Below are 115,343 nucleotides of genomic sequence, written 5' to 3'. Positions count from 1 at the left end.
CGAATCCGGAGGAGCGCGAGGCGTTTGCGATGGCGATCGAGCTGGGCAAACAAGCGGGAGCCGATCTGCTGATCGGAACGGACCCGGATGCCGATCGGATGGGAGCCGTCGTCAGAACGGCAACCGGAGAATATGAAATACTTACCGGTAACCAATCGGGCTCATTGCTTGTACACTATGTATTAAGCCAAATGAAAGAAGCCGGTACGCTTCCGGCGAACGGGGCGGTCGTCAAAACGATCGTCACCAGCGAACTCGGTGCGGCGATTGCCCGCCATTACGGAGCAACGGTGTTTAATACGCTGACCGGTTTCAAATATATCGGCGAGAAAATGGACCAATTCGAAAAAACGCAAGATTATACTTATTTGTTCGGCTATGAGGAAAGCTATGGATATCTGGCCGGCAATTATGCTCGCGACAAAGACGCGGTAGTGGCGTCGGCTCTGATCTGCGAGGCTGCGGCTTATTACAAGCGCCAAGGCAAAACGCTGATCGACGTGCTGGAGGAGCTGTACGCGCAGTTTGGGTATTACCGCGAAGCGCTGGCGTCCCGCACGCTGAAAGGCAAGGACGGTCTGGCTAAAATCGGCGAGTTGATGGAGAATTTCCGCAGCAATCCGCCGCAGCAAATCGGGGGCGTGCAGGTTAACGAAATGCTCGATTACTCGCTTGGCCTGGACGGCTTGCCGAAGGAGAACGTGCTGAAATTTTTGCTGGAGGACGGCTCCTGGTTCTGCTTGCGGCCTTCCGGTACGGAGCCGAAAATCAAATTTTATTTTGGCGTTTGCGGTACGTCGAGTGAAGATGCTTCAGCGCGGCTTGGACGAATCCAGGACGAAGTACTGGCTCGCGTCGACGCTTAATCGACTAGAACTCCTGTTACAATTTCTTAGATTTTAAATGACAATTTGAGAAGATTTAACTGCAATGGTGCATTTATGATGGAAATATTGGTTTCGTGGACAGCTCATCGTATGTGCGCTTTTGCAGTTGTCTTCTTGATAGGGTGACCCAAACTTTCAGCCGTTAAGCAACTGCATTTATGCATTTTGAGGAGGTACCTTTGTGATTCGAAGTTGGCAGCGGTGGAATAACTTTTCCCGCAAATGGTTGTGGATATTGGTGATTGTCGGAATCGTGGCTTCCGTGCCGGTAATTTATGAACGGGTGGAAACGGAGTCGTCCTCCAATAAGGTGGAGTTTGTTTTCAATTATCGCGGTTTGTTGGAGATCGCTTCTTATCAGGCGGATCCGGCGGCGTATATGAACGAACAGCTCGAACGGCTGAAAGCGGCCGGAATTCACACGATGGCGATGTTTGAAAGCACGCTCGACGAGTTGTCGAAAGCGCGCCGGATTATGGTGTTTAGCGCGCTTGAAGCGGCGAAGTTGAACCAGTCCGTCATTTCCCCGGACGGCAATTACACCTATATCGCTTTTACCAGCGAGGAAAACGAGAAGCAGCTTCGGCCGATGATTGAGGAAACGTTCCGGAATCTGGGCGCCTCGGTGGCCGATTGGGAGTATCAAGGCCATGGCGGCTTGATCATTGGTATGGGCATGGAAGAAGCCGTGCTGAAACCGATGCCGCAAGATCCTATCGCGTTTGCTATGCTGCGGGACAAAGGATTTCATATTTTGCCAAGGCTTTCGGACAGCAAGCCTTACGATCAGCAAGCGATGGACCGGCAACTGGCTTTTTACGCCGAAAACGGAGTAACCCGCATTTTATTCGACGGGGATTCCGTCAAGGGGTATAAAGACAATGAAAATATGAACAGCTTGCAGGGCTTTGCCGAGCTGCTGAACAAATATCACATCGGCATCGCCGCGATCGAAGGCTTGAAGGCGCCGCAAAAAGGCTTCAACAAGCTGGCGTATTTGATCGATTACAACGTTGTCCGGCTGCATTCTTTGGCAGATGCGGAAGCCGGTCAGGATACGGCTACTTTGGCTGACCGCTTTGTATTGGCCGCTAAGGACCGCAATATCCGGATGATTTACTTGAACGCTTCCCCGTCCAAAGATGCCGGAAAAGCAGCGATCACCAACCCGCTCGACAATCTGGTTCATTCCCTGCTGGCACCGGGCAATGCGATTCAGCGTATAGAAAACAACGGATTTGAACTAGGGACGGCGGAGCCTTTCCAAATTCATGATTCCAGTTGGCAGAAATATCTAAAAGCCTTGGCCGTTTTGGGCGGTGTCGCTTTTGTCGCTCTGCTGATTTCCTGTTTTCTGCCTTCGCTCACGCTGGCTGCGTTTGCCCTCGGTTTGATCGGCTCGGCCGGGCTGTATGTGCTGAAACCGGTGATGCTGGAGCAGGCGCTCGCTTTGTTCGTGGCGATCAGCGCACCAACCGTGGCGATGGTGCTGGCGATCCGCAAGATTCAGGAGCTGGGGGACAAGCATCCGGGCATGGCAAGCGGAAGAAGATTAATGCATACGTTAGTATTGTACGTCAAAACCGCGATCATCTCGCTTGCTGCGGTTCCGTTCGTAATTGCACTGCTTAACAATATTACGTACAGCCTGGTGTTGAATCAGTTCCGCGGCGTCAGCCTGCTGCATTTGATGCCGATTTTGTTAATCGCCGTTTACGTCTTTCTGTACCGGGGCAATTCCGTATGGGAAGAGCTGAAAAATTGGCTGAAGATGCCCATCACGGTGATTTGGGTCGTGCTTGCCGTGGTACTTGCCGCCGCTGCGTATTATTACCTAACTCGTACAGGGAATGCGGGTACGCTGCTGCCGGGCGAAGCGGTCTTCCGTTCGTTCCTGGAGAACACGTTTGGCGTGCGTCCGCGCAACAAGGAGTTTTTGCTGGCGCATCCGCTGTTTATCGTCGGTATTTTCGCCGCTTTCCGTTACCGCTGGGCGTTTTTTTCGATGATCGTGGCGGTGATGGGGCAGTTGTCGATGGTCGACACGTTCGCCCATATTCATACACCGGCGGCGATTTCCCTGGTTCGCGACGTATTGGGCCTCGGGCTTGGTTTGGTATTCGGATTGATTGCCGTACTGGTTTGGCAAATCATTGAAAGGTGCTGGGATAAATGGTCGCCGCGACTGCTAGAACCATAGTTTTGTCGGGGTATTACGGATTTCGCAACAGTGGGGACGAAGCGGTGCTAAAGTCGATCCTGCTCGCACTGGAAGAAGAGGGGCTGACCTCGGGGATCGACATTAAGCCGGTTGTGCTGTCGAATGATCCGGAATGGACGCGCCGGACGTATGGCGTCGAAGCCGTGCACCGGATGAAACTCAGCGAGGTTAGGAAGGCTATAAAAAGCAGCAACGGGTTGATCAGCGGCGGGGGAAGCCTGCTGCAGGATGCGACGGGGGTCATGACGATTCCTTATTATTTGGGCTTTATCAAACTGGCCCAATGGATGGGCAAACCTACCTTTGTTTATGCCCAGGGGATCGGTCCGGTGAAACGCAAATTTTTCCGCCCGCTGATCGCCGCGGTTTTCCGGCGCTGCGATTACATCTCCGTCCGCGATGCGGAATCGGCCGCCCTGCTGCGCAGCATGGGGTTGCGCGGCGGCAACGTGGAGGTGGTCCCGGATCCGGTAATGGGGTTGACGCTGCCGGAAGGCGGCAGCAGAGCGGACTCACCGGTTGAACGTGATTCGAATGAGAGCATTTCCGTTGCAGCCCCTGGGCAAACGGAAGGTTCAAGCATAGACTCCGCCTCCCCTCTGCCGGTCGTTGGCGTATCGGTCCGCTTCTGGAACCGGCAGCGGACCGAGCTAACGCAGCTGGCCGAGGGGCTGTCGCTCCTTTGTCGACGCAAGTCGGTGCATATCCGCTTTTTGCCGTTTCATTTCCCGGGTGATGACGAAGCTTCGCGTTTCGTGATGGAACGGCTCGGAAGTGTGGCGGAATGCGGCTGCGCCGTAAGCATAGCGCCGGAGACGGAGCACCCGCAGGATATGCTGCGGGAGGTAAGCGAGTGCAGCCTGCTGATCGGCATGCGGCTGCACAGCTTGATCTATGCCGCCTCGCAAAACGTGCCGCTGCTCGGCGTCTCGTATGACCCGAAGATCGACCAATTTCTCGGCCGAATCGGGAGCGTTCCGGTCGGCACGGCGGAGGAGTTGGACCCGCGGATTTTGGCCGCCGAGGGCGAGCGTTTGCTGCAGGAAGGCGATGTCTGGCGTAAAACGCGTGCATCGCAAATCGCCGGCCTCAAACGCGAGGCGCGCGTGCCGGCGCGGCGGATCGTGGAATTTTTACGGAGCAAAGGGTGAGCAAGGTGATGACGAAGTCAATGGACCGGATTCCTACGGTATCGGTGTACGGTGTTCCCGTCTGCAAGTGGGGAATGAAGGATACGGTAGCCTACTTGACCCGGGCGGCCAACGAAGGAAAGCCGCATCAGGTGATTACGGCCAATCCGATTATGATGATGGCGGCCCTGGAGAACCCGGACTATATGGAGATCATGAAAAACGCCGAGCTTATAGTTCCGGATGGCACCGGGCTGGTGTGGGCTGCACAAAAAGGGGGCGACCCGGTAACCGAGCGGGTTCCGGGGTACGAGCTGCTGCACGAGCTGATGAGGCAGGGGGAACGTCACCAATGGAAGGTGTATCTATTAGGCTCTTCGCCCGAAGTGGTCAAGGAAACGGCCCGGCGGCTGGCGCTGCAGTATCCCGGGACGGAGATCGCAGGTTACCGCGACGGTTTTTTTGGGCCGGACGAAGATGAAATAGTTGTGGAACAGATCGTCAAAGCTGCTCCGCACTTGCTGTTTGTCGCGCGGGGAGCGGACAATCAGGAACCCTGGATCGCCAAGTATAAGGAAAAGCTGCGCGTGCCGGTGATAATGGGGGTCGGCGGCAGCTTTGACGTCATTTCGGGCCGCGCCAAAAGAGCTCCAATCGCTTTTCGCAAGCTCCGCTTGGAATGGTTGTACCGTTTGTTGAAGGAACCTACACGTTTCCGCAGAATGCTTGCGCTGCCCAAATTTGCGTTGCGCGTACTGCGGGATAGAGAAAACCTTACGAAAATGGGCTAAAAGTCGCGTTTTATTTGCAAAACATCGGAATTTTGCGCAAATACGGGGTTGGTGTTTCTCTCTAAACGGAGTATAATTCATTCCGGCAGAACAATTGGAGGTCGAATACTTAATGTTGTGGATGATTTATATCATCGGATTCATTGTTTCGCTCGGCTTGGCACTGGGATTAACGCCGCTCGTCAAAAAGTTCGCTTTTGCCGTCGGCGCCGTGGACGTGCCAAACGCCCGAAAAGTTCATACGCGAATTATGCCGAGACTCGGCGGATTGGGTATTTTCGCTTCGTTTATTATTGCGATGCTTCTGCTTTTCCCGTTTATTCCGAAGATTTTTACGCTTCGTGAAGTGAACTTCATCAAGGCCTTTCTGGTCGGCGGTTCGATTACCGTGCTGCTGGGAGCTTTGGACGACCGCTTCGATTTACCGGCCAAGCTGAAATTTCTCGTGCAAATCGCGACGGCCTGCATCGTTGTGTTCGGTTTCGATATCCGGATTGAATTTGCAAATATTCCGTTTCATTCTTATGCTGCCGTGGAAACCTGGATCGCGATTCCGTTCACCATCCTGTGGATCGTGGGCGTGACGAATGCGATCAACCTGATCGACGGATTGGACGGCTTGGCGGCAGGCGTATCCGCGATTGCCATCGGCACGATCGCCGTCATGGCCTTTGTTATGGGCAATGTTATGGTTGCGCTTTTATGCTTGCTGCTGCTCGGCAGTATTCTGGGATTCCTGTATTTTAACTTTCACCCTGCCAAAATCTTTATGGGCGATTCGGGCGCGCTGTTCCTTGGCTTTTGCCTGGCGCTCCTGTCGCTGCTGGGCTTCAAGCAGGTAGCAATTGTATCTTTCCTGACACCACTCATTCTGATTGGCGTGCCGCTTTCGGATACAATGTTCGCGATCGTGCGCCGCTGGATGCAGAAGAAGCCGATCTTTTCCCCGGACAAGGGACACCTGCACCATTGCCTGCGCGAGCTGGGCTTCAGCCACCGCCAGACGGTGCTGATTATCTACGGCATCGCCGCGTTTTTCGGCGTACTGGCGGTCATCCAGTCTTCGGCGGCGATGTATAACGCCAACTGGGTCACCTTCGTCGTCATCTGCGTTATGGTATTTTTCCTGCAAATCGGCGCCGAAATCATTGGCCTGATCGGCAAAACGAAACGCCCGGTGCTCGACTTCTTTGCGCGCCTGCGCATGAAGGTCGGGGAAGAGCGGGGATCGAAGTAGTCTGAAAAAGAAAAGACAAGCCTTGTTTGCAACTAATGTTGTTGCGGCAAGGCTTTTTTTAATTGCAGAAATTATATTCGGTGAGTCCATAGCATCAGGAGATGAAGGCTTTAGTTGTAAAATGCACAATTCTTTATCGGCGACTGGAGTCAAGCGCTTGCTTAAATGCAAAACCCGCAATTATAATCGGCATTTTCGAAGGACTGGCGTAGAAGTTTGGGGGGAGTTGTAGGAAATGCAATTAAAACTGGCTTACCCGCTTCGTTATTGAAATCTAATTGCAGGTTTTGCAGCTGACCGCCCGGGTCCAATCCAAGAAGAATGGGCGTCCCTATGGGATCAACTGCAAAAAGGCATTCTACTTTCCATAAATGACTGTTCTGGGGTAAGTGAAATAAAATATATCTATTTGTGACACTATTGTGGAAGTTTATTCCTTGACGACAACAAACGCGATACTTCGACACACTTAATAGGATAAGATTATTATGTAATATAAACCATATTATAGGAGGAATCACTGTATATGAAAAAGTTAAAACCAATGTTGCTGGTAATGATCGCTGCTTTTCTGATGTTTTCGTTTTCGTCAAACGCCTTCGCCGCAAGCAAGTATGTCGATGCAGTTAAACATGAATATGAAAGCCATGTAATAAGTGAAAAGCTGTATACAGAGGGTGAAACAGTAGAATTATATGCGGACAAGATGGGGACTAAGGGACAAGCTAGGGTCTATGTAATGTTTGAAGATTTAAAGGGTGACAATACAACATTAATGAGTCAAATATTTTTAACGCCAGAAATTAATTACATTAAAATCCGTCATAAAAATCCTCTCCCAGGCTATTACTATATTGAAATTTTTGGAGACTCTAACGTTTTTGTTGATACAAGACTCAAAAAATTAGATTACTAGTACAGTAAGAGCCCGCTAACCTTAATTGGGTTGGCGGATTTTTTTAATTATTCTCGTATTCTTGTAGCATAATCCATACGAAAAGTTGACTTACCTTTAGCACAACGATGACTCAAAGGGCTCTATCGGCATTTTAGCTGCTAGAGCCTTTTTTGTTGGCAAAATTCTTCCTTAATTATAGTTTCGTCCTTCCTCCTAAGAGAAGTGGCGGACGGAATACCTGATCTAATCTCTCTCTTGGGGTTAAATTTTTAGTTCCTGCGGCCGATATAAAGTTTATGTGGCTGGATTTCGTCGCTCATCGGGTGACAGAAGGGCAGATTATGCGAAAACCAAAGGGGGATTTGAGTTGAAGAAAGTAATGTCCTTATTGATGACAGCGTTGCTGATGATTGGTCTGTTCCCGGCCGGTTTGACCAATACCGCACATGCTGCATCGGGGAGTTTTTTCGTGTTTCCGAACGAAAGCTATGATGTGGGCTCTGCCAGAGTCGTAAACAAGGACGAGGTGAATCTTGTCGGCTCCATTAGTAATGTCAATGGCAACATCTCATATAGCGTTTATCAAATCGCTGAGAACAAGTCCGGAAAATGGGAAGTTGTCGACTCCAATGTAGGGCAAACCGGAGGCATTACGGTTGACGGCTATGATATTAAAGTTACGGACTTGCAGCTATACCCCGGGATGAACAAAATTACGTTCAAAGGAACGAATGGTTCTAAATCGGTCGAAGAGTCCATCTATATCGAGTTTCGCAACGGACCAACGCTTTCCAATTTGAAAGCAAGTCTGAGCGGAGAAACCGTTGACTTAAGCGAGGACTCCACGGCTGTAGTAACCGCATCCCCAAGATCAAAGGATTATGGGAAGAGCTCGGCTGAAGTTATCATTAGCGGGGTGGCCAAAAATGCTACGTCCGTCACGGTAACTGTAGACGGGAAGAGCTGGTCCTATAAAGTATCCAGTTATAACGATTACAAATTTACGGCTTCATCAATTAAGGTGAATGAAGGCAAAAACCTGATCACGATCAAAGCGACCAACGGTGACCAGTCGGTTGAAACGACACGAGAGCTTGCGTTTAATAACGGTCGTGCTACGTTTTACGATACTTATCTGACGGCCGGAGGTTCGAAATCTCCGGACCTGGCAACGGCCCCGGATTTTAACGTTGCTCCAGGCAATGCAGGATCCATTGACCTCAACGGGAAAGCCATCGTTCCAATTACGGGCGGTACATTTACGGTAGACTATACATTTTCCGGCGGAGCTACAGGGACAGGGAGCGTCAATGCTACGGTTGATTCGACGGATACCAGCAGCGGGTTTACGGTAATCAGCTATTCCATTGATGCCCCGGCAACCATTGCCTACGATCAAACGGTCAAAGTCGAACTGAAAGTTATGAACTCCAGCGGTACAGGGAATCCGGTCGGGGAATTTACGGCTTATTTTACGTTGCGCGACAGCTTGCAACCCTTTATTTATCAAGTAAACTACCTTGATGGCTATAACAGCAATACAACTGCCGACCAGGCTCTGAACTTGACGGGTACGTTGACAAGCGAAACCAGTTTTACCGATATTTATGCATTGCCTGCCGGTTTTGAAGTGCTGGTAGTTAACGGAGATAATTCCACCGATGTTGGTCTGGACAAGATCACAGATTCCAAGGGGAATGATCTGGATATCAGCGGCGTGAAACCGGAAGTGGTGAACCGTAAGTTGTCGACACAGTCGATTAATGGGGTCCAGACGGATGTGATGCGAATTATCGTTAAATTCGATAAACTTCCTTCCGACGGTACCCAGTACATTACCTTGTCCGTCGGAGGCAGCAAAAAGACGGTTGCGGCCAGCGTGCTGTATGGTCCTTATGTTCAATTCGACAAGCTCTACGAAGGGCAGCAAATCTCGGTCGATACGACGTCGGTTGACAGCATGACGAACAATATTTTGGATGCGGTCGGTGATTTTTCGGGTACTTTGTTCAATATTCCTGATTCCGGTACTATTAAATACAGCGGCTCCACCCGTACGGTCTATTTGTATATCAATAATACATTGGTTGATCTGGAGGAGAACGGGGCACCCAATAAATTTAAATTAGCCAGCGGGGATAAGAAAACGGCGACTAATGCGATCAGCACGGGGAACAACGTCATCAAGCTGGTTTATAAATCCGGCAATAGCTCTTACACCAAAAGCGTGAAAATTAATGTGGCGCAAACCAATGTACCGGATATCCCGGTTAATGACACTTTGGGGGTCATTCCGTTTACCACTGGCAACGCCTATGAGATTCCGGCGGCTGCCGACCCTGCTTTCAAACAAAACGGCTCCACGTTCTCTACGAAGGAGTCGGAAATTAAAATTTACGGCACCTTTGATTTTCTGGATTTAGGTATTAGCAATAGTGCGGTAAATGCTGCGCTGGAGGATTTGGACAATCCTGAGGATTACATTTTGAACATTAAATCCTCCGAGGACAGCGCCAGTTCCGATGGCATTACCTGGACCCTGGACAACGAACTTTATTCCGAAGATACAGGTAAAGTTTACGAGAAGAGCACAGGGAAGAGTGTAAATGACCTTCGCGTTTACTATAATGAAAAAGGTCAATATTTCAGCTTCGTATTAATTAATCAGGAACTGCCTAAGGACGGTTCTCCTGTCGTTTACAATTTCACGGTCACCAGCAATGGAGCTACTTCGACCTATCGTATTGAAGTTTTATACGAACGCACCGTGTTTAACGTCATTCGGCCATTGCCGGAGAAACGCATTTTGAATCAAAATTTTGTGGAGGTTGTCGTTGCCTCGGAAACTGCCGATAGCGTGACGATTGACAAAAAAGAAGCGGAGCAGGTTGCTTACGATGCCGATTTGGATGGTAAAAGTGATTATCCGCGTGCCTTCCGGACCGTTGTCACTGGCTTGAAGGCGAATAAGGATACGAAAATCAACATTGTCGTCAAGGAAGGAAACGACGAGTTGAAGGAGACCGTCACGGTCAAATATGTACCGACCAATATTCCAGGCGGTCAATTCATGGCTGCAATGGCAAGCTCGCATAAAGTGTTTGACGGAGCTTTGTCGCTGAAATTTACAAAAGGCACCAGTTTGATTCGCCGGGATTATGATCTTCCCGAGCAATTGAAGAACCAGGTGTTCTCCGGCCATACGATTCGTTTTGCCATCGGCAACAACGAAGACGGCGTCGTGGACCGCCATGAATTTGAGGTTAATTATGCCGACTATAACTACTTGGTAGATACGGGACGGCAATATTTTATCAGTAATTTCCCGGATCGTTTTGCCAAGGCCAGCCCGGTGTTCTGGATTGATGCCGGTATTGCGGACGATATCACTACAGCGGGATATGACCCGATCACCGAAGGGGCGGATCCGTATCAGTTTGATTTTTCGAAGATTCCAAGCTTCTTTAAACGGGACCCGGAAAATGAGCTGGTTCCGTCAAAACGCGGCGAATTGACGTTGGCTTACGATGCGTCGATGGCTCAGGATGCCGGCCGGCTCGTGACCGTGTTCCATTTTGATCCGGAAAACAAAGAATGGGAGAACATCGGCGGGGTTGTAGACGCCAAAAAGCATACCATTAAAGTTCCGTTTGACCGATTTGGCTATTATGTGGTCGCCAAGTTAAGCTCTACTTACACGGACATTATCGATCACGCCTATGGACGGGAGTTTATTGAGACTGTTTTTGCTAAAGGGGTTATGAATCCGATAGATCCGTCTACGCAATTTGGTGTAGATAAGAAAATCTCGCGTGCCGAATTTGTTCGCATGATTACCAAAGCCCAACAGCTTCCTTTAAATTACAGCGGCCAGCAGCACTTTGGGGACGTGCCCAAAAGCGCAGTGATTGACCTGGACGCCTTATGGGATTACCGCTTCATAGAAACTGCGGCAAGGGCAGGCTATATTAAGGGGGCGCAGCCTGGTGCCTTCAATCCGGACAGTCTTATTACACGTCAGGATGCTGCGGTCATCATTGCAAAGGCGTTGAACCTGAAACTTGACACTGACCGTGCGAAGATCGAAAAAGGACTTCAAAAGTATTTCAAGGATTATTCAACGATTGATTATTACGCCCAGGCTTCCGTCCTGGCCATCGCGAAAAAAGGATTTATTACCGGTTCGCCGATAGATTCGAAAGATCCATCAAAAGGTTATAATTTTAATCCTGAAGCATCCACGCTTCGCGGGGACGCTGCAATTATTATTTCCAAAGTAATGATCGACCAGAAAAAACTGCCTAAGATGTAATCATGTTTCTTTAATGCAAAAAAGTGCGAGTGTAGAGAAATGGCTCTGCGCCCGCACTTTTTTTGACATTAGGCGTTGTCTTATCGCAAGTCCTAACCCTACCTAGACTCTAGACTAGGCTTCTTTTGAACTAAGGTACATGTACGAAAGTACGATTTAAAGGGAGGGGTTAGGCTTTATAATAATGAAAAAGGAGGGGGCGAATTGGAATTTTATTCGTGCTTGGAAAATTTGACTGCTAAATATGCAGGATGCATAATGATTAATGTAAATCTTGAGCTTGATGGCCTATTTCTTAACAGGGAGGAGCAGTACCGGAAAGTAGATTGCAAATGCAACCTAAGGAATATTTAGCCGTAGTAAAATCAGGAGCCCGAAAAATAGATTAAAGAAATAAGTGGGGGTGGAGAAATGTCCCAGTTTTCAATACGCCGTCCCGTAACCGTCTTTATGCTGGTTGTGGTTTTGTTGATCGGGGGCGTTATTTTTGGGTCAAAGCTGCCGGTAGAACAGATGCCGGAGCTAAAGTTTCCTGTTTTGGTCGTTGCCACAAGCATTCCAGGGGCGACACCGTCTGAAGTCGAGGAGTTGGTGACCAAGCCAATTGAAAAAAACCTTGCTTCAGTACAGAACATAGATACGATTAGTTCTCAATCGCAGGAAGGAGCGTCCATGGTCCAGATCATGTTCAACTGGGGGACAGATCTGGACCAGGCTAGTTTGGATATCCGGGATAAGTTGGACGCAGTCAGGGGCGCTTTGCCTGATTCGGCCAATGCTCCCAGACTAATGAAGTTTGATATAAATTCAACTCCTATTATCAATCTTGCGTTCACCGGAGATCGGGATGTCAATTCCTTAAAGCCGATCGCGGAAGACATTGTTCAGCCCAAGCTTGAAAGAATTGCGGGTGTGGCGTCCGTAAGCGTGGCGGGTGGACAAGACAGATTGATTCGCGTGAATTTGGATCCCGCCAAACTCGAAAGCTATGGGATCACCCTGGATCAAGTAAGTCAAGCGCTGGCCGCCAATAACCAATCCGGTTCTGCCGGTGCTGTGAGAAAGGGCGGCTCGGAAATTCAAATACGTGTTGATGGCGAATATCGGGCCGTTTCGGAAATAGGAGAAATTCCGGTTGCAGCGGGATCGGGGACCATTAAACTTAAGGAAATAGCAACAGTAGAGGATTCCTACGCTGATGTAACCTCCATTTCTACATACAATGGACAACCGAGCATCAATATTGGGGTTACCAAAGCATCCGGCGGCAACACCTTGCAGATCGCGAATGCCGTAAAGGAAAGACTGGATTCGATCCGGCAGGAACTGCCGGAAGGAACTAAGCTGGAGCTTGTAACGGATGCCTCCGAGCCGATCCATGACTCGGTTGACCTGTTAGTAGAGCACGCTATTCTTGGCCTTGTTATCGCATCCGCCATTCTCTTGTTGTTCCTGAACAGCGTCCGCTCAACCATCATTGCGGCTGTTGTCATTCCAATTTCGTTTGTGGCCACTTTCTTAATGATGTACTTCACAGGCCAGACGATCAATATTATTTCGCTCGCCGGTTTGCTCCTGGGCCTGGGTTCGTTTGTAGACTTCGCGGTCGTTATTATCGAGAATATTTTCAGGCAGCGGCATGAGGGGAAAAGCATGCTGCAGGGCGCAATTGATGGTTCCAAGCAGGTCGGCAATGCCGTTATGGCATCAGCGCTTGCGCAGATCGTAGTTTTTTTGCCGATTGTATTCACGGAAGGGATCGCCGGCGAATTGTTTAAGCCGCTCGCTTTAACGGTTATTTTCTCTCATATCGCAGCATTGCTTGTTTCCCTGTTGATCGTTCCGATGCTCAGTTCACGCTGGTTGCCGAAGCTTCCGGACGAGTCGGTGTATACCTCGGGTAATTATCGGGGCTTCAATCCGATCGTATGGTTCAATATCGGGTTCGAAAAGTTCAAAAACGGCTACGGCAAGACGCTCAAATGGAGCATCCATCACAGAAAAAGTGTGCTCATTATAACAATTCTTATGTTTATAGGTGCAGGTGCCCTAACTCCATTGATTAAGTCGGAATTTATTCCGGCTCAAGATATGGGACAGTTCAATGTGTCGGTGAAATTACCGGATGGAACCAAGCTGGAGGAAACCAACAAAGTTGTTCAGCAAATTGAGAAAGAAATCATGAGCATCCCTGAATTGGATAAAATGTCGGCAAGTGTAGGTTCGTCTGGAGGGTTCAGCTTTGGTAGTCCGACGAACGCAGCTACATTGGATGTGACGCTTGTTGATGAACGTTCACGTTCAACGGATCAAATCGTTGCCGAGCTCCGCAAAAAAATCACCAATATTCCGGATGCGAAAGTAACCCTTACGGCGGGTGAAAGTTTCGCTGCAGGTGCAGCTGTTCAGATCAACCTCAGAGGCGACGATATGGAGGTGCTGCGGGAGCTTTCCGATCAGCTTGTCAAAGGCGTAAGCGATATTCCGGGAGCGGTTAACGTTAAGAGTTCACTAGACGACGCTCGCGAGGAATTCCAAGTCATCGTTAACCGCCAGTTGGCTGCAGAGTATGGGCTGTCTACATCACAGATATTGTCTGCGGTGCGTACTTCATTCAATGGGTCGGTTGCTACGACCTACCGCACTGGTGACGATGAAATTGATGTTAAGATTTCCATGCCTGAGCAGTTCAAGGAAGATGCTTCTTATCTTGAAACTTTGCGGATTACCACGCCGCGGGGTATTGATGTACCGTTATCTTCAGTTGCGAGCCTGAAGCGAGCCGAGGTTCCTGTCACCATTACCCGTGAAAATCAGACTCGCCAAATTCAGATTACGGCAGGCGTTGAAGGCAAAGATCTACTCAGTGTTAACCAGGATGTGGCCAAACTGCTGAAGCGTATGTCGATGCCTGATGGCTATACCGTGGATACCGGCGGCGGGCAAGAGGAACAAATGATGGAATCATTTACGAGTCTTGCTATTGCGCTTCTGTTGTCCGTAGTCTTGATTTACATGGTTATGGCCGGACAGTTTGAATCTATGTTTACACCATTTGTCATTATGTTCTCGATCCCGCCAACGTTTATAGGCGTTGTTCTGGGATTGGTTTTGACAGGGACTGCCTTGAGTATCATGGCCTTTGTCGGGTATATCATGCTGGCCGGACTTGTTGTTAACAATGCGATTGTCCTGATTGACTTTGTTATTCAGCTCCGTAAAGAGGGGATGGAAAGGGATAAGGCCATACTGCTTGCGGGATCTGAACGGCTGCGGCCAATCCTGATGACGATGTTCGCGACGGTTCTTGCCTTGGTGCCGATGGTTGTATCTAGTGACCCGGCAAATGAATCTATGGCGCCTATGGCCGTTGTCGTTGTATTTGGCCTGGCTTTCGGGTCCATCATTACGTTGATTCTGATCCCTGTCGTATATATTTTGCTCGATAATATCACGGTTAGACGCAATAACCGCAAGCTTAAACGCCAGCAGAAAAGAGAAGCGAAGAAACAGGCGAAACTTGAGCAAGGCAGTTTGCAGCTCTAATAGATAAAGCGGGACATAGTGAGGTGGGAAAACCATGAATAAAAAAAGTGCAGTAATATTGTTGTCGGCCTTGGCTTTATCGGTGGCATTAGCCGGCTGCTCAGGAGGCCAGCCTCCTGCAGCGGCTCCGGCGGAACAGGAAGTGCAGGCCGTGTCTGTCGAAGTAGGGAAGGTAACCAAGGGCAGTATTGAAGCTGAAGCAGGCGTTGTCGGTACTCTGGCCCCCAACAAAACCGTCCAGGTAGCTCCAAAGATCAATGGTACGATCGCAAGCATCAATTTAAAAATCGGGCAGACCGTTGCAAAGGGCCAAGTATTGTTTACATTGGATCAAAAGACTATTCGCGACAGCATCAAGCAATCCGAGGAATCTTATAATGTTGCGCTTGCTAACCTGAAGCAAGCGCAGAGCAGTACGGAGCAATCGATTCAGCAGGCGGAATCCGGCGTTGATCAGGCTAAAGCCGCCCTTGATCAGCAGCAAAGCTCTATAGATACGGCGAAAAACACAATTAAGGATGCAGAGACCTCTTTGAAGGACGCACAAAACGCCCTGAACCGTACGCAGCAGCTATTTGCGGCAGGAGCTGTATCTCAGACGGATCTGGAGCAGGCACAAACGACAGTAAGGCAGGCCCAAACCAGGCTGGACAATGCAAAGCTGACGTTGAGCAACGCTCAAACTTCTTTGGAAAACGCGCAAACGTCATATCAAAACGCCTTAAAATCGCTTGAGCTGGCCCGTAAAGGGGCCGGTATTGATGTGGCTAAGGCCAATGTTGAACAGTTGCGCTCCGCTCTTGAGACAGCTCGCAGCCAGTTGGATGACGCTACGGTTAAGGCTCCTATGTCCGGTACGCTTTCGGCTGTCAACGGCAATGTTGGACAGATTGTGGGTCCTCAGTCGCCTGTTGTCACGATTGCAAATACCAATCCGATTCTGGTGAAAGTAAATTTGTCCGAGTCTGAAATGATGAAGGTTAAAGTCGGTTCATCCGTGACAGTAGGCATTCCTTCCGTCGACAAGAGAATTAACGCCAAGGTTACGGCGATCAACTCTGTCATGGATCAGGATCTGAAAGCTTATCCGGTTGAAATCTCTATAGAGAATTCTGCTAATACACTTAAGGCAGGCATGGTAGCCAACGTGTATATCCAATCCGGGGCCGCGGAAGGGCTGCTTGTTCCGCAAGCCGCTGTTAGTGAAAAGGCGGGTGTAAAGTACGTCTATATCATCGAAGGAAATGTAGCAAAACAAGTGAAGATTCAGACAGGAGAAGAGAGCGCCGAGCAGGTGGAAGTGACCGAAGGGCTCTCAGAGGGGCAACAAATCGTCGTTAAGGGTGCAGCTATGCTTACTGACGGCGCGCAGGTTACGATTATAAATCAGTAATAATGTCTCCTTGTTTGGCATATCTTTGTATGTCATTACCTTTTCCGGGCAGAATGATGCGTTTTAGAACCCCTATCCGTATCATTCTGCACCTCCTTATTTATGTAGATATTAGGAGATCTAGGAAATAATTGCTGGATGACGCTAGATAAGCCTTTAGAGTATAATTATAACTGCAAGAAGGGTGAATACATACTTTTTAAAAAAATCAAAAACTTTTTTAAAAGTATCGCAACTTTTCGAACTCCAAAACGTCTAATTGTGTGAGTATGATACAGATGATTACAATTTCAAAAGACAAAATATGATAAAAAATCTTTACGGCGTTGTAATCACATTGTATAATACTGGAGTAAGTTGTGAGTTTTTCGCCTGCTTCATTATTTTGGTTTCAAGCTTCTGTGATATTGTCACAGATATCATTTTATAAGAGTTGCATCCATACTCGGAAAGGAGGTGTAACGACTGATGAGTGACACGACTCGACACAAAGAAAATAATACTGTAATTGATGAAGTTCAAGGAGGAGAAAAAAAGGTTATGACAAAGTTTAACAAAAGAATTATTAACGTGCTTGCTACAGCAACATTGGTTGCTGGCGTAGCGGCGCCTGTAACAGCAATTGTTGCTCCATCCGCTGTTGAAGCTGCTAGCAATGGCTCCATCACGGCTATGACCACTCCAAGCGTAGTTGCAAATGATACAGCACAAGCGGTTGGTAGCGTCAAATTTGAAATTCCTAAGTTCTCTACACTTCACGATGGCGATGAGCTTGTTATCGAACTGCCTTTTGATATGCCTAAATCGAGTGCTACAGATGCTGTTTACAACGTCATTCCGGGTGTTGAATTCTCTGCGTTTGGCAGCACTCCTACGGACGCAAGAAATAAACTGGAATTGAGAAGTGTGCACGAAGATGACGCGATGCCGGCCGGAGGGAAGTTTGTAATTAACCCGAAAACTTCCGATGAAGGTAAAATTTCATTGAAATACGAAGGTCCAGATTGGTACTTTGATAATGATCCTGCAGTTTTCATGTTGACACTCGGTGCTTTGGTAATTGACAGCAAAGACGAAGCTTTTGTTAAATTCACGGCTCCTGGAATCAGCCCATTCCCGCAAACTTCTGGTGATGGAGTGCGTGTTGCAGCGGTCGCTGATGATAAGAATAGTGTGAATTTGTCTTTCGGCAGCTTGGATACTTCCAACGAAGACTTTAGCCCTAAGATTGTCATCGAAGAGCCTTTTGCCGGAGCATTGAACAGTAAAGATACTGAAATCAGAGTCAAGCTGCCTAGTGGCTATGTCTGGACTGACCACAAAGAGTATAAAACTGTTTGGGGTAACTTTGAAGCTAAATGGCTCGATGTTAGCGTTGACAAGAAAGACGACCGTGAATTAGTTATTAAGGTTTTGGCTGATGCAGATAATCGCGAAAAGAAAACTGTTTCCAAAGTCGAGATTCCTTTCAACTTCAGAGTCGATGATTCGACTAAAGTGAAGAAAGGCGATATCATTGCCAAGCTATCCGGTAGAACCAGTGCCAATATCACTGAAGGCAAAATCGGTACTTATGGTGAATACGAAGCAACGTTGACGGCTGAAGATAACCCGACTTTGATTGCAGGTCAAGACGAGCAAGAGATCGCTGATTTCCATTTAACTGAAACCATCGGTGAAAGTTTGGTAACTGGCGCAAATGGCCGTTATCTAGAACTGACGTTGCCGGAAGGCGCTAGATGGCAACAAGAGTATGTATATGATGATGGACACGGGGCAGAGAAGGATAATAAACCGGACAAAAGTTCATTCCCTGTACTTAAAGATGAAGGCGTCACTTTGACCTTTGATGGATTCACCGGAAATAATAATCGTACTGCCAAGTTTAAGGTAGAGCGTGATCCTAAGGATCTGGATGCAGCAACTCTGGACTTTGAAGATATCGAAGTAGCTTTGGCTGCTGACTTTACTGGCGATTTGAAGATTGCTGTTAGTGGTTCCGCTGGAGTTAAAGGTGAAGTAACAGTAGCTAAAGTAATTGCTCCGGTTACTGCAACTTCCAAAAATGCACCTGAAGTAATTATCGGTGCCCGTGAGCAAAAAGGTGCTGACTTTACAATCACTGAAAATAAAGCCGGTGCTCTGAAAAACCAAGGTGAAGTTATTTTAGATCTGCCGGAAGGTGTTAGATTTGCCAGCAAGCCGACGCTTAAAGTAACAAGCGGAGATTTGGAAATTTCCAACGTGAAATTGATCAAATATAACGGCACTGACGACAACGCTGTATCGTTCCGCATTGATTCCGAAAGCGATACGGCCAGCACAATTTCCGTAACCGATCTGAACCTCATTCTCGACCGTACGGTTCCAGAAGGAACAGTTACGTTGTCCGTTGTAGGTGGTGAAGGGAATGCTGTAGCTGAAACGGCTGCTTACTCGGATTGGGAAGACAACGATACGGTTGCAAAAGTAGAAGTTGCTAAAGTTTCTACTCCGGCACCGGTTGAAGACTCCAAAGGTAATACTGTATCTATTTTCAAAATCGGCAGCACGAGCTACACTGTAAATGGTGCAACTTATACAGCTGACGTTGCTCCTTACATCGAGAACGGACGCACTTTCCTGCCTGTTCGTTACGTAGCCGATGCTCTGGGTGTTGCTCCGCAAAACATTAAGTTTGATAAGAAGACTTCCACAGTCACGCTGTTGAAAGGTGACCGTATCGTACAAATCAAACTGAAAACTAACATCCTGACGGTTAACGGTGCAGTAATTAACATGGATGTTAAAGCAATCACGAAGAACAACCGTACGGTTCTGCCTATCAGCTGGGTAGGTCAAGCTTTGGGAGCAGATATCAAATGGGATAAAGATACTAACACAGTTACGGTAACACAATTAAAATAAGAACTTTAATTACCGGTTCTAACGCTTTATGAATAATGAAAAAGGGGTTCCTATTAGGGGAGCCCTTTTTTCATAGTATTTCCTGCAATAAAGGTTTTATTCATTTGGAAATGTTATAAGCTTACAGAATAGTGTAAGGAGGAGTGGTATTAAGATGAAACGACTGAGCTCAGCATTAGTTTCTACAGCACTGCTGTCTTCTGTTGTAGCGGGGGTAACTTCTGCACAATCCGCAAACGATATTCATGTCGTTCTTAATGGAGTCAGTCAGACTTTTACTCAGCAACCCATTCAAAATAATCATGTAACCCTGGTGCCGATGCGGGCTCTGTTTGAATCGCTTGGCGCGCAAGTTGATTATGACACAGCAACCGGACTAATTACTGCAACCAAGGGTGCGGACACCATTGAACTGAAACTGAATAGTACTGCCGCTCTTAAGAACGGTGTAACAATTGCTTTAGAAACACCTGCAAAACTCATAAATGGATCTGCCTACGTACCTTTACGTTTTGTTGGGGAATCGTTTGGCGCTAAAGTGGATTGGGATCAAGCAACTTCAACCATCCAAATTGAATTGCCTGTGAAGTCGGAAAATGAGCAAAGCAGTTCAAATCCTTCTCCGATTTCTCCGGTTACAACCACGGAGGCAATCTATGAGACCAACACGGAGCCGCTTGCCTATAAAGATGCTGCCGCTCTGGCGATTGCCAACAGCAATAGAATTAAGGAACAGGAAGCCTCCCTTAAGGTCCTAGACAACAAGTTGGCAGACGCGGCCGATGGTATCGATTTTATCGCTGCCCCCGGCGTGGGTCCTGATGGCAATCCTAGTGCAAAATCCGCCTATAATAACTACAGCCAAGCGCAAATAGGCTATCTAATGTCAAAGAAACAATTAGAAACAACCAAAGAGATTCTGGCTTATCAGGTTAAAAGAAATTATAATGCGATCATCAGTGCCACTGAAGACAAGCGATTGGCCGATCTTAAGGTAACGGATGCGGAATGGAAGCTGCGCATTGCGGAAACCAAGTTAGCCAATGAAATGGCCAGCGAATATGAAGTGACTCAAGCTCGAAATGCGCTGGCTCAGACGAAGGCTGCACAGGAAGTGTCGGCTAAGGCGCTCGATGAGTCCTTTCGCACCTTAAATGCTTTGATAGGCTATAAAGCGGATCAGAAGTATAAATTAACTGATCTTCCGACTAAATTCGAAATATTTGAGGATAACGTAGACGAGCATATCGCACGGGTTCAAACGGAGAGTCCTACTATATGGATGGCGGAACGTGAAGTAGAGCAGGCGGAGCTGAATCTTAATTATTTTAACTTCATCGGGCAAACTTCCAAGGCTTATGATAATACCAAAATCAGCGTTAATCTGAAGAAGATCAGTGTCGCCGAGGCAAAAAAACAACTTGAAGATGCGATCCGGCAAACTTACGATCAAATCAAAAAACTGGAGACTCAGTACGATCAGTTGCAAGCATCCCTGGCCAGTGCCAATAGTGCATTGGAAACTGTACAAAAACGTTATGAATTGGGAATGGCCACGCAATATGAAGTGTTTACTGCCCAGCTTCAATTGGAAAACTTGAAGCAACAAATGTCTAGCATCGTCATAGGTCTGGACAACGCCAAACTGGCCTATGAGAAACCATGGCTTGCAGTATCGCAATAAAATATCCTGAAATATAGAATATATATTTTCCGGGGGTGGAAGCATGGCTTTCGCCTCGTTTTTTGTTTACCGAAACCTTTTTCATCAAAAATCGTCTATATAATCAGGAATCTTAAACGGGGAGGAGACAATTTGAGAAAAGTTTCATTGACTGTAGCTGCCGCCGTTATGGCAGTATCCGCATTAGCCCCCATGCCATCGCAAACATGGGCCGCAGCAACGACAAAGAGAACCAACTTGACCCAAAATCAAGCAACGGTACATACACTGGCTAGTTTGCCTCCGGTGAAGATTACCGCGAAAAGTTTAGTTCGATTGAGCGATGTCAATATTTTAACTTTGGATGGCGAAAGTATTCTTACTTATACGCTGACAATCCAGAATAAGGACAACAAGACGATCGATTTGCTCGATTATTGGTCTAAAGTAAAAACTACAAGCGGGACAACTTACAGCACCTCGTTGATGACCAAAGACAAAGATAAGAAGAAGCTGGCGGCTGGTTCTTCCACAACCTTGACGTACACGGCCCGAATTGCGAATCACATCAAGCCGCACAATCTGATATTCCAGGTAATCAAATGGGATTTTAGCCAGCCTGAGTACGAGGCGTTGAAGGGACAGTTCAAGATTCCGGCAGGTTATTTAACGTCGACACCTTCGAATCAATCCAAAACTTTGTGGATAGCCGATGCCCGTGTGAAGGCAAAAGTGGGACAAGTGGCTTCTTATGTTTCAGGCGACTATAAAAACATCAGTGTTTTGCTCAATATGACGAATGTCGGCTACAAGCTGTTTGAAGATCCCAAAATAAAGTTTGTGATTCGTACATCTACAGGTGCAAGCTATCCAATGTCGGCGGATCCAACAACCAGCGTGGATTATAAAATCCAGCCCAAGGATACGAAGACTCTTCACCTGATGGCCCAAATCCCGAAAGCGATCAAGTTGTCGAACATGGAACTGCAACTGGCGCTGGATGACGAGACGGCCAAGCAAAGTCTGCCGATTGCAACATTGCAACTGCCTGGCGAAGGCGACAACACGATGGCGGTTAAACCGAATGTTCAAAAGTTCATCCAAGCTGGCAACGGTAAAATCGCCGTTAAGGTGACAAACGCTGTAGCGAACAAAAATGATCTTAAGCATGAGCTATCTGTACGATTTGCTATCCGTAATACAAGTGGGATGACGATCACTTTGCCGAAGTATCAGTTCGAACTGCAAACCTCGGATGGATACCGGTTGCCGATTAAAGCGCCGGCATTGGAAAATATGACTCTCCAACCGCTGGAGGAGACATTCATTACACTCCCGGTGACGGTGCCGGCCGATATCAGCATTGTAAATCCGCGTCTGTTCATGAACTTGCCGCCTGCAGAGGACAGCAAGGAGAAGATCGTTTATCCGGTTGCGGTTTTTGCGCTGCCGACAGTTCATACCGCTGAGAAAATGATCGGAAACAAGCAGTATATACAGACGAAGAACGGTGTTTTTGGCGTTACCTTGTCTTCGCTGCAAAAGTTGCCCTGGATTGATGGTGATCTGATCAGTGCCAAAATTACGATCAACAATGATGACGTCAAGACGGCACAGTTGCCGGAACTGACCGGAGCCTTACAGGTGGACTCCGTAAAGCTGGCTGAAGGAACCAAGCTGATCTTCACCCAGCCCGACAGATTGATCGGGGCCGGAATGTCGATGGATGTTTATGTGATAGCTAAAGTACCTAGTTATTTGGATTTTAACCGGTTGCAGGTTGACCTGCTCGAGAAGATAGGGGAAGAGAGTACCAACTGGATTCAATTAAGCAACTCGGGCGCAATACCAGAGGTAGCCGGTATCGCCAAGGGGGCTTCTTTTACGCTCGATACGCCGGGACGCAAACAGGAGTTGGGTGTGCTGCGTTCCCATATATACTCAGGGCCATCCAGTGATATAGTTTATACCGAGTTGGATGTGAGAAACCTGGAAGAACATCAAATTGATCTCTCGCAATTAGTCGGGGCATTCCAGACATTCGACGGCCGGACATACAAAGCCTCGGTTAGCCAGATCGATTCCCCGGCTGGACCGGAAGAGAAGAGTGTAGTAGCAATTTGGGCAAAGATTCCGAAGCAAGTTTCAATATCCGATATGAAGCTGATCGTTGGGGAAGGAATCACAGATAATAAGTTAACGCCGGTCAAAGGCGAACCTACGGGTTATATAAACGCTGCGGCCCTGGAGCTTGACATTTCTAATCCAAAAGCCAATAAAAAATTGAGAGATCTGGAGCTATTCCCATATGAATTGACTGTGAAGGATGTAGAAACCTCTCTTTCCAGCAGCTCTATGAATCTGAGCTTTACCTATGACCTGACCCGTAATAGGGACTATACGATCGGCGAGTTTGGGCACAAATTTCTGTTCGAGATCGAAAATTCTAGCGGACGCGTATTCGAGAAGGAGTTCGCTCCTGAAACCGATTTGCTTCTCAAAGATGGTGGGAGAGCAGGCTTCAGTGTTACCGATTCGGTATATGGAGATCTTACTGAAGATGACGACTTTAGATTAAATGTTTATGACCTGTTCCAAGGCCACAAAATTAAGCTCGGCAGCCAAAGATTTTATTATGACGAGACCGATAAAGATGACTAAATTTGGGCTTGTTTCATGCCTGTATAACCTCTATCATTATCGTAATGAGAGATTTGAGGAGGAACATGATGAAGACAGTATGGAAAGTCATGTCAGCGACGGTGGTGATTGGTGGTAGTATTTGGGCAGGTTCGTTGCTGAATTTGACGGCGGAGGGCTCAAGTGTAACAGGTCAACCAGGTACCGCTGACGATCCGGTGGTGACGAAGAGTTATGTGGACCAGGCCATTCAGCAGGCGCTCAAGGGAGGCGTGACCACAACAAAGCCTTCGGCCCCTTCGACGAGCAGCAGCAAAGGAGGAGGCTCAACCGATGCAATTGAAGTTGTAACGGTAGAGCCGGGGCAGACGTTGATTGCTGCAGCTGGAGCGGAGTTCGTGGTTCGGGCAGGGAAGGCTGTAATTTACAGTATTGACGCTGACGGTGTCACGGATTTGACCGATGGTGTAGATATCAAAAACGGAGGAGCGGTAACGAACAACCACCTGCTTTCGTTTCCCCGGGATGGACGCGGAGTTCAGGTTCAGGCCGGAAATAAGTACAGCCTGACGGTGTTGGTTCGCGGCGGATATTCGCTAAAATAGGACAGCCGATTTCTTCCTGAACGAACAATAATTCTATAGGTTATTTTTCACGGCTGAGCACATCCTACTCCTGAAAGACAATATTTATGGGGGTGGATTAAAGATGGCAAGAAGCAACTCCAAGCTGGTTCCGGAATGCCGTCAAATGCTTAAACAGTGGAAGTATGAAATTGCGGCAGAGTTCGGGTTGCCGGTCGGCGGCGGGGTAGCCGGTGAGGCGTCGGATACGGAATTCGCGGGCGAACTCGGCGCTTTGGGGACAAGCGGTGTTTCCGGCGGCAGCTGGCGGCATCTCACATCACGGGAAAACGGCTCGGTCGGCGGAGAAATTACAAAACGGCTGGTCGCTCAGGCGCAGCGTGATTTGCTTTTGCACTAATCTTTTGACATGACATGGCAAATGCGATAATATGACTTTGAGGATTGTCAAACAACCTTTTCCGATCAGGGAAAGGTTCATTTTTTGGTAAATAAAGTCGGTAAATCTGCCCATAATCCATTGGGGGCATTTTTAGTATTGGATACGAAGGCTTTCGCCATACTATCCATGGGGAGGTTGAAATTTTATGTCCGTACAAGGGCGACACTTATTTACTTCCGAGTCCGTTACGGAAGGACACCCTGATAAAATTTGCGATCAAATTTCCGATGCGGTTCTTGACGCATTTTTGGCCAATGATCCCTATGCCCGGGTTGCATGTGAAGTTTCCGTAGCCACCGGGCTAGTGCTCGTTATCGGGGAGATCAGCACCAAATCCGAATATGTCGATATTCCTGCTATTGTTCGCAAAACGGTGAAAGAGATTGGCTATACCCGTGCTAAATATGGGTTCGATTTCAATACTTGCGCGGTCCTCACCTCGCTTAATGAGCAGTCCGCCGACATTGCCCAAGGCGTAAACGCCGCTCTGGAAAGCAGGGATCCTGCCCAGGTCGATAAGGAAACGGAAAATATCGGCGCCGGTGACCAAGGTTTGATGTTTGGTTTCGCTACGAATGAAACGCCGGAGCTCATGCCGCTTCCGATTGCGTTGTCGCACCGTATTGCTCGCCGCCTTTCCGAAGTGCGGAAGGACGGCACGCTGGGTTACCTCCGGCCGGACGGCAAGACCCAAGTCACGATCGAATACGTCGACGGTAAACCCAAACGGGTGGATACGATCGTTGTATCTTCGCAGCATGCGGAAGAAATTACACTGGAACAAATTCAAACAGATATCAAGGAACACGTCATTCTTCCGGTTGTACCGGCGGAATTATTGGATGGGGAAACGAAATATTTCATTAACCCGACAGGCCGTTTTGTTATCGGGGGGCCACAGGGAGATGCCGGTTTAACGGGCCGCAAAATTATTGTCGATACGTACGGCGGATATGCCCGCCACGGCGGCGGCGCATTCTCTGGGAAAGACCCGACCAAAGTTGACCGTTCGGCCGCTTATGCGGCGCGTTACGTGGCGAAAAACCTCGTTGCCGCGGGGCTGGCCGACAAAGTGGAAATCCAGTTGGCTTATGCGATCGGCGTCGCTAACCCGGTATCCATTAATGTCGATACTTACGGAACAGGCAAAGTACCGGAAGAAAAATTGGTGGAGCTCGTTCGCCAGAATTTCGATCTTCGTCCGGCGGGTATCATTCGTATGTTGGATCTTCGCCGTCCGATTTACCGCCAAACCGCAGCCTACGGTCATTTTGGACGTACGGACATCGATTTGCCTTGGGAACGCATAGATAAGGCCGAAGCGCTGAAAACACAAGCGGGATTATAAACTATCGTTAATAGAAACGGATATCGTTCTCCTGGAAGGGAGAGGGTATCCGTTTTTTACGCTGCGACTCTCGTTTCTTATGTATCGAGAATTTTGCGTGCTTATAAAGTTGAAGAGTTGTAAAACATACAGTTATTTAGCTGATGACGTAGCTGGGCGCTAGTTTAAATGCAAATCCTACAATTAAAACGGCATAGTTGAAGGGATTGGTGAAGATGTCTGGATGTAATTGCAAGAAATGCAATTAATACGGATTAGCCCGCATCTAAATTTATCCTACCTGTAAGTTTTGCAACTAATTCGTCGGAGCCAGGCTCCTAACTAGTTCAACACCCAGGTAACCAACTATTTGGAAAAATATCTTATGGATCTTGCCTATGTCAGTCAATCATCTCCCAACTTCCTTGAAGCAGTTCGTAGCGATGAATTCTTTGTCCGGTTCCGTTTCGGATCGGCTGCATCCACCCTTTGGCAGAAAGAGATTGTAGCAAGCGCACCGCAGTCCGGTAATTGATGCCAAAATATTGGCATACCTCTTTAGGACTGATGGACCCGGCAGAACATAATGCCAGGCGGAGAACTTCCTTTTCTGCGAAAACAGAACGTTCTTTAGGCTGCGGATAGGCTTGGTACCGGTTAAATAACACTTGCAGGAGATTTCTACACAGATCAGGCCTTTGTTCGATATCATCGTAGGCGATAGAAACTACTCGGAAGCCGAGGGATTGCAGGTATAATTCACGATTTAATTCATTGCAAAACTTCTGACGATCCATTTCCTGTACATGAGGGCCATACCCCTTAATTTCAATCATAAATTTAAGAAGCCCCGGCAAATAGGCAAAATCGCCAAAATATGAGCGCCCCCGCCAATCGAGAATCTCATATTCGGGATGAAGATATTCGAAATTTCCATACAGCGGCCACCATACGTTCTTCAAAAATAAGGTTTCTCCATGTCCGTGTCCCCGTAAAAGGCGGGCTTTGCGCTCTCCCTTTCGTGAGTCTGAGTGCTGATTGATGAAGGTTTTATGCGCCTTTTCGAAAGTTAACGTTTTCATTTATACCGATCACTCCTCTTATTTTTTATATAGTAAAATAAAAAGTCCTGACCCTCTATCCACAGAGAAGATCAGGACGTGCTACGCCTTATATATTTAAATAGTAGCATTTTATCCGCCGAGTTTCCACAATGTCCACATTATCCACAAAAACAATCCACAATATCCACAGTTTTTATCCACATAATCCACGATATTCACAGCCAGCAACCACTACTTTTCAAAAACATAGAGAACTTTGACAATCTTGCTTTTTTTCGTAACTTTTTGGCGGGAAAATAGTCTATAATTTATAGATTAGGTTTCCAAAGGGATAGGGTAGGCTGTTCGCTTTGGATAATTATTGCAAAAGTTGGGAGAGTAGCAAATTAATATGGTAGTGGATAAGAATCAGGACTCGAAATGGATGCGGATTGTAGTGCGGGGCGGGAAACGATTGGCGATCGTCTCCTTGGCGGGAATGATTTGGATTCAGCCGGCGATCGGATGGGGACCGGTACCTATTGGGGGGACGGTTTCTACGGCGTATGCGGCAAGCAATCAAGCCGTAAAATTAAGCGAAGAAATCATTACGTCCGGGGCGAAACTTGTCAAATATCAATACACGGTGACGCGTTCGGGCAAGTCCGTTAAAGTGCTTGCGGATGTGGTCGAAGTCGATTTAACCAATCCTTACGTCAGTTTGGATGTCATGACCGGCAAGGGGGGGCAATTGACGACCCGGCAATCGGTGGAAGGCATGGCCAAAGAGACCGGTGCCGTGGCCGGGGTAAACGGCGATTTCTTTGCCACCGGAGGGCAAGGCGTGCCGATGGGAGCGGCGGTTTCCCAAGGAACGCTTGTCACAAGCCCGGCGCAACTCGAAGGCATGTACGCGTTTGGGGTGAAAAATGACGGAACGCCGTTCATTGACCGGTTTGGCTTCAACGGGACGGTGGTTGCCGAGGACGGCTCGTCGTTTGAGCTTGCGGGGATCAATCAGGAATCTTATGTAACGGAGCCGGATAAAACCCGCAGCCATGTCAACAAATTGTTTATATACACTAGCGCCTGGAAATCCGCGCAGCGGCCGGTGGACACTTCGACAACGCCGACGGAAGTGCTTGTACAGGGCGATGTGATCACGCAGATTTCGATCAAAGCGCCGATTCCGGGAGCCGTGCCGGCGGACGGATATATTTTGCGCGCCCATGGAACGGCGGCGGACTTTGTCGCTAAACATTTGGAGGTCGGACAGCGCATCGATACGCAGTATGAACTGCAGTCTTTAACGACTGGGAATAGCGTCAATCCCGCGGATCTCAAGGTGATGATCGGCGGCCATACGCTGCTGGTCGATCAAGGCCAAGCCTCGGCGTTTACCCGTGCAACGAACTCGATCAGCGGAGGCAGCACCGTGGCGCGTACGGCCGTTGGCTACTCCAAAGACGGGAAAACGGCTTATATTATTGCCGCCGAGAAAAACAGCAACAGCTCCGGGATGACGTTAAAGGAACTGCAAGGTTTTATGACGAGCATTGGGGTATGGAAAGGGTTGAACCTGGACGGAGGCGGTTCAACAACGATGGTGAATCGTCCGCTTGCCGAAACAAGTGCGCAGCTCACCTTCACGACGTCCAACGGATCGGCCGGACAACGCGCCGTCGCCAACGGCCTCGGCGTCTTCACTTCGGCTCCGCAAGGCACGCTGAAAGGCTTTAAAGTCAGCGGATCATCCACGCTGCTCATCGGGCAGACGGTCCCTTATGCCCTGAAAGGCTACGATACGTACTACAACCCGATTGCGACGGAAAGCACGGCGGCTTCCTGGAAAGCGAGCAACGGAAACGTCAAGTGGACAGGCAGCGGATTTAAAGGCGTTAAAGCGGGTACGGCAAAAATCACCGCTACAAACGGCTCGGCCAGCAGCAGCATGGAGGTGACGGTGCTGGGCGGCAGCGATCTTACGAGCCTGACGCCGGCTACGACGTTTGCGCCGCTCGAAGCGGGGGCTTCCGTATCCGTGCCGGTTACAGCTCAGCTGAAGAGCGGAAGCACGGTAAACGTTCCGGCGGAATCCGTGAAATGGACCTTCAGCGGCATGAAAGCCAGCGTAAAGGATGGCGCGCTCACCGTGCAGTCGATAAATTCCGGCACGAAGGTTGCTTATGCAACGCCTAGCTATGACGGCTTCACCGGCACGCCGGTTGTCTTGTCCGCTTCCACGGACACCATTTGGGAAAGCTTTGAAAACGTGTCTTACCCGATTTCGTTTACGGGGCTTCCGGCCGAGTCGCAGGGAACGGCAGCGATTGTCCAAGGGACGGGCGAACGCGCGAATTCGAAAGTGCTGCAGCTTGACTACGATTTGACCGGCGGTACGGGCAATAAATTCGCTTACGCGCAAATCAACGGAACGACCGGCAAGGAGATTCCGGAAAACGCCACGGCGATGACGATCGATCTCCTGGGCGATGCCAGCTTGAACTGGGTGCGCGCGGAGCTGGCGGACGCCGACGGCAAACCGGTGTATCTCGATTTGGCGCGGCCGCTGGACTTCACGGGCTGGAAAACGCTGAACGTCGACTTAACGGCAGCGGGCATCAAATATCCGGCCAAGCTGAAACGGCTGTATGTCGTAAGTGTGGAGGAAGGGCAAGATGAACGTATGCTGACGGGCAGTGTTTCTTTTGACAATATCCGGTTTACCGCTCCCGCCGCCGCTACAGAGGAAGCCGCCGCCGTGACCCAGCCCAGCGTCAAAGCCGTCATGGTTGTCGGCCAAAAATCGATGACGGTGGACGGGGCGAAACAAAGCCTGGAAGTGGCTCCGCTGCTGAAGGACAACACGACGTATGTACCGATTAAATATGTGCTGGATGCTTTTGGCGGGACCTCCACCTGGAACAATGCCGCGAAAAAAATTACCGTAAAGCGCGGAACGAACGTACTCGAGTTAACCGTGGGGGAAAAGGAATTTTTTGTGAACGGAACCAGCAAGCAAGCGGAGGTTTCTCCGATCGTTGTGGGAGGTAGGACTTTAGTCCCGTTACGTTTGGTGTCGGAACAGCTGGGCATTGGCGTAAATTGGGAAAAGAAAACCAAATCCATCACCCTCGAATCATGATATGATTAGTCTGGGACTATTCGGACTACAGAAACGGAGAAGGTATAGGTGGATTTTCAAGCAGATGCCATAGATCGCGTAATAAATAACGCTGTTAACGTACTTGAAAATAGCAAGCTGCAAATTCTCGAAATTTTGGACTCGGCGCGAAATGAGCTGAAGACGCTGAACACGGAGATGCAAAACGTAATGAAAGAAACGGCGGAAACCGTGGAGAAGGTCGACCAGCTCGAGGTGAACTACAGACGTTCCCGCATCCGGCTGACGGAAGTCAGCCGGGATTTCGTGCGGTACAAAGAGGAAGACATCAAACAGGCCTACGAGAAGGCGACGCAGCTTCAGCTTGATTTGCTGATTTATCGCGAGAAGGAAATGTATTTGAAGGCCAGACGCGATGAACTGCAAAAAAGAGTTCGAAACGTGGAAAAATCGGTCGAACGAGCTGAAACGATCAGTACGCAAATGGGCGTTGTGCTCGAATACTTTTCCGGCGAATTGGGACAGGTTACCCGAATCTTGGAATCCGCTAAGAACCGGCAGCTGATCGGTCTCAAGATTATTTTGGCGCAGGAAGAAGAACGAAAACGGATTTCGCGGGAAATTCACGATGGTCCCGCTCAGCTTCTCGCGAATCTAGTGCTTAGGACGGAAATTGTAGAAAGAATGCTCGCTAAGCAGGAATTTAAACTGGTACAGGACGAAATAGTAGATTTGAAAGCTCAGGTCCGCTCCAGTCTCGAAGAAATGCGGAAAGTGATCTTTAATTTGCGTCCGATGGCGCTCGATGATCTCGGTCTGATTCCAACACTGCGCAAATACGTTCATGATTATGAAGAGAAGACCAAGATTCGAGCCACCTTTGAAACCAGGGGCAAAGAGCATCGGTTATCCTCTCCGATGGAAGCGGCGATTTTTCGGCTGGTGCAAGAAGCGCTCACCAATGCGGCGAAGCATGCTTTTCCGACCTATGTTGGCGTGGAGATCACGTATCAGGCGCAAATGCTGCGCATCATTGTGCGAGATAACGGCCTTGGCTTCAAGGTGGACCAATTGGAGCAAAAGACGAAAGGGCATACCCATTTCGGACTGATTGGCATGCGGGAAAGAGTCGAATTACTCGAAGGAAGAATGGAAATCGAATCGGCAGCGAATATGGGTACCAAAATCGTCATCCACATTCCAACGAACACAGAGAAGAGAAAGGAGTACCAGGATGGATAATCTTACGAGTGGCAGCAGACAAGCAATCAAAGTTCTCTTGGCTGACGATCACCAGTTGTTTCGGGAGGGTCTGAAGCGGATTTTGAACATGGAGGAAGACATCGAGGTTGTAGGAGAATGCGGCGACGGCACTCAAGTGTTGGAATGCTGCCAGCAGTTTGCTCCGGAAATCGTGCTGATGGACATCAATATGCCGCAATTGAACGGCGTGGATGCCACGGCTGAACTCCGCGAGTCGTATCCCGAGGTCAAGGTCATCATTTTGTCGATTCACGATGATGAAAGCTATGTGTTTGAAACGCTGCGCAAAGGGGCAACCGGCTATTTGCTGAAAGACATGGAGGCTGAATCGCTGGTTAATGCCATCCGTACGGTGGCCGAGGGGAATGCGTTTATTCACCCGAAAGTAACCGGCAAACTGATTCAGCAACTGCGCCGCATGGAATATTTGAGCGAGACGGGGGCGATTGCCGAAGACAACGCGATCCGCGAAGCGGGCGTTAAATTCGTTGCCGGCGATGACAATCCGCTGACGAGACGGGAAGCTGAAGTGCTTCGTTTGATGGCGGAAGGACGCAGCAACAAAATGATTGGAGAGCATTTGTTTATTAGCGAGAAGACCGTCAAAAACCACGTCAGCAGCATTTTGCAGAAAATGGACGTTGACGACCGTACCCAAGCGGTTATTAATGCGATTAAGTTCGGTTGGGTCACTCTTTAACCGGCTAAAATATTTACAGATATAAATTCGGTTTGGCGCGGTTGATATTAGCCGAGCCGATTCCGCGGCAGCGGATGGTGTCTACACGTAAAGGCGGCGGCAGCTCGTAGTTTTAGGACGGCAGAGATAGCTGAATGTTCATTAGAGTTGATAGACACAGCAGATGATGCGGAAATCGTTTTTGACTGGCCTTCTCTGTGCCTTGGTTTCCATATTATTCATGATATTGAAATGTGAGGCGAGTTCCTATTTTTTTGAATGCTATAGGGACAGGGAAGCGGCCAGGTACATAGTACAGCGCTGTCTGCGAGTTGCGGAAATTGATGATTTTAGCCGTAATGCAGTACGCCGGCCCAAACGGGCAGGTGGGCTGTTATTCCGGCACTGTGGCGTTAAAAAGGTCTAGTCATCTGTCCAACTGCGATTGGATGAAAAGGGCTGGAAGGCTCCCGTTATTGCAGGCAGCGGTCTGTTTGACGGGAGCCCAGTAACCCTCCTTTTGCTAGCGGCATATATTGTCGCTATAAGGGAGTGTTCAAAAAGTCAGGTTTTCAGCACCGAGAAGGTTGGATGAAGCTTAGGGACGAAAGGAGCGGAGCGTAGGAGGAGCCTGCGTGAGCAACTGAAATGTTTCTGCAGGAAACATACTTCGAAAGCATATGCCCCACCCGGCTGAATTCAAGATTCGACGCCCGATCCGCTTCATGATCTGCTTCGTGATTAAAAGATGACTTTTTGAACTACCTCTACAAAGGAGTGTTCAAAAAGTCAGGTTTTTAAGCACCGAGAAGGTTGGATGAAGCTTAGGGACTGAGTAGCGGAGCGTAGGAGGAGCCTACGTGAGCAACGGAAGGCCCGGCTGAATTCAAGATTCGACGTCGAATCCGCTTCATGATCTGCTTCGTGATTAAAAGATGACTTTTTGAACTACCTCTACAAAGGAGGTGAGTTCCGTGGTTCCCTATATGGGTTGGGTCCTGCTTAGCTACGGATTGGCCGCGGCGCTGGTTCATTTTTTGCACGGAATATATTTACGGCGGAAGTCTACGACCAAAACGATGCATTATATTCTGGTGACAAGCAACCATGAGAGCCAAATGGAATGGTACTTGCGGGCATTGTCATGGTATGCGAGACTGCGCGGATTGCCGCTGCGGGTAACGGTGCTCGACGAGGCTTCGGAGGATGATACGCTTGCAATTATGCAAAAGCTGCAGGCGCAAGGCGATATGGAGTTGACCATTATCGGGCTGGCAGCGGTCCGGGAAGAAGATGTGGAGGCGCAGGCTGCCAAAACGGCTGGCGACGCTCCTGTTTGCATCGACCTTCGTATTCCGCAGGAGGCGGGAAAAATCCCCTATGTCCATGTGTAAGCCGCCAAGTCATATGTTCGCATCAGGCTGCGTTTGGGAGCGTACGAGGTTTTGGAAGCGCACCGATTATTGGGTTTCAAAAAATTACCAGGGGTTGCAGGAAAACGCCGAGCCGCAGCGAATACCAATAAGTGAGCCGAAACAAAATCATAACTTTATACTCGCGCATCGGGATGCGCGGCGCAAAGTGTGAAGCACACTCTTTATCAGGCCATAGGCCGGAGGGGTGTGCTTTTTTGCGTCTTGCGGTTTGTGAAGAAAGGGGATGTCGAAAAAAAGGCTTAGAACCGAAACCGGGGCTTGACAGGGACTGGACGAAGCTGCTCGGAGTACGTGGGGAGGGCTAACGGACCGAAATAACCTTATTTCGTTGAAATCAAGCGTTTTGGCACCAGCGTTGCATTAATTCTTGCTCAAGATTCCCCAAAAAGGCTGCCCGGAAATTTAACGGTTGTAGCAGCGGCTATTTTCCGGAAAAAGACCTTTTCTAAATTCTAACGGTTGTAAGCGTCGTTATTTGCCTGAATCTAAGCAAAAATAGCCTGATTTCTGTGAAATAAGCGCTATGGCAACCGTTAGAATATGTGTGGCTAGAAAATGTATCTTGTCAGATTTAATGCCACAGAAAAGAAGCAAAAAATAATGAAGGAATATAAGTAAATGGAGGAATTATCTTGAAATTGTTGAAGTATGCAATAAACTGCTGTTTTTTGGCGGGGAGAGGTGGAAATGAAGGCGGGTTTGTATGCGGTAAAGCTCATGACGGAGTGGCGGCTTTGGATCAGTTTGGATTTGCGGGTTGATTTGCTTTGGTGGGTTGTGGGAGGAAGCCGGTGGATGAGGCTGGGGGATCAGGGGGATGCAGCAGCATGCAGTGTTGTGGACGTTTTGAATGGGCAAGGGGGGCTTGAAAGACAGGGAGTGAAGAAAAAGATGGGTTTAACCGATGGGCCGATCTTGGCCGGCGGGACCGTGGGTTCAAACGGGGTTCTGCGCGGCGCTGGATTTTCACATCATGCGGGAGCTGGACTCGGGGCCTCGGCGATATATCTGCTTTCGGACGGTTTGCCCTTGGGTTGGGCGGTGAAGCTGCGCGGCCGGTTTAAAACGCAGGAGGCGATGGACCGGTGGAATGAGAGGGATTGGGAGGGCTTTTTAAAGCTTGGCTTGAAGCCGGAACTCGCGGCCGAAAAGAAGCTAAGCGATGATGAACGGGGGGGCGTTCGGAAAAATGCAGAACGTTTGAGTTCCTTAAGTGGAGTGAATTTGAGCAATACGCCGAGGAGAGCCGGGGAAAAGGATTTGAATTTGACGGGAAATCATGGCTGGTTATGGAGAGGGGAGGCGGGCTTGACTCCGCTAGGTCTCAGGTTGTTGGAAAGCGTGCCTGGAGGCGGTGAAAACGCAAAGGCATGGCGGGATAGCAAGCGGGGATGGAAGGATAACCGGGATAACAAGCTTTTTTTAAGTCAGGCCGATTCGGTGGAGAGGGAGTGGCTTGCCGCAGGGGAAGCGTGGCTTGTGCACACGCTTGAGGAGGCGCGGCGGCTTGCGGACGCGCTCGCGGGCAGGTCGCTGCTGGAAGCGGAGCTCCAGCAGCTGCTGGCGGAGCGCCTGCCGGGCCTTGCGCCGGCATGGCGCTCCGCCGCCCAGCTCGCGCACCTGCAGGGGCGCGTGCGGTTCACCTCGGGCGTGGGCGGGACAAGCCGCGCCCGAGGTGAAGCGGGCCCGCGCTGGCGCCGGGCCCGGGCGGGCCACCGCTGCCGGCGCTGCGGCAGCGAAGTGCACCGCCGCACGCCCTGCGGGGCGTGCGGCTCCCGCGGCTGCGCCTACTGCGAGGCCTGCCTCGCGCTGGGGCGCAGCCGCTCTTGTGCGCTGCTGCTTCGCGGCAGCGCTGGCGCCGAGCCGCCCGCGGCGCCGCAGGCGGCGGGCGGCTCGGCCGTGGCCCCCGCCGCGTCCCTGCTGGACCGGTGGGGGCTGAGCCCCGCGCAGCGCAGCGCGGCGGGGCAGGCGCTGCGCTTTCTATCGCAGCCGCACAAGCCCTTGTCGCAGGCGTACAAGCCCTTGTCGCAGGCGTACAAGCCCTTGACGCAGTCGCACAAGCTCTTAACGCAGTCGCACGAGCCCTTGGCGCAGCCGCACAAGCCTTTGGCGCAGCCGCACAAGCCCTTGCCGCAGTCGCACAAGCTCTTAACGGAGGCGCACAAGCTCTTGCCGCAGTCGTACAAGCTCTTGCCGCAGTCGTACAAGCTCTTGCCGCAGTCGTACAAGCTCTTGCCGCAGTCGTACAAGCTTTTGCCGCATCCGCCCGAGCCTTTGACGCAACTGCCCGGGCCCTTGGCGCATTCGCCGGAGCCCCCGGCGGAGCAGGCTTTGGCCAACCCGCCCGGGCAACCTGCCGTCCCCCGCTCCGCACCCTTTGCCCGGCTTTTGCGCCTGTTGCCCTTCGGCAGGCCGGCGGATGCCCGGCCTCCCCGGTTTTTGCTGTGGGCCGTGACCGGGGCCGGCAAGACGGAGATGATTTTTCCGCTGTTGCGTTACGTGTTGGACCAAGGAGGGCGAGCGCTGGTCGCCACGCCCCGCCGGGACGTGGTGCTCGAACTGGCGCCGCGGGTGGCCAAAGTTTTTCCCGATGTGCCCATGGCGGTGCTGTATGGCGGGAGCGAGCAGCGCTGGGAAGAGGCCAGGCTGTTTATTTCCACGACCCATCAATTGATGCGTTTTTACGAGGCCTTCGATTTGGTTATCATCGATGAACTCGACGCGTTTCCGTATCATAACGACCCGATGTTGGAATTTGCCGCAGAGGCGGCCTGCAAAAGAGACGGACGGTTCATTTTTTTGTCCGCTACGCCGCCCCCGGCCATGCAGCGGGAAATTCGCGCCGGAAGGCTGCCTCATGCCAAAGTGCCGGCCCGTTTCCACGGCCATCCGCTCCCGGTTCCGGTTCGGATTGCGATGGACCCGGTCGGGACCTGTCTGCGCCGCCGCTCCCTTCCGCGCAGCTTGCTTTGGCCCCTGGAGGAATCGGTCCGCCGCGGCGCGCAAATTTTTGTGTTCGTCACCCGCATCCGGCAGATCGAGCCGCTTACAGGGCTGCTCCGGGGCTGTTTTCCCGGACTGCCGCTTGCGGGAACCTCTTCCCAGGACCGGGGAAGGAATCGGAAGGTGCTGGAGTTCCGCGAAGGAAAAATCAGGCTGTTGGTGACCACGACGATTTTGGAGCGCGGCGTTACGGTGCCGCGAAGCGATGTATACATATTGGATGCGGACAGCGACCTGTTCGATGAAGCATCCCTCGTGCAGATGGCCGGACGGGCGGGGCGCTCAAAGGATGACCCGAACGGGACGGTGATCTTCGCCTCGCATGAATGGACGAAGTCCCAGCGCGGAGCTCTGCGGCAAATTCGCTGGATGAACAAGGCCGCGCTAAGGGGCGGTTTTTTGAAACAAAAGGAGGAAGTCTAAATGACGAAGTCATCCCAAAGTTTGGCGGTTCGGGGGCCCCGCAGAAGAAGACGGAGCGGGACGCGGGCCTATGCGGCGGGCGGCAGGCTCCGCTTGCCGTCACTAGGAGTTCAATACGCTTTGACGGAGGGGAACTCCCCTTTGGCGGGAGTGTTCTCCTCGCTGCATACCCTGCTTGCTCCTCCGGGAATTCCGTGCTTAACCTGCGGCAAGACGATTTCCGACCGCGTTCGGGGTTATCCGGAAATCTGCATGTCCTGCTACCTTTCGATTCCTTGGATCAAGCAAATCCGCTGCCGGTTTTGCGGGCGGCCCGTGGGCTGTCCGGATTGCAGCAGACCGGAACGTTCGCATTCCAGTTTTGTGATGAACCGCAGCGCGGTAAGCTATAACGCGGTAATGCGCGAATGGTTAGCCCAATATAAATTCAGAGGAAATGAATCTTATGGGGCGGTGCTTGCCAGAATGACGGCTCAAGCATACAGGGCGATGTTGCGGGAGTTGGAAGAAGCTTATGGCTTTGGGCGTTTCCGGTTTGATGCCGTTACCTATGTGCCGGTCAGCGGCGACCGCATGCAGGAACGGGGATTTAACCAGGCCAAGCGCCTGGCCTACGGCGTTGCCGCAGCCGGACGTCTTCCGCTGCTTAGTTTGGTGGAGCGCTCCCGGCATACCGAAAAACAAAGCTTTAAAAGCCGCTGGGAACGGCTGCGGGATTTGCATGACGTTTTTCAGCCGGACATTCACGGGGCACAGCAGCTGTCGGCGGCTCTGGCGGCCGCCAGCCGGAAGCGAAGCGGTTTTTCCCTTCTTGCTGACCGCTGGTTTGGTAAAACCGCCCCCGTCGGGCATGTCGCCGAGTCCGGTGTAACGAGGACGGGGCAGCATTCCGTTTCATCGGCCTTTACTTTCCCGGATGCGGCAGCCATCAAGTTTGCCGATCCTCCTGCGCCTCCCGTGCGCATTGTTCTGATCGATGATGTTTATACGACAGGCAGCACCGTGGAATCATGCTCCAAGGCGCTGCATGATATTTGCGGGCGGTTGGGGCGCCGGGCGGAGGTTTACAGTTTGACATGGGCCCGTTCCTGATTCTTACATTTTTTGGGCGATCCTTATGTAAAAGATATAGACGAATCCCCCTCGAATAGAGTAATCTAACATTATATAGATGTTATGTGAAGGGACGATTAAGCATGGGTATGAATCTTGGGAATTGTCCGCGTTGTGGGAGATTGTTTGCCAATAATTTCAGAGACATCTGCCCCTCTTGCATTAAGGAGATCGAAGAGGAGTACGAGAAGTGCCTGGATTATTTACGTGAGGAGAAGTTGGCTACAATTCAGGAGGTCCACGAGGCAACGGGCGTTTCGATCCGGCAAATTACCAAGTTCATCAAGGAAGGACGCATTTCGGTCGCCAACAACCCGAATATGATGTATCCTTGCGAGGTATGCGGGGTGCTGATTCGGCAAGGCAATATGTGCGATTCCTGCCGTACCCGTTTGACTCGCGATTTAACAGCCGCTACTAGAGATGATGCGCCAAAAACGGCCGGCTTAAACGAAAGAACCGGACAAGGAGCCTACAACGCCATCGACAAATTCCGTAATCCGTAATCGACAAAAAGACCGTCGGTTCGGTATAATATTCTTTATAAACCAATAGTTCGCTATTAAAAATGATTCAAACGCCGCCGATAAACTTAGTAAAGATTATCGGCTTTTTTATTTGGAAAGAAAGGTGGAGCCCATGAAAATCAATGAAACCGGACGGGCCGGAGCCATTAACAATTATCAGCGCCAACTGGATTCCCAGCGTAAAGATACAGACAGTAGAGCACGCCGCAAGGACGAACTTTCTATTTCCGAGGAGGCCAAAGAGCTTCTCAAGGCGCAGGAGGAAGGCACGGACGCGGAACGCGCCAAAAGAATCGAGGATTTGAGATCGCAGGTGTCCGCGGGAACGTACCAGGTAGACGCCAAGAAACTGGCGGAGAAGCTCGTTCCGTACTTCAAATCTTTTTTCAATGATAATTAGGGGGCGGCTATGTCAGTTCAGTTAATCATCGGCAGCTTGTCGCAAATGGATGCGCAGCAATCGGCTTTATTGGAAATGATGCTGCAAAAAAAACAGGCTATATTAGACCGTGACTTTGATGGATTGGTACGCATCTTGTCGCGTGAATCCAAAATGCTGAAATCGATTGAAGAGCTGGAACAGCAGCTTCTAACGGTTGCCCAGACGTTTTTGCAGTCCAAGGGAATCAAATCAAAACTGAACTTGACGATTACGGAAATATCAAGACTCGTCTTTGACCCCGAAGAGAAACGAATGCTGATGGAGTTAAAGGAGAAACTGGAGGGCCGTTTGGCTGAGGTGAAACGGGTGAACGCGCTGAATCAGGAATTGATTAAGCAGAATCTTTCGTTTATCGATTTTTCCTTGAATTTAATGATCGGCAACGAAGACGATGATACAACCTATTCGCCGCCGACGGGACAGGACAGAAAATCCGCGACCCGAAGAATGTTTGATACAAGAGCTTGATCCATATATAACGCGTAGAGGAGATGGGACAAAATGACCTCCACTTTTCATGGAATAGAGACCAGCAAGCGAGCCCTTTTCGTAAATACCACTTCGATGCAAACGTTAGGGCACAACATAGCTAATGCCAATACTGAAGGTTATTCCAGGCAACGCGTGAATCTTACCGAAGCCGACCCGATTTGGGCTATGGGGATGACGAAGAGCCAGCAGCCCGGGCAATTGGGCACCGGGGTTGAGTACACCAGTATTACTCGGGTAAGGGACAGCTTTCTGGATGTCCAATACCGCCGGGAGAACCAACTGCTTGGCTCCTGGGAAGTACTGAATTCGACGATGACGTCCATTCAGAATATTCTGAACGAGCCTTCGGGCAGCGGACTTAGCGCGGTGATGGACGATTTCTGGAATTCCTGGGAGACCTTGAACCGCGATCCCTCCCTCCTTAGCGCGCGTGTAGCCGTGGCCGGGGCCGCCAGCAACCTGGTGGATACGCTGAAGCATATCAGCGAATCGCTGACCAATTTATCGACCGATGTGAATTCCAACATAGACAAGAAGGTCCAGGAAGCCAACAATATCGTGGAAAATATCGCGAGATTGAATGTGCTGATCCGCGATAACGAAAGCTTTGGCGACAATGCCAACGACTACCGCGACCAGCGGGATTTGCTGCTCGATAAGTTGTCGACGATCGTTGACGTTCAGTTTACCGAGGATGAAAACGGTATGGTCAGCATTACGTCCGCAGGCGTCAATGTTTTGGACGGAGAAGCGGTGACCCCTTTGACTGCGGCTAACGCCACCACGGCAACGGCTGGTCAACTGTATGGATACGTTCAATCGCTGCAGGAAACCGATACGATCCGCAACCAGTTGAACGGTTTGGTCAGCACGCTTGTGACAGGGGATATTAAAGTCACTTTAAGCAATGGTTACATCGCTTCCAGTGATATTGTCGCTTTGAACGATGTAACGGTGGAAGGCATGGGGACGGTTGTTGCCGGCACCACGATACCTGCGGGCTCCAAGATCACTTCTTCCATGGATATCATGGTGAAAGGCTTTAACGGACTTCATCAACTGGGTTACACGCTTACCGAGCCTACTTCTTCGGGAATTCCCTTTTTCGTATCCAACGGCGGGGCGTTTTCGATTGACAATATTCAAGTGAATCCGGCAATTCTTGCCGATACCAATAAAATTGCCGCTTCCTCACAGTATGAGGTAAAAGATGGAGTAAACAAAGTTATCCGCGGGAACAGCGACATTGCGAATGCCATTGCCAGCTTGCGGGACGGTCTCTTTACTTTCCCTAACGCGCTTACTTCTTTGTCGCAGGGGACAACGGACGACTACTTCCGGGCATTGACCGCCGACTTGGGGATCCGCGCCAGCAATACGGAAAGGAACTACGAGAATCAACAAACGATGACGGACAATCTGCAAATCCAACGCCAATCTGTCAGCGGCGTCTCGATGGACGAAGAATTGGCTGACATGATTCGATTCCAACAAGCCTACAATGCCGCAGCGCGCAATATGACCACGGTGGACGAAATGCTCGACCGGGTCATCAACCAAATGGGCCGGGTAGGTTTATAACATAGATAGCTTAGCTTTGGATTTATAGGGAGGTTTATGGAATGCGTGTAACAGGTATGATGCAGAACTTGCAGCTGTTAAAAAACGTGAGAAATATCAACACGGCGATGATGACCGGCCAACAGCAGCTGGCAACCGGGCAAAAAATCAGCAAACCGAGCGACGATCCGATCGGAACCGGTTATCAAATGCGATACGATACCGACTTGGCGCGGAGCCAGGAGTTTTTGACGAATGCGCAGACAGGCACGGAGATTTTGAAGACGATGGATTCTTTGCTGCAGCAGGCATCGGATGTGCTGAAGCGTGCGCGTACCTTGGCGCTTCAAGGGGCCAACGGGACTTTGGATTTACAGCAAAGACAAACGATCTCATCGGAAATCAAACAGTTAAAGGAACAAATGGTTACTATCGGTAATAGCACCTTTAACGGTAGATACCTGTTTAACGGGCAGAAAACGGATCAGGCTCCCTATACCGTAGATGGAGCGGCTAACGCAGAAACGGATCCGGGATTGTTTTATCTTAACGTAAGCCCGTCCGTAAAGGTGCCGGTAAGCATTACCGGCGAAGTTGTATTCGGAGAAGCCGGAACAAATAATGTCTTTAAGGTTCTGGACGATCTGGCGAATGCGCTCGATACCAATAATGAGGCCGGAATTCAGGCGGCCATCGATAATATCGACGTTGTTTCCGACCGCATTAATGTCAGTTGGTCGGAGATAGGTGCGCGAATGAACCGGTTTGATCTAATGATCAACCGGATTCAGGATGAACAGGTAAATATAAAGGAACAACGATCAAACGTCGCCGACGTAAATTATCCGGAAGCAATCGTGGATTTGAAGATGAAAGAAAATGTACTTCAAGCAGCTTTGTCCACGGGAGCGAGAATTATGCAGACGTCGCTGGTTGACTTCCTGCGATGATTAGCGCCATCCTGCCAAATGACTGGGGGAAGTATAGACCGGCGGAAATTAACGTTCGCCTAACTCCTCCCGAATTGGAAACCGATTGGACAGGCGTTTATGATGATTTGGATCTGAAACGTCCACGTTCACTTGCGAGGGAATTAGACGGACAAGCTCAGGCGGCGATATTAAGGGATATTGCTTCCAAGGCTCAGGAAGGTGACCGGGTGGCCAATATTTCCTCGGGCGAAAAAAACGTGTTCGGTCACATTGCCCACGAAAGATACATGCGAAAGGGACAAAAGGAAGTGACGATCGAAGCTCTTCCAAAGCAGGGAGTGATTATCGACTTCCGGATTTATCCCCCAGAAATTCAAGTTGATCCGAGAGGAGCACTTCCAAAATGATGCAGATTCATAGTGAGACATACGGGGTGCTTGAAGTTAAGGAAGAGCAGATTTACTCCTTCGAACCTGGAATTTTGGGCATTCCTGAAATCAAGCAGTATGCGTTGCTTCCTATGCAGGACACTCCTTTCTATGTATTGCATTCTTTAGAGGATGAAGTCAGTTTTATTTTACTACCTTCTCATCAGGTGGTTGAAAATTACAGCTTTCGCATTCCGGAAGAAATCGTGGACTCGCTGGAACTTTCATCACCGGATGATGTGGGCGTGATGCTTATCGTCAATGTCCAGTCGAGCGAACTGTTTGTAAATCTGATGGCTCCGGTCCTTCTTGCTCCGAATTCGCATAAAGGATGCCAGTATATTATCAAGGATCAGGAGTTTCCGATCCGGCATCCCCTTCTTATACAAAAAGGAGGCGTGTAGATGCTGGTCCTGAGAAGGAAAATCGGAGAAGCGGTTATGATCGGAGACGAAATCCAAGTGCAGATTTTGGGGATCGAAGGCGATCAAATCAAGCTGGGCTTCGTGGCCCCTAAGGATGTATCTATTTTACGCCAAGAGTTGTACCAAGGAATCGTTGCCGAAAATTTGGCGGCAAAGGAGCAAACCAGTCTATTGCAGCAAGAACAAATCCTGGACCTGCTAAAAAAATTTAAAATGTAAATCATTTTGAAGGTAGGTGGGTTGGGTTATGAACCTGAATCGGTTGGATGCAAATGTTCAAGAGTTAAGGTCCGGGGATTACGGCTTGTCAAAGACGACCCCATCTCTTGCTCAAAACAGCAGCAAAATTGAAGAGCAAAGAGTTCATGCGCTGACCAAGGATGAACAGGCGAAGTTAGAGGAGCAAATCAAGAAGCTTAACGAGTCGATCGCGGCCTCGGGCAAGGAACTCAAATTCAAGTACAACGAGGATGCAGAGCAATTGTACGTAGAGGTGCTGGATGCGAAGACGCAAGAAGTCTTAAGCAGCCTGCCGCCGGAATTTCTCATCGATCTTTCGGTCAAGATGAAGGAATTAATCGGCATGTTTTTTGATGAAAAAATTTAAAACGAGAGGAAGAGGTGTAGATCATGGGAGTAGCTTTATCGGGTTTGGCATCGGGTATGAATACCCAGAATATCATAAATGGCTTAATGGATATTGAAAGAGTTCCTTATAAGAAGCTGGAAACTAAAAAAAGTACAATTACAAACAACAAAAGTATTTTTAATAGCATTAATTTGAAATTGAAAAACCTGCGGGACGCAGCTTCGGCTTTCACGGACCTCGGTTCTTTTCAAGTCAGCAGCGCAGTCAGTTCCGACACGACCAAATTGACGGCTACGGGCGGAGGAGCTTCGGTCAACGGCAATTATACCGTAGAAGTTACGAAATTAGCCAAGCAGCAGATGAATGCAACAACCTCGATTCAGGTTAAGGATGCGGACGGCAAAGACATTAAGTTTAGCGCTGATGATCTGGCTGCAGCCAAGTCGATTTCGATTGGGGGAAAGAGTCTTGTCCTGAGCGATGATCTGGACTTAACCAATAAAAGTTATAGTGATGCGCTTTCGACCATCGCAGGGCAAATCAATAAGCAGTTCGGCGATGTTCAGGCTTCCGTCGTTCAAACATCCGATGGATATAAGAGCTTGGTCGTCACGGCCAAAGACGGGAAGACAATCGACATGAGCGGTACCGGCTCGTTTACTCTAGAAAATAAAGTAACGGCGCAACCGGCCATTTTAAAAGTTAACGGTATAGAAATTACCAGTTCCAGCAACACGGTAAAGGATGCGATTCCCGGGGTAACCCTGCAGCTGTTGGCCGAAGACACCAAAGTCAATGTAGAGGTCAAACAGGATGTGGATAAGATTGCCGAAAAAGTTCAGACTTTTGTCGATGCGTACAATGATGTTGTTAAACTTATTCGCGAAAACACCAAAAAGATTGAGAACGAAAAGAATGCGGACGGCTCTTATAAAGATTTTAAAACGAATCTCCAAAGCGACTCTCTGCTAAGACAGCTAAGCACAGAATTGTCCGATATCATCAGCAGTGTTTCTGGAAGTGCGGATAACCTTAGACTTTTGAGCGATATTGGCCTGGAAATCGATAAAGGGAAAAAATCTGCTTCGGAAATGACCGGTGAGATTTCCTTTGACAAAGAAGTGTTTAAGAAGAAATTGACAGATAATCCGAACGCTGTAGAAGAATTGTTTAATGGCGAGTCGGGGCTAGGGACTCTGGCTAAGGACCGGTTATATAACTATACTAAGGCCAACGGTCTGATGGATTTGAAAAAGAAAGGGCTCGAACAAGACATCGATTTTATTGATGAACAAATGGAAAATATGGAGGCAAGATTAACGCTAAAAGAGGAGAGGCTTAAGAAACAATTTGACCAAATGGAAGTAGCGTTGTCGAAGCTGCAAAAACAACAATCCTGGATGGCCGGTCAGCTAAGTTCGTTAATGTCGTCCAGTAGTTGATCGTTTTTATAGTTCCTTTTAGGAGATGAACAATCCATGGCTATGCCCAATGCTTACCAAAGCTATCAAAAAAATAAATATGAGACGGCTTCGCCTCACCGCCTCACATTAATGCTGTATAATGGAGCCGTGCAATTTGCCGAACGGGCCCATAAAGCCATTCAAAGCGGAAGCTTGGAAGATACCAACAAGTACATACAGAAGGTCCAAGACATTATCTATGAATTGATGACTTCCTTGAATGAGCCGGAAGGCGGCGAATTGGCCCGTAATTTAAAAAATATTTATGTATATTTAATTGATAGATTAGTGCAGGCTAACATCAAGAAAAACGCCGACTACGTAGAAGAGGTTATCCGTCATCTCAAAGAGCTGCAGTCTGCTTGGGAGCAAATCGGAAAGGAAGTCAGCCTTGGATAATCACGACACTTCAATCATGGCGGAATATCGGGAGCTTTACGGCCAATTGCTTGAGTGTACGAAACATCAGTTGGAGTTAATATCGCCTGAGGAGTCGCTGGAACGCATGACGGATATTTATCTGCAGTCGGCGGAAAAGTGGGAGGAGATCAGAGGACGGATTGATCGTATGGCTTTGGAATTTCCAACTTTAAAAGAAATTCAGGATGCGGCTTTAGCAGAGACGATGAAGAACATCCAGGCCTACCTGCAGATGATTGAAGCCCGGCTCAGCGATTCGATCCATGAAACGGGCGGTGATTTGCGGACAGTAAAGGACCAAAAGGTGCTGATGAACGCTTATTACGGCATGAATCGAAGAGGATATCATTCTATTTATTTTGACGAAAAAAAATAAGGAAAATTCTTTGGATAGGTATAAAGTTATATTTTAACGATGCCGATATATTGATTAGGCCACAAGGATGTAGCCAATATAAACCAATCACGGAGGATGATTAGAATGGGAATGTTTATCAACACGAACGTTGGCGCATTGAACGCTAACCGCAACCTGAACTTCAACAACACGCAAATGGGCAAGACAATGGAAAAATTGTCTTCCGGTTATCGGATTAACCGTGCTGCGGACGACGCTGCTGGTCTTGCGATCTCCGAAAAAATGCGCTTCCAAATCAATGGTTTGACGCAAGCGCAACGCAACGCTCAAGACGGTATCTCCCTGATTCAAACGGCTGAAGGTGCTTTGACCGAAGTTCACTCGATGCTGCAACGTCTGAACACGCTGGCTAACCAAGCAGCAAACGGAACTTACGACAGCACGGACCGCGAAAAAATCCAATTGGAAGTTAAAGAGCTTGTTGGTGAAATCAGTAACATTGCTAAAACAGTTAACTTCAATGGTATTAACTTGCTGAATAATAACAATAAGGTGGACTTCCAGATTGGATCGGATGCTAACACTGAAATTTCTATTCAGTTAGCTTCTTTGACGCCTGCAGATCTTGGTAGCGCTGCTATGAAATTGAGCGATCTTTCAGTTTCGGGCGCTGATGCAACAAAGGCGAATCAAGCTATCGATGCTATTAAATCGGCAATCAGCACAGTCTCCACTCAACGCGCTACCTTTGGTGCCGTGCAAAACCGTCTGGAGCACACAGTTAATAACTTGGGCGTAATGGTAGAAAACCTGTCCGCTTCCGAATCACGTATTCGTGACGCTGATATGGCTACCGAAATGACGTCGTTCACGAAGAACCAAATCCTGGTACAAGCAGGTACAGCGATGTTGGCACAAGCGAACTCTGCTCCACAATCCGTTCTTAAATTGCTCGGATAATATCGAACCTTTTTTTGGACCCCCTTCTGGGGGTCTTTTTGCTTTATTTTACCTATACAAATCCACTATGTTTATTCCGATATATTAGGTATATATGAATAAGGACGTGAGTGAATTGAAGGTAATGATTAACCAGCAGCAGGAACAAGTCATTGACGGATCGATCGAGCAGCTTGATAAATGGTGGAAAGAGGCGACTGGCTCGATTTTTCAAACCGGCCAGCTTATCCACTGCGTTGATATTGATGGTAAAACTTTTTATACCGGTTACGAACAATATCTATTTCTTAATGTGGATCAAATACAGTGCGTTAATATTAATAGCTTATCGAGATTGGAAAGTATAGTGTCTACTGAACAAGAGTTAGACCAATATCTCAGCCGATTCATTCCAGCGGCCAAAAGTGTCGTTAACCAGTTATATGGTGGACTTAATCAGGAAAATGCAGGTTTGTTGTCCCAACTTGTGCAGGGGCTGGAATGGATCAGTAGTGCAATTGCTTTAAATGTTAAACTTTATATGGAGGAAACAGAGAATCTTCCGGAGTATCTTGCTGAAATTACTTCAGTAAATCAATATATTAGCGTTATGCATACCAATATCCAACAAGATGATTTTGTAGGAGTAAGTGATGTGTTAGAATACGAAATCATTCCTGCTCTTGAAAACTATCATTCACAATATAAAGAAAAGGTGTCAGCATGAAATTGTTGGAAGCTAACGAACAGATTTTACATGACAAATATCCCGAGCTAGTCCGGGTTATTGATCACAATGTTCCCGATCGGGAACAATATGAAGTTGTTTATACGAAAAACAATGAGTTTAACCTGAAGCGGCACGAAGATGGCGTAGAATATTTTTTCCATAGTAAATATAATGCCGAAGTGGAAGCTGCTAGATGGGTTCAGGCAACTATGGCTGGGAAATCGGATAATGAAGGGCCTTTATTGCTGTTTGGAGTGGGGATGGGCCATTTTTTGAAAGCTGTATTGGAAGAGACCGAGGTCAAGCAAATCATTGTATATGAGCCTGATATAAATGTATTCCATAGCATGTTACAGCACCAGGATGTCAGTGAATTGTTAGACAATGATCGTGTTAAGATGGTGGCTTTGGGGGAACATGAGCTAGTTCTTTCAGAGTTGGCAGATTATATCAGCGGACAGTTGGCCGGAACAATTACACTGATCGCTGCGCCAATATACAGACGGCTATATAAAGAAACGTTTAATCAATTGGAAGAAGTGATTAAACACGGAGTTCTCAATAGTCAGTCAAACTTTCAAACCTATCAAAGATATCAAATGGAATGGGTGCGGAACATCCTTTATAATATCCCGCATTGTATTGTGAATCCTTCTATAGCTCCTCTTAAAGGAATTAGCAATAAAGGAGCGGTTGCGGTTATCGGCTCTGGTCCATCATTGCAAGAAGATATTCATTTACTTGAGCAATTGAAACAAAAATGTATTCTGATTGCAGCCGGTTCCAGTATTCAGGTTTTGCAGCACCATCACATCAATCCGCATTTTATAGTAACAATGGATGGCGGTGACCCAAATCTAAAAGTTTTTAATAATATAGATTGTGGACGGACTCCCTTGATTTTTGTCAATCATAGTCATTTTCAAATCCAAGATATGTACCAGTCGGGGATGTTTCATGCCACTTTTGAAGGCGATACGATAAGTCAATACTTGTTGGAGGAGGATATGGGCCCCTCATTTAGACCAACTGCGTCAGTCACTGGAACAGCCATACAATTAGCGGCTTATATGGGCGCAAAGGATATCATTTTGCTCGGGCAGGATTTATCTTTCCCCGATCAAAAGTATTATAGCGCTGGTGCTAATCATGTGACGGAACAAGGTTTGGCCAACGCTCTAAGCAGTGCAACGGAATATGTGGAAAACGTATTAGGCGGCATGAATCCCACCAATGCGGTTATGACGATTACTCGTAAGAACATAGAAAACATTATTTCAGTTTTACAGCTTGATGGAATTAAATTCATAAATACTTCCGCCAAGGGAGCGAAAATAAAAGGCGCAGAGTGGGAAAGCCTTGAGCGCATCATAAAGGTATTGCCGGCAAATCCGGTGCCTGCTTTGTATGGTTTAAATTCCATGCCAGTAATGGAAGAAAACTTAAGTGAGAAAGTTTCGAAGAAAATGAATCATATATTAAGCGAAGCCCAAATGCTGGATAAAAGTTTGACTAAGATAAAGCAAGAATTGACTTCAATGGCTAGGAGCGTAAAAACCAAAAACGTAAATAATTTAAATAAAAATTTGCTGAAAGTCAATAAGCTATGGCAATCAATAACGGACCAAGACATCTTTAAATATTTTCACAGTTTTGGACTGGCTCATCATATTAACCACTATATGAGATTTGTTCCCAAGATCGTTGACGCAACGAATCCATTCGTAAAAGCCTCATTAATTATGGAGCACTTAGGCAAATTAGTAGATGAACTAATTTCCTTCAACCCCAAAATGACTAATTATATCCAACATGCCCTTCATCGCATGGATCGATTGCATCAGCAGGAGGAAAAGCCGTGAGTTTATATAAAGGCAAGAAAATTTTAATAACAGGGGGGACTGGGACAATAGGTCAACGTCTTGTTAGACGTTTGTTGCAGGAAAAACCCGGTGTTATTCGCATATTCAGCAGAGATGAATTCAAACAGTTTGAAATGGCGCAGGAGCTGCAGCAGTATGCTCAACAGTTGCGTTTCTTAATAGGTGACGTAAGAGATGCGCAAAGATTGTCCCGGGCCATGGCGGACATAGATTATGTCTTTCACTGTGCTGCTATGAAGCATGTCCCGGCATGTGAATATAATCCTTTTGAAGCCGTACAAACCAATATAATCGGCACGCAAAATGTAATACAGTCTGCATTGGAGGCTAGAGTGAAAAAAGTCATTTTTGTGAGTACGGACAAAGCCATTGCCCCCACAAATACTTATGGGGCATCTAAATTAATGGCCGAACGTCTAATTTCTTCTGCACAATACCAAGCAGGTTCAGCTAATACCACATTTGCAGCTGTGCGTTTTGGAAACGTTATGGGGTCAAGAGGATCTGTTATACCGCTTTTTAAAAAGCAGATCGAATCTCAGCGTAAGATTACAATTACTCACAAAAATATGACTCGTTTTATGATGACTATGGAAGAAGCCACTGAGTTAACCCTTAAAGCTGCAGATTATGCTCAAGGTGGAGAGGTTTTTGTATTAAAAATGCCTGTAGTTAGATTGGAAGATCTAATAAAAGCTGTAATTCTAGAAATGTCCAAAAAAATAGGAATAACTCCTGAGGAAATAGAGATTGAAGAAATTGGTTTGCGCCCCGGTGAAAAAATGTATGAGGAACTTATGACGGAAGATGAAGGAAAACGGGCCAAAGAACTAACGGAAATGTTTGTCATTCCAAATGAATTTTATAAAAAGGGAGATTATCCAAATTCAAAGCCTGTTAAAGATGGGAAGTATAGCTCAGAGGATCAAACAACGTTGGAGTTTGACGAGGTAACAGAGTTGCTAATACGATCAGGGGCTTTGGCCTGATAGAACGGGTATAAAGGTTATTCTATTCTCCGTTTAGCGTGGGGCAACGAAAATCCATAAATACCGGACAAGGTATATGGTTGGTGGACAAAGGAATCGTGTTCGGTGAGATGAGCGAATTGTGGCTCTATACTGATAGCGATTCTTTTTCGTTAAAGGGTGGAATCAATTTCCAATAAATAAATCCTCTATTCAGTAGAGTAAACTGCCGATATATTATATAACGGTAAGAAAAGTATAATTTGATTGAGGAAGCACGTTATCATTTGAATGAAATTATTGAAATAGCTTGGAATTGGCATAAGAGAAAATTCGGAGGGCAGTCATGAAAAAGATATTAGTGACGGGTGGCGCTGGTTTTTTGGGATCACACCTAATAGATCGATTGCTAAAGCAAGGGCATGAAATTGTTTGTGTAGATAATTTGCAGACAGGTTCACTTAGGAATATTGATCATGTGATGGATGCCATTACTTTTATTCAGCATGATATTACTGAGCCGCTTCCTGAACTGGGTGAATTTGATGAGATTTATAATCTGGCCTGTCCTGCTAGTCCGATTCATTACCAAGCCAATCCAATACATACTTTTAAAACAAATATACTTGGCTCTCTACAGCTGCTTGAAATTGCCCGCAAATGTGGTGCGAAAATAATGCAAGCTTCGACTTCCGAGGTATACGGAGACCCCTTGGTACATCCTCAGCCTGAGCAATATTGGGGACATGTGAATCCTATAGGAATTCGCAGTTGCTACGATGAGGGCAAGCGTGGGGCAGAAACTTTGTTTTTTGATTATGCACGAATGTACGATGTTCGAATTAAAGTGGTACGTATCTTCAATACGTATGGTCCAAGAATGGATGCAAAAGATGGCCGTGTTGTAAGTAACTTTATTGTACAGTCGCTGCATAACAAACCGCTGACAGTGTATGGTGATGGACAGCAGACTCGATCATTCTGCTACGTGGATGATTTAATCGAAGGCTTCCTGCGAATGATGGAGACTCCGGAGGAAGTAACAGGCCCCATTAATCTGGGAAACCCGGATGAGTTCACCATGTTGGAGCTTGCCGAAAAAGTCATGAAATGGACCAAGAACAATACGGAATTAAAGTATGAGTTATTGCCTGAGGATGATCCTAAGCAGCGCAAGCCTGTCATAGAAGAAGCTAAAAGAGTGCTTAATTGGTATCCAAAAGTAACTCTTGATGAAGGACTTCAACCTACTATTTTATATTTTGACCAATTGATTAATAAAGCAAATTCATAGAACGCTTACAGTTTAAATCCAGCGTGAAAGCAGGTTACCATATGAAAGTGGCAGTTATCGGCACAGGATATGTAGGGTTGGTTACGGGTACTATACTTTCTGAGGTTGGTCATACGGTAGTGTGCGTAGATGTAGATGAGGAGAAAATAATTAAATTACAAACAGGCACATCTCCAATTTATGAGCCAGGCCTTGATAAATTATTACAAAGGAATATTGTAAGCCAACGTTTGTTTTTCACAACAAGCCCTGCAGAAGCATTTCAAGATGCTGAAGTGATTGTTATTGCAGTAGGTACGCCTCAAGGAGAAAATGGGGCAGCCAACTTGAGCTATGTTGAGCAGGCCGTAATGAGTATAGCGAAGAATGTGGATCACGATGTAATTGTCGTTATGAAGAGCACAGTACCAGTAGGGATAAATGACTGGGTAGAGAATTTCATTCGTGAAAATAAACAGAACGATATTCATGTTGATGTGGTATCAAATCCGGAATTTTTACGTGAGGGTCATGCCATTCATGATTCCTTTTATGGAGATAGGATTATTATTGGGGCAGAAAGTAAAGCAGCAGGCGACACCGTTGAAGCGTTATATAGCAACATTGAAATACCTATTTTACGTACCGATCGTCGCAGCGCAGAAATGATTAAATACGCCTCCAATGCTTTTTTGGCTGTGAAAATAAGCTATATCAATCAAATTTCAAATCTTTGCGATAAATTAGGGGCGGACATTAATGCAGTCGCGGATGGAATGGGCATGGACAAACGGATTGGCCGCCAGTTTCTAAATGCGGGGCTAGGGTACGGTGGTTCATGTTTTCCTAAGGACACTATATCACTCGTGCAGCTAGGTAGAGAAAATAATGTATCTCTGAGTATTGTAGAATCTGCCATTAAGGCAAATCATGATCAGCGCACATTTTTTATTAATAAGGTGTTAAAACATTTTGATGGGAATGTTAGAGGTAAGAAGATAGCTGTTCTGGGCTTAGCATTTAAGCCTGATACTGATGACATGAGAGAGGCACCATCCATCGACATCATTAAAGCATTAGCAGAACAAAAGGCTGACATTTTTGTTTATGATCCTGTTGTCAAATATACGGATGTATTAAATGGGATTAGCTTGAAGTATGCTGCCTCGTTGGAAGAGGCCGTTAGTGAAGCTGCTGCTGTTCTACTAGTGACAGAATGGAATGAGTTTGTTGATGTAGACTGGATACAATTAAAATCAGTCTTGCAATATGATGTCATTTTCGATGGAAGAAACTTGCTTCATAAAAGAGCTAACTATTCCAATATATAAAATTTTGGATAAGGGCTGATTATTGTTTATAGAGAAGAAGTAATGAGGAACGGGAGCACCTTTGCATTGCTATTAAAAATAGTTTAGGGGGAACAACTACGATGATAATATATCCCCTCCTTCACTGATAAAACTGCTAGCATTTTAGCTAAGGATGTGGCATTTCCTTCTAATAGTAATGAGTTAATAAGCTTTAAATTGGGGGATTCAATTTGACAAAGCCAGTAGCATTCATAATATTTAATCGTCCTGATAAAGCTGCCATTGTTTTCGAAAAAATCCGTAAGTATTCACCAAAACAGTTGTTTGTTATTGCGGATGGTCCTAGACCAGATAAAGAACGCGACGTTCAATTGTGTGAAGAAACGCGAGCCGTGATCCAGGTTGATTGGGATTGTGATGTGAAGTATTTCTATGCTGAAGAGAACTTAGGTTGTCGGAGACGCATTTCATCAGGACTTGATGAAGTATTTAAGCAAGTGGAAGATGCCATAATTCTAGAAGATGATTGTGTTCCGAGCGAGGATTTTTTTGAATTTTGTGAAGAATTACTAGATAGATATAAACATAATGACAAAATAACCGGCATATCAGGAAATAATTTTCAACAAAAAAATGAATACTACAAGCCTGAGTTTAGTTACTACTTTTCTTTGTTTTTTCATAGTTCAGGTTGGGCGACATGGAGAAGAGCCTGGAAACTAAGAGATATGCGTATGCTTGATTGGCCTTCTTATAGACAGTCAGATGATTTTGAAAAAATATGTTATGATCCATTTTTTAGAAAATACTGGACGAATATATTTGACCAAACATACGAAGGGAAGATAGATAGTTGGGCGTATCCGTTTTTATTTAGTTCATGGTCTCGCAATGCTTTCGGTATAATACCTTCTGTTAATTTAATCAGTAATATTGGTTTTGACGAAAGTGCTACACATACAACAATGTATGATAATTTGGAAGCCAGTTTACCAACATATCCCATTAATTTTCCTTTAGAGCATCCAGATGTTATAGAGCGGAATAGAATGTATGATTTCTTTACCTGTGAAATGATATATAAAATCAATGCATTAAAGCAGCAGGCAATAACAGATCAAAATAAGTTGAAAACAGTAAACAAATTGATCCTTAAGAATGACTATGAAAATTATAATTTTTTTCAGAGAAATGTATATATATTTGGATATGGTGAATACGGAATACTGTTAAAAAAAATATTAGAAATAAAGGAAATCAAAATAAGTAGTTTTCTAACAAGTTATAATCCTTCTCCCAACATCCTGGTGGAAGGTACTCCGATTAAATCCATAGATGACCTTGATCTCAGTACTCCTTCGACAATTTTGATTTCAATAGAGGGAGGACATGATGTGAGTATCATAAATGAACTAAAAAACAAATTTAAGGGATATGACCTGGAAATTATAAGCTGGAAAGATTTGTAGCATTGTGCTTAGGGGAATAACTAGAGCAGCGTCTACCTAAGGAGGGGACTAGTGCGAGTGAACAACGGCATAGGGATTTTTGGTTCTTCTAGTCAAGCACGTGAAGTTGCTGATATTTGCCTGGAAATAGGGTTCAAGAATCTTTTGTTTATAGATATCAAAGAAGGTAAAGATCCGATTACAGGAATTGAGATTGTAAGTGAGTCCAACATTAATGAGTATTATGAAAAATACTCGTTTGTAATTGGAGTAGGGGACGGAGCTATCAGAAAAAAAATATATAGAAAATTTAATAACCTTAAATTCATAAATATTATACATCCTAGTGCGACGTTTGGAAGGATGCAATTAAATGAGTTGCAAAGACATAAAGGGAATATAGTTGGTGCAGGCGTTAGGTTCTCAAATAATATAAAAATGGGTGATTTCGGGTTGTTTAATTCTAATGCAACGATTGCCCATGATTGTATCATTGAAGACTTTGTAACCATTTCACCAGGTGCAAACATAGCTGGCAATGTGCATCTCCATGAAGAGGCATTTATAGGGATTGGAGCAACAGTGATTCAAGGGAAAGGCGTACACGAAAAATTACATGTTGGTCCTAACTCAATTGTTGGGGCGGGAGCAGTTGTCATTAATAATATTGCTCCTCATGCAATAGTAAAAGGAATACCTGCCAAGTAAAATCATTCAACAAGTCAACTAGATTGGAGAAAGAGAATAATGATCAAAATTCCAGTTTATGAGCCTGCATTAGATGGAAATGAGAAAAAATATGTAATGGATTGCTTGGAATCAAATTGGATATCTTCAAAAGGAAAATATGTTCACAGATTTGAGGATCATTTTTCGAGCTATGTGGGAACCCAATATGCTGTAAGTACCTCCAATGGCACTACGGCGCTGCATTTAGCTATGCTGGCATTAGGAATAGGTAAAGGGGATGAGGTCATTGTTCCAACATTGACCTATATATCCTCGGTGAATTGTATTAGATACGTTGGGGCCACGCCTGTTTTTGTAGATAGCGATATAAAAAATTGGCAGTTAGATTTAGAACAAGTAAAAAAGAATATTAATAGAAGAACAAAAGCAGTAATAGCAGTACATTTATATGGAAATGCGTGTGATCTGGAGGAACTAAGAAATATATGTAACGAGCATAATATATTTTTAGTAGAAGATTGCGCAGAAGCAATAGGAACGTATTTTAATAATAAGCATGTAGGAACATTCGGTGATGTCTCTACATTTAGTTTTTTTGGTAATAAAACCATCACGACTGGAGAAGGAGGAATGGTTTGCACTAATGATCTTATTTTAAAAGAGCGCGTAGAATTGTTCAAGGGGCAGGGAGTTTCCAAGAATATAGAGTATTGGCATGAGGTGGTTGGTTATAATTACAGAATGACCAACATTTGTGCGGCAATTGGACTCGCACAGTTGGAGAGAATAGAATCTATCCTCGTGAGAAAAAGGGAGATAGCAGATCAGTATAAGCAGGAACTTGAGGAATTACCTATGGACTTCGTAGATGATAAAAAGGTCATAAATTCACATTGGATGGTTTCAGTAGTATTAGAACAAGGGGATTATCGAGACTTATTAAGAAGTCATTTGTATCAATTTGGAATAGAGACGCGTCCTTTCTTTCATCCGATACATCTAATGGATATGTATAAAAATGAAGGGTCATCCTATAATTACCCTAATGCTATTAAATTAAGCAAAAGTGGGATTAACTTGCCTAGTTCTCCTTTACTTAGTCAAGAAAAAATAACACATATATGTAATATAATAAAAGAATTCTATAGGACGAGATAAGTATGGAAAAATTAAAAATCTGTTTGATACCTAATACTATGTTTTCTTGGAACGGTGGAAAGGATTTTGTCTTTTATTTACTTTCAGGATTGGTCCAAAGTGACATAAAAGTAAAACTGGAATTGAGTATTATTGGTACAAGAAATGATAAAAGTATATTAAATCAGTTTATTGATCAGTTTAAGATAGAATTTACTGAAGTAGATGGGGTAAGTAAAGATAGAGTATATCAAATCGTAAAAGATAAGAGGATAGATGTGATTTTTTCATTCCAAACACATTTAGGTAAATTTATGCCTGTTCCTTGGGTTGGATACCTTCCAGACTTTCAACATAAATATTTACCTTCCAATTTTAGTAAACAAGAAATAGTTTATCGCGATGCATTTTATTCCCAGATGCTAAAGGACTCTGATGGAATAATTGTAAATTCTCTGGATACGAAGCATGACATTTTCAAATTTTTGACGCATAACATCAAAAACGTATATTCCTTGCCTTTTGTACCTTTTCTGAAAAATGGATATGAAGAGTATTTAAATAATGATATTGATAAAGAGTTTGAACATTTGATAGGAACTGAATACTTTATGATTTCCAATCAATTTTGGAAGCATAAGAATCATATACTTGCATTTAAAGCAATGAAATTGTTCTACGAGAATAATAAGCATCTGTCTAACATTCGGTTAATATGTACTGGAGATTTAACTGACTATAGGGATCTAACATATACTAATGAGCTATTGGAATATATCAATGAAAACAAACTAAATAATAAAATAATATTGTTGGGGTTAATTTCCAAAAAAGATCAGATTCAATTGCTGAATCAATGCATTGCCGTAATTCAACCCACACTGTTTGAGGGCGGACCTGGTGGAGGTTCGACATACGATGCATTATCACTAAATAAGACAGTGATTTTATCAGATATTAAAGTGAACAGAGAGATTATCAATTCTAAAGTTATCTTTTTTAATAGCAATTCAGTTAGCGACTTAGAAAAAGCTATGAACAAGGCTTTAGCTATGCAAAAAGATTCATCATCTGATAACCAAATAAATCATGAAGCGAATAGACTTGAATTAGGAACGGCCCTATTTAATGCTTTTGATGATATTCGAAAAAAAAGTAGAAATATAAGTAGTGATATTGAGGGAGAAGTAATAAATTATAGTTATTTCGATTCCCGAATTCTCCAATCCTGTAGACTAAATGAAAATATAGTTACTAATCATGGGCAGGGGAAAATTTCTTCAGTGTTACTTTTGGACAAAGATCAAAATGCTTTTTACAGGTCGGTTTCTTCCGGTTATTTTTATAAGATTATTTCTTCACAAATATCTTTTAATACGACCGATTTAAATATAACAGAACAAGTAGAGGAAGATTTGTTTTCTATACCGATTGCGCACTATATTGAAAAATATGTACTTCAATCCGTCCAAAGAAGTGACGTTATATATATTTATGCTGATGGTGGACATACAGAAAGATTGTTGAAAAATGTAGATTTTTCAAATTACAACCTAAAAGGAATTATATCCAAAAAGAATGACGGTGGGGTTATGGAAGGTTACCCCATTATCTCTTACAATCAAAATTTGATGCAAGAAAACTGTTATATATTAATTTCATCAGCTAGTTATGAAAGGGATATATACGGAGAACTAATAAAGGCCAATATTCCATGCAATAAAATTTTAAGAATATATGGGGATTGAATGGTGGAATTATGAAAACAGCACTTATCACTGGAGTAACAGGGCAGGATGGAGCTTATCTTATAAATTTATTGTTAGATAAAGGATACGAAGTGCATGGGTTAATTAGACGTGCTTCGATTGAACGATATGATCGAATAGAACAATATTTAGAACATCCCAGAGTAAAGCTTCATTATGGAGACATGACAGACTCATCTAACGTTATCCGATTAATGGCAGAAATAAGACCGGATGAAGTGTATAATCTGGCTGCAATGAGTCATGTCAAGGTCTCTTTTGATACGCCGGAGTATACGGCAAATGCAGACGGAATTGGTACTCTGCGTTTGCTTGAGGCGATACGTATTCTAGGGCTGGAACAGACGACAAAGATATATCAGGCATCTACAAGCGAGTTGTATGGGAAAGTCCAAGAAACACCCCAATCTGAATCTACACCCTTCTATCCACGCAGCCCATATGCAGCTGCTAAAATGTACGCCTACTGGATTACGGTTAACTACCGTGAGGCGTACAATATGTTTGCTTGCAACGGCATATTGTTTAATCACGAATCTCCAATGCGTGGTGAGACCTTTGTCACCCGCAAAATTACAATGGCGGTAGCTAATATTAAGTATGGATATCAGGATTGTCTATTCTTGGGGAATCTGGACGCCAAACGTGACTGGGGGTATGCGGGAGATTATGTTGAGGCGATGTGGCTGATGCTGCAACAGGATATTCCGCAAGATTTTGTGATCGCAACCGGCGAGACAAGAACAGTGCGTCAATTTGTTGAGTTAGCCTTTAAGGAGGCAGGGATTGATATCGAATGGCATGGGGAAGGGGTACATGAACAAGGGATCGATCCGACAACCGGAAAGGTAATTGTGGCTGTAGACCCGCAATTTTTCCGTCCTACTGAAGTAGATCTACTACTCGGCAATCCGGCGAAAGCAAAGAATATTCTTGGTTGGAGTCCTAAAACTAGCTTTAACGAGTTGGTAGCTATGATGGTTCAAGAGGATCTTAGAAAAACAGCGAGCAAAGGCAAACACAATTAGCTTGAAAAGGTGATCGAAATGCAAGCAAATTCTAAAATTTATGTTGCTGGTCATCGTGGATTAGTAGGTTCTGCCATTGTGCGAAAACTGAAGGCGAAAGGCTACAACAACATACTAGGGAGAACTAGTCAAGAGCTGGACTTACGTGATCAGTCGTCAGTTAAGCGATTTTTCGAAGAAGAACAGCCGGAGTACGTATATCTAGCAGCTGCAAAAGTAGGCGGTATTCTGGCTAATTCCACTTATCCGGCACAGTTCCTATACGATAATCTTATGATTCAATCTAATATTATTGAAGCAGCTAGGAACTATGGTGTTAAGAAGCTGCTTTTTTTAGGAAGCACTTGTATTTATCCTAAATTGGCTCCTCAGCCGCTTAAGGAAGAATACCTGCTTACGGATGAATTGGAGCCAACCAACGAGCCATACGCCATAGCGAAGATTGCTGGCATAAAAATGTGCAATGCTTACAATAAACAATACGGTACGAACTTTATGAGCGTCATGCCTACGAATCTATATGGTCCCAATGACAATTTTGATTTGCAGAACTCGCACGTGTTGCCGGCATTAATGCGGAAAATACATGAGGCCAAAACAAACGGAAGTGAAACGGTCACCATCTGGGGCAGCGGTACACCTTTTCGTGAATTCCTGCATGTAGATGATTTGGCAGATGCCTGCGTCTATCTCATGGAAAATCACTCGGCAGAGGAAATAGGCACCTTCGTAAACATTGGCACTGGTAAAGAAATCTCTATTCGAGAGCTTGCAGAACAGTTGTGTAGTAATATTGGCTTCGAGGGAACACTGGTTTATGACTCAACCAAACCGGATGGTACGCCAAGAAAAATAACTGATGTGACAAAGCTGGAACAATTAGGTTGGCGTTATTCCATTGAATTAGAGGAAGGGGTTCGGGATACCTATCAATGGTACCTCGAGCATGTGGTGAACAACGATGAATAAACCTAAAATTTCTGTTGTTACAGTCTGTTATAATGCTGCCGATACGATCGAGCAGACCATTCAAAGTGTACTAAACCAAAGCTATTCTAATTTGGAGTATATTATCGTGGATGGTGCATCCACAGATCATACTTTGGATATTATTCATAAATATAAGGATCGTATAAATACCATTGTATCTGAACCTGATCATGGGATATATGATGCCTTTAATAAGGGCGTACAATTGGCCACCGGGGATTTTATTAACTTTATGAATGCGGATGATTTTTTCTCATCCGGACAAGTTGTTGCAGAGGTGGCCAATTACTTAGTATCGAATCCTGATGTGCTCATGCTTCACGGCAACGTGAGAGTGATGAATGATGCATTGGGGATTTGGCATATCGACGGACAACCGATTACAGTTGATGATATGAAAAACGGTAAAATGTGCCCTCATCAATCAGTCTTTACACATAAGAAGCTTTTTGAAGAGTTCGGAGGCTTTGATGTAAGATATAAAATTTTAGCGGATGTCGATTTTACTATTAAATGTATCAAAAAATACGAGGCTCATTTTGCGTATGTACCACTGGAAATAGCAACCTTCAGGCTTGGCGGTGTAAGCACCCATGTTCATCACGAAAGCAGAATGTATAACGAAAATGCAATTATTCACTTGGAGCATTTCCAATGTATTCCTAAACAGGCTTCTGATTATTTAGATAATGTAGATTTGGTCCAAAGCAGTAACCATTATCAATTATGGCTGCAAAACATACTGTTGGGCAATGCTGGCGCTGCCTCAAAGCTGCTGGCCAAGAATCTTGATAAAGTTATCATATTCGGTACGAGAAAGCTCGCAACATTTTTATATCTTGATCTTCAGAAGCAAGGCATTGAGGTGGAATATTTTTTGGATAATGATCAGAGAATGCAAGGAAATATGATGCATAATATTCCAATTATTTCGCCCCAGGAGCTGGATGCAACTGCCGAGATGACAATTATAGTATCTGTTGAAAGACATTCTGTAATGAGTGAAGTAAAAGGCATATTAAGTGAACGATTCACAAACGCTCAATTATACACTTGGCAAGAGCTTATCTCGTAAATCCTAGGGGAATATTATGAAAATTATATTGTTATCGGGCGGATCAGGTACCCGTCTATGGCCGCTATCTAATGATTCACGAGCAAAACAGTTCTTAAAGGTGCTTCATAATCAGGAAACCCATGAGATGGAATCGATGCTGGAGCGTGTCTATTGCCAGCTATTAAAGATTGTATCCGCGGATGATATTATTATTGCTACCAATAAGCTGCAGGTGGATATGATTGCTAATCAGTTGGGCAACATTCCGATGATTATTGAGCCAGAGCGTAGGGACACATTTCCTGCAGTGGCGTTAGCCTGTTCATATTTGTATTCCCATGTCGAGATTGCAAAAGATGAAATCGTCGGCGTTGTGTCCGTAGACACTTATGTGGGCACAGAATTTTATAGGATGCTAAAGGACTTGGAGCAGCTTGTTCGAACAACCGATGCTCAGATAGGTCTAATCGGAATTAAACCCACTTATCCTTCTTCAAAGTATGGTTATTTGATTCCTAGAGAAGTTCAGAACTATATGAGGGTGGGGCGCTTTAAAGAAAAGCCTACAGAAGAAGAGGCGGAGCAGTTAATCGCAAATGGATCGTATTGGAATAGTGGTGTTTTTGTATTTCAACTGCAATTAATTATGGATCATCTTGAGAATCTGAAGATGCCTGTCAGCTATGAGGATTTATTGGACAGGTTCACGATGTTGCCGAAAAAGAGCTTTGACTACGAACTGCTGGAGACTTTAGATTCTATTGTAGCTCTTACCTATGAGGGTTATTGGAAGGATCTTGGGACCTGGAATACATTGACGGAAGAGATGTCTCAAAATGTGATAGGCAACGGCGGTCTCAGTGATGATTGCCATAATACCCATATTGTCAATGAGCTCGAACTGCCTGTAAAAGTCTTAGGGATATCTAATGCGGTTATTGCTGTGAGCCCGGATGGCATATTGGTCACAGATAAGCCGTCAAGTTCCCGTATGAAGGATATGCTGCATGAAGGCTTGTTCTCAAGACCCATGTACGAAGAACGGCGCTGGGGCTGGTATAGAATATTGGATTATTCCAAGTCAGAGAACAATGAAGTGTTGACTAAACGTCTCTGTATCAAGGCAGGCTATCATTTCAGCTATCATTATCATAATATGAGAACTGAGGTATGGACTATTACGGCTGGAAGAGCCACTCTGGTCATAGACGGCATAGCTCAAATGGTAACGGCAGGGGCCGTGATTGAGATTCCGAGCGGTACCAGACATTGTTTACAAGCCCAGGAGGATACGGAGTTAATTGAAGTACAGATTGGAAGGGTAACGGTCGATGATGATATTGTCCGCCTGGAGGAAGATATTCAACATATCCTCACTATTTAGGCAGTGGTGAGCTTTAAGTTATAAAATCCCTATGTGCTTGGATACAGGTTGATGGAATTATGATTCATTGTATCCCGGCTTTGAGGAGGAACGCAATGCTGGTCTCTGTGTTAATCAACAACTACAATTATGAGGATTTTATTGTCCAATGTGTTGATTCGGTTCTTAATCAAACCTACAAGGATATTGAAATTATCGTATATGATGATGGATCAACAGATCATTCCCTAGAGAAATTATCACAGTATTCAGATATCAAGGTGATCTCCAAGGCGAACCACGGAAAATCCAATAATTTAAATCAAATGAATGCTGTCTATCAGGCATACCTGCATTCCAAAGGGGAGTACATATTCCTTCTGGATAGTGACGACTGGTTTAAAAGTAACAAGGTTGAACATATTATTAATATTTTTGAGAGCAATCCTAAGCTGGAAGTCATTCAGCATGCGTTGGAGGAAGTAAATTCCCAGGGGCAATCGAACAACGCAATCATTCCGGTGTTTAAGAATGTTCAGAATTATAAAGAATATATTTATTCATCTGAATCTCTGTTTCATTTATTCTCCATGACAAGTGGTTTGGCGTTCCGAAAAAGTTTCTTTGACAGAGTTATGCCTTTGCCTGAGGATGAATTGATCCATCTATGTGTGGATACCAGATTAATGATTATAGCGGCTTTGACCTCAACCATTCATACCTCGCTTGAGCCTTTGGCTTACTACAGGAGGCATGGCAAGAATACTTGGGGGAAGATGGCGGATCCAGATGTTCATAAAGTATATACAGAGCAACTCTATAACTTTTTTAATAGCTGTGCTCAAAAATATGGTATGCCAACCATTCAGTACACAACAGAAAGTTTCTTGGAAAATACCTATTTTTATAATCAAATCGATATAGAAAAGTGTAAACATTTTATTGGCGATGACCATTTTTGGATTTGGGGAGCAGGAGAGGCTGGGCAAAGCGTGTGTCATGCCTTGATGCCGCATCAGCCATTGATGAGTGGTTTTATAGATAGTGAAGCGAAGAAGCAAGGGCAGTTTGTGCTAGGTAAGCAAGTATACGCTCCACATAACATCGTAAATGCGTCCCCAAGTAAAGTGCTTATTTCTCCGTATCATGCCTATAACGCGATTAAGGCAACACTTACGGAAGCGGGATGGGTTGAAGGAATGCATTTTATTGATCCATATTTTAGGTGAATAAGGAGATCTATGATGAAGATATCCGCAGTTATACCTGCTTATAACGCTGAAGAGTATATAGAAAAATCGATATCCAGTTTAATCCTTCAATCCCAAACGCTGCACGAGATCATTATCATTGACGATGGTAGTTCCGATGATACAGTAAAGATAGTAAAAGCCCTACAAAGAACCTATGAGCACATTGTACTCCTGCAGCAAGCCAACCAAGGAGCATCGGCCGCAAGAAATACAGGCCTAAACAATGCGCAGGGTGACTGGATTCTTTTCCTGGATGCAGATGACGAATGTGCACCTACCCTGATCGAGACCTATACCCGGTTTTTGCAGGAGAATCCAGCGCGTTATTGTGCAGTGTATAGTCAGGCCCTTCAAGTGGATGAGAGAGGAGAAGCCATATCGGGAATATTTAGCGGTTACGATCTTCATGGACAGGAGGGGTTCGTCCAAATGCTGCTGCGTAACCCGATTATTTCCCCGTCCGGGAGCTTGGTTAAGAAGGCTATCCTGGATGAGATGAATGGTTTTGACACATCCATTAAGTACGTGGAAGATGTTGACTTCTGGTTAAGACTACTACTGAATGGCAACAATATTGGTCATGTGTGCGAGCCGCTATCTTTCATCCGTAGACACTCTAGTAATACGACGGCGAATATCGAATCGACGAGACATGGTGAAAAAAGGCTGTTAGATAAATTCGGGCTTGGAGTTATTAAAGAAACGATTTATGAAAGAAGATATACAATTGATCATAATCATTTAGATTATGTGAATTTCTTAATTCGATTTGAAAAATGGCCGGAAGCCGAGCAATTACTGGAGACAGTACAAATAGAAGCTTCAGATGATAAATATGGCTCTTATCTATTTGTGAAAGCACTTGTTGCGCTGCAGGTTGGAAAGTATGAAGTCGCGAAAGACCTGTACTTAGCAATTATCAAATGGAATAATACTCATGGCGCTGCTCTCAATAATATCGGCGTTCTGTATGCGGAAAACAACGAGCTAGAGAAAGCTAGAGAATCGTTCAAGCTTGCGCTTCAATATTATCCAGGTTATCTGGATGCTGCCTATAATTTAGAACAACTAGATACAGAAACTCCCATATTTCGTTTTACCAAACGAGAGTTAAGAAAAAGCTTGTTAAGATATTCTTGAAATATATTATTCAAACGAAAAGAGGCTGGCTATGGATTTTTATAGCAGTGTACAGCAATTAATCCGAAGTATGCCGGTAGACAACACATTTTATATGAATCAAACCATTTTACAAAGCGATAGGGTAGCAATATTTGGCGCTGGAAGTTTTGGACAGGATATGGCACAAAACCTCTTGAAAGCTAACAAAAAAATCGAATTCTTTATTGATAATGATGAAAAAAAACATCACAATTATATTTGTGGCATAGAAGTAGTTTCATTAGACCATATTTTAGGGATGAAGAAGGATGATCTCCTTATCATTATTTGCAGTACATGGCACAATGAAATAAGACAACAACTATTACATGCTAATGTATCAAATTTTATTGAAGCAGATCCTGTTGTTATTTCTAAATATTGTTATAAATATTCAGCGGTAAGAGAACAGTTTGAACGTTTTTTTACGAGAGAGCAAGATAAATTTGATGCAGTTTTTCATATGTTGGAGGACCATTCATCAAAGGAGCTCTTTTTACATTTAATTGCGTATCGCGTTTCAGGAAATATTCATTGTTTGAAGATATCGGATTTCAAGCAATACGAGCATCCGATTGTTAGACCTGAGAAGAGAGATGTCATTATAGACGGTGGTGGCTATATCGGTGACACTGCGCAACAATTTAATAAATTATTAGATGCTGATTGTCATATTCATTCCTTTGAACCATCAAAGGATAATTTTAAGAAGATGAAAGAATGGATAGAGAATAAAGGTATACAAAATGTAACGACCGTTCAATCAGGTTTAGGAATCGAAAATACTGAGTTGTATATGAATTCAATCGAAGGTGAAATTAATCCGTCTAATATAATCGTTGAACAGGGAAATGAAAAGGTTAATATTATGGCAATTGATCGTTATGTAAAAGAATATGCGCTACAAGATGTTAACCTTATTAAATTGGATATTGAAGGGTTTGAATTATCTGCATTACAAGGAGCGGATAAAACCATACAAAATTTTGCTCCGAAGATACAAGTATGTCTATATCACAAAAAAGAAGATTTAATAGATATTCCGTTGTTTTTTTATAATAAATACAAGGACAAGCATTACAAATTTTATATTGGTCATCATACGGACAACTATATGGAAACCGTTTTGTATGCAATCCGCGCGAAAAAATAAAGTTTCAGATATACAAAGGATGATCCGTATTATGCTGAAAGGAAAAAATGTATTTATCACAGGTTCTACAAGAGGGATTGGACGCTCAACTGCTTTCGTTTGCGCAGCAAATGGGGCGAATTTAGTGCTTCATGGTCGGGATCTTTCTGTGCTTAAGCAAGTCAAGGAAGAAATTACCGGTAAATACCACGTTGATGTTCACTTACTAGCTTATGACGTTTGTGATCCCGATGAAATAAAAAACGCATTTGTATGGATCAAAAAAAACTTAGGTAGATTAGATGTGCTTGTCAATAATGCCGGCGTGATGGATGATGCTCTGCTGGGCATGGTGAATGAGCGGCAAATGGAGTCTACCTTCTCGATCAATATCGAAGCAGTGATCTATCATATGCAGTATGCCTCTCGCTTGATGACCAGACAAAAGCAGGGCTCAATCATCAATGTCAGTTCTATTATCGGCAGAACGGGTAATGCGGGACAAGTAGTGTATGCCTCTAGCAAAGCAGCCGTGATCGGTGCGACCTATTCGGCCGCCAAAGAGCTTGGCGTGCATAATATCCGAGTCAATGCCGTTGCTCCGGGCTTCATCGATACCGATATGACCAAACAGTTTTCCGAAGAGGTGTATAAACAACGATTGAGCGGAATCAAGATGAATCGAATGGGAAGGCCGGAGGAGGTTGCTAACACGATTCTGTTCCTCGCCTCCGACCTCTCCTCTTATGTCACGGGACAAGTCATTGGTGTGGATGGCGGTATGGTGATTTAATACTTAATGGCTAAACGGTGGTGAGTTTGTGATTACCTTTAAGAAGCTGGATGAAGGTGATTTGGAGCAGGTACTGGAGTGGCGGACAAGCGAGCATGTAACCCGATATATGTATACCGATATTGACAAAAATCTGGATAATCAAATGAAATGGTATAAGGCTATTTCGAAGGATGACACGCAGTATTATTGGATCATTGAATATAAGGGTACGGCAATTGGCTTGATATCCATTAATAACCTGGATAGGATTAACCGGAAGGCTACATCTGGCTACTATCTTGGCGATCTAAGATACTCAATGATAGCAGGACACATTCATCCTTATCTTTATAATTTTGCTTTTTTTCAGCTGGGCTTAAATAAGCTCTATGCCGAAGTTATGGAAGGCAATGACGGCATAATGAAAATGCATCTTCACCACGGATATACACATACGGCTATCTTTAAGGAGCACATTTATAAATACGGGCATTATCATGATGTACATTACTTTGAATTGCTGGCCTCGATCTGGAAAGAGAAATGTCAGAAATTTCATAGGTTTACTGCACAGTTTACGCTGTAGTACATCTAAAACGATCATGAGCAAAGACCGATATATGTTATATACGTCTTTAGTTAGGTGGGTAAAGAGATGAATAATGAACAAAAGCTGCGTGAAATATTTGCGGAAGCGTTACAAATCGATATAGAGCAAGTAACGGACGGTTTATCCTACAATAGCATTCCCGAGTGGGATTCGATTGCACATATGACCTTGATTGCAGAGATCGATAATGTGTTCGACACGATGTTGGATACAGATGACGTGCTGGACATGAGTTCTTTTGCCAAGGCCAAGGAGATATTAGCTAAATACGACGTACAGTTCTAGGGATCAAGGGTGTGGTTAAGTGACCATGCCCTATTCTTTTACAGCCTTGAAAGGAGATTGCGATGTTTTTCAATATACTACAATATGGGGAACAATGCGCTGTAATTACGGAGCAACGCATGCTGACGTATGCTGAGCTGCAAGCCTTGGCTGATCAGTATGGCTTTCGATCTGACAATAAAGAACTGGTTCTGTTGCTCTGTGATAACGAAATAGAGATCGTGGCCGCTTATGTGGCGGCCTTGCAAGCGAAGCAGGCTGTAATGCTGCTGAATGCTTCTACCAATAGTGAACTTTTAAATCATATCGTTATAACTTATCAGCCGAAATGGATCGTTGCCTTAAACGAACTGACCTTTGATGGATACCGTCAGCGTGGCAATGTATTAGAGCGCGAACAGCATTCCGGAGCAGCCATTCATTCCGAGCTTGCCGTGCTGCTTAGTACATCCGGCACTACGGGCAGTCATAAATTTGTACGCTTGTCCTACGCCAATATACAGTCCAATGCCGAGGCCATCGCACAGTACCTGGAGATTGATGCTAGCGAGCGGGGAATTTTGAATCTGCCATTATCCTATTCGTATGGATTATCGATCTTGAACAGTCATTTTCATGCTGGAGCCGCCGTACTGCTAACCGGGGAAAGCGTTGTTGCCAAAACGTTTTGGAACTTCGTGCGGGAACAGCAAGCGACCTCCTTGCCTGGAGTTCCATTTACGTATCAAATGCTGGAACGAGTAGGCTTCTTTAAGATGGAGCTGCCGTATCTGCGAACTTTAACTCAGGCTGGCGGACGTCTGGAGGAACGATTGGTGCGTCTCTTGGGCGAGTACGCCAAGGAGCAGAGAAAACGATTTTTCGTCATGTATGGCCAGACCGAAGCTGCGCCGCGTATTTCCTATATTCCTAGTGACAGAGTATTGGATAAGCCAGGATCCATAGGCATCCCTATTCCCGGCGGCAGGCTGGAGCTTGCGTCAGATACAGGAGAACTGATCTACTATGGTAGCAATGTCATGTTGGGCTATGCGGAGTCGCTTGCGGATTTGGCCAAGGGCGATGAATGCGGCGGGGTGCTGTATACAGGCGATACAGCTACCGTGGATGAGGAAGGATTTTTTACGATTACGGGAAGAATGAAGCGGTTCATCAAGCTGTTTGGTCTTCGTATCAACCTGGATGAAGTAGAAAGAAAGCTGGAGGCACTGCTTCAACAGCCGATAGCGTGTGTCGGAAACGATGACAAACTGCTTGTTGCAACGGAATCCAGTCAGCATGTCGCTGAGATCAAACAACATGTGGACCAGCTGTATAAGCTGCATCCCACAGCCTACAGAGTGATTGTGGTCGATGAAATTCCGAGATTGGCCAATGGCAAAATTAATTATCAGGCATTAAAGGGTGAATGATCATGTGCTATCCCTATAACCTGTATAAAGAAGCGAAGCAGCAGCTGCTGCTGACTGGATTAAATGAGCTTACTTTGCATCATACAGAGAACAACGCGGCATACCGTGCAATGCTTGAAAAATCGGGTTTTCAGCCGCAAAATCATCTTCTCGAATCAGTCCCTTATTTGACCGTACAGCTATTTAAGCTGATGGACCTGGTTTCTGTCCCGCAGGAGAACATCGTGAAGGTGTTAACCTCAAGCGGAACTACAGGTCAGCAGGTATCCAGGATTCACCTGGACAAAGAGACAGCCGCGCAGCAATCCAAGGCATTGGTAGAGGTGATGAAGCCGCTGCTTGGGACTCAGCGCCTGCCAATGATTATATTGGATACGAAATCCGTGCTGAAGGACCGGCGTTCGTTCAGTGCTCGTGGAGCGGGTATATTAGGGTTTGCCAACTTTGGCAGGCAGCATTTTTATGCTCTGCATGATGATATGTCCGTGGACTGGGATGGCCTGGCCCAATTTTTAAACAAGCATGAAGGCAGCAAAATTCTGCTGTTCGGATTCACTTATATGATTTGGAAGCATGTGTATTTGGAAGCCAAACAGAAGGGGATCGCGATCGACTTTGGCGACAGCTTGCTGATTCATGGCGGAGGCTGGAAGAAGCTTCAGGATGAAGCGGTGGATGCCGCTACGTTCAGATCTGAATTGGGTCGTGTGCTGGGCATTCGCCGAATTCATAATTATTACGGTATGGTCGAGCAGGTAGGCTCGATCTTTGCAGAGTGCAAGCACGGTCACTTGCACACTCCTAATTATGCCGACGTCATCGTCCGGGACCCGATCAGCTTTGCTCCGCTGCCGTATGGACAGCAGGGTTTGATTCAGGTGCTGAGTCTGCTGCCCAAGAGCTATCCGGGCCACAGCTTGCTAACGGAGGACCTTGGAGTCATTCACGGCGAAGATGATTGCCCATGCGGCTGGAGAGGGAAATACTTCAGTGTGGCGGGCAGAATCCCCAAGGCTGAGCTAAGAGGCTGCAGTGATACCTATGCGTTCGGACAAGGGGGACGTAAGGCATGACGAAGAGATTTTTCTTTCCGCATGAACAAGGAGAGCAGGCCCTGCAGCAATTGTCGGGCAAGCCGCCGCTGCCCCCATTCCACCAGGTAGTGCTGGATTTTGTACAAGCCTTGTCGCAACGTTTTGTCAAAATGCGCCAGTACCCGGAAATCGTGGCTCTAGGATTTTGGATGCGCAAAGCGAATATGAAAGCCATTGAGCAGCAATGGGAGCAGGATACAAACGGGCGGATCATGAAAGCAAGAGGGACCGTGTTCCATATTGCACCGTCTAATGTGGATACCATCTTCATTTATTCCTGGATGCTGTCTCTATTGGCAGGTAACCGCAACATTATTCGCTTGTCCAGCAAGGATCAGCCGCAGCAGCATGCTTTGCTGCAAGCGATCCTTGAAGAGCTGACACAGCCGGCTTACCAAATGCTTGCTGAGCGGAATGTTATTCTAACGTATGAGCATAACGATCAAACGACAGCCGAGCTTAGCGGAATTTGTCATGTTCGTGTGGTATGGGGAGGCGATGAAACGGTAAAGGCTGTACGCCGCGTTCCGCTTTTACCGGTGGCTAGTGAACTGGTGTTTCCTGATCGTTTCTCGCTGTCTCTAATAAAAGCGCAAGCTATTATTGAATTAGAACAAGCAGCTTTCGTGCAACTCGTTCATCAATTTTATAACGATGCCTATTGGTTTGATCAATTGGCCTGCTCTTCCCCTAGGCTGATCGTATGGGACGGAGAACATGAGCAGGTTGAGCGAGCGCAGGACAGATTTTGGCAGCTGCTTGAGCAAGTGCACGCGGCTAAAGCCTCGGAGCTGCTTCCGGCGCTGCAGGTGCAGAAGCTGACGACAGGCCTATGGCTGTCTGCAGAGCAAGAGGCGATTCGGATGAATAACCGCCCTGCCTTTGCCAGAGTCATGTTCAATCAGGTCACGGCGGAAATCAGGGAGCGTCATTGCGGCGGCGGCTTTTTCCTGGAGACGGTTGTGAACGAACTGTCCGAACTGGTCCCCATGTTGAATGACAAGGATCAGACGTTATCCTATTTCGGTTATGACAGGGAGGAATTACTGGAACTGGCCGCCCGCATTCATGCTCGGGGCATTGATCGTATCGTCCCGATCGGCAAGGCGCTGGACTTTCATGAGATATGGGACGGACAAAGCTTTTTACGCTCGTTTACGCGAGAAATTGTTATTATATAATAGGTTGAAACGATACAGAAAAAGGAAGTGCGCAGCCTATGAAAACAATCGTGGTTATTCAAGCAAGAATGGGTTCCTCGCGATTGCCGGGAAAAATCTTAATGCCGTTAGGCGATCACGATAATTTGTACTATGTAACATCCCGCTGCAAAAGTATTCGCGGGGTCGATGAGGTGATTGTGGCTACTTCGAGGTTACCGCAGGATGATGCGGTGGAGCAGTGGTGCAGCAAGCACCAGATCGTCTGCTGCCGCGGCTCGGAGGAAGATGTATTAAGCCGCTATATGGAAGCGGCTCGGCCCTACCAGCCCACTTATGTTGTACGAGTCACAGCCGACTGCCCCTTTGTCGACGTGGAGATGGCGGAGGACATGATTCGTCTAATCCAGCAGGAGCAAGTCGATATCGTCGATCTGGGGGCTGTTTTGCCTAGGGGGCTTGCTGTCGAGGCGATTTCCTACCCCGCATTGCAGATGATAGATAAGCATGGACATGAGCCGCGCCACAGGGAGCATGTGACCTATTATGCTTATGAATATAGGGAGCAATTCACCAGAGCGGTGTATCATCCTCCTGTGAACCGGCTGCATCCTCAGCTTCGCATCACGCTCGATACAGAGGAAGATTACGCATTAATCTCTGCGGTGGCAAGACATTTCAATGATCCTTACATCTCCAGCGCAGAGGTCATTCAATACTTGCTGGACCATCCTGAACTTGCTAGCCTCAATGCTCACGTGGAGCAAAAGCCAGTCGTATGAACAATCACAGGCTAAATATATTAATTCGAACCGTCTGTTTAAATGCTCATATTAAACAAAAGCGGGTGGTATAGTTGGAAGATACCGTACTTATCCGGGCAGATGCTTCGGAGGAAATCGGGACTGGACACGTGATGCGATGTTTAGCTCTGGCGGATGAATTGCAACGTCATGGTCATCAGTCTCTGTTTATCTGCCGGGCGCTTAAAGGACATATGGCGGAGTACATTAAAGCCCGAGGATTTAAGGTTTATGTGATGGAAACGCAAGATCCTCTATCTTTGGAAAATATGGTGTTTGATGTTCAGTTTACTGCCGATATCGCTCTAAATTTAGAAGTAAAGCCTAAATGGATGATTGTTGATCATTACGGAATAGACGAGCAGTGGGAATCCAGAATCCGCCCTTACGTAGAAAAGCTGCTTGTTATTGATGATTTAGCCAATCGTAGGCATCATGCGGATGTTCTGCTGGATCAGAACTTAGCCAGAAACCCGGAGGTTAGATATCGTGATCTTGTACCGGATAAGTGCAAATTGCTGCTTGGACCATCCTATTTGTTGCTTCGGCCGGCATTTTACACAGAACGCCGGAAGTTAAAGGAAAGGACAGGGCAAATACACAGGCTGCTAATGTTCTTCGGAGGAAGCGACCCTACCAATGAAACGGCAAAAGCGATTGATGCGTTAAAAGAACTTTCGCTGTACGATCTAACAGTTGATGTTGTGATTGGTCATTCTCACCGATTTAAAGAAGAAATCAAGCGAAAATGTGAAACGATGGATCGTCTCACTCTACACATACAGATCGAGTATATGGCCGAATTGATCGCTGCCGCTGACTTTGCACTAGGGGCCGGTGGTGTCGCTATGTGGGAGCGATGTTACCTCGGTCTGCCTTCATCCGTCACTGTAGTGGCTGATAATCAACTGGAGGCTGCGCGTTTAGCCAATCAAATGGGGGTTATTTGGAATTCCGGGTGGTATGGGCAAATGAATTCACTAAAATATGCCGATATTTTAAAGAGAGCTATAGGTGCTCCTGAGGAGATGAGGGCTATGAGCAATCGCTCCCTGGAGTTGATGAACAGCCATGCCGAGACTAGTGGCAGTCAAGTTATTAAGGAACTTTCTTTCGCTGCTCATTTTAATGACTTTCAATAGGACAGGGTGGGATTCATGAAATTTCAAATCGGTAATCGGTGGATTGGTAAAGATCAAAAGCCATTTATTATTGCAGAAATGTCCGGTAATCATAATCAATCGCTGGACCGGGCGCTGGCCATTGTGGAAGCTGCCGCCAGAGCCGGGGCCGATGCGTTGAAGCTGCAAACTTACACGGCGGATACGATGACCCTGGATATTCATGAGGGGGATTTCTTTATCGAAGATCCCAATAACTTATGGAGTGGTTCGTCACTCTATAACTTGTATCAAGAAGCTTATACCCCGTGGGAATGGCACGAACCTATATTTAAAAAATGCGCCGAATTGGGCTTAATTGCATTTAGTACCCCATTCGATGAGACGGCGGTAGATTTTCTGGAGAGTTTAGATGTTCCAGCCTATAAAATAGCTTCATTTGAGAATACGGATATTCAACTTATTCGGAAGGTTGCGGCCACGGGAAAACCGCTTATTATATCCACGGGTATGGCTTCTATAGCCGAGTTGGATGAATCCGTTCGGGAGGCAAGAAATGCCGGCGCAAAGCATATCGTGTTGTTGAAATGCACAAGCACTTATCCTGCCTCGCCGAATAATACAAACATATTGACCATCCCTCATATGGAGCAACTGTTCAATTGCCAAGTCGGCATTTCCGACCATACCATGGGCATCGGCGTTTCAGTGGCAAGCGTTGCTCTTGGAGCCACAGTGATCGAGAAGCACTTCACCCTCAGCAGAGCTGAAGGAGGGGTTGATTCCGCTTTTTCACTTGAGCCTGATGAGTTGCAAGCATTGGTGGTTGAATCCGAGCGGGCCTGGCAGGCTTTAGGTACGATCACTTACGGGGCAACGAATCAAGAGCTCCCATCATTAAAACACCGCCGTTCTCTTTATATTTCCCAAGATGTAAAAAAGGGAGAAGCATTAACAAAAAACAATGTAAAGGCTATTCGGCCAGGCCTAGGATTACCGACGAAATATTTAGATCATCTCTTAGGAAAATCGGTAAAAAAAGATATAAAAAAGGGTACTCCTTTAACGTGGGATTTATTTTAGAATCTCAATATAATTATGGATTTCTGATAGAAACGTTTAGGCTGGAGTTGATTGGACTTGGGTGAAAATGAGATTGCCGAAATGGACGAGTTGTTTGATCGTTTGTTTCCGATATGCCGAAGTATAACCGGGGCGGGTTTGCGCGAAACTTTGAATATTTTGTCGGAGTATATTCCGCTTGAAAACTTTGGAGTAAAGTCGGGGACTGAAGTTTATGACTGGACGGTTCCTAAGGAATGGGTTATCAAAGAAGCTGTTTTGACAGGGCCGGACGGAAATACGGTTGTTGATTTTAAAGATCATAATCTTCATGTCTTGAACTATAGTGCAGCAGTCAATAAGGAAATGGAATTGGAAGAATTGCAGGAACACCTTTTTTCCATCCCGGCACTGCCAGAGGCTATTCCTTATGTAACTTCTTATTATAAAGAACGTTGGGGATTTTGCCTTCCGCACAAAGTAAGAGAAAATCTCAAGCCGGGAAAATACCGTGCTTATATCGATAGCGAATTTATAGACGGGGAATTAAATTATTCCCATGCTATTTTGCCAGGAAAGAGTAAAAAGGAAGTGCTGATTAGCGCGTATGTTTGCCATCCTTCTTTAGCGAATAACGAGTTAAGCGGGCCGATTGTATCAACTTTCCTATATAAACGACTGGCTAATCGTCCTAGAAGATTTACTTATCGGTTTGTTTTTCTTCCCGAAACGATTGGCAGTATCAGCTACTTGCATCGTTTTGGTGAAGAAATGCGGTCCAAGATATACAGCGGTGTCGTACTCACCTGTTTGGGCGGCACTTCATCATTAAGCTATAAAATGTCGAGAAAAGAAGATGCTCCAATCGACTTAATATGGAAACATCTAAATCAGTTTCATGTGCTGGAAGGAGATACTAGGCCGTTTACTCCGATTCATGGATCGGATGAGAGACAGTACTGTTCCCCAGGGTTTAACTTTCCGGTTGGGCAAATGGCCAGAAGTGTCTATGGGACTTATCCCGGTTATCACAATTCTCTGGATACCAAAGAAACGATGACGATTGAGGCGTTGCACAAAAGTGTAAATGAATTAGAACTGATGATTGAGGCTCTGGAGTGGGATGGATATTATATCAATAATTCCCCGTTTGGCGAAGTCAAGCTGGACAAACATGAGCTGTACCCTGATTTAAACGCTGCCGGGACGGGTATGGGGCTTTCGACTAATCAATTAAATGACAACAGAGTACAGTTATCGCGGATCTTAATGATTCTCAACTATTCTGATGGAGAACATTTACTAAGAGATATCGCTGAAAAATGCCAGTGCAGCATTTTAGAACTTGTACCTATCATAAACTTATTATTGGAGAAAAAAATCATCTCGGGACCATTTGACGAGAGAGGAGAACTATATTGAAACTGTTGTTATTAACCGGCTCACATCCCCGTCACCTATATGTTGCGCAGAGCTTATATAATGCCGGATATTTAACCTCTCTTATTATTGAGCAACGTGAAGAATTCCTTCCCTTGCCGCCGGCTAACATAGAAGAGAGAGATAAGAAGTTGTTTTTAAGGCACTTTCAAGATAGGGAACGGACGGAGCACCAAGCCTTCGGCGAGATTGACTTATCAAACTGGACTGTCCCGGTTCTGTACGTTAATACATCCGAATTAAACGGGCCGTCTGTGATGGATTGGGTTGCTAAATATGATCCCGATGTTGTAATCAGCTATGGGGTTCATAAACTGAATGACGAGGTGCTGCGATTATTTCCCCAGTATTCTTGGAATATTCATGGCGGCTTGTCTCCATGGTATCGTGGGAATACTACTTTATTCTGGCCATTTTATTTTATGAAGCCCAACTGGGCGGGAATGACCATACACCGTCTAACTTCGAAATTGGACGGCGGGGGGATCATTCATCATTCTGTGCCGCATTTAAATTACGGCGATGGGATACATGATGTGGCCTGCAACGCGGTAAAGCAAACTGCGATTGACTTGATAGAAATTTTAAAGAAAATTTCTTTAGGGGAAGACATTGTAGAAGTACCGCAAAAGAGCAGCGGTAAGTTGTTTACTTCGGCGGATTGGGAGCCTTATCATCTTCGTGTAATTTACGAGTTATATGATAACAATATAGTAGATCTCTATTTGGACGGGAAGCTTGGAAATACGTCCCCTCCACTGGTGCGTGCTTTTTGAAGAATTCTATTTTAAGGAGTTTCTAACCTATGAACATCTTACTTACCGGCGGCGCCGGATTTATCGGGCGTTGGGTTGCCAAACGCCTTTTGGATGAAGGCCACAATCTTTGGATTTTGGACGATTTGTCCAATGGGCGGGAAGAAAACATCCGCGAGCTTCACGGCCACCAAGGATTTAAACAGTTCATCAAAGGAACGATTTTGGACGAGCGGTTGCTCAGCGATTTATTTGGCCAGCATAGGTTCGATATTTGCTACCATCTCGGGGCTTCCATCAACGTCCAGGATTCGATCGACGACCCGCGAACAACGTTTAATAATGATACGGTCGGCACGTTTTATATTCTGGAGCAATGCCGCAAGTATAATACCAAGGTTGTATTCATGAGCACTTGTATGGTCTATGATCGGTGTAATGACGACACCGGTATCACCGAACTGCATCCGACAAAGCCGGCCTCGCCTTACGCCGGGGCCAAGGTTGCCGCCGAAAATATGGTTCTCTCCTATTATTATGCCTATGGATTGCCAACAGTGGTCATTCGCCCATTCAACACCTACGGTCCGTTTCAGAAGACCGGCGGTGAGGGCGGTGTGGTTGCTATTTTCATCAAAAATGAATTGGATGGAAAAGAGCTCCGCATTTACGGAGAAGGCACACAGACGCGCGATCTTCTTTATGTGGAGGATTGTGCAAATTTTGTCGTTTCGGTTGGTTTTTCCGATGCCGTTAACGGGGAGATCGTGAATGCCGGATTGGGACGGGACATCACGATCAACGATTTGGCGTTGCTTATTGCGGGAGATCCTTCGCGGATCAGGCATGTGGAGCATATTCACCCGCAAAGCGAAATCCAGAAGCTGCTGTGCAATTCGGAAAAAGCCAAGCGCCTGCTCGGTTGGGAGCCGCTTGTAACGCTCGAGGAGGGAATTGCTCGGACGCGCGAGTGGATTCGATCCGGTGGATTAGATTAGCAACTGGTATAATTTGCATTTTAAGGAAGAAGGGAATGCGGAATGTCAAAGGAACACAGATCCAACCGGCCGGTTCGCGCTACACTGCTGCCTTATGGGCAGCAATGGCTGGACGAACAGGATATTGAAGCGGTGGTTAAGGTGCTGCGGGGCGATTTCGTAACCCAAGGGCCGGCCATTCAAACTTTTGAACGAAAGGTCGCCGAATATGTCGGAGCCAAATATGCGGTGGCTTTTGCCAACGGCACGGCTGCGCTTCATGGCGCCTGTTTCGCGGCAGAGATCGGCCAAGGCGATGAAGTGATAACGACGCCGATCACTTTCCTCGCTAGCAGCAACTGTGTGCTTTATCAAGGTGGAACGCCGGTTTTTGCAGATATCGACATGGATACGTACAATATCGATCCGGCGGAGATTGAGTCGAAAATAACCGAACGAACCAAAGCGATTATAGCGGTTGACTTTACGGGGCAGCCGGTTGAAATCGACCGCATCTCGATGTTGGCGCATGATCGAAACCTCGTTTTGATTCAGGATGCCGCGCATTCGCTGGGGGCTACTTACGCCGGGCGAAAGATAGGCTCCTGGGCCGATATGACAATGTTTAGCTTCCACCCGGTCAAGCATGTTACAACCGGCGAAGGCGGTATAATTACGACGGACAATGAGCGCTATTATGAGCGCCTGCTGTTATTCCGCAGCCACGGGATGACCCGGGAACCGGAAAAATTAACGCGGACGGACGGACCGTGGTATTACGAGATGCAGGAACTGGGCTACAATTACCGGATGACCGATATGCAAGCGGCGTTGGGCGCAAGCCAGATGGACAAGCTCGATGATTTTATTGCAAGAAGACGGGAAATCGCCGCAACCTATAATGAATTTTTCTCCACGCTGCCTGGCCTTGTCGCTCCTAAACAGCATCCTATGGCCGAGTCCTCATGGCATCTGTACGTAATTCGCTGGTTGCCGGAGTATTTTGCCGCAGATCGAAGAGAGATCTTTGAGGCGCTTCGTGCAGAGAATATCGGTGTAAATGTACACTATATTCCTGTCTATTTGCAGCCTTACTACAAGGGACTTGGTTATTGCTCAGGTTTGTGTCCTAACGCGGAGACATATTACAATACAGCCATAACATTGCCGCTCTTTCCGAAGATGACGGACAAAGATGTGGCGGATGTGATGGCAGCGGTAAAAAAGGCATACGATCTATTTTTGAAGCAATCTGAATGAAAAAAGGATCTTGAAAAAGATCCTTTTTGAATAGATTTTTTGAATTAGTATTTAAATTGATTTTTTAAAGTGCTCATAATATTGATTAATTATGTTTAGATCGTGTCGATAATATTCATCATTATTATTGATGTTAGTTTTATAGAAGCTTTCTTGTGAACAGAAATTATACGATTGTTCGTATAATTTTTGGGTGTCGGTATTTGTTCTTTTATAATAAGCATTTATTGAAATTGTGGTTAGAAACAAAGTTTTCACGCAAAGTCGGAGGTACATTTCCCTATGTAGGCCGGGATCCTGACTACAGATCTCTAAATCACTAAAAATCCGGGTAAATCCTTCGTGCTGCTCCAATCGACCTTCAATTGTTGCATAATAAGGCATTACAACCTCATCATTTATGTTCAGCGAATCGAATTCAGATTTCTCAGCACTTCCTTCGTTTACTAGAATGAGATCTGTACTCTCTACATTTCCATATTGACATAATAGCAGCTCCCAGAACATGTGAGGATACCAGAAACATACACTATTATTCAGTTTTTCTTTAATGTATTCGATTCCGTTATATTTTTTGAGGAGTTTATTATTAAAAATAAGGCCGGACATATAATTAGATGATAACATAAAGTTTAACAAGGCTTCTTTTCCTGGAGCTGCAACTAAATTTGATAGCTGGTACTGTGTAGAAGATGAAGTTCTCATCACAGATACAGTATCTTTTGAAGCATATAATTTATTCATGATGAAATGTAAGGTATCAAAGTTAATTAAATCCTCATCACTTAATAATAAAATAAATTCCCCACTTGCCAATTCGCAGGTTTTGCAACAGTTATTGGCAAATCCTTGATTTTCTTCAAAGGCAAAATATTTTAATCTTCCGTCTCCAATTTCCTTAATTTTATCATAATACGCTTTTGTTTCATTTTGTGTTCCATTATTAGACAGAATAATTTCTATTTCCTCATCATAGTTGGATTGCAGCAAATGAATTATATTTTCATAAGCTCTTTTCCCTCTGTTGTAACTAGGAATACAAATACTGAGTAAAACTTGATCTCCCTTTCGATTTTCTTTAAGAATCCGGGTGTTATGAATTTCGTCTAAAATTTGTTGAGGCATTGAATTTTTATCAGAAAGGTTAATGATATTTCTTGGGAGAAATAAATTAGAGTTCGAAAGATACTCACTGAAACGATTAAGATTATCAAATATTAATACATTAGATATAGTTTCGGTATTTAACAATGCACCTTGCAGACATGAAAAGAACTTTTCAATGTCCCTTATTACGACATAGGTTTTCTTATTTCTCTTTTTAACAGCATTAGTATATGTCAAGACATTACTCCAATTCCAATCCTCTAGTAACAAATAATCTGCAAAGGCATCTGAGGTCGGCAGTGATTGTAGTTGCTGATAATTATATAGTGTTATTTTTTCTTGTATAAGCTTTTGTTTTTTATTATATAAATAGTATTCATTCGGAATACCATTGGGGAGAAGCCAAAATGGCAATTCATCAAAAGCTACAGTTTTTTCGAGATTTATGTATTTATTCCATTGTAAAAACTTGATATTAGCTTCATAAAGGGTTTTAAATTCATTTAAGTTAGGCTCGACAAAAGCTTCTAAAAGTATTTTTTCTAAATCATCTTTTGAGTATCCATATTTCTGAGCTTTTATTAGCATCTTAAAAAACTCATTGAATTCTGACACACTAAACAAAAAATAAGCAAAAGAGATGAAAGCTTTGGCTTTATATTGACAATCAATATCTTTGTATTCCGTACTTTCTATCTTTTTTACAAGATTAATATATTCTGAATATGCTGCTTCAACCAATTCATTAGCTAACAGATCATCTATTTTTTGTAGATCTTGATCGATCTGTTGAGTCAGCCCGGATAGTTCTTTTTTGGTCATCTTCGTTCAGCACCTTTTTTTATATTTGATTAAATTATAGCATTAATATTAGTGGTTGATTTATGTTTATTTATAACGATAACATGCCGATATGATAGTATTGATACTTTTATATTTTAAAAATAGGTAAGGCCAAAAGGAGTGCCGTAATAATGGGGAATATCGTCTTAGTTAAGAGCGTTAATAGCTATGTAGTTATTACTAATAAACAACTGATGTACGGCTATTTGTTATCCAAAAATTCACCTGAAGATTTTTCAAATACTTATAACCTGAAAATTAATAATTCTAATTTTGATTTTCCGCTATATCTGGATATACGCAAAAAAATTAGTTTGAACTCGGAAGATATTGAAATATATTCAGACATAAGCAGGAATGAACTTGAAAAGATTATGAGATTAGAAATTTTGTACAATGTCGAAAATTATCATAATTTGTTCCATTTGGACAAAAAGATTGATAAAAATTCCGCTCCAATAGTATATGGAGGCAGGGTCTACGATGAACAAGAAATGAGGAATCTTGTCGATTCTTCTTTGGATTTTTGGCTTACTGCTGGTAGATACCATAAGCAATTTGAAAAAGAATTCGCCGAGTATTTGGGAGTAAAATATGCTTTGTTAACAAATTCCGGATCATCAGCAAATTTATTGGCTATTTCAGCTTTAACTTCTCCTAAATTAAAAGAGAAGCGCATCATACCGGGTGATGAGGTTATTACTGTAGCAGCAGGTTTTCCTACTACAGTTGGCCCCATTGTTCAAAACAAAGCTGTTCCGGTCTTTATTGATGTCGAGCTAGGAACATATAACATCATTGCAGAGCGTATCGAAGAGGCTATTACACCAAAAACAAAAGCGATTATGATTGCCCATACCATGGGCAATCCATTCGAACTGGACAAGGTGCTGGAAGTTGCCAATAAATATGATCTATGGGTCGTTGAGGATAATTGCGATGCTTTAGGATCTATTTATAAAGGCAAATTAACAGGAACACATGGCCATATTGGAACGTCCAGTTTTTATCCTCCTCATCATATGACGATGGGGGAAGGTGGAGCAGTCTATACTAATAATGCACTATTGAAGACTATTATAGAATCGTTTAGAGATTGGGGGCGGGATTGCTGGTGCCCTTCAGGTTGTGACAATACATGCGGTAAACGGTTTGGTTGGGAATTAGGTTCCCTGCCGTATGGTTATGACCACAAGTACACTTATTCCCATATAGGATACAACTTGAGAGTCACAGACATGCAGGCTGCTGTTGGGGTGGCGCAATTGAAGAAAGTTCCTGACTTTGTTCAAGCTAGAAAAAATAATTTTAATCGGTTGTACCAGGGATTAAGAGATTTAGAAGAATACTTCATCTTGCCTAGAGCAACTGTTAACTCAGATCCAAGCTGGTTTGGCTTTATATTGACAGTTCGTGATGGAGCTGGATTTACCAAGAATGAGATCGTTAATTATCTTGAAGAAAACCGGATTCAAACACGCATGCTCTTTGCTGGAAATTTAATTCGCCAACCTGCGTACCAAGGCGTTAACTATAGAGTACACGGGGACTTAACCAATACGGATAAGATATTGCATGATACGTTCTTAGTAGGGGTTTATCCAGGACTAACAGATGCAATGATCAATTATGTAATCGAAAAGATAAGAGAATTCGTTCTTTCAAAAAATGCTAACTAAGGGGTCCTTGTTGTGAAAGTAGTTATTCTTGCAGGCGGATATGGGACTAGAATAAGCGAAGAATCTCATCTTAAACCTAAACCGATGATCGAAATAGGGGAGCGGCCGATTTTATGGCATATTATGAAGCATTACTCTTATTATGGGTTTAATGATTTTATCATTTGCTTAGGTTACAAAGGTTTCTACATTAAAGAGTATTTTGCTCACTACTTTTTACATGAATCAGATGTGACCTTTGATTTTCAAAATAACAACCAGCTCATTACTCATAATCATACGGCTGAACCTTGGAAGGTTACTTTGGTTAATACCGGTTTAGATACAATGACCGGCGGCAGGGTGAAAAGAATTCAAAAGTACATAGGAAATGAGCCATTCATGCTTACCTACGGCGATGGGGTGTCAGATGTCAATATATCTGAGTTGGTTGAGAGCCATAAGCTTTATGGAAGACTTGCAACGGTTACCACGGTACAGCCAAGTGGGAGATTTGGTGCACTTACTATTACGGCAAGTAATGAGGTTAAAGGTTTTCAAGAAAAACCCAAAGGTGACGGCGCATGGATTAACGCAGGCTTTTTTGTTTTGCAGCCGGAAGTCTTCAACTATATATGTGATGACACTACTGTTTTTGAAAAGGAACCATTAGAAGGATTGGCTAAAGACGGTGAATTGATGAGTTATAAACACGAAGGGTTTTGGCAACCTATGGATACAATGAGAGATAAGAATCTTCTTGAAGAGTTGTGGAAAACAGGGAAAGCCCCGTGGAAAACATGGGACTTGGATATGGTGACGAACAATGGCGAATAAAAACTTTTGGCAAGATAAGAGGGTATTTTTGACCGGGCACACTGGTTTTAAAGGGTCTTGGTTATCGTTGTGGCTAACACAATTAGGTGCCAAAGTAACAGGATTCTCTTTGCCGCCCTCCACAAAACCTAATTTATTTGAAGTGTGTAATATTGAATCGCTTATAGAAAAAAGCGTTATTGGCGACATTAGGAATTTTGAGTTGTTAGAGCAATCAATGAAAGAAGCCAAACCGCAAATTGTTATTCATATGGCGGCTCAACCGCTTGTTAGTGAATCATATATTAACCCGGTTGAAACATATATGGTAAACGTTATGGGCACCGTTAATTTGTTAGAAACGATCAGAAGAATTAATAATGGGAATGAAATTAAGGCTGTTGTAAACGTAACTACAGATAAGTGCTATGAAAATAAGGAATGGTTCTGGGGATACCGCGAAAATGAACCCATGGGCGGTTACGATCCTTATTCCAGTAGTAAAGCTTGCTCCGAGCTGGTTACGGCTTCTTATCGGAATTCTTTTTTTAATGCTGAAAATTATGAAAAACACGGTGTAGCCATAGCAACCACAAGAGCAGGCAACGTTATCGGTGGCGGAGATTGGGCCAATAATAGACTCGTACCCGATATAATGAAGTCTTTATTAGAGAATACTCCCATTATAGTAAGAAATCCTGACTCCATTAGACCATGGCAACATGTTCTTGAACCATTGGGTGGATATTTATTACTCGCAGAAAAACTGTATCTGTATGGTAGTGAGTATGCGGAACCTTGGAATTTTGGGCCAAATGACGATGATGCTAAAACCGTTCAGTGGATTGTTGAAAGATTTTGCTCCAGATGGAATGGAAATGCAGGTTTCCAAATAAGACGCGATAATCAATTTCATGAAGCGCATTATTTGAAACTTGACTGTTCAAAAGCCAAGTATAAGTTGGGATGGGCCCCTAAATGGTCCCTGGAACAATCCATTGAAAAAATCATTGATTGGAATTATGCTTACATGGATAAAAGAAATATGCAAGAAGTTTGTGAGAATCAAATTCTTGAATACAGCAGCCTATAAAATTTGAGGATTGAGCCAATGAGAATTCTTGTAACTGGCGGAACAGGTTTCGTAGGAAGTCATCTAGTCAAAGGGCTACTGGATGATCATCATCATGTAATTATATTGAAAAGAAGTTTCTCGGATACCTATCGAATTGACAGCATTTTAAACAAATCCGTGTCGTATGATATCGATAAAATTGCAATTAATAATGTATTCGCTAATGAATGTGTAGATGTTGTTATCCATGCAGCAACATCTTATGGCGGCAATGAGTCTTTAAGTGAACAAATAGAGAGTAACGTTGTTTTCCCCATGAAGTTACTAGAGAACGCTATTGAGCATAAAGTACAAGCTTTTATTAATACGGATACTTTTTTTAATAAACCTGCTCATCAGAACTATAATTATCTTAGTTCATATTCAAAAACAAAACGATATTTTTTGGAATTAGCCGATATATTTAGGGGGAAAGGAGATACGAAATTAATAAATGCTCGTTTAGAGCATGTCTATGGACCAAATGACAATCCCAATAAATTTACTATTAATACAATCACTCAATTATTGAATAATATACCCTCCTTGGAACTAACTCTTGGAGAGCAAAAGAGAGACTTTATATCGATAGACGATGTGACTTCAGCGTATCGATACATAATAAATAATTTACATCTTTTTTCGGATTTTTATAACGAGATAGAAATCGGCAGAGGAGTAAGTGTATCAATAAGGCACTTTATCGAGTCGGCTCATTTTTTAACCAACTCTAGTACCCAACTACTATTCGGTGCTTTACCTTATCGAGAATCGGAAATTATGGATTCCTACGCAAATACTTCAAAATTAAAAGAGATGGGCTGGAGTTGGAATGATGGAATCGAGGAAGGAATAAAAAAAATAATCAATGTTATTCATTTGTAAAATTGTATTCATTCACTTTAAACTATAGAATCTTATCGAAGATAACTTAATCCTATCTCGCAGAGAACGGACCTTTATTGTTACCATGCTTATTAATAGCAAAAGATACAGCCAATACTGTCCCTGACCCAGTTTGTTTATTCTCATACAAAGTTATAAAATCGTTTAACCTACTACATCGAGAGTTCTTTCTCAAGTCCAGTGTTCATAGTAACGACGAGGATAGCGCGATTACCAATAGGATGTTCCAGTTCTGTATTTTCATTTTTCGTTACTATAACATTTTAACAGTTTTAAAAGCAACTTAGTTTTGTAAAATTCGAAGATTAGTCTTATGGTATCTATTTATTCATGCACAAATTTCCTTCTGCCGCCTTTACTTGGATTCTGTCCCTTCAACGCATGCTGGAGCTTCAACGAGAACGTTTCAAGAAACATGGATTCTTTAGTTACAAAGTTAGGTGGATATTTTATAGCAAAAAAAAGTCGTAAGTAGGCCTTTCTCCCAGTGAAGGTCTATTTCTGGATCATTCCGAAGCTGCCCACTTTTATAGCGATTCTTTGTATCAGGGGATCGGGTGTAACCGATCCCTTATTATCTTATTGCCGCACTCCAAAAATATACAAAGATCCAATTTTATACCCTAAAGTTGTACCATTTTTTCCCGGATCACTTCTTGATAATATAATGGAATATATCTCATTAAATGATAATAAAATGATTATATTACTTATTATGATATATTATATATGGAATTGTTTGGACGAATTATTATGTATGATTTACCATATAAGAGTTTTTAAATTATTATGTGGGGGGATTTGTATGAAATTAAAGTTCGGTAAATTATTTTCAGTATTCGGTGTAATTTTATTATCAGTTTTCATTTTTTCGCCAACAAGCACATATGCGGCAGTAACCCCAATACAACTTTTTCAACCCGAAGAAGGCTGGACAAGGTTTGATGACACGAATGCAGCAATTTCTTATAGTGGGACTTGGCAAGTCTATAAAGATAATAGTTCCGCCTTTTGGAAGGGAGGGCATCACTATTCGACTAGTAATGGGGCTAGTTCTAAATTTAAGTTTACGGGAACTAAAATTCGTTTGGTCAACAACTATGCGCCTGGTAACTCTTCCCGAATTCAGGTTACTATAGATGGCGTTTCAGAAATAATTTCAGAATATTCGTCAACGTATAAATATTTAACGGTAGTATATGAAAAAACCGGTTTATCTCCAGGCACTCATACAATCGAATTAAAAAATCTAGTTAGTGGAAAAGAGTTACTTGTAGATGCGATTGATCTTGACGAAGGTGGTTACCTAATCGGAATCAATTCTCCGGCAATCTTAAGTGCTTCGTCTGGAGACAGCCAAATTACACTCTCATGGGATAAAGTGGATAACGCAGAAAGTTACACCGTTTATTATGGAACAGAATCTGGAAAGTATACAAACTTCGTAACAGTGACGAGTGATGTTTATTCAAATTACACTATTCCCAATCTCACTAATGGAGTAACCTATTATATTGTTGCAACTGCTTCAGTAAATGGAGTCGAATCCGGCTACTCAAATGAAGTTTCTGCAACTCCATCTGCTGTAGCTTTAAATCCAGTCTTGGCTGTTATCATCAACGAAGATACCGTTACTGTAGGCCAGGAGTTTGATGCTACCATATCTTTGAAAAATGTGGACAAAATTTACGCGGAAGATTTTACGATCAATTATGACACGACCCTATTTAAATATCTTGGTTACGAAGAAATTACAGGATATAAAGTCTACAACGAGTCGGCAGATAAGTCTGGTAATATTCGATTTATTATCGCGAGTCAAGGTGAGGAATACGGTATTCATGAGGACACGACTATTTTAAAGCTCAAGTTTAGAGCCATTAGCATCGGAACTGGGGATGTTGATGCCCTAAGAGGGAGAATTGCAGACACCGAACGAGAATTTGATCTGGATGAAGAGAACTGTCTGTTAGACTCCGTAATCGTTGAGGCTGTAACCGTCGATGATGTAAACAGATCAGGTGAGTATACGCTCGTTGACCTTGCAATCGACGGATATTATTTTGGAAAGGCAGTGGCTGATACAGATACAGCCAGACATAGTGCAGATCAAGTTATCGATGGGTACGTAAACGATGAGGACTTGGTTTATATCGTCAATCAAATGCTTAACAATGCAAATTACAGCCGGAATCTCTAATTTTGATTCATTGGGAGCTCAGTCTTAAGGTCGGAGTTATAAAATGGCTCAATCTAATAATCAGTGCTTGACTTTCAGGAGATTAGCCAATGACAATTACATTCAACGAGGATCCCCACCTTGTAACCGTTGCGGTTTCGCGTGAAGTAGTGACGGTTCTTAAAGACTTTTATCCTATTGCGACGCCTTTCGACGTTGTTGTTGGTGAAACGACATTGATGGTAGTTTACAATCTCTGTTTCCTAGTTACGCACTGTTTTCAGAGGGCTTGTGGTAGATGGCCTCCCCTTTGGGGCACCAATGCACAAAGCCTTGCTTGGCCACGGTATAATTAAGGGAGCAGTCGTACGAGACTGGTGGCCGCTTTCCATTACCTGCTCATAAATGCGTCTCCTTCTACGGGAACAGCTTCGTTATGTATGAATTGGACGGTGCTGGAAGAAGGTTGCTACATATGAGTACTATGGGCTGCTGTAGACCTCAAAAGCTTGCTCCACGGTTGAGCGCGGAAGCGTCGGCTATACCTTTGTTTGGGATCCAGAAACTGATAAGTCCAGACGAGGCCCACTTGGCAAGATAGGCGAAAATCGGAATCGAAGGGACAAGCAGGTAGGCCTTTTATCATAGAGCGCAAATGCTGGATGACTCGCAAGCAGGCTTTACATTTTTGTGCTTGTTCTATCCAAAAACGAGATGGTGGTATTTGTAGTGCAATCTTTCTTGAACCTTCAAGGGCAACGTTTGTACGTCGGTCGGCGTGCCATCGAGGCGCTTGGCGAGATCTCCTTTCACCGCAGGGTGGTAGCGATAGCTCCAGGCTGCTTCCACCAGGGCTCGGCGTAAACGCCCATTATCGGTTCTGGTCATGCTTCCCCTCCGAGTGCTTTGGCCGGTGAGTACTCCCGAGGTACCAGCCCTAAGTACGCCATAAGTTGAGCAGAAGAGCGGAAGCGTGCAAATGAACCGATTTCAGCTGCAAGAGTGATGGCCGTCATTAGCCCAATACCACACAAGGACTGAAGTACCTGAATCAGAGATGCTTTTGGGCCAACCGTGGCTTACTGACCGAATGCTCTTTCCAATCGCCCCATGCATTGTTCGATCTCATCCATCCAGGGCATGAAGCATCTCATCAAAGGCCACTTGCATAGGCTCGTAAGGGAATGTCAATTGCCCCAGCCAGGCACGATACTTCTTCGTCCAACGACGCTTTATCGTAGCCGGCGGTTCGACTTGATGGTGAAGCAGAACTTCAATATCCGCTGACGTGCCCGATGCGTGTCCTTTTTGGCGGCTTCCCGGGCGCGAACCAACTCCCGCAAAGCCTCGTCTTCCCGCTCCAGGACGTAGACAGGCGTTAATTCTCCTGCATGGAAAAGACGGGCAAGCTACTCGACGTCCCTGTCGATCCGTCTTGACGTGGTCGTCGGGGCGTTTGGGAATGAGCGACGGGGCAATGACGAAGCAATGGACTCCCATGGAGGTGATCTAGCGATAAGTTTCGTAACCCGTTGGACCTGCCGCATAACAAAATGATAGTGTTTCGGCCCCCCCAGCTCTTTGATAAGTTTGCGGAGCGCTGCCGGTGTGTGAGGAATGCTCCCGTAATAGCGCGGAGCTTTCCCGCCACATCTGCAATCACAACCGAATTTTTTTCTTTGGATACATCTAAATCGACAAATTTTGTGGTAGACTGCATAGTATCAGTTCTTCTTTTGCTATGTAGCTCTGAAATGGTTTGGTTTATCACTATACATTTTAACCTGCGAGATGTAGCAATATGGAGGGCTGTCTTTTGTTTACGTTCATCTTAGCTTGTAAATCATAAAAATATTATGTTCTTAGATAAAATCGTTACATTTGAGGTTAATGCTTACAATATGGCGTTAGGGATTTCGAATACTTCATCCCTATGATCAGAAATCCCGTTAAAATAGCTGAAGTTTAAAGTGAATTAAGCTCTTGGAGTGTTATTAGCGCTGCCTAAGAGTGAATAAAAACTTTCTATATAAGTTGAACATTGAAGGCAATATACGACCTTTTTTTGTAGTAAGAGTCAGCAAGCGCGGATCAGGAGGATTCTGAATGAAGACTGTAGCGTTGACCATGATCGTCAAAAACGAAGAGAAAGTTCTGGCGCGCTGCCTTGACAGCGTCCGTAAGCTGGTGGATGAGATTATTATTGTCGACACGGGATCGACGGATCGGACTAAATCAATAGCTCAAGCCTACGGCGCGAAAATCTACGATTGGGCATGGAACCAAAGCTTTGCGGACGCCCGAAACGCCGCCTTGGAATACTCGACAAGCGATTGGAACCTGGTATTGGACGCTGATGAATATGTAAAAAGCGAGGACGGCGCCGCTATTCGCCAGTTCATAAACGGCGAGAAAGCGATCGGCAGATTCAAAATCATTAACCAATTTATAGGTGATGATGGTTTGGAATCCACCGCGCAAAGCTTTATATCGCGAATTTTTCCGTCCGGAGTCAGATACGAGGGCAGCATCCATGAACAATTGGTTTCCGATCTTCCCAGAATTAAGCTGCCTGTGGAGATTTGGCACGATGGTTATCTAAAATCGAAAGCTGAGCGGAATATTCCCATTTTAAAAACAGAGATCGAAAAAAGCCCCCACGACTCGTACTTTCATTTTCAGATCGCCAAAGAATACAGAGGGATTAACGATCATGTCCAGGCATGTCACCATCTTAAGCAAGCATACAGGCTGCTGACAAGAAAGGAATACTATGCTCCCAACGTCATCGTCAATTTGCTTTATGAACTGATAGCAACGGGCCAACTGGAAGCCGGCCTGCCGGTGATTCAGCGGGAAAGGGATTTTTTACGGGATTTCAGTGATTTTCATTTTGCTTGCGGGATATTTTACATGAAGCTGATTCTAAGCAACACCGCAAAATATGTCGAGTTGTTTCCGCTTATTGAAGCATCTTACTTGCGATGCCTGGAAATTGGAGAAACGGATCAATATAACAGCGTTAGGGGAACCGGGAGTTTTAGCGCATTGCATAATTTGGGCGGCCTTTATGAAGTGATGGGGAACATAAATAAGGCAAAAGAGTGCTATCGTGAAGCTGCAACAACATATGGTTACCAGCCATCGAACGAAAGGCTAAAACAACTGTAAGCTATTTTAGCAGAGCAGTATACGGAATTGATTGGAGCAGATGAGATGAAGACACTCACCAGCATCATTATCCTTACATACAACCAACTGGAATACACAAAGCAATGCATCGATAGTATTCGGAAATATACTGAACCGGGAACCTACGAATTGATTGTGATTGATAACAAGTCTACCGATGGAACCCCTGGGTGGTTAAGCCAACAGCATGATATTCTGGCCGTATTGAATGATCGGAATGAAGGCTTTCCTAAAGGCTGTAATCAAGGCATAACTCTTGCTAAAGGTGAGAATGTTCTTCTTTTAAACAACGATGTAATAGTAACTCCTAGATGGCTTGAGCTTTTGGTGGAGTCTTTATACAGCGATGAACGGATTGCAGCAGTAGGGCCTGTAACCAATAGCATGTCCAATTTTCAACAAATTGACGTTCCTTATCAAACGATCGAAGAAATGTTTGTTTTTGCCGATCAGTTTAATCGAAGTACGCTTAATGCTCCTGAATTTCAAGAAGCACATGAATATAGATTGCGATTAATGGGTTATTGTTTGTTGATAAAAAGAAAGGTCATCGATCAAATTGGGCTGCTGGATGAAAGGTTTACTCCAGGCAATTATGAGGATGATGATTTGAGTTTTAGAATGATCGAAGCAGGCTATTATCTCATGCTTTGCAAAAATGTATTTATTCATCATTATGGATCAGTCTCTTTTGGGGCCAAAAATGAAAAGTACATGGCTTTAATGAACAGCAACAAACAGAAGTTTGTAGAAAAATGGGGATTTGAACCGGGACGATCATCATTAATCAGAAATGATATTATTCAATTATTAAGCCCTTTTGATCGGAACGCAGTTATTCGTGTATTGGAGATCGGATGCTTATGCGGCGGAACGCTCATGGGGATAAAAGGGAAATTTAAAAACGCGGAATTACACGGGATTGAAGAGAATAAAGCTGCGGCAGCGATGGCTTCAAATTTTGCGAGTGTTAAAACAGCAAATATTGAGGAAACAATTCCGGACTATCCAGCCAACTATTTCGATTACATTATTTTAGCGGATACACTCGAGCACCTACAGGATCCATGGGAAGTTGTGAAGAATTTAAGCGGACTCCTAAAACCAAGCGGCAAGATCGTGGCTAGTATCCCTAACTTTATGCATTATAGCATTTTGCGAGAAGTGCTTTACGGAAGAGGTATATATAAGGAGCCGGGAGTAGTAGATCGTTCTCAATTGAGACTGTTTACGCAAAAAGATATTAAAGCCATGTTTACAAATGCAGGCTTTTTAAATCTTCGATTATACGGTGAGACGGGTTCTATTAATGATCTGGATCAACAGTTTGTTGATGAGCTTGTTAAATTGGCCGGTCCTTCGCTAAGAGAACAATATGAAACCCAAAAGTATCTGGTAGAGGCGAATTCGTCTAATTTCGACAATTACATAACGGATATTGTTGAGCGCTTAAGCTTGGATATGGAGAATGAAGAAGACCTGTTGAAATTATTGGATAGTGTCTGTGACGGGAACCTAACAAATGAGCATCTTATAAGAATTATCAATAGTTTATCTTGCAACAGAATAGAGTATGCCAATAAACTAGCGATTTTTTTCTACAACAATGGCTTATTTAATATGGTGATCCCATTGTTGCAATATGCGATACAACTGGATTCTAACGATGAAAACTCACTTTATAATTTGGGTTATATTCTATTTAAGGCTAATGAGTATGAATTAGCGCTGCATTATCTAGACCAGATTCAAAATAAAGATGAGGACATTTGTCAGTTAATGGATGAGATTAGGCAGGGGAGTGGAGGTTTGGCTTAATACTAAAGTTAGTACTTGAGCTACTAAGAACTCTGATCATGATCGACGTGCTTGCTCTAAAGCATCTGTCATTCCTTGAGTTGGATTATTCGTACAACTATCTGAAGGAATGCCAGGTGTTTTTCTATTTTTTTGAGCCTAAATCATCTGTTTGTTTTAAGTCTATGTTTTTTGCCTCTCTTTTCACAGGAAGCTTGTATTACCCAAAATGAGCTTAAGTAGGGTGGCTTTTACTTGGTCTATATTTGCACTAATGGAAAACAAGAAAGAAGCAAGGAGCGAGCATAGTGAAAATTTTTCGTTATTGACTTTACTTGTTATTGAAAATTTGGTGTCGGCAGGTAAATTTTCAACCTTACCACTGGCTACCAATACAGAGTTGCGATATACCTGATATTGCTTTTCCGAAGTATAGATGAGTTTCCAAACATAATTCCCTTTTGTTGTCATGACATGTGTCTTCCAAGTATCCCCATCCTTAACGTAGACTGCACTTATTCCATCCCTTGAATAAACAATCCTCATCAGTCCCAAGTTAAGTTCTGCATAGTATTGGCTTCCATATGACATAATGTTATAACTAGTTTTGATTTCATAGTCTTTGTTATTTTCGTAGGACCATGCATCGGACCATGTTGCAGTTACAGTAGTGGCTCCGACTGAATCAACCCACTGTCCTGAACTTATACTACCGCGGTTAAAAGGGTTGGAGTTCATTTGATTATCGATGATTGTAGCAGCAAATACTTCTTTCGGAAATATCAATATTCCCAAAAGCAACACAAGATAAAGACTGGTTATGCAGCTTTGCTTACTCATTTTCTCACCTAATCTTTTATTATTTGAGCCGAAGGGCGCCTCTTCGGAATCTCACAATTTAAAAACATCTATATAGTTAATATGTATCTATGGGAATAATTGTAATGTTAGTGTTCTATTTTGTAAATGATTATTAGTCAATATGACCTAGTTTTTCTAGGCTTGGTCTTATCGCTTGTTCTCTATATATTGAAATAATAGGGTTATTATTTATTTATTTGTAATTAATGTATGGACATCCATAATTAAAAATGCTATTTTACTAGTATAAAAGAACCAATATATTGCCAAAGGAGGGTAAAAATTGAAACGAGTTGGGCATTTTATACTAGTTCTAGCGATTTTTTTGAGTGTGGTCATTGTCGGTCCTAAAAGCGTAAGCGCAGCATCCCAGTATACAGGCGGTTTGTTGGATAGTGTGCCGATACAAGTGGGCACCGCAATAGGCCAGTCATCAACAGCCGTCACGCAAATAACGGATGGTAACATATCCACTTTTACCGATCTCAGCAGCGGAAAGTTTGCTTGGTATACTTTTTCTACCCCGGTGGAGATTTCCGCGGTCGTTGCCAAAAACACCGGTACGGTAGCAGTTGAATTTTATGATGCGAGCAACAACCTGCTGCAAAGGTATCCATTGTTAAGTAACGATGGAATTCAGACGCTCCCGGCTCCTGTACAAGGTGTTTCCACCGTTGCTTTAAAGTACACGGCGGGGAGCAGTGCGAGGATTTACGAATGGAATGTCTTTACCACTCCATCCACGGCGCCATTGCCTACGACGATTAACTGGATCCAAAGCGGGGACAAAATCGTGAAATTGGAGTGGGCCGTGACGGGGGCGGAATCATATAACGTGAAACGCGCCGCTTCCCCCGGCGGGCCATATATTCAGCTGGCGAATGTGAAGGGAACTTCATATTCGGATACAACCGTCACCAACGGCACGACTTATTATTATGTGGTTTCCGCAGTGAACCGGGCGGGAGAAAGCGCCAACTCTCCGGAAAAAAGCATCAAGCCGGATGCGACGAGGTATACGGGAGGCTTGCTCGACTGGCTAACACTGCAGGTAGGGCAATCCATATCCAGTCCGGCAAGTACGACACGGAATCTGACGGATAATAACATATCCACCTTTACCGATCTTAGCGGCAACAATTTTGTCTGGTACAGCTTCTCCTCACCGGTGGAGATTTCCGCGGTCGTTGCCAAAAACACCGGTACGGTAGCGGTTGAATTTTATGATGCGAGCAACAACCTGCTGCAAAAATATGCACTATTAAACAATGACGGAGTTCAGGCGCTCCCGGTTCCCGTACAGGGAGTTTCCACTATCGCGTTAAAGTACACGGCGGGGAGCAGTGCGAGGATTTACGAATGGAATGTCTTTACCGCTCCATCCGCGGCGCCATTGCCTACGACGATTAACTGGATTCAAAGCGGGGACAAAATCGTGAAATTGGAATGGGCCGTGACGGGGGCGGAATCATATAACGTGAAACGCGCCACTTCCCCCGGCGGGCCGTATATTCAGCTTGCAAATGTGAAGGGAACTTCATATTCGGATACAACCGTCACCAACGGCACGACTTATTATTATGTAGTCTCCGCGGTGAACCGGGCGGGAGAAAGCGCCAACTCTCCGGAAAAAAGCATAAAGCCGGATGCGACCAGGTATACGGGAGGCTTGCTCGACTGGCTAACACTGCAGGTGGGTCAATCCATATCCAGTCCGGCAAGTACGACACGGAATCTGACAGATAATAACATCTCCACCTTTACCGACATTAGCGGCAACAATTTTGTCTGGTACAGCTTCTCCTCACCGATGGAGATTTCCGCGGTCGTTGCCAAAAACACAGGTGCATTAGCGGTCGAGTTTTATGATGAAAATAACATCTTACTGCAAAGGTACGCGTTATTGAGCAATGATGAAATTCAGACGCTTCCAACCCCGGTGCAAGGGGTTTCCACAGTAGCTTTAAAATATACGGCGGGCAGCAGTGCGAGAGTATACGAATGGAATGTCTTCGGCAAAGGCGGGGAGACTCCATCTCCGCAAGAGCCGTTGAGTTTAACTGCAACCGCAGGGAACAAGAAGGTTAATTTAACTTGGAGCGGAGCCGGTAAAGACGTCACGAGCTTTAATGTGAAGCGGGCCACTGTTTCCGGCGGTCCGTATGATGTGATCGACACGGTAACGAGCGATACTTACAGTTACACGGACAGCAATGTTACTAACGGCACCACTTATTATTATATTGTCACTGCTGTTACAGATGCCGGTGAAAGCGGAAGTTCAAATGAAGCCTCCGCTACGCCGAAAGGCGATGTGGTAAATCCTCCCCTTCCTGGCGAAGAAGGAGAGCGGGCTTTGCTTCGGCTTATCCTCATTAACGGGATTGAGAAAGAATACGATTTGTCTATGTCGGAAGTAAAAGCCTTCATAAATTGGTATGAGGGACGTGCCAATGGATCGGGAACCGCTATGTTTGCCATTGATAAGCACGACAATAATAAAGGTCCGTTTGTAAATCGTAAAGACTACGTGTTCTTTGATAAAATCATTACGTTTGAAGTTAATGCTTACTGAGTTCTAGATCGATTTAAGCTCTTGGGACATGCCATAAGCGTTGCCCAAGAGCTTTTTTGCAGGTGTGCTGTTTCATTTTTTTCTCTGTGGGGTATTATTTATTAACAGACCTGACTCCAACAGTTCACCAATCGACAAGTTTTTACATATTATTTACAGTAAAACCTTTTCTTTGGTAATTGACACTGGATAAGTCGGGTGGTATAGTCAGAAATGTGGGGCTTGGTTTATTGGGGCCGCACGCTTATTTGAAAATGAAGGGAATGTTAGTGCATGCAAGGTAAAGTTAAATGGTTCAACGCAGAAAAAGGCTACGGGTTTATCGAAACTGAAGAAGGCGGCGACGTATTCGTACACTTCTCCGCAATCCAAGCCGATGGCTTCAAAACGCTGGAAGAAGGACAATCCGTCGAGTTCGAAATCGTTGAAGGCGCTCGTGGACCGCAAGCCGCTAACGTAATCAAATTATAATCATCCGGCATAGCCGACCTACATAGCACGGTACGATGGTTAACAATTGAAGATTCGCTAGCAATTGACCCTAGGGGAACCTGGGGTCTTTATTTGTTGAGGAGGTAGCTCTTGATTTGAAATTCCGAACATTTTCCCGGTGGATTCCGGCGATCATCGTCATGCTGATTATATTTCTGTTTTCCGCTCAGCCCTATGAACAACAAACGCTTAAACCCGAAATTGAAAAAAACGTTTCCAAATCGGTGATTGCCGAATTTTTCGACGGGATCACGTTCTCCTATGGCGGGCACGAAGTTAGCTTGCAAAGTCTGGGAGGCGCCGGCATCGTCGAGTTTTTCATTCGCAAGGCGGCGCATTTTTCGATCTATGGGCTGCTCGGTTTTCTGCTCGTTTACGCCTTGAATTCATCGCGAAACGGAAGAAGCTTTTTTGGGGCGGTGCTGATTTCCTTTCTTTATGCGTGTTCGGATGAACTGCATCAAATGCTGACGCCCGACCGCACCCCTTTATTCCAGGATGTGCTGCTGGACACGGCGGGGGCCGCATGCGGAGCGCTGCTGTTGTTGCTTCTTCGGAGTTGGAGACAGAGGAGAAAGCTTAAGCATTAACCAGCTCAGGGTGTGCTTTTTACACTCCCTTAACTCTTTTTACTTTGCCTTAACACCTGTGGTATAATGAAGGTGCAAAGCAAAGGAGGAGTGCCCTATGAATTTTAGTATTCGAGGACAGCAAATTGAAGTGACTGAGGCCTTGCGTGACTACGTAGACAAGAAGCTCAGCCGGCTAGACAAGTACTTTGATGCACCCCCCACCTCAGACGGTACTGTCACGTTAAGTGTGGTACGAGGTTTGCACGCGGTAGAGGTGACGATTCCTCTTACCGGCGTTGTGCTTCGCGCGGAGGACCGCAGCGACGACATGTACGCATCGATCGATGCGGTTGTGGACAAGCTGGAACGTCAAATTCGCAAGCACAAAACGAAAATCAACCGTAAGCTGCGCCAGAAAGGCGCCAAGAACGTCCTGTTCGCCGAAAATGCCAACGGTGGTTCCGTAGCCGTGGATGAAAGCGACGAGGAACTGGAGGTCGTCCGGACCAAACGCTTCACCTTGAAGCCGATGGATGTGGAAGAAGCGATTTTGCAAATGAACATGATAGGGCATAATTTCTTTGTCTTCTCCAACATCGACACGCGCGAAGTGAATGTCGTTTACAAACGGAACGACGGCAAATACGGTTTGATTGAACAGGGCTAACCCCTTGATTTCTCCAGCTTAAAGTGCGAGTTCAAAGAGCCGGAAAATGACTTTCTGAACAACCTCTTTATGACGATTAGGTGAATGAGGTGGTAATTCCTGCATCCCAAACGTAAAGGAAACGAGCCTTATCCCCTCGCGGATAGGGCTCTTTATTCATATACATGGCGCTTTAGCGCAATAGAGGTATGATCGGGCGTGTTGCGGCGGCCATTACAAACTGTTACAATTTAGGCAAATCATCTGTTTATGCGTGAAAGGGGTAAACCATGCTGGGATTAGTAAAAAAGATATTTGGCGACACGAATGAACGTGATGTCAAACGTCTTATGAAGACGGTGGACTATATAAATTCATTGGAGCCGCAATTTGAAGCATTGTCGGACGAGCAATTAAAAGAGAAAACGGCGGAATTCCGCGAACGGATCGAAAAAGGGGAAACGCTTGAAGAGCTCCTTCCCGAAGCGTATGCTACGGTAAGAGAAGCCTCCAAGCGCACGCTGGGCATGCGCCATTTTGATGTGCAGATGCTGGGCGGCATCGCTCTCCATGAGGGCAAAATTGCGGAGATGAAAACCGGTGAAGGGAAAACGCTGGTCGGGACCTTACCGGTTTATTTGAATGCGCTCCTCGGCAAAGGCGTGCATGTCGTCACCGTCAATGACTACCTGGCGCAGCGTGACAGTGAGCAGATGGGGCAGATTTACAACTTCCTGGGCATGACGGTCGGGATCAACCTGAACGGCATGGAGCACCATCAAAAACAGGAGGCGTATGCCTGCGACATTACGTACGGAACGAACAACGAATTCGGATTCGATTACCTTCGCGACAACATGGTGCTTTATAAAGAGCAGATGGTACAACGTCCGCTTTATTTTTGCATTATTGACGAAGTTGACTCCATTTTGATCGACGAAGCGCGGACGCCGCTGATTATTTCCGGGCACGGGCAAAAATCGACGGAGCTGTATTATGCCGCCGACCGGTTCGTGAAGACGCTAGTACCGGAAGAGGACTATACCGTAGATATTAAAGTGAAGGCAGTAGCGCTCACCGAAAAAGGGGTGGCCAAAGCGGAACGGGCTTTTGGCGTCGACAACCTTTATGACCAGAAGCATGTGACTCTGAATCACCATGTGGTGCAAGCACTCAAGGCGAACGTCATTATGCGCCGCGACGTCGATTATGTTGTTACGGGAGACGAAGTGTTGATCGTCGACGAATTTACGGGCCGTTTGATGGCGGGACGCCGCTACAGCGACGGTTTGCATCAGGCGATCGAAGCCAAGGAAGACATCAAGGTGCAGAACGAAAGCATGACCTTGGCCACGATTACGTTCCAGAACTACTTCCGTATGTACCGCAAGCTTGCCGGGATGACCGGTACGGCGAAAACGGAGGAAGAGGAATTCAAGAAAATTTACGGTCTGGAAGTACTGCAGATCCCGACCAACAAGCCGAACCAGCGGGTCGACATGCCGGACGTCGTTTACAAGAGCGTAGACGGCAAGTTCAAGGCGGTCGTGGAAGAGATCGTGAAGCGGCACAAAAACAACCAGCCGGTACTCGTCGGCACGGTGTCGATCGAAAACTCCGAACGCGTCTCGGAAATGCTGAAGCGCAAAGGCGTCCAGCATAAAGTGCTGAATGCCAAGTACCATGCCGAAGAGGCGGAAATTATTTCGCGCGCCGGCCAAGCCGGAGCCGTAACGATCGCCACCAACATGGCGGGCCGCGGTACCGACATTTTGCTGGGCGAGGGCGTTGCCGATCTGGGCGGCCTTCATATTATCGGTACGGAACGCCACGAATCGCGCCGGATCGATAACCAGCTGCGCGGCCGCGCCGGACGCCAAGGCGACCCGGGTTCAACCCAGTTCTACCTGTCGCTCGGCGACGAACTGATGAAGCGGTTCGGGGCGGACAATGTGCTGAACATGATGGACCGCCTCGGTTTCGAAGAAGACCAGCCGATCGAAAGCAAGATGATCACCCGGGCGATCGAATCCGCGCAGAAGCGGGTCGAAGGCAACAACTTCGACGTGCGGAAAGTCGTCCTGCAATATGACGACGTTATGAATCAGCAGCGGGAAATCATCTATAAGCAGCGCCGTGAATTGCTGGAATCCGAGAACATCAAGCAAATCGTCCTCGATATGATCAAGCCGGTGATCGAACGGGTTGTAGAGGCGCACACCGCCGACGAAATCCCGGAAAACTGGGAGCTCCAGGAGGTAGCCGACTACGTCAACAGCAAGCTGTTGGACGAAGGGGCGATTTCGAAGGATGACCTGTGGGGCAAGGAAGCGCCGGAGATGGTGGAGTTTATTTTCGAGCGCGTGTTGGCCAAATACGAAGCCCGCGAACAGGCGATCGGCCCGGAAATGGTGCGCGAATTCGAGAAAGTTATCGCCCTGCGCGCCGTGGACAGCAAGTGGATGGACCACATCGACGCGATGGATCAATTGCGTCAAGGCATCCATCTGCGGGCGTACGGCGGTACGGACCCGCTGCGCGAGTATCAATTTGAAGGTTATGAAATGTTCAACGCGATGATTGCCAGTATCCAGGAGGAAGTGGCAACATATATTATGAAGGCGCAGGTGGAATCCAACCAAGAGCGCCAGGCGGTTGTGGAAGAAAGCAAAATTTCCACCAGCGGCGAGCCGGCCGAGAAACGCCCGGTCAAACGCGGCGAGGAAATCGGCCGCAACGACCTTTGCCCATGCGGCAGCGGCAAGAAATACAAACACTGCCACGGACAAAATGCTTAAAATGCGAGTTCAAAAAGTCGGATTTTCAGGACCGAGAAGGTTGGATGAAGCCAGGGACTGAGTAGCGGAGCGTAGACAGATCTACGTGAGTCAAATGTTTCCGAAGGAAACATGCTTCGGAAGCATCCGCTTGGAAGGCCCGGCTGAATTCAAGATTCGACGCCCGATCCATTCCCTAAACTCTTCGTCATGGAAAGACGACTTTTTGAACAACCTCTTAATGAAAGGTGATTAACATGATCGAGTCCAACGTAAAGCATGATATGCGCGAAATCGCCAAGAAATTATCCAATCTTAGGGGGTCTCTTTGACTTAGATCTTAAGCAAGAGATGATCGCCAACTATGAAGAAAAAATGGCGGCCCCGGACTTTTGGGACGACAACGAGAAGGCTCAGGCGATCATCGCCGAGATGAACGCCGTGAAGTCCTCCGTTGATCAGTACCTGGCGCTGCAAGGGGAATATGACGACATCGAAACGATGGCCGAGCTGGCCGAGGAGGAAGGCGACGAGTCGCTGGCAGCGGAGATTTCCGAGTCCGTTACCGCTATGGCGAGGAAGCTGGAGGATTTCGAGCTTCAACTGCTGCTTAATCAGCCTTACGACAAAATGAACGCGATTCTGGAACTTCACCCTGGCGCGGGCGGCACCGAATCCCAGGACTGGGGGCAAATGCTGCTGCGGATGTACACCCGCTGGGCCGAGAAACGCGGCTTCAAGGTAGAGACGCTGGACTATTTGCCCGGCGACGAAGCGGGGATCAAAAGCGTAACCCTGCTGATTAAAGGGTACAACGCTTACGGCTACCTGAAGGCGGAAAAAGGCGTGCACCGCTTGGTGCGGATTTCGCCGTTTGACGCTTCCGGGCGGCGTCACACCTCGTTTGTATCCTGCGATGTCGTGCCGGAGATCAGCGAAGACGTCGAAGTCGAAGTCCGTCCCGAGGACTTGAAGATCGACACGTACCGTGCCAGCGGCGCCGGCGGCCAGCACATCAACACGACCGACTCGGCGGTGCGGATTACGCATATTCCGACCGGGATCGTGGTGACGTGCCAGAACGAGCGCTCCCAGATCAAAAACCGCGAGCGCGCCATGACGATGCTTCGTTCCAAGCTGTACGAGCGCAAGCTGGAGGAGCAGCAGAAGGAACTGGACGAAATCCGCGGCGAGCAATCCGATATCGCCTGGGGCAGTCAGATCCGTTCCTACGTGTTCCATCCGTACAGCATGGTGAAAGATCACCGCACCTCGGTGGAGACGGGCAACATCGGCGCGGTCATGGACGGAGACCTGGACGCGTTTATTGACGGATATTTGCGCAGCCAAATTCGCTCCGAGGCCTAATTTCGTCCTTGTGCCGCATTCAACTATAGAACCGAAAACCCACCTCAGGCGAAGGGCTTGTCCCGCCTTGATCGGGTGGGTTTTTATTTTTCGGGTGCATACATAATAGTTTTAGAAGCGATCAAATAAGGAGGGGCCGCGGTGCCGCCTAAAACCCGCAAACGCAGATTTGGGGATTATATTCCTTTAACTGGACCGGTACGCCATGCGATCGACACGGCGATGATTCTCGTAGGATCGCTGATCACGGCGCTGGCCTTCAACTTATTTCTCGTCCCGAACCACATCGCCTCGGGCGGCGTATCGGGGATTTCGATTATCGTTCAAGCGCTATTTGGCATGGAGCCGGCGTATACCCAGTGGGCGCTGAATATTCCTCTTTTTGTCGCGGGGTATTTACTGCTCGGGCGGGATTACGCGATTCGCTCTTTGCTAGGTACGGTCGTTTTGCCTTTATTCGTGTTTCTGACCAAAGATTTTCCGGTCCCGACGACCGACCCGCTGCTCGCTTCTTTGTATGGGGGGATCGGCGTAGGCCTGGGGCTGGGCATCGTTTTTCGGGGGCGCGGATCGACCGGAGGTTTGTCCACGCTTGCGCAAATCATTCAGAAGTACAGCGGGCTCAGCCTATCCGTTTGTGTTGTCCTGATGGACGGTACCGTGATTGCATTGGCTATGTTTATACTCTCCCCGGAAAAGGCGCTATACGCTCTAATCGGCCTATACATTACCGGCAAAATCATCGACGCGATCGAGCTTGGCTTTAACTATACGAAAGTGGCCTATATCATCGCCGAAAAGACCGAGGAAATCTCGAAGGCTGTGCTGTCGCAATTGGACCGCGGGCTCACCAAGCTGGACGGGCGCGGCGGATATACCGGCGATCAACGGACCGTGCTGATGGTGGTCGTGGGGCAAAGCGAGGTCACCCGGCTCAAAACGCTCGTACAGACGCTGGACCCCACCGCCTTCGTCATCATCACAAATGCCCATGAGGTTTTGGGAGAAGGGTTTAAGCGAGGGTAAGAAAAAACTCCTCTATATTTAGCGGTTAAAGTAAATCGCTAATTATAGGGGAGTTTTCTTTACGAAGTATTAATTTAACAGTCACTCCAAGATTGTTAACACCCGCTAAACACACCATTGACAATCCAAACTTATTATTATCAAGAAGTATTACTAACCAAACCGAGAGGAGTTCATTTTTAGTTATGGGCATTATCGAAAAATCGGGCAGGCGTACGTTAATCATGCTTCTGATCGCAGCTGTTTTGTTATCGTGCTTCCCCATGGGGGCAGCGCGGGCGGAGGAAATGAAGGCGGCGCCGTTTGGACAAGTTCTGGACGAGCGCAAAATGGAAATAGGCCCGGACGCACATTACACTTGGTACGATATGAAGCTGCCGCAAGGCTTGGAAAAAGTCCATTTTGTCGAGTTTGATCCGCGGAATCCCGCGCTTGAGCTGCAGCCGGGTAAAACGGAAGGCAAAGTATACGGCATGCAGGGAGTCACCAAGATGGCCAATGACGCGGATCGCTCCGGCAATCGGGTTATTGCCGCAATCAACGCGGATTTTTATGACATGTCGACGGGCGTGCCGCTTGGTCTGTTTATGGGGGATGGAGAGATTTTGACCAGCCCTCCCGACGATTGGTTTGCGTTTGGGATGAAAAGCGACGGAACGACCATTTACGGAGCTAGCCCCAGACTGGACAGAACGCTGAATATCAACGGCAATACCGTGCCGATTCATCATATTAACCGGATGCGGTTCAACAGCGAGGCGCTGATCCTTTACACACCTTCTTTCTATACCTCCACCATGACGAACGATCTGGGTGACGAGGTTGAACTGGAAGTTTTGGACGGAGCGGTGAAAAGCGGGGAAACGATGCGGCTGCGCGTTGCGGCCATCCACAAGGACCAGGGGAACACGCCGCTTGCGGAAGGCAAAGTGGTGTTGTCCGCTTCCGGCAGTTACCGAGAGCTGCTGTCGGGGCTGAAAATTGACGACGAAATCACTGCCAGTTTTGCTTTTGAAGAGGCGTGGGGCGATGTGAAAATGGCGGTCGGCGGACAGCACCTGCTGGTCAAGGACGGAGTACCGATGTCCGATCCGGACCGGGAGCTGTATCCGCGGGTGGCGATCGGAACTAAGGCCGACGGCACGGTGGTTATGCTGGAAGTCGACGGGCGTGCGCCGGGGTTCAGCGAAGGCGTATCCTTTCAGGATTTGGCGCTCATGTTGAAAGACATGGGGATTGTCGACGCGCTGCTTCTTGACGGAGGCGGTTCGGCGACGTTTGTGGCCAGACTTCCCGGGGAGCCGACGCGGAAAATATTGAACCGACCTTCCGATGGAGCGGAGCGCAAAACCGCAAACGGCATTTTGCTTGTCAATAAAGCGCCGGAATCCGCGGCATCCAAGCTCGTGGTCCAGCCGAACCTGGAGCGGGTGCTGATCGGTTCTAGTTTCCGGTTCAATACGGCTGCCGTCGATGAGTATGCCCATCCTGCCCCGTTTGCGGGATCGCCAAATTGGAGTGTGGATGCATCCGTCGGGTCGATCGATGAATCGGGATTGTTTACGGCGGGAAATACGCCGGGAATGGCTGATATTTCCGTTACGGCCGGCGGCCTCGCGGGAAGCGGACAGGTAGAAGTCGTGGACGAACTGAGCGAACTGAAGTTTCCCGACGCGGTCAGAACGTTTACCTCGGGAGCTCAGCAAACCTTGTCCGTGACGGCGTTGCGGAACGGGCAAGTGATTCAGGCGGACAACCGCATGTTCGAGTGGCGGGTAGAAGGTCCGATCGGGAGCATTGACGAGAACGGAACGTTCACCGCGACGACGGAGACTGAACAAAGCGGCAGGATTATCGCGAGCTATCGGGGAATAGAAGTTTCCATGGATGTTCACGTTGGCCTCCCTCCGGTGATTCTGGAGGATTTCGAGAACGGACTGGACCGGTATCTGCCAAGCGCAGGCGACCGGTACACATTGGCCGGCGTCAGCGAAGAAACGAATGAGGACTTTGTCCGCTTCGGAAACAAGTCGGCGAAGCTGGAGTACGACTTCACGGGGACGATCGGGACTTCCGGAGCTTATATCAAAGCGAAAAGCGCCGACGATTACATCGAAATTCCGGGATATCCGGAAAAAATCAGCATGTGGGTTTATGGAGACGGGAAGAAGCACTGGCTCCGGGCACAAATGTTCGACGCCAACGGCGGGAATATCCCGATCAACTTTGTCGAAGAGACCGTAGGCGTCGACTTCACGGGCTGGCGCTATCTGGAGGCGGAGGTGCCGCAAGGCAGACCGCTGCCGCTGAAACTCGCCATGCCGGTGCGCTATATGGAAACGAAAAACGATAATAAGGACGCGGGCGCGATCTATATCGACCAAATCCGGGCACTGTACGGTCCCGCGAACGACGATTTGGACGCCCCGTTGATCAAGGACGTTTCCCCCGCGGATGGGAACACGATCGACACGAATACGCCGAAAATCCAAGCCTTTGGCGAAGATTACGGGTATGATCCGGCGGTTCATCCGGGGACGACGCTGATCGATCCGGATAAAATCAGGCTGTATGTTGATGGAGAACTGGTACAGCACACACTGTATCCGCCTAAAGGGCAAATCCACTATACTCCCGCCATTCCCCTGACGGACGGAGTTCACGCGGCCAAGCTGAAAATCCGCGATTTGTCCGGCAATCAGACGGAGAAGGAATGGACGTTCACGGTCGATACCGGAGCGCCGAAAATCGAATACGACGGCCCGGCAAGCGTGTATGCGGGCAATTCGTATACGCTCGGCGTGCGGGCGGTGAAGGCTGCGGGAATTCACGAAGGGTTTATCGAATTCGGCTTTGATCCGGCCAAGGCGGAGGATCTGCAGGTTGCGGCAAGCGAAAAGCTGACGGAAACCCAGCTGCGGTCTGCGATCGAACCCGAATCCGGGACGGTTCGGATTGATTTCAACGGTCTGGAGGCGTCCGGCTTGACGGATCATGAGCCGCTTGCGCAAATCCGGTTCAAGGTGAAACCGGCCGCGTCCGATACGCATCGTATCGCCTTCCGGTCCGGCGCGATCAAGCTGAAGGATCAGGGAGATACCAGCTTCAGGCTTTACGGCTTGCCGGTCGAGTCGGAGATCAGACACCATTTGCGGCTCGCATGGGACGAAAACGGGGTTATCCAAGGAGGGGCCACGACGATTCAGGTCACCGATGAAGCGGGCGCCGCCGTTGAAGACGCGACAGTGACGGCCGACGGCACCGAGCTCGGCGTTACGGACGCGAGCGGGAAGCTGGAAACGAACGACCTTACGGACGGGTTGAAAGAGTACGAGCTGCAAGCGGTGAAGGGGAATTTCTACAGTCCCGTGCTCAAATTCAAGGTTTCGCCATTGGCCGGTAATCCGGTTCCGAACAATATCAGCGTAACGATGGGGGCGGATCCGAGCAGCTCGCGCGCTTTTACATGGCATACGCATCCGGATGTGAAAGAAACGGTTGTGGAGATTGCCAAGAAATCGGAATTTATTGATTTTTCCCAACCTAACGTATTTAAGGTGATTGGTTCCGACTACTTGTTCAACACGTGGGACATCGGAACCGTCAGGGTGCACAAGGCGGTCGCCGACAACCTGGATCCCGGAACGGAGTACGTCTACCGGGTAGGCGACGGAGCCGGGAACACCAGCTCGCAGGGAACGTTCCGCACGGCCGCGGCATCCGGGGACGCGTTCGAGTTTCTCTATTTTGCCGATTCCCAGGCGACCAACGCGTCCGGCTTCAAATTGTGGGGAGATATCGCCAAGAAAGCGGCGGCGGAACATCCGGACTCCAGCTTCATGGTGCATGCTGGCGATATGGTGGAAGACGGATATAAGGAAAACGAGTGGAACATGTGGTTTGGCGCCGCCCAGCAGACGTTATTGAACAGTACGATCGTATCCGTCGTCGGCAACCACGAAGTCACCGGTCCGAAGAAAAACGATTATTTCCTGGCGCACTTCAATCATCCGCAGAATGGCATCGATTCGTTGAAAGGAAGCAATTACTCTTTTGATTATCTGAATGCGCATTTTGCCGTTTTGAACAGCGAATACGATTTTGAAAAACAGCGGGAATGGTTGCGGGAGGACTTGGCGTCGACCGGCAAGACGTGGAAGATCGTCATATTCCACCGTGGCGCGTACGGCAGCATTTACGATTCGGAGCATATCCGGAACGCCTGGACTCCGGTTTTAGACGAGTTCCGGGTCGACCTGGCTCTGAACGGACACGACCATGTGTATATGCGGACCCATCCGATGAAAGGCAACAAGCCGGTCGGGGAAGGAGAAGGGACGACTTACGTCGTGGCCGGCTCTACCGGTCCGAAATTTTATCAGGTGGTGCCGCGCGAATGGCAGAAAATTACGGACGGCGAAGAGGTCCAGATGTATGCATCGATCAAAATAGACGGGGATGAACTGAGCTTTGCCGCCAAGACCATCACTGACCGGATCGTGGATCGGTTTACACTGGCCAAAGCGTCCCCGCAATCCGTCGTACTGGATCGCACGGAAGCCAAAATTCAGGTGGGCGGCAGCATCAAGCTGAACGCCACCGTATTGCCCGAGCACGCGAATAATAAGTCGGTCACCTGGTCCGTTTACAGCTCGAGCGGGGATAACGTCGTCACGGTCGACGCGGACGGTCTGGTTACCGCTCATGAATCGGGAACGGCGGTTGTCAGAGCTTCCACCGTCACCCAGGCCGTTTACGCCGACAGTGTAGTCGAGGTGGTGCCGCCGTCGCCGGGTGCCGAGTTGGCCGCTATCGAATTGCGTGGGCGGGATAAACTTTATGTCGGCGAGACGGATCAAACGGTGACGGAAGCCGTTTATGACGACGGGTCCCGTCGGCAGGTGGTTGAAGGTGTTCAGTACGCAAGCAGCCGTCCGGAAGTTGCAACTATCGACGCGGCCGGCGTGATCCGGGCGCTTAGCGAGGGCACGACGGTGATTTCCGCGGAATTTGCGGGAATGAGCGGGCAATACACGCTGATCATTGAAGGACAGAAACCGGATGTTAAGCTGGAGCGTTTGGAGATGGATCTTCGCCGGAACATGACGGAGGGGGAAACTCAAACGGCCCGCTTGACGGGGACTTACAGCGACGGAACGTCCGTCTCTTTGACGGATGGGGTTGAATTCAGCAGCAGCCATCCGGCGGTTGCCGCGGTAAATACCGCCGGGGTAGTTAGAGCCGTCCGGGAGGGCCAGACGGTCATTACGGCGACTTACGAGAATCATACCGCCAGCGTTGAAGTGACGGTTGGACGGGATCGTTTGACGGGCGGCAGGGGGAAATCGTCGAATAAGAGCAATAATACGCCGGCACCGCCAACCGCGCCTGCCTCTCCTCCAACGTCCGAAACACCGGGACGATTCGTGGTGAAGCCGGAGCAGTTCAGCGGCCAAGAGGCAGTAAACGGACAAATCGAACTCCGTTTTGAAGGGGTGCTGCGCGAATTAATTCTGCCGGGGAATGCGGGGGAACTGCTTGAGAGCAATGCTTTATTTGTGCAAGCAGGCAATATGGCTGTCTCTATCCCGTCCGGGGTCATTCGATCTCTTATCAGTTTGGCGAAAACCGAACATCCGGAAAACAGTACCATTGTGCTGAAAGCACATGCCTTACAAGCCGAGGAAGCCAAAATTCTTCTGCGTAACGCAAGCGTGCTTTCCGGGGCTGGGATTGAAGCGGCGAGCGACGTGATGGACTTCTCGCTGTCCTTGAACAGCAAGGAAGGCGATACCGTTTGGCTTACCCGGTTCAATGAACCGATCGAAATATTCCTGCCGGCGAACCCGGATGCGGACAGGAACCTGACGGGGATTTACGGGTTTGCCGGCGATGGTTCGCTTGAATACTTGGGCGGCGTTTGGAAGGATAAATTTTTGACGGCATTGTTGAACCAGGCTGGCAGATATGCTGTTCTGGAATATACGAAGTCGTTCACCGATTTGCCGGACGGTCATTGGGCGGCAAGTGAGATCATGCATCTCGCGGCAAAACATCTGGTGGAGGGCGTTTCCGGCGACAAGTTCCAACCGGGCCGGCAAGTGACGCGGGCGGAATTTGCCTCGATGCTGGTTCGTCTGCTTGATCTCCAAGGCACGGGCGCGGACGCCGGGTTCGCGGACGTGGCTCCGGACAAGTGGTACGCGGACGAAGTCGCGTTAGCGGCACAGGCGGGAATCGTAACCGGTACGGGGGCGGCAAGTTTTGCGCCGGATGCGCCGATCACCCGTCAGGAGATGGCTGTCATGATAGTTCGGGCGTATGAGTACGGTTCTGGCCAGCCAGCGCAGCCAGGTACCGAATCCGGCTTCACGGACATCGCTTCCGCCCCGCAATGGGCGAAAGCGGCGATAAACGTAGCCCGTTCCCTCGGGCTTGTTGAAGGGCGGACGGATGTTTCTTTTGGCCCTGAAGAATACGGAACGCGCGCTGAAAGCGCCAAGCTCATCTACAATCTGATGGAGACCATGGGAGACCATGGGGGCTAATTCCTAATCTGGATAAAAACGCAGCCTGTGTTCGATACTCAAGCGAACACAGGCTGCTTCTTTTTTTAACTCAAACCATCATAGATGGAATGCTCCTGTTTCAGCGGAAACCGGACTCCCCGCTCCCAGGCCAATTCGAATGACTCAAACCCGAGGTGCGGTGGAACGTCGGGTCCCAATTTGCCGAATACCCGCTCGACGCTCAGGATTTGCGATTCATGAGCTTCCAACGCCCGGCGTTTGGCGTCCCAGCGGCCGGCGGCTTCTACGCGCAGTACACTCGACTTATTTGAATCAAACGATCCGAATTGGTTATAGTACAACTTTTGTACCGTGGGCGCCTGGCCGCTAAATACTACATCATTAACGGCATGATGGATCACGATATGATCCTGATGCCCGGAAATGCCGTCCTCCGGAAACGTGACGACGATTTCGGCTTGATGGCGCCGCAAAAAATCGGCGATCTTCTCCCGCAGCAGGGCCGGATCCGTATCCTTCAGCTTGCCGTCCCCCATTCCTAGCTGCTCCACCGTGGAGATGCCTAAAATGTTCGCGGCTTTCTCCAGTTCCAAATCTCTTTTGGCGGCCAGTTCCTCCCGGGTCATGGCCCCTAATCTCCCGGTCTTCCCCGCATCTCCCCGGGTTGCCGTTAGCAGCACCGCATTGCCCCCTTCATCGGCGATTTGCCGGATCAGATACGAACAGCCGAACGTCTCATCATCGGGATGAGCGTAAACAAAAGCTACGGTTGTCATGATGAACCTCCTCCTTACTCCACTCCTGCTGTTTATGATTTACTACCTACTATACTTTAATATGGCCAAATCGTTAAGTCCGGCCGTTTCCTAACATTGCCGTGTAAATTTTTTGGAATGGGATTGTATTTATATAAGTTCGCTCGTATAATAATACATATTTAATACGGTTTTATACATTCCGGGTTGTTGGTTTGATAGGAACAGGCGGGAGAAGAAAGCGAGGGCAAGCAGGTGAACGGGGAAAAAGTAAAAGTCGCGATTGTCGGTTCTACGGGGTACGGAGGCGTGGAGCTGATTCGTTTTTTATGGGGGCATCCGGCGGTAGAGATTGTTTCGGTCATTTCGGCATCCAGCGCCGGAGCGCCGATCTCGGAAGGGTTTCCGCATTTGTCGGATATTATCGTCCAGCCTTTGGACGCGGTGGAGGCGGAGGAAATCGCCGCCAAAGCGGAGGTCGTATTCACCGCAACGCCGTCTGGCGTCAGCGGCAAGCTGGTGCCTGAACTGCTGAAGGCCGGGCTGAAGGTGATCGATCTTTCCGGCGATTTTCGGCTTAAAGACGGAGACGTGTATGAAACGTGGTATAAACATGAGGCGCCGGACGGCAAGCTGCTGGAGCAGGCGGTTTACGGACTTAGCGAAGTATACGGCGATGAGGTGCCCGGCGCGGGGCTAATCTCCAACCCCGGCTGCTACCCGACGGCGACCCTGCTTGGCTTGATCCCTGCGCTTAGCGCGGGCTGGATCGATCCGGGCAGCATTATCATCGACGCCAAATCAGGCGTGTCCGGTTCGGGCAGAGGCACAAGCCTGACGACGCACTATGCGGAGATCAACGAAAATTTAAAAGCCTATAAAGTGAATAAACACCAGCATATTCCCGAAATCGAGCAAATTTTATCCCAGGTCGCCGGCGAGCCGGTGACAGTGACGTTTACGACACATCTGGCGCCGATGACGAGGGGAATTATGAGCACAATATACGCCGGGCTCAAGGGCGCATATACCGAGGACGATTTGATTCAGCTGTACCGGCAGTTTTACAAGGGGCGTTCTTTTGTCCGCATTCGCGAAAACGGCATCTGGCCGGCGACGAAAGAAGTGTTCGGCTCCAACTATTGCGACATCGGGTTTGCGGCGGATCGGCGGACCGGAAGGCTGACGATCATTTCCGTGATCGACAACATGGTCAAAGGGGCCGCGGGCCAGGCGATTCAAAACTTGAACCTGATGATGTGCTGGGACGAAACGGCCGGACTGAACTACGTTCCAGTTTATCCGTAAATTAAGTTTACGGTTGGCGGGGCTTTTGGCCTCCTCGAAAATAAACAGCGCGTTTAAGCGAAAGTATCGAAATCGGCTGAAGATGGAAAGGAGAACGTCATGGGAGTAGTTAGTTTATTTCGCGTTGCGCCGGAGGGAGGCATTACCGCTCCAAAAGGCTTCCGGGCCGGCGGACTGCATTGCGGCTTGAAAAAAACGCCGCGCAACGATCTCGGCGCAATCGTATGCGAGGTGCCGGCGGCGGCGGCGGCCGTGTACACGACAAACGTGTTCCAGGCCGCCCCGTTGAAGGTGACGCGGGAGAGCATCGCGTCGGGAGGGCGGCTGCTGCGGGCCGTCGTCGTCAACAGCGGCAACGCCAACGCTTGCACCGGCGCGCAGGGCGAAGCCGACGCGTACGCGATGCGCGCGGCGGCGGCCGCGGCGTTTGGGCTCGGCGAGCACGAAGTCGCCGTAGCCTCGACCGGGGTCATCGGCGAACTGCTGCCGATGGACCGCGTTTCCGCCGGCATCGCCGGTTTGCCGGCGGCATTGGCGGCGAGCGGCGAGGGCGCCGAGCAGTTTTGCCAGGCGATTTTGACCACCGACCTCGTGAAAAAAGAGGTGTGCGTCAAGCTGGACGTTGACGGGTGCGAGGTGACGATCGCCGGGGCGGCCAAAGGCTCGGGCATGATTCATCCGAACATGGCGACGATGCTCGCTTTCGTGACGACCGACGCCGCGATCGAGCCGCAGGCCTTGCAAAGCTTGCTGGGTGAGACGACCGACCTGACATTTAATATGATCACGGTCGACGGAGATACCAGCACAAACGACATGCTGCTGGCGATGGCCAGCGGCCTGGCCGGCGGCGGCGAGCTTGCGCCGGGTCACGCCGACTGGGACGCCTTCGCCGCCGCGTTCCGGCACGTGTGCGAGACGCTCGCCAAGGCGATCGCCCGCGACGGCGAGGGCGCCACGCGCCTGGTCGAGGTGACGGTCACGGGGGCTGTCACCGATGGGTCTGCCCGCGCCATCGCCAAAACGATCGTTGGCTCGAGCCTGGTCAAATCGGCGGTGTTTGGCGCCGACGCCAACTGGGGGCGGATCATCGCGGCGGCGGGCCGGGCAGGCGAGCCGATCAACCCCGAGACCGTCGACATCAGGCTCGGCCACATTCTCGTGCTGTCGGGCTCGCGGCCGATTCCTTTCGACGAGGATGAGGCGCTCGCCTATCTCAAGGGCGACACCGTGAACATCTTCGTGGACCTGCATAACGGCAAGGGCGAAGCGACCGCCTGGGGCTGCGATTTAACCTACGATTACGTGCGGATTAACGCCGCTTACCGGACTTAGTCCAGGGGCGGACCGATAGTTTAAGATGAACTTTATTGCTATTGCTATTGCTATTGCTATTGCTATTGCGCTTGCGCTTCACCTAATTTTGAAATCTATCGGACGGAAAGGAGCATTTGAACGATGACAACGGCAGTAAACAGCGCTCCGGATGCGGCGGGTAAGCTTTCCGGAGGGCGGATGTTTGTCATGAAATGCGGAGGCAGCACGCTTGCGGAGCTGCCGGATTCTTTTTTCGGCGATCTCGTCAAGCTGCAGGAGAGCGGAGTCCAGCCGGTTATCGTGCATGGAGGCGGGCCGGCGATCTCGGAAAATCTCGGCAAGCTCGGGATCGAAAGCAAGTTCGTGAACGGGCTGCGCTATACCTCGGAAGAGGTGCTTGACGTGGTGGAGATGGTGCTGTCCGGCAGCATCAACAAGATGATCGTGCGCCGCATCGCCAAGTCCGGCGGCAAGGCGCTTGGCCTGTCCGGCGTGGACGGCGGCCTGCTGCAGGCGAAGCCGGTGGCGGCTAGCCATGAAGTTGGCCTGGTCGGCGAAGTGACCGGGGTCAACGCCGATTTGGTGGCCGGCGTGCTGAACCTCGGCTATATGCCGGTCATCGCTCCGGTCGGCGCCGGACCGGACGGCCAGCGCTACAACATCAACGCCGATACCGCGGCCGGCGCGGTAGCGTCCGAATTGGGCGTGTCGAGGATGATCGTCGTCACGGACGTCCCCGGCATCATGAAGACCGTGAATGGGGAAAAGCGCGTGCTGGAGACGATTACCGTACAGCAGATCGAGGACATGATTTTGGCCGGGGAAATTTACGGCGGCATGATTCCGAAGGTTCGCGCAGCGGTAGACTGCATCAGCGGCAAAGTCAAGGAAGTCGTCATCGTCAACGGCGCCGAACCCGGCGTGCTGGGGAAAGTACTGTCCGGCGAAAAGATCGGTACCAAAATCGTCCGGATGCAGTAGCCCCGTTGTTCCCGTTTGCGCTATAGTGCGTTATAGTTAGGTTAATAGAGTGACGGTAGATATATGTTAGACTAATAGATGCTGGATTGCGGAGACTAGCCTGTAGAACAACCAGTAGAGCAACAAGTAGAACAACAAGTAGAACAACCAGTAGAACAATCCGGATACGTGGTCTCATCAAAATAGCGGAGTTTTATGCTCTTATTTTTTGGAATTGAACATGTTCATCCCGAATAGCGGCATTTTTGGTCCTTATTTTCCAGGGGCGGTCCCGAAAAAGTGGCAATTCCCTGCGGTTCGTGAAAATAACGACATAAATTGCCTCTATTTCACTCAAAGTGGGGGATTGGCCGAAATAACGACATTTTTTGCCTTTATGTTACGTGTGTTGGTCGTGAAAAGAGCTGCACAGCGAGTCGATTTCTTAATCATAGACAGGAGTGATAAAACTTATGGCACAAAGCGACGTAAAAGAAACGGGGAAACCTGCGGAAACTGCCGCCAATGGAGCGGGGAGCGCCTCTTCAACCGGAAGTCCAGGTGCGAGCACCAGCCCTAGTCCAAGCTTCAGCCTTGGAGCAAATTCCAGCCTCAGTGCAAGTTCCAACCCTAATGGAAGCTCAAGCCCTGGCGCCAACTCGGGCTCCAGCGCGCTTTTTCCAAGCTATGCCCGGTATCCGATTCATCTGGTAAAAGGCCAGGGGAGCTGGCTGTGGGATGACAAAGGCAACCGCTATTTGGACTTTATGAGCGGTCTGGCCGTAGCCAATCTGGGACATGCGCCGGAAAAAGTGAAGGCCAAGGTGAAAGCCCAGCTCGACGAACTGTGGCATGTATGCAACCTGTTCCACATTCCGCAGCAGGAGACGGCGGCCCGGATGCTGACCGAGGTCAGCTGCGCTGATGTGGTGTTTTTCTGCAACAGCGGCGCGGAGGCGAACGAAGCGGCGATCAAGCTGGCGCGCAGGTACCACCAGAAGGTGAAGGGAACGGAACGTTATGAGATTATTACGTTCGAGCAATCGTTCCACGGCCGGACGCTGGCCACGCTGACGGCCACCGGCCAGCAAAAGGTAAAGGACGGCTTCCTGCCGCTGCCGGCCGGCTTCAAAACCGTGCCGCTGTATGACATGGACGCGCTGAAAGCCGCCATCGGCCCGCACACCGCCGCGGTGATGCTGGAGATGGTTCAGGCCGAAGGCGGTGTGTATCCGGTTGATCACGGCTTTGTCCAGGAGCTTGCGGCGCTGTGCCGGGAGCAGGGGGTGCTGCTGATCATCGACGAGGTGCAAACGGGTATGGGCCGGACCGGCAAGTGGTTCGCCTACCAGCACTACGGCATTGAGCCGGACATTTTCACTTCGGCGAAAGGTATCGCCAGCGGCCTCCCGGCCGGCGCAATGCTGGCGAAGGAGTATTTGCGCGAGGCGTTTACGCCGGGAACGCATGCCTCCACCTTCGGCGGCAACCCGGTCATAGCGGCGGCGATCATCGCTACGCTTGAAACGATGAAGGAAGAGCGGATTCCCGAGCACGCGGACGAGATGGGACGCTACCTGATCAGCCGCCTGGAGAAAACGTTCCAGGCCGTGCCGTTCGTCAAGGAGGTTCGCGGCAAAGGCCTGTTGATCGGCATCGAATGCGCCGGACCGGTCGCGGATATCGTGACGCTTGGCCAGGAGAAAGGCCTGCTGTTCGTCACGGCGGGACCCAACGTCATCCGTCTGCTGCCGAACCTGAAGGTAACGAAGGATGACATCGATCAGGCCGTAGCCATGCTGGCCGACGTGATCGCAGCCTATACCGCCAAGGAGGGGAAATAACCGATGACTTTGCTGGAGCAGGGGAAACACAGCAGTATTAGCCTTAGCGGACGTGATTTTATCGAATTGACCGATTATACTATGGAGGAAATCCACTACCTGATCGACCTGGCC

General features: G+C 46.8%; 89 protein-coding genes and 1 pseudogene (2 of these 90 running past the window's edge). 83 read left to right on the top strand and 7 right to left on the bottom strand.

The features are described 5' to 3' along the window. The 15 genes from NYE69_RS32815 to metK form a co-directional block, all read left to right on the top strand. A protein-coding gene (locus tag NYE69_RS32815) for a phospho-sugar mutase (protein WP_340930189.1) crosses the window boundary here: on the top strand, positions 1 to 866 show its 3' portion. The gene continues 853 nt to the left of window position 1, outside the view; 866 of the gene's 1,719 nt are visible here — the last part of the coding sequence; its start codon lies beyond the left edge, outside the window; its stop codon occupies positions 864 to 866. 202 nt (positions 867 to 1,068) lie between these two features. Continuing rightward, positions 1,069 to 3,087: a DUF5693 family protein gene (locus NYE69_RS32810; RefSeq protein ID WP_240752155.1), complete on the top strand. Its 2,019-nt coding sequence runs from the start codon at positions 1,069 to 1,071 to the stop codon at positions 3,085 to 3,087. After that, positions 3,060 to 4,259, top strand: a complete 1,200-nt coding sequence (csaB, locus tag NYE69_RS32805; RefSeq protein WP_036619269.1) for a polysaccharide pyruvyl transferase CsaB — start codon at positions 3,060 to 3,062, stop codon at positions 4,257 to 4,259. The genes NYE69_RS32810 and csaB overlap by 28 nt, the downstream gene beginning before the upstream one ends. Before the next feature lie 8 nt (positions 4,260 to 4,267). Continuing rightward, the gene (locus tag NYE69_RS32800; RefSeq protein ID WP_082207638.1) at positions 4,268 to 5,029 is read left to right on the top strand and encodes a WecB/TagA/CpsF family glycosyltransferase; all 762 of its coding nucleotides are present in this window, start codon (positions 4,268 to 4,270) and stop codon (positions 5,027 to 5,029) included. Between the two features lie 115 nt (positions 5,030 to 5,144). Further along, positions 5,145 to 6,266, top strand: a complete 1,122-nt coding sequence (locus NYE69_RS32795; RefSeq protein WP_340930599.1) for a glycosyltransferase family 4 protein — start codon at positions 5,145 to 5,147, stop codon at positions 6,264 to 6,266. A gap of 526 nt (positions 6,267 to 6,792) precedes the next feature. Further along, positions 6,793 to 7,182, top strand: a complete 390-nt coding sequence (locus tag NYE69_RS32790; protein WP_124333307.1) for a hypothetical protein — start codon at positions 6,793 to 6,795, stop codon at positions 7,180 to 7,182. Between the two features lie 280 nt (positions 7,183 to 7,462). After that, positions 7,463 to 11,476: an S-layer homology domain-containing protein gene (locus tag NYE69_RS32785; RefSeq protein WP_340930185.1), complete on the top strand. Its 4,014-nt coding sequence runs from the start codon at positions 7,463 to 7,465 to the stop codon at positions 11,474 to 11,476. Positions 11,477 to 11,887: 411 nt separating this feature from the next. Further along, positions 11,888 to 15,022 (top strand): efflux RND transporter permease subunit, encoded by a 3,135-nt coding sequence (locus tag NYE69_RS32780; protein ID WP_316560933.1) that lies wholly within the window; start codon positions 11,888 to 11,890, stop codon positions 15,020 to 15,022. Between the two features lie 34 nt (positions 15,023 to 15,056). Next, a complete protein-coding gene (locus tag NYE69_RS32775) occupies positions 15,057 to 16,415 on the top strand; it encodes an efflux RND transporter periplasmic adaptor subunit (protein ID WP_316560934.1) in 1,359 nt (452 codons plus the stop codon). 468 nt (positions 16,416 to 16,883) lie between these two features. Further along, entirely contained in the window at positions 16,884 to 19,322 is a 2,439-nt protein-coding gene (locus NYE69_RS32770; RefSeq protein ID WP_326044845.1) for a copper amine oxidase N-terminal domain-containing protein, read from the top strand. Positions 19,323 to 19,476: 154 nt separating this feature from the next. Then, complete coding sequence (locus NYE69_RS32765; RefSeq protein WP_326044844.1) at positions 19,477 to 21,006, top strand: stalk domain-containing protein; 1,530 nt, start codon at positions 19,477 to 19,479, stop codon at positions 21,004 to 21,006. Between the two features lie 132 nt (positions 21,007 to 21,138). Further along, on the top strand, positions 21,139 to 23,646 hold the full coding sequence (locus NYE69_RS32760) for a hypothetical protein (RefSeq protein ID WP_326044843.1): 2,508 nt from the start codon (positions 21,139 to 21,141) through the stop codon (positions 23,644 to 23,646). Between the two features lie 68 nt (positions 23,647 to 23,714). Beyond that, positions 23,715 to 24,230: a hypothetical protein gene (locus NYE69_RS32755; RefSeq protein WP_340930182.1), complete on the top strand. Its 516-nt coding sequence runs from the start codon at positions 23,715 to 23,717 to the stop codon at positions 24,228 to 24,230. A gap of 103 nt (positions 24,231 to 24,333) precedes the next feature. Beyond that, positions 24,334 to 24,609 (top strand): alpha/beta-type small acid-soluble spore protein, encoded by a 276-nt coding sequence (locus NYE69_RS32750; RefSeq protein WP_124333314.1) that lies wholly within the window; start codon positions 24,334 to 24,336, stop codon positions 24,607 to 24,609. Between the two features lie 187 nt (positions 24,610 to 24,796). Next, complete coding sequence (metK, locus tag NYE69_RS32745) at positions 24,797 to 25,999, top strand: methionine adenosyltransferase (RefSeq protein WP_213509708.1); 1,203 nt, start codon at positions 24,797 to 24,799, stop codon at positions 25,997 to 25,999. Positions 26,000 to 26,379: 380 nt separating this feature from the next. On the opposite strand, the gene NYE69_RS32740 is transcribed toward metK, so the two are convergent. After that, positions 26,380 to 27,060, bottom strand: coding sequence for a hypothetical protein (locus tag NYE69_RS32740; RefSeq protein ID WP_036619287.1), 681 nt, complete (start codon positions 27,058 to 27,060; stop codon positions 26,380 to 26,382). A gap of 373 nt (positions 27,061 to 27,433) precedes the next feature. Between NYE69_RS32740 and NYE69_RS32735 the strand changes: the two genes are divergently transcribed. From NYE69_RS32735 to pseC, 48 genes are all read left to right on the top strand, one after another. Next, positions 27,434 to 30,166: a stalk domain-containing protein gene (locus NYE69_RS32735; RefSeq protein WP_036619288.1), complete on the top strand. Its 2,733-nt coding sequence runs from the start codon at positions 27,434 to 27,436 to the stop codon at positions 30,164 to 30,166. Positions 30,167 to 30,214: 48 nt separating this feature from the next. Next, positions 30,215 to 31,387: a sensor histidine kinase gene (locus NYE69_RS32730; RefSeq protein WP_036619289.1), complete on the top strand. Its 1,173-nt coding sequence runs from the start codon at positions 30,215 to 30,217 to the stop codon at positions 31,385 to 31,387. Next, on the top strand, positions 31,380 to 32,108 hold the full coding sequence (locus tag NYE69_RS32725) for a response regulator (protein ID WP_036619290.1): 729 nt from the start codon (positions 31,380 to 31,382) through the stop codon (positions 32,106 to 32,108). The genes NYE69_RS32730 and NYE69_RS32725 overlap by 8 nt, the downstream gene beginning before the upstream one ends. 953 nt (positions 32,109 to 33,061) lie before the next feature. After that, the gene (locus NYE69_RS32720) at positions 33,062 to 33,481 is read left to right on the top strand and encodes a hypothetical protein (protein WP_124333318.1); all 420 of its coding nucleotides are present in this window, start codon (positions 33,062 to 33,064) and stop codon (positions 33,479 to 33,481) included. Positions 33,482 to 34,210: 729 nt separating this feature from the next. Next, positions 34,211 to 36,949 carry a helicase-related protein gene (locus NYE69_RS32715; RefSeq protein WP_340930176.1) on the top strand — a complete coding sequence of 913 codons (2,739 nt, stop codon included), beginning with the start codon at positions 34,211 to 34,213 and terminating at the stop codon, positions 36,947 to 36,949. Continuing rightward, positions 36,950 to 38,041 carry a ComF family protein gene (locus tag NYE69_RS32710; protein WP_240752145.1) on the top strand — a complete coding sequence of 364 codons (1,092 nt, stop codon included), beginning with the start codon at positions 36,950 to 36,952 and terminating at the stop codon, positions 38,039 to 38,041. It begins immediately after the preceding gene. Positions 38,042 to 38,151: 110 nt separating this feature from the next. Continuing rightward, the gene (locus tag NYE69_RS32705) at positions 38,152 to 38,568 is read left to right on the top strand and encodes a TIGR03826 family flagellar region protein (RefSeq protein ID WP_036627427.1); all 417 of its coding nucleotides are present in this window, start codon (positions 38,152 to 38,154) and stop codon (positions 38,566 to 38,568) included. A gap of 133 nt (positions 38,569 to 38,701) precedes the next feature. Then, positions 38,702 to 38,989, top strand: coding sequence for a flagellar biosynthesis anti-sigma factor FlgM (gene flgM, locus NYE69_RS32700; protein ID WP_036619294.1), 288 nt, complete (start codon positions 38,702 to 38,704; stop codon positions 38,987 to 38,989). 9 nt (positions 38,990 to 38,998) lie between these two features. Next, positions 38,999 to 39,499 (top strand): flagellar protein FlgN, encoded by a 501-nt coding sequence (locus NYE69_RS32695; protein WP_036619295.1) that lies wholly within the window; start codon positions 38,999 to 39,001, stop codon positions 39,497 to 39,499. A gap of 33 nt (positions 39,500 to 39,532) precedes the next feature. Beyond that, entirely contained in the window at positions 39,533 to 41,104 is a 1,572-nt protein-coding gene (flgK, locus tag NYE69_RS32690; RefSeq protein ID WP_036619296.1) for a flagellar hook-associated protein FlgK, read from the top strand. A 41-nt stretch (positions 41,105 to 41,145) separates the two neighbouring features. Next, positions 41,146 to 42,033 (top strand): flagellar hook-associated protein FlgL, encoded by an 888-nt coding sequence (gene flgL, locus NYE69_RS32685; RefSeq protein ID WP_036619298.1) that lies wholly within the window; start codon positions 41,146 to 41,148, stop codon positions 42,031 to 42,033. Next, positions 42,030 to 42,422 carry a DUF6470 family protein gene (locus NYE69_RS32680; RefSeq protein WP_036619299.1) on the top strand — a complete coding sequence of 131 codons (393 nt, stop codon included), beginning with the start codon at positions 42,030 to 42,032 and terminating at the stop codon, positions 42,420 to 42,422. Before flgL ends, NYE69_RS32680 begins: the two co-directional genes overlap by 4 nt. Next, a complete protein-coding gene (gene fliW, locus NYE69_RS32675) occupies positions 42,419 to 42,847 on the top strand; it encodes a flagellar assembly protein FliW (protein WP_036619301.1) in 429 nt (142 codons plus the stop codon). Before NYE69_RS32680 ends, fliW begins: the two co-directional genes overlap by 4 nt. Further along, positions 42,848 to 43,087: a carbon storage regulator CsrA gene (csrA, locus tag NYE69_RS32670; protein ID WP_036619302.1), complete on the top strand. Its 240-nt coding sequence runs from the start codon at positions 42,848 to 42,850 to the stop codon at positions 43,085 to 43,087. Positions 43,088 to 43,115: 28 nt separating this feature from the next. Then, on the top strand, positions 43,116 to 43,475 hold the full coding sequence (locus NYE69_RS32665) for a flagellar protein FlaG (RefSeq protein WP_036619304.1): 360 nt from the start codon (positions 43,116 to 43,118) through the stop codon (positions 43,473 to 43,475). A gap of 23 nt (positions 43,476 to 43,498) precedes the next feature. After that, positions 43,499 to 44,899: a flagellar filament capping protein FliD gene (gene fliD, locus NYE69_RS32660; RefSeq protein ID WP_036619305.1), complete on the top strand. Its 1,401-nt coding sequence runs from the start codon at positions 43,499 to 43,501 to the stop codon at positions 44,897 to 44,899. 36 nt (positions 44,900 to 44,935) lie between these two features. Next, complete coding sequence (gene fliS / locus NYE69_RS32655) at positions 44,936 to 45,319, top strand: flagellar export chaperone FliS (protein ID WP_036619307.1); 384 nt, start codon at positions 44,936 to 44,938, stop codon at positions 45,317 to 45,319. Further along, a complete protein-coding gene (locus NYE69_RS32650; protein ID WP_036619309.1) occupies positions 45,312 to 45,716 on the top strand; it encodes a hypothetical protein in 405 nt (134 codons plus the stop codon). Before fliS ends, NYE69_RS32650 begins: the two co-directional genes overlap by 8 nt. 105 nt (positions 45,717 to 45,821) lie before the next feature. Then, complete coding sequence (locus tag NYE69_RS32645; protein ID WP_036619311.1) at positions 45,822 to 46,658, top strand: flagellin N-terminal helical domain-containing protein; 837 nt, start codon at positions 45,822 to 45,824, stop codon at positions 46,656 to 46,658. A gap of 115 nt (positions 46,659 to 46,773) precedes the next feature. After that, positions 46,774 to 47,364 carry a hypothetical protein gene (locus tag NYE69_RS32640; protein WP_036619313.1) on the top strand — a complete coding sequence of 197 codons (591 nt, stop codon included), beginning with the start codon at positions 46,774 to 46,776 and terminating at the stop codon, positions 47,362 to 47,364. Next, positions 47,361 to 49,229: a motility associated factor glycosyltransferase family protein gene (locus NYE69_RS32635; protein WP_036619315.1), complete on the top strand. Its 1,869-nt coding sequence runs from the start codon at positions 47,361 to 47,363 to the stop codon at positions 49,227 to 49,229. Before NYE69_RS32640 ends, NYE69_RS32635 begins: the two co-directional genes overlap by 4 nt. After that, the gene (locus NYE69_RS32630; protein WP_036619317.1) at positions 49,226 to 50,239 is read left to right on the top strand and encodes a UDP-N-acetylglucosamine 4,6-dehydratase family protein; all 1,014 of its coding nucleotides are present in this window, start codon (positions 49,226 to 49,228) and stop codon (positions 50,237 to 50,239) included. Before NYE69_RS32635 ends, NYE69_RS32630 begins: the two co-directional genes overlap by 4 nt. A 325-nt stretch (positions 50,240 to 50,564) precedes the next feature. Then, complete coding sequence (locus tag NYE69_RS32625; protein WP_036619319.1) at positions 50,565 to 51,512, top strand: UDP-glucuronic acid decarboxylase family protein; 948 nt, start codon at positions 50,565 to 50,567, stop codon at positions 51,510 to 51,512. A gap of 41 nt (positions 51,513 to 51,553) precedes the next feature. Further along, entirely contained in the window at positions 51,554 to 52,822 is a 1,269-nt protein-coding gene (locus NYE69_RS32620; protein ID WP_036619321.1) for a UDP-glucose dehydrogenase family protein, read from the top strand. A gap of 212 nt (positions 52,823 to 53,034) precedes the next feature. Then, complete coding sequence (locus tag NYE69_RS32615; RefSeq protein ID WP_051985220.1) at positions 53,035 to 54,273, top strand: hypothetical protein; 1,239 nt, start codon at positions 53,035 to 53,037, stop codon at positions 54,271 to 54,273. A gap of 57 nt (positions 54,274 to 54,330) precedes the next feature. Further along, positions 54,331 to 54,960 carry a PglD-related sugar-binding protein gene (locus tag NYE69_RS32610; RefSeq protein WP_036627432.1) on the top strand — a complete coding sequence of 210 codons (630 nt, stop codon included), beginning with the start codon at positions 54,331 to 54,333 and terminating at the stop codon, positions 54,958 to 54,960. Between the two features lie 39 nt (positions 54,961 to 54,999). Next, positions 55,000 to 56,100 carry a DegT/DnrJ/EryC1/StrS family aminotransferase gene (locus tag NYE69_RS32605; protein ID WP_036619323.1) on the top strand — a complete coding sequence of 367 codons (1,101 nt, stop codon included), beginning with the start codon at positions 55,000 to 55,002 and terminating at the stop codon, positions 56,098 to 56,100. Positions 56,101 to 56,102: 2 nt separating this feature from the next. Beyond that, the gene (locus NYE69_RS32600) at positions 56,103 to 57,827 is read left to right on the top strand and encodes a glycosyltransferase (RefSeq protein ID WP_051985222.1); all 1,725 of its coding nucleotides are present in this window, start codon (positions 56,103 to 56,105) and stop codon (positions 57,825 to 57,827) included. A gap of 11 nt (positions 57,828 to 57,838) precedes the next feature. Next, complete coding sequence (gene gmd / locus NYE69_RS32595) at positions 57,839 to 58,876, top strand: GDP-mannose 4,6-dehydratase (RefSeq protein ID WP_036619325.1); 1,038 nt, start codon at positions 57,839 to 57,841, stop codon at positions 58,874 to 58,876. Positions 58,877 to 58,894: 18 nt separating this feature from the next. Beyond that, entirely contained in the window at positions 58,895 to 59,845 is a 951-nt protein-coding gene (gene fcl, locus NYE69_RS32590; RefSeq protein WP_036619326.1) for a GDP-L-fucose synthase, read from the top strand. Then, on the top strand, positions 59,838 to 60,941 hold the full coding sequence (locus tag NYE69_RS32585) for a glycosyltransferase family 2 protein (protein WP_051985223.1): 1,104 nt from the start codon (positions 59,838 to 59,840) through the stop codon (positions 60,939 to 60,941). Before fcl ends, NYE69_RS32585 begins: the two co-directional genes overlap by 8 nt. 16 nt (positions 60,942 to 60,957) lie before the next feature. Continuing rightward, entirely contained in the window at positions 60,958 to 62,307 is a 1,350-nt protein-coding gene (locus tag NYE69_RS32580) for a sugar phosphate nucleotidyltransferase (protein WP_036619327.1), read from the top strand. 95 nt (positions 62,308 to 62,402) lie between these two features. Continuing rightward, positions 62,403 to 63,515 carry a glycosyltransferase gene (locus tag NYE69_RS32575; RefSeq protein ID WP_170180038.1) on the top strand — a complete coding sequence of 371 codons (1,113 nt, stop codon included), beginning with the start codon at positions 62,403 to 62,405 and terminating at the stop codon, positions 63,513 to 63,515. 15 nt (positions 63,516 to 63,530) lie between these two features. Beyond that, the gene (locus NYE69_RS32570) at positions 63,531 to 64,679 is read left to right on the top strand and encodes a glycosyltransferase (RefSeq protein WP_170180039.1); all 1,149 of its coding nucleotides are present in this window, start codon (positions 63,531 to 63,533) and stop codon (positions 64,677 to 64,679) included. Positions 64,680 to 64,710: 31 nt separating this feature from the next. After that, positions 64,711 to 65,853 (top strand): FkbM family methyltransferase, encoded by a 1,143-nt coding sequence (locus NYE69_RS32565; RefSeq protein WP_124333325.1) that lies wholly within the window; start codon positions 64,711 to 64,713, stop codon positions 65,851 to 65,853. Positions 65,854 to 65,884: 31 nt separating this feature from the next. After that, positions 65,885 to 66,625, top strand: a complete 741-nt coding sequence (locus tag NYE69_RS32560; protein WP_115311332.1) for an SDR family NAD(P)-dependent oxidoreductase — start codon at positions 65,885 to 65,887, stop codon at positions 66,623 to 66,625. 28 nt (positions 66,626 to 66,653) lie between these two features. Further along, entirely contained in the window at positions 66,654 to 67,193 is a 540-nt protein-coding gene (gene pseH / locus NYE69_RS32555; protein WP_124333326.1) for a UDP-4-amino-4,6-dideoxy-N-acetyl-beta-L-altrosamine N-acetyltransferase, read from the top strand. 69 nt (positions 67,194 to 67,262) lie between these two features. Then, positions 67,263 to 67,502 carry an acyl carrier protein gene (locus NYE69_RS32550; RefSeq protein ID WP_124333327.1) on the top strand — a complete coding sequence of 80 codons (240 nt, stop codon included), beginning with the start codon at positions 67,263 to 67,265 and terminating at the stop codon, positions 67,500 to 67,502. A 62-nt stretch (positions 67,503 to 67,564) separates the two neighbouring features. Next, entirely contained in the window at positions 67,565 to 68,914 is a 1,350-nt protein-coding gene (locus tag NYE69_RS32545) for an AMP-binding protein (protein ID WP_124333328.1), read from the top strand. A gap of 2 nt (positions 68,915 to 68,916) precedes the next feature. After that, complete coding sequence (locus tag NYE69_RS32540) at positions 68,917 to 69,987, top strand: LuxE/PaaK family acyltransferase (RefSeq protein WP_124333329.1); 1,071 nt, start codon at positions 68,917 to 68,919, stop codon at positions 69,985 to 69,987. After that, positions 69,984 to 71,189: an acyl-CoA reductase gene (locus tag NYE69_RS32535; RefSeq protein WP_124333330.1), complete on the top strand. Its 1,206-nt coding sequence runs from the start codon at positions 69,984 to 69,986 to the stop codon at positions 71,187 to 71,189. The genes NYE69_RS32540 and NYE69_RS32535 overlap by 4 nt, the downstream gene beginning before the upstream one ends. A 38-nt stretch (positions 71,190 to 71,227) precedes the next feature. Continuing rightward, complete coding sequence (locus NYE69_RS32530; RefSeq protein WP_124333331.1) at positions 71,228 to 71,950, top strand: cytidylyltransferase domain-containing protein; 723 nt, start codon at positions 71,228 to 71,230, stop codon at positions 71,948 to 71,950. 74 nt (positions 71,951 to 72,024) lie between these two features. Continuing rightward, positions 72,025 to 73,113 (top strand): UDP-2,4-diacetamido-2,4,6-trideoxy-beta-L-altropyranose hydrolase, encoded by a 1,089-nt coding sequence (pseG, locus tag NYE69_RS32525; RefSeq protein ID WP_124333332.1) that lies wholly within the window; start codon positions 72,025 to 72,027, stop codon positions 73,111 to 73,113. Between the two features lie 15 nt (positions 73,114 to 73,128). Next, positions 73,129 to 74,175 carry a pseudaminic acid synthase gene (gene pseI / locus NYE69_RS32520; protein WP_036619341.1) on the top strand — a complete coding sequence of 349 codons (1,047 nt, stop codon included), beginning with the start codon at positions 73,129 to 73,131 and terminating at the stop codon, positions 74,173 to 74,175. Between the two features lie 57 nt (positions 74,176 to 74,232). Continuing rightward, on the top strand, positions 74,233 to 75,576 hold the full coding sequence (locus NYE69_RS32515) for a DUF4910 domain-containing protein (protein ID WP_213509730.1): 1,344 nt from the start codon (positions 74,233 to 74,235) through the stop codon (positions 75,574 to 75,576). Next, positions 75,573 to 76,370: a formyltransferase family protein gene (locus tag NYE69_RS32510; protein WP_124333333.1), complete on the top strand. Its 798-nt coding sequence runs from the start codon at positions 75,573 to 75,575 to the stop codon at positions 76,368 to 76,370. The genes NYE69_RS32515 and NYE69_RS32510 overlap by 4 nt, the downstream gene beginning before the upstream one ends. Positions 76,371 to 76,399: 29 nt before the next feature. Continuing rightward, positions 76,400 to 77,347 carry a dTDP-glucose 4,6-dehydratase gene (locus NYE69_RS32505; protein ID WP_213509731.1) on the top strand — a complete coding sequence of 316 codons (948 nt, stop codon included), beginning with the start codon at positions 76,400 to 76,402 and terminating at the stop codon, positions 77,345 to 77,347. Positions 77,348 to 77,389: 42 nt separating this feature from the next. Further along, positions 77,390 to 78,586 carry a UDP-4-amino-4,6-dideoxy-N-acetyl-beta-L-altrosamine transaminase gene (pseC, locus tag NYE69_RS32500; RefSeq protein WP_213509732.1) on the top strand — a complete coding sequence of 399 codons (1,197 nt, stop codon included), beginning with the start codon at positions 77,390 to 77,392 and terminating at the stop codon, positions 78,584 to 78,586. Positions 78,587 to 78,637: 51 nt separating this feature from the next. Here the strand turns inward: pseC and NYE69_RS32495 are convergent, their stop codons facing one another. After that, positions 78,638 to 80,515 (bottom strand): glycosyltransferase, encoded by a 1,878-nt coding sequence (locus tag NYE69_RS32495; protein ID WP_213509733.1) that lies wholly within the window; start codon positions 80,513 to 80,515, stop codon positions 78,638 to 78,640. A 152-nt stretch (positions 80,516 to 80,667) separates the two neighbouring features. Between NYE69_RS32495 and rfbH the strand changes: the two genes are divergently transcribed. From rfbH to NYE69_RS32475, 4 genes are read left to right on the top strand one after another with little or no spacing between them, the layout of a single operon-like run. After that, a complete protein-coding gene (gene rfbH, locus NYE69_RS32490; protein WP_213509734.1) occupies positions 80,668 to 82,215 on the top strand; it encodes a lipopolysaccharide biosynthesis protein RfbH in 1,548 nt (515 codons plus the stop codon). A 12-nt stretch (positions 82,216 to 82,227) separates the two neighbouring features. Next, on the top strand, positions 82,228 to 83,031 hold the full coding sequence (gene rfbF, locus NYE69_RS32485) for a glucose-1-phosphate cytidylyltransferase (protein ID WP_270619510.1): 804 nt from the start codon (positions 82,228 to 82,230) through the stop codon (positions 83,029 to 83,031). After that, a complete protein-coding gene (gene rfbG / locus NYE69_RS32480; RefSeq protein ID WP_036619351.1) occupies positions 83,021 to 84,103 on the top strand; it encodes a CDP-glucose 4,6-dehydratase in 1,083 nt (360 codons plus the stop codon). The genes rfbF and rfbG overlap by 11 nt, the downstream gene beginning before the upstream one ends. A gap of 18 nt (positions 84,104 to 84,121) precedes the next feature. After that, on the top strand, positions 84,122 to 85,009 hold the full coding sequence (locus NYE69_RS32475) for an NAD-dependent epimerase/dehydratase family protein (RefSeq protein ID WP_270619509.1): 888 nt from the start codon (positions 84,122 to 84,124) through the stop codon (positions 85,007 to 85,009). A gap of 52 nt (positions 85,010 to 85,061) precedes the next feature. On the opposite strand, the pseudogene NYE69_RS32470 reads toward NYE69_RS32475, so the two are convergent. Further along, positions 85,062 to 85,257, bottom strand: a pseudogene (locus NYE69_RS32470) (fibronectin type III domain-containing protein); the annotation flags it as partial. A gap of 578 nt (positions 85,258 to 85,835) precedes the next feature. On the opposite strand from NYE69_RS32470, the gene NYE69_RS32465 reads away from it, so the two are divergent. Further along, on the top strand, positions 85,836 to 87,230 hold the full coding sequence (locus tag NYE69_RS32465; protein ID WP_051985225.1) for a cohesin domain-containing protein: 1,395 nt from the start codon (positions 85,836 to 85,838) through the stop codon (positions 87,228 to 87,230). 678 nt (positions 87,231 to 87,908) lie between these two features. Here the strand turns inward: NYE69_RS32465 and NYE69_RS32460 are convergent. Together NYE69_RS32460 and NYE69_RS33870 are read right to left on the bottom strand one after the other, a co-directional pair. Then, on the bottom strand, positions 87,909 to 88,097 hold the full coding sequence (locus tag NYE69_RS32460) for a hypothetical protein (RefSeq protein WP_051985226.1): 189 nt from the start codon (positions 88,095 to 88,097) through the stop codon (positions 87,909 to 87,911). Beyond that, a complete protein-coding gene (locus tag NYE69_RS33870) occupies positions 88,094 to 88,225 on the bottom strand; it encodes a transposase (protein ID WP_082207641.1) in 132 nt (43 codons plus the stop codon). The genes NYE69_RS32460 and NYE69_RS33870 overlap by 4 nt, the downstream gene beginning before the upstream one ends. A 1,090-nt stretch (positions 88,226 to 89,315) precedes the next feature. Here NYE69_RS33870 and NYE69_RS32455 point away from each other — a divergent pair. Both NYE69_RS32455 and NYE69_RS32450 read left to right on the top strand, forming a co-directional pair. Further along, entirely contained in the window at positions 89,316 to 90,380 is a 1,065-nt protein-coding gene (locus NYE69_RS32455; protein ID WP_240534086.1) for a glycosyltransferase family 2 protein, read from the top strand. A gap of 45 nt (positions 90,381 to 90,425) precedes the next feature. Further along, on the top strand, positions 90,426 to 92,219 hold the full coding sequence (locus NYE69_RS32450; RefSeq protein WP_270619507.1) for a glycosyltransferase: 1,794 nt from the start codon (positions 90,426 to 90,428) through the stop codon (positions 92,217 to 92,219). Positions 92,220 to 92,402: 183 nt separating this feature from the next. On the opposite strand, the gene NYE69_RS32445 is transcribed toward NYE69_RS32450, so the two are convergent. Next, positions 92,403 to 93,038, bottom strand: coding sequence for a hypothetical protein (locus NYE69_RS32445; RefSeq protein ID WP_124333347.1), 636 nt, complete (start codon positions 93,036 to 93,038; stop codon positions 92,403 to 92,405). A 304-nt stretch (positions 93,039 to 93,342) separates the two neighbouring features. On the opposite strand from NYE69_RS32445, the gene NYE69_RS32440 reads away from it, so the two are divergent. The 8 genes from NYE69_RS32440 (at position 93,343) to NYE69_RS32405 (ending at position 109,063) form a co-directional block, all read left to right on the top strand. Next, positions 93,343 to 95,634 carry a fibronectin type III domain-containing protein gene (locus NYE69_RS32440; protein WP_124333348.1) on the top strand — a complete coding sequence of 764 codons (2,292 nt, stop codon included), beginning with the start codon at positions 93,343 to 93,345 and terminating at the stop codon, positions 95,632 to 95,634. Positions 95,635 to 95,907: 273 nt separating this feature from the next. Beyond that, positions 95,908 to 96,105, top strand: coding sequence for a cold-shock protein (locus NYE69_RS32435; RefSeq protein ID WP_036619360.1), 198 nt, complete (start codon positions 95,908 to 95,910; stop codon positions 96,103 to 96,105). Between the two features lie 116 nt (positions 96,106 to 96,221). Then, positions 96,222 to 96,716 (top strand): VanZ family protein, encoded by a 495-nt coding sequence (locus NYE69_RS32430; protein ID WP_036619361.1) that lies wholly within the window; start codon positions 96,222 to 96,224, stop codon positions 96,714 to 96,716. 97 nt (positions 96,717 to 96,813) lie between these two features. Further along, positions 96,814 to 97,365 (top strand): ribosome hibernation-promoting factor, HPF/YfiA family, encoded by a 552-nt coding sequence (gene hpf, locus NYE69_RS32425; RefSeq protein WP_240752135.1) that lies wholly within the window; start codon positions 96,814 to 96,816, stop codon positions 97,363 to 97,365. Between the two features lie 269 nt (positions 97,366 to 97,634). After that, positions 97,635 to 100,142 carry a preprotein translocase subunit SecA gene (gene secA, locus NYE69_RS32420; protein ID WP_155620276.1) on the top strand — a complete coding sequence of 836 codons (2,508 nt, stop codon included), beginning with the start codon at positions 97,635 to 97,637 and terminating at the stop codon, positions 100,140 to 100,142. Positions 100,143 to 100,378: 236 nt separating this feature from the next. Next, a protein-coding gene (prfB, locus tag NYE69_RS32415) for a peptide chain release factor 2 (protein WP_340930149.1) occupies positions 100,379 to 101,489 on the top strand; the annotation gives its coding sequence in 2 pieces (ribosomal slippage) (positions 100,379 to 100,450 and positions 100,452 to 101,489; 1,110 coding nt in all). 141 nt (positions 101,490 to 101,630) lie between these two features. After that, a complete protein-coding gene (locus tag NYE69_RS32410; protein ID WP_036619364.1) occupies positions 101,631 to 102,515 on the top strand; it encodes a YitT family protein in 885 nt (294 codons plus the stop codon). 185 nt (positions 102,516 to 102,700) lie between these two features. Beyond that, positions 102,701 to 109,063, top strand: coding sequence for a phosphodiester glycosidase family protein (locus NYE69_RS32405; protein ID WP_340930147.1), 6,363 nt, complete (start codon positions 102,701 to 102,703; stop codon positions 109,061 to 109,063). A 65-nt stretch (positions 109,064 to 109,128) separates the two neighbouring features. Here NYE69_RS32405 and NYE69_RS32400 read toward each other — a convergent pair whose 3' ends face one another. After that, a complete protein-coding gene (locus NYE69_RS32400) occupies positions 109,129 to 109,821 on the bottom strand; it encodes a PIG-L deacetylase family protein (protein WP_155620278.1) in 693 nt (230 codons plus the stop codon). A gap of 234 nt (positions 109,822 to 110,055) precedes the next feature. On the opposite strand from NYE69_RS32400, the gene argC reads away from it, so the two are divergent. The 5 genes from argC to argF form a co-directional block, all read left to right on the top strand. Beyond that, positions 110,056 to 111,108, top strand: coding sequence for an N-acetyl-gamma-glutamyl-phosphate reductase (gene argC / locus NYE69_RS32395; RefSeq protein WP_213509739.1), 1,053 nt, complete (start codon positions 110,056 to 110,058; stop codon positions 111,106 to 111,108). Positions 111,109 to 111,207: 99 nt separating this feature from the next. Beyond that, the gene (argJ, locus tag NYE69_RS32390) at positions 111,208 to 112,443 is read left to right on the top strand and encodes a bifunctional glutamate N-acetyltransferase/amino-acid acetyltransferase ArgJ (RefSeq protein WP_036619368.1); all 1,236 of its coding nucleotides are present in this window, start codon (positions 111,208 to 111,210) and stop codon (positions 112,441 to 112,443) included. A gap of 123 nt (positions 112,444 to 112,566) precedes the next feature. Beyond that, a complete protein-coding gene (gene argB / locus NYE69_RS32385; protein ID WP_036619370.1) occupies positions 112,567 to 113,406 on the top strand; it encodes an acetylglutamate kinase in 840 nt (279 codons plus the stop codon). A 452-nt stretch (positions 113,407 to 113,858) separates the two neighbouring features. Further along, complete coding sequence (locus tag NYE69_RS32380) at positions 113,859 to 115,229, top strand: acetylornithine transaminase (RefSeq protein WP_082207644.1); 1,371 nt, start codon at positions 113,859 to 113,861, stop codon at positions 115,227 to 115,229. 3 nt (positions 115,230 to 115,232) lie between these two features. Next, positions 115,233 to 115,343, top strand: partial view of an ornithine carbamoyltransferase gene (argF, locus tag NYE69_RS32375; RefSeq protein ID WP_124333353.1) — the start only. 852 nt of this gene lie beyond the right edge of the window; only the first 111 of its 963 coding nucleotides appear in the window; its start codon is at positions 115,233 to 115,235; its stop codon lies off the right edge, out of view.

The sequence above is a fragment of the Paenibacillus sp. FSL R5-0527 genome, from assembly GCF_038008055.1.
GTDB classification, from domain to species: Bacteria; Bacillota; Bacilli; order Paenibacillales; family Paenibacillaceae; genus Fontibacillus; species Fontibacillus macerans.
This window is presented reverse-complemented; position numbering and strand designations above follow the sequence as displayed.

Bases quoted from the DNA above. Each gene is read 5' to 3' on its own strand.
- argB (WP_036619370.1), top strand. From the start codon at position 112,567: ATGACAACGGCAGTAAACAGCGCTCCGGATGCGGCGGGTAAGCTTTCC.
- csrA (WP_036619302.1), top strand. From the start codon at position 42,848: ATGCTGGTCCTGAGAAGGAAAATCGGAGAAGCGGTTATGATCGGAGAC.
- NYE69_RS32405 (WP_340930147.1), top strand. From the start codon at position 102,701: ATGGGCATTATCGAAAAATCGGGCAGGCGTACGTTAATCATGCTTCTG.
- NYE69_RS32635 (WP_036619315.1), top strand. From the start codon at position 47,361: ATGAAATTGTTGGAAGCTAACGAACAGATTTTACATGACAAATATCCC.
- NYE69_RS32620 (WP_036619321.1), top strand. From the start codon at position 51,554: ATGAAAGTGGCAGTTATCGGCACAGGATATGTAGGGTTGGTTACGGGT.
- NYE69_RS32575 (WP_170180038.1), top strand. From the start codon at position 62,403: ATGCTGGTCTCTGTGTTAATCAACAACTACAATTATGAGGATTTTATT.
- metK (WP_213509708.1), top strand. From the start codon at position 24,797: ATGTCCGTACAAGGGCGACACTTATTTACTTCCGAGTCCGTTACGGAA.
- NYE69_RS32780 (WP_316560933.1), top strand. From the start codon at position 11,888: ATGTCCCAGTTTTCAATACGCCGTCCCGTAACCGTCTTTATGCTGGTT.
- NYE69_RS32765 (WP_326044844.1), top strand. From the start codon at position 19,477: ATGAAACGACTGAGCTCAGCATTAGTTTCTACAGCACTGCTGTCTTCT.
- NYE69_RS32755 (WP_340930182.1), top strand. From the start codon at position 23,715: ATGAAGACAGTATGGAAAGTCATGTCAGCGACGGTGGTGATTGGTGGT.
- NYE69_RS32695 (WP_036619295.1), top strand. From the start codon at position 38,999: ATGTCAGTTCAGTTAATCATCGGCAGCTTGTCGCAAATGGATGCGCAG.
- NYE69_RS32680 (WP_036619299.1), top strand. From the start codon at position 42,030: ATGATTAGCGCCATCCTGCCAAATGACTGGGGGAAGTATAGACCGGCG.
- NYE69_RS32435 (WP_036619360.1), top strand. From the start codon at position 95,908: ATGCAAGGTAAAGTTAAATGGTTCAACGCAGAAAAAGGCTACGGGTTT.
- NYE69_RS32565 (WP_124333325.1), top strand. From the start codon at position 64,711: ATGGATTTTTATAGCAGTGTACAGCAATTAATCCGAAGTATGCCGGTA.
- fliS (WP_036619307.1), top strand. From the start codon at position 44,936: ATGGCTATGCCCAATGCTTACCAAAGCTATCAAAAAAATAAATATGAG.
- NYE69_RS32460 (WP_051985226.1), bottom strand. From the start codon at position 88,097: ATGACCAGAACCGATAATGGGCGTTTACGCCGAGCCCTGGTGGAAGCA.
- NYE69_RS32580 (WP_036619327.1), top strand. From the start codon at position 60,958: ATGAAAATTATATTGTTATCGGGCGGATCAGGTACCCGTCTATGGCCG.
- NYE69_RS32455 (WP_240534086.1), top strand. From the start codon at position 89,316: ATGAAGACTGTAGCGTTGACCATGATCGTCAAAAACGAAGAGAAAGTT.
- NYE69_RS32725 (WP_036619290.1), top strand. From the start codon at position 31,380: ATGGATAATCTTACGAGTGGCAGCAGACAAGCAATCAAAGTTCTCTTG.
- NYE69_RS33870 (WP_082207641.1), bottom strand. From the start codon at position 88,225: ATGACGGCCATCACTCTTGCAGCTGAAATCGGTTCATTTGCACGCTTC.
- NYE69_RS32715 (WP_340930176.1), top strand. From the start codon at position 34,211: ATGAAGGCGGGTTTGTATGCGGTAAAGCTCATGACGGAGTGGCGGCTT.
- NYE69_RS32645 (WP_036619311.1), top strand. From the start codon at position 45,822: ATGGGAATGTTTATCAACACGAACGTTGGCGCATTGAACGCTAACCGC.
- NYE69_RS32495 (WP_213509733.1), bottom strand. From the start codon at position 80,515: ATGACCAAAAAAGAACTATCCGGGCTGACTCAACAGATCGATCAAGAT.
- flgL (WP_036619298.1), top strand. From the start codon at position 41,146: ATGCGTGTAACAGGTATGATGCAGAACTTGCAGCTGTTAAAAAACGTG.
- pseC (WP_213509732.1), top strand. From the start codon at position 77,390: ATGTCAAAGGAACACAGATCCAACCGGCCGGTTCGCGCTACACTGCTG.
- NYE69_RS32710 (WP_240752145.1), top strand. From the start codon at position 36,950: ATGACGAAGTCATCCCAAAGTTTGGCGGTTCGGGGGCCCCGCAGAAGA.
- NYE69_RS32380 (WP_082207644.1), top strand. From the start codon at position 113,859: ATGGCACAAAGCGACGTAAAAGAAACGGGGAAACCTGCGGAAACTGCC.
- NYE69_RS32775 (WP_316560934.1), top strand. From the start codon at position 15,057: ATGAATAAAAAAAGTGCAGTAATATTGTTGTCGGCCTTGGCTTTATCG.
- NYE69_RS32570 (WP_170180039.1), top strand. From the start codon at position 63,531: ATGAAGATATCCGCAGTTATACCTGCTTATAACGCTGAAGAGTATATA.
- NYE69_RS32530 (WP_124333331.1), top strand. From the start codon at position 71,228: ATGAAAACAATCGTGGTTATTCAAGCAAGAATGGGTTCCTCGCGATTG.
- secA (WP_155620276.1), top strand. From the start codon at position 97,635: ATGCTGGGATTAGTAAAAAAGATATTTGGCGACACGAATGAACGTGAT.
- NYE69_RS32600 (WP_051985222.1), top strand. From the start codon at position 56,103: ATGGAAAAATTAAAAATCTGTTTGATACCTAATACTATGTTTTCTTGG.
- NYE69_RS32790 (WP_124333307.1), top strand. From the start codon at position 6,793: ATGAAAAAGTTAAAACCAATGTTGCTGGTAATGATCGCTGCTTTTCTG.
- gmd (WP_036619325.1), top strand. From the start codon at position 57,839: ATGAAAACAGCACTTATCACTGGAGTAACAGGGCAGGATGGAGCTTAT.
- NYE69_RS32770 (WP_326044845.1), top strand. From the start codon at position 16,884: ATGAGTGACACGACTCGACACAAAGAAAATAATACTGTAATTGATGAA.
- csaB (WP_036619269.1), top strand. From the start codon at position 3,060: ATGGTCGCCGCGACTGCTAGAACCATAGTTTTGTCGGGGTATTACGGA.
- NYE69_RS32465 (WP_051985225.1), top strand. From the start codon at position 85,836: ATGAAATTAAAGTTCGGTAAATTATTTTCAGTATTCGGTGTAATTTTA.
- NYE69_RS32475 (WP_270619509.1), top strand. From the start codon at position 84,122: ATGAGAATTCTTGTAACTGGCGGAACAGGTTTCGTAGGAAGTCATCTA.
- NYE69_RS32735 (WP_036619288.1), top strand. From the start codon at position 27,434: ATGGTAGTGGATAAGAATCAGGACTCGAAATGGATGCGGATTGTAGTG.
- NYE69_RS32560 (WP_115311332.1), top strand. From the start codon at position 65,885: ATGCTGAAAGGAAAAAATGTATTTATCACAGGTTCTACAAGAGGGATT.
- pseI (WP_036619341.1), top strand. From the start codon at position 73,129: ATGAAATTTCAAATCGGTAATCGGTGGATTGGTAAAGATCAAAAGCCA.
- NYE69_RS32540 (WP_124333329.1), top strand. From the start codon at position 68,917: ATGTGCTATCCCTATAACCTGTATAAAGAAGCGAAGCAGCAGCTGCTG.
- NYE69_RS32625 (WP_036619319.1), top strand. From the start codon at position 50,565: ATGAAAAAGATATTAGTGACGGGTGGCGCTGGTTTTTTGGGATCACAC.
- NYE69_RS32450 (WP_270619507.1), top strand. From the start codon at position 90,426: ATGAAGACACTCACCAGCATCATTATCCTTACATACAACCAACTGGAA.
- rfbG (WP_036619351.1), top strand. From the start codon at position 83,021: ATGGCGAATAAAAACTTTTGGCAAGATAAGAGGGTATTTTTGACCGGG.
- flgM (WP_036619294.1), top strand. From the start codon at position 38,702: ATGAAAATCAATGAAACCGGACGGGCCGGAGCCATTAACAATTATCAG.
- NYE69_RS32545 (WP_124333328.1), top strand. From the start codon at position 67,565: ATGTTTTTCAATATACTACAATATGGGGAACAATGCGCTGTAATTACG.
- NYE69_RS32445 (WP_124333347.1), bottom strand. From the start codon at position 93,038: ATGAGTAAGCAAAGCTGCATAACCAGTCTTTATCTTGTGTTGCTTTTG.
- NYE69_RS32705 (WP_036627427.1), top strand. From the start codon at position 38,152: ATGAATCTTGGGAATTGTCCGCGTTGTGGGAGATTGTTTGCCAATAAT.
- fliW (WP_036619301.1), top strand. From the start codon at position 42,419: ATGATGCAGATTCATAGTGAGACATACGGGGTGCTTGAAGTTAAGGAA.
- NYE69_RS32535 (WP_124333330.1), top strand. From the start codon at position 69,984: ATGACGAAGAGATTTTTCTTTCCGCATGAACAAGGAGAGCAGGCCCTG.
- NYE69_RS32740 (WP_036619287.1), bottom strand. From the start codon at position 27,060: ATGAAAACGTTAACTTTCGAAAAGGCGCATAAAACCTTCATCAATCAG.
- NYE69_RS32400 (WP_155620278.1), bottom strand. From the start codon at position 109,821: ATGACAACCGTAGCTTTTGTTTACGCTCATCCCGATGATGAGACGTTC.
- NYE69_RS32505 (WP_213509731.1), top strand. From the start codon at position 76,400: ATGAACATCTTACTTACCGGCGGCGCCGGATTTATCGGGCGTTGGGTT.
- NYE69_RS32800 (WP_082207638.1), top strand. From the start codon at position 4,268: ATGACGAAGTCAATGGACCGGATTCCTACGGTATCGGTGTACGGTGTT.
- fliD (WP_036619305.1), top strand. From the start codon at position 43,499: ATGGGAGTAGCTTTATCGGGTTTGGCATCGGGTATGAATACCCAGAAT.
- hpf (WP_240752135.1), top strand. From the start codon at position 96,814: ATGAATTTTAGTATTCGAGGACAGCAAATTGAAGTGACTGAGGCCTTG.
- NYE69_RS32665 (WP_036619304.1), top strand. From the start codon at position 43,116: ATGAACCTGAATCGGTTGGATGCAAATGTTCAAGAGTTAAGGTCCGGG.
- flgK (WP_036619296.1), top strand. From the start codon at position 39,533: ATGACCTCCACTTTTCATGGAATAGAGACCAGCAAGCGAGCCCTTTTC.
- NYE69_RS32550 (WP_124333327.1), top strand. From the start codon at position 67,263: ATGAATAATGAACAAAAGCTGCGTGAAATATTTGCGGAAGCGTTACAA.
- NYE69_RS32585 (WP_051985223.1), top strand. From the start codon at position 59,838: ATGAATAAACCTAAAATTTCTGTTGTTACAGTCTGTTATAATGCTGCC.
- NYE69_RS32750 (WP_124333314.1), top strand. From the start codon at position 24,334: ATGGCAAGAAGCAACTCCAAGCTGGTTCCGGAATGCCGTCAAATGCTT.
- NYE69_RS32605 (WP_036619323.1), top strand. From the start codon at position 55,000: ATGATCAAAATTCCAGTTTATGAGCCTGCATTAGATGGAAATGAGAAA.
- argJ (WP_036619368.1), top strand. From the start codon at position 111,208: ATGGGAGTAGTTAGTTTATTTCGCGTTGCGCCGGAGGGAGGCATTACC.
- fcl (WP_036619326.1), top strand. From the start codon at position 58,895: ATGCAAGCAAATTCTAAAATTTATGTTGCTGGTCATCGTGGATTAGTA.
- rfbH (WP_213509734.1), top strand. From the start codon at position 80,668: ATGGGGAATATCGTCTTAGTTAAGAGCGTTAATAGCTATGTAGTTATT.